This is a genomic window from Acinetobacter sp. TW_SC_4 (genome assembly GCF_054861205.1).
On the sequence record NZ_CM142174.1, the window covers coordinates 2360036 to 2475378 of the forward strand.

General features: G+C 42.6%; 103 protein-coding genes, 11 tRNA genes and 9 pseudogenes (1 of these 123 cut by a window edge). 48 read left to right on the top strand and 75 right to left on the bottom strand.

Translation table 11 applies throughout. From position 1 onward, the window contains the following. Positions 1–70 precede the first annotated feature (70 nt). The 3 genes from ACWM1W_RS11520 to ACWM1W_RS11530 all read left to right on the top strand — a co-directional run bounded on the left by ACWM1W_RS11520 (position 71) and on the right by ACWM1W_RS11530 (position 1513). Positions 71–349 (top strand): hypothetical protein, encoded by a 279-nt coding sequence (locus ACWM1W_RS11520; RefSeq protein WP_004784859.1) that lies wholly within the window; start codon positions 71–73, stop codon positions 347–349. An 88-nt stretch (positions 350–437) separates the two neighbouring features. Continuing rightward, positions 438–1055, top strand: coding sequence for a DedA family protein (locus tag ACWM1W_RS11525; RefSeq protein WP_004784864.1), 618 nt, complete (start codon positions 438–440; stop codon positions 1053–1055). Between the two features lie 29 nt (positions 1056–1084). Continuing rightward, complete coding sequence (locus tag ACWM1W_RS11530; protein WP_004784865.1) at positions 1085–1513, top strand: ABZJ_00895 family protein; 429 nt, start codon at positions 1085–1087, stop codon at positions 1511–1513. Positions 1514–1600: 87 nt separating this feature from the next. Here the strand turns inward: ACWM1W_RS11530 and ACWM1W_RS11535 are convergent, their stop codons facing one another. Continuing rightward, complete coding sequence (locus ACWM1W_RS11535; RefSeq protein ID WP_004784868.1) at positions 1601–2125, bottom strand: YecA/YgfB family protein; 525 nt, start codon at positions 2123–2125, stop codon at positions 1601–1603. Positions 2126–2196: 71 nt separating this feature from the next. Further along, positions 2197–2403: a PA3496 family putative envelope integrity protein gene (locus ACWM1W_RS11540; RefSeq protein ID WP_004784869.1), complete on the bottom strand. Its 207-nt coding sequence runs from the start codon at positions 2401–2403 to the stop codon at positions 2197–2199. A gap of 374 nt (positions 2404–2777) precedes the next feature. Between ACWM1W_RS11540 and rpoD the strand changes: the two genes are divergently transcribed. The 6 genes from rpoD (at position 2778) to ACWM1W_RS11570 (ending at position 9329) form a co-directional block, all read left to right on the top strand. Continuing rightward, positions 2778–4664 carry an RNA polymerase sigma factor RpoD gene (gene rpoD / locus ACWM1W_RS11545; RefSeq protein WP_004784872.1) on the top strand — a complete coding sequence of 629 codons (1887 nt, stop codon included), beginning with the start codon at positions 2778–2780 and terminating at the stop codon, positions 4662–4664. A gap of 107 nt (positions 4665–4771) precedes the next feature. Continuing rightward, the gene (locus ACWM1W_RS11550; RefSeq protein WP_004784874.1) at positions 4772–5059 is read left to right on the top strand and encodes a YbeD family protein; all 288 of its coding nucleotides are present in this window, start codon (positions 4772–4774) and stop codon (positions 5057–5059) included. Between the two features lie 163 nt (positions 5060–5222). Next, positions 5223–5882 carry a lipoyl(octanoyl) transferase LipB gene (gene lipB, locus ACWM1W_RS11555; RefSeq protein WP_004784876.1) on the top strand — a complete coding sequence of 220 codons (660 nt, stop codon included), beginning with the start codon at positions 5223–5225 and terminating at the stop codon, positions 5880–5882. A gap of 74 nt (positions 5883–5956) precedes the next feature. Next, a complete protein-coding gene (locus ACWM1W_RS11560; protein WP_004784877.1) occupies positions 5957–6490 on the top strand; it encodes a hypothetical protein in 534 nt (177 codons plus the stop codon). A 1-nt stretch (position 6491) separates the two neighbouring features. Beyond that, on the top strand, positions 6492–7676 hold the full coding sequence (locus tag ACWM1W_RS11565) for an iron-containing alcohol dehydrogenase (RefSeq protein ID WP_004784880.1): 1185 nt from the start codon (positions 6492–6494) through the stop codon (positions 7674–7676). 264 nt (positions 7677–7940) lie between these two features. Continuing rightward, positions 7941–9329: an APC family permease gene (locus ACWM1W_RS11570; protein ID WP_004784881.1), complete on the top strand. Its 1389-nt coding sequence runs from the start codon at positions 7941–7943 to the stop codon at positions 9327–9329. A 69-nt stretch (positions 9330–9398) separates the two neighbouring features. Here the strand turns inward: ACWM1W_RS11570 and ACWM1W_RS11575 are convergent. The 8 genes and pseudogenes from ACWM1W_RS11575 to rplU all read right to left on the bottom strand — a co-directional run bounded on the left by ACWM1W_RS11575 (position 9399) and on the right by rplU (position 15736). Then, positions 9399–9788, bottom strand: a pseudogene (locus ACWM1W_RS11575) (hypothetical protein). A 164-nt stretch (positions 9789–9952) separates the two neighbouring features. Continuing rightward, the gene (locus tag ACWM1W_RS11580; RefSeq protein ID WP_004784885.1) at positions 9953–10429 is read right to left on the bottom strand and encodes a tRNA (cytidine(34)-2'-O)-methyltransferase; all 477 of its coding nucleotides are present in this window, start codon (positions 10427–10429) and stop codon (positions 9953–9955) included. 34 nt (positions 10430–10463) lie between these two features. After that, positions 10464–11837: a siroheme synthase CysG gene (gene cysG / locus ACWM1W_RS11585; protein WP_004784888.1), complete on the bottom strand. Its 1374-nt coding sequence runs from the start codon at positions 11835–11837 to the stop codon at positions 10464–10466. A 73-nt stretch (positions 11838–11910) separates the two neighbouring features. Then, positions 11911–13182, bottom strand: coding sequence for a serine--tRNA ligase (gene serS / locus ACWM1W_RS11590; protein WP_004784891.1), 1272 nt, complete (start codon positions 13180–13182; stop codon positions 11911–11913). A gap of 100 nt (positions 13183–13282) precedes the next feature. Then, positions 13283–14044, bottom strand: coding sequence for a hypothetical protein (locus tag ACWM1W_RS11595; RefSeq protein WP_004784893.1), 762 nt, complete (start codon positions 14042–14044; stop codon positions 13283–13285). A gap of 166 nt (positions 14045–14210) precedes the next feature. Continuing rightward, complete coding sequence (gene lolA, locus ACWM1W_RS11600) at positions 14211–14903, bottom strand: outer membrane lipoprotein chaperone LolA (RefSeq protein ID WP_004784895.1); 693 nt, start codon at positions 14901–14903, stop codon at positions 14211–14213. A 247-nt stretch (positions 14904–15150) separates the two neighbouring features. Then, complete coding sequence (gene rpmA, locus ACWM1W_RS11605) at positions 15151–15405, bottom strand: 50S ribosomal protein L27 (RefSeq protein ID WP_004784896.1); 255 nt, start codon at positions 15403–15405, stop codon at positions 15151–15153. A gap of 19 nt (positions 15406–15424) precedes the next feature. After that, the gene (rplU, locus tag ACWM1W_RS11610; protein WP_004784898.1) at positions 15425–15736 is read right to left on the bottom strand and encodes a 50S ribosomal protein L21; all 312 of its coding nucleotides are present in this window, start codon (positions 15734–15736) and stop codon (positions 15425–15427) included. A gap of 445 nt (positions 15737–16181) precedes the next feature. On the opposite strand from rplU, the gene sdsA reads away from it, so the two are divergent. From sdsA to ACWM1W_RS11650, 8 genes are all read left to right on the top strand, one after another. Continuing rightward, positions 16182–17159, top strand: a complete 978-nt coding sequence (gene sdsA / locus ACWM1W_RS11615) for an All-trans-nonaprenyl-diphosphate synthase (RefSeq protein WP_004784900.1) — start codon at positions 16182–16184, stop codon at positions 17157–17159. Between the two features lie 15 nt (positions 17160–17174). Then, positions 17175–19223, top strand: a complete 2049-nt coding sequence (locus ACWM1W_RS11620; RefSeq protein ID WP_208462628.1) for a site-specific recombinase — start codon at positions 17175–17177, stop codon at positions 19221–19223. Between the two features lie 152 nt (positions 19224–19375). After that, positions 19376–19978 carry a phosphatase PAP2 family protein gene (locus ACWM1W_RS11625; protein ID WP_004784903.1) on the top strand — a complete coding sequence of 201 codons (603 nt, stop codon included), beginning with the start codon at positions 19376–19378 and terminating at the stop codon, positions 19976–19978. Between the two features lie 36 nt (positions 19979–20014). Beyond that, positions 20015–21283 carry an efflux RND transporter periplasmic adaptor subunit gene (locus ACWM1W_RS11630; protein WP_004784905.1) on the top strand — a complete coding sequence of 423 codons (1269 nt, stop codon included), beginning with the start codon at positions 20015–20017 and terminating at the stop codon, positions 21281–21283. 12 nt (positions 21284–21295) lie between these two features. Beyond that, a complete protein-coding gene (locus ACWM1W_RS11635; protein WP_104425867.1) occupies positions 21296–24466 on the top strand; it encodes an efflux RND transporter permease subunit in 3171 nt (1056 codons plus the stop codon). A 5-nt stretch (positions 24467–24471) separates the two neighbouring features. After that, complete coding sequence (adeK, locus tag ACWM1W_RS11640; RefSeq protein ID WP_004784909.1) at positions 24472–25938, top strand: multidrug efflux RND transporter AdeIJK outer membrane channel subunit AdeK; 1467 nt, start codon at positions 24472–24474, stop codon at positions 25936–25938. A gap of 108 nt (positions 25939–26046) precedes the next feature. Continuing rightward, entirely contained in the window at positions 26047–26403 is a 357-nt protein-coding gene (locus ACWM1W_RS11645; RefSeq protein ID WP_004784911.1) for a YbjQ family protein, read from the top strand. 3 nt (positions 26404–26406) lie between these two features. After that, the gene (locus ACWM1W_RS11650) at positions 26407–26844 is read left to right on the top strand and encodes a YbjQ family protein (RefSeq protein ID WP_004784913.1); all 438 of its coding nucleotides are present in this window, start codon (positions 26407–26409) and stop codon (positions 26842–26844) included. On the opposite strand, the pseudogene def reads toward ACWM1W_RS11650, so the two are convergent. Both def and ACWM1W_RS11660 read right to left on the bottom strand, forming a co-directional pair. Beyond that, positions 26845–27333 (bottom strand): annotated as a pseudogene (gene def / locus ACWM1W_RS11655) (peptide deformylase). A 245-nt stretch (positions 27334–27578) separates the two neighbouring features. After that, a pseudogene (locus tag ACWM1W_RS11660) lies at positions 27579–28344 on the bottom strand (IS5-like element ISAba31 family transposase). 166 nt (positions 28345–28510) lie between these two features. Between ACWM1W_RS11660 and ACWM1W_RS11665 the strand changes: the two are divergent. Continuing rightward, a pseudogene (locus ACWM1W_RS11665) lies at positions 28511–29772 on the top strand (MFS transporter). 52 nt (positions 29773–29824) lie between these two features. On the opposite strand, the gene ACWM1W_RS11670 reads toward ACWM1W_RS11665, so the two are convergent. Both ACWM1W_RS11670 and ACWM1W_RS11675 read right to left on the bottom strand, forming a co-directional pair. Next, positions 29825–30322: a DUF2505 domain-containing protein gene (locus ACWM1W_RS11670; protein WP_262477666.1), complete on the bottom strand. Its 498-nt coding sequence runs from the start codon at positions 30320–30322 to the stop codon at positions 29825–29827. Between the two features lie 138 nt (positions 30323–30460). Then, on the bottom strand, positions 30461–30733 hold the full coding sequence (locus ACWM1W_RS11675) for a hypothetical protein (RefSeq protein ID WP_004784921.1): 273 nt from the start codon (positions 30731–30733) through the stop codon (positions 30461–30463). 157 nt (positions 30734–30890) lie between these two features. On the opposite strand from ACWM1W_RS11675, the gene ACWM1W_RS11680 reads away from it, so the two are divergent. Then, on the top strand, positions 30891–31772 hold the full coding sequence (locus tag ACWM1W_RS11680) for an alpha/beta hydrolase family protein (protein WP_375725610.1): 882 nt from the start codon (positions 30891–30893) through the stop codon (positions 31770–31772). Positions 31773–31807: 35 nt separating this feature from the next. On the opposite strand, the gene ACWM1W_RS11685 is transcribed toward ACWM1W_RS11680, so the two are convergent. Further along, positions 31808–32293, bottom strand: coding sequence for a hypothetical protein (locus tag ACWM1W_RS11685; RefSeq protein WP_104426979.1), 486 nt, complete (start codon positions 32291–32293; stop codon positions 31808–31810). Between the two features lie 391 nt (positions 32294–32684). Here ACWM1W_RS11685 and ACWM1W_RS11690 point away from each other — a divergent pair, with 391 nt between their 5' ends. Further along, on the top strand, positions 32685–33131 hold the full coding sequence (locus ACWM1W_RS11690) for a GNAT family N-acetyltransferase (RefSeq protein WP_104425864.1): 447 nt from the start codon (positions 32685–32687) through the stop codon (positions 33129–33131). A gap of 12 nt (positions 33132–33143) precedes the next feature. On the opposite strand, the gene ACWM1W_RS11695 is transcribed toward ACWM1W_RS11690, so the two are convergent. From ACWM1W_RS11695 to ACWM1W_RS11715, 5 genes are all read right to left on the bottom strand, one after another. Next, entirely contained in the window at positions 33144–34979 is a 1836-nt protein-coding gene (locus ACWM1W_RS11695) for a sensor domain-containing diguanylate cyclase (RefSeq protein WP_104425863.1), read from the bottom strand. 173 nt (positions 34980–35152) lie between these two features. Beyond that, entirely contained in the window at positions 35153–35491 is a 339-nt protein-coding gene (locus tag ACWM1W_RS11700; RefSeq protein ID WP_004814829.1) for an FKBP-type peptidyl-prolyl cis-trans isomerase, read from the bottom strand. Positions 35492–35570: 79 nt separating this feature from the next. After that, positions 35571–36194: an MgtC/SapB family protein gene (locus ACWM1W_RS11705; protein WP_375725611.1), complete on the bottom strand. Its 624-nt coding sequence runs from the start codon at positions 36192–36194 to the stop codon at positions 35571–35573. Positions 36195–36281: 87 nt separating this feature from the next. Beyond that, positions 36282–36812 carry a YaeQ family protein gene (locus ACWM1W_RS11710; RefSeq protein WP_175968015.1) on the bottom strand — a complete coding sequence of 177 codons (531 nt, stop codon included), beginning with the start codon at positions 36810–36812 and terminating at the stop codon, positions 36282–36284. Positions 36813–36912: 100 nt separating this feature from the next. Next, positions 36913–37917, bottom strand: a complete 1005-nt coding sequence (locus ACWM1W_RS11715) for a CobW family GTP-binding protein (protein WP_375725612.1) — start codon at positions 37915–37917, stop codon at positions 36913–36915. 390 nt (positions 37918–38307) lie between these two features. Here ACWM1W_RS11715 and ACWM1W_RS11720 point away from each other — a divergent pair, with 390 nt between their 5' ends. Together ACWM1W_RS11720 and ACWM1W_RS11725 are read left to right on the top strand one after the other, a co-directional pair. After that, positions 38308–38562, top strand: a complete 255-nt coding sequence (locus tag ACWM1W_RS11720; RefSeq protein WP_034170131.1) for a hypothetical protein — start codon at positions 38308–38310, stop codon at positions 38560–38562. Positions 38563–38889: 327 nt separating this feature from the next. Beyond that, positions 38890–40490: pseudogene (locus ACWM1W_RS11725) on the top strand (bifunctional 3-(3-hydroxy-phenyl)propionate/3-hydroxycinnamic acid hydroxylase). Between the two features lie 73 nt (positions 40491–40563). Here the strand turns inward: ACWM1W_RS11725 and ACWM1W_RS11730 are convergent. The 7 genes and pseudogenes from ACWM1W_RS11730 to ACWM1W_RS11760 all read right to left on the bottom strand — a co-directional run bounded on the left by ACWM1W_RS11730 (position 40564) and on the right by ACWM1W_RS11760 (position 44987). Beyond that, complete coding sequence (locus tag ACWM1W_RS11730) at positions 40564–41169, bottom strand: glutathione S-transferase family protein (protein WP_034170130.1); 606 nt, start codon at positions 41167–41169, stop codon at positions 40564–40566. A gap of 123 nt (positions 41170–41292) precedes the next feature. Further along, positions 41293–41490: pseudogene (locus tag ACWM1W_RS11735) on the bottom strand (RpiR family transcriptional regulator); the annotation flags it as partial. Beyond that, positions 41482–41898 (bottom strand): annotated as a pseudogene (locus ACWM1W_RS11740) (MFS transporter); the annotation flags it as partial. The pseudogenes ACWM1W_RS11735 and ACWM1W_RS11740, both read right to left, overlap by 9 nt. 40 nt (positions 41899–41938) lie before the next feature. Beyond that, positions 41939–42502: pseudogene (locus ACWM1W_RS11745) on the bottom strand (TetR/AcrR family transcriptional regulator). A gap of 141 nt (positions 42503–42643) precedes the next feature. Then, a complete protein-coding gene (locus tag ACWM1W_RS11750; protein ID WP_004784949.1) occupies positions 42644–43165 on the bottom strand; it encodes an acyl-CoA thioesterase in 522 nt (173 codons plus the stop codon). A 315-nt stretch (positions 43166–43480) separates the two neighbouring features. Further along, the gene (locus ACWM1W_RS11755; RefSeq protein WP_162835329.1) at positions 43481–43657 is read right to left on the bottom strand and encodes a hypothetical protein; all 177 of its coding nucleotides are present in this window, start codon (positions 43655–43657) and stop codon (positions 43481–43483) included. 334 nt (positions 43658–43991) lie between these two features. Continuing rightward, on the bottom strand, positions 43992–44987 hold the full coding sequence (locus tag ACWM1W_RS11760) for a patatin-like phospholipase family protein (RefSeq protein WP_005236978.1): 996 nt from the start codon (positions 44985–44987) through the stop codon (positions 43992–43994). A 121-nt stretch (positions 44988–45108) separates the two neighbouring features. Here ACWM1W_RS11760 and chrA point away from each other — a divergent pair, with 121 nt between their 5' ends. Then, on the top strand, positions 45109–46323 hold the full coding sequence (chrA, locus tag ACWM1W_RS11765; protein ID WP_034170128.1) for a chromate efflux transporter: 1215 nt from the start codon (positions 45109–45111) through the stop codon (positions 46321–46323). A gap of 53 nt (positions 46324–46376) precedes the next feature. On the opposite strand, the gene ACWM1W_RS11770 is transcribed toward chrA, so the two are convergent. Together ACWM1W_RS11770 and gltS are read right to left on the bottom strand one after the other, a co-directional pair. Further along, positions 46377–47852, bottom strand: coding sequence for an alanine/glycine:cation symporter family protein (locus ACWM1W_RS11770; RefSeq protein ID WP_262477663.1), 1476 nt, complete (start codon positions 47850–47852; stop codon positions 46377–46379). A 42-nt stretch (positions 47853–47894) separates the two neighbouring features. Next, positions 47895–49133 (bottom strand): sodium/glutamate symporter, encoded by a 1239-nt coding sequence (gene gltS, locus ACWM1W_RS11775; RefSeq protein WP_034170126.1) that lies wholly within the window; start codon positions 49131–49133, stop codon positions 47895–47897. A 926-nt stretch (positions 49134–50059) separates the two neighbouring features. On the opposite strand from gltS, the gene ACWM1W_RS11780 reads away from it, so the two are divergent. Then, entirely contained in the window at positions 50060–50767 is a 708-nt protein-coding gene (locus ACWM1W_RS11780; protein ID WP_005236982.1) for a nitroreductase, read from the top strand. 79 nt (positions 50768–50846) lie between these two features. Here ACWM1W_RS11780 and ACWM1W_RS11785 read toward each other — a convergent pair whose 3' ends face one another. Beyond that, positions 50847–52058, bottom strand: a complete 1212-nt coding sequence (locus ACWM1W_RS11785) for a multidrug effflux MFS transporter (protein ID WP_262477662.1) — start codon at positions 52056–52058, stop codon at positions 50847–50849. 145 nt (positions 52059–52203) lie between these two features. Between ACWM1W_RS11785 and yccS the strand changes: the two genes are divergently transcribed. The 4 genes from yccS to ACWM1W_RS11805 all read left to right on the top strand — a co-directional run bounded on the left by yccS (position 52204) and on the right by ACWM1W_RS11805 (position 58757). Continuing rightward, complete coding sequence (gene yccS / locus ACWM1W_RS11790; RefSeq protein WP_034170123.1) at positions 52204–54378, top strand: YccS family putative transporter; 2175 nt, start codon at positions 52204–52206, stop codon at positions 54376–54378. Between the two features lie 85 nt (positions 54379–54463). Then, entirely contained in the window at positions 54464–55024 is a 561-nt protein-coding gene (locus ACWM1W_RS11795) for a YcxB family protein (protein ID WP_214001985.1), read from the top strand. 183 nt (positions 55025–55207) lie between these two features. Then, positions 55208–57865, top strand: a complete 2658-nt coding sequence (locus tag ACWM1W_RS11800) for a sulfite reductase flavoprotein subunit alpha (protein WP_262477660.1) — start codon at positions 55208–55210, stop codon at positions 57863–57865. 97 nt (positions 57866–57962) lie between these two features. Further along, complete coding sequence (locus ACWM1W_RS11805) at positions 57963–58757, top strand: YdcF family protein (protein ID WP_375725668.1); 795 nt, start codon at positions 57963–57965, stop codon at positions 58755–58757. A gap of 17 nt (positions 58758–58774) precedes the next feature. Here ACWM1W_RS11805 and ACWM1W_RS11810 read toward each other — a convergent pair whose 3' ends face one another. The 14 genes from ACWM1W_RS11810 to ACWM1W_RS11875 all read right to left on the bottom strand — a co-directional run bounded on the left by ACWM1W_RS11810 (position 58775) and on the right by ACWM1W_RS11875 (position 61943). Then, complete coding sequence (locus tag ACWM1W_RS11810; protein WP_175968027.1) at positions 58775–59236, bottom strand: DUF2750 domain-containing protein; 462 nt, start codon at positions 59234–59236, stop codon at positions 58775–58777. A gap of 70 nt (positions 59237–59306) precedes the next feature. Further along, a tRNA-Val gene (locus ACWM1W_RS11815) sits at positions 59307–59382 on the bottom strand. Positions 59383–59483: 101 nt separating this feature from the next. Further along, positions 59484–59560: transfer RNA gene (locus ACWM1W_RS11820), tRNA-Asp, on the bottom strand. A gap of 23 nt (positions 59561–59583) precedes the next feature. Continuing rightward, positions 59584–59659, bottom strand: a tRNA-Val gene (locus ACWM1W_RS11825). A gap of 30 nt (positions 59660–59689) precedes the next feature. Beyond that, positions 59690–59766: transfer RNA gene (locus ACWM1W_RS11830), tRNA-Asp, on the bottom strand. Positions 59767–59779: 13 nt separating this feature from the next. Further along, a tRNA-Val gene (locus ACWM1W_RS11835) sits at positions 59780–59855 on the bottom strand. 20 nt (positions 59856–59875) lie between these two features. Continuing rightward, positions 59876–59952, bottom strand: a tRNA-Asp gene (locus tag ACWM1W_RS11840). Positions 59953–59965: 13 nt separating this feature from the next. Further along, a tRNA-Val gene (locus tag ACWM1W_RS11845) sits at positions 59966–60041 on the bottom strand. 20 nt (positions 60042–60061) lie between these two features. Beyond that, positions 60062–60138 (bottom strand) — tRNA-Asp (locus tag ACWM1W_RS11850). A gap of 49 nt (positions 60139–60187) precedes the next feature. Continuing rightward, positions 60188–60264: transfer RNA gene (locus ACWM1W_RS11855), tRNA-Asp, on the bottom strand. A 49-nt stretch (positions 60265–60313) separates the two neighbouring features. Then, positions 60314–60390: transfer RNA gene (locus ACWM1W_RS11860), tRNA-Asp, on the bottom strand. Positions 60391–60420: 30 nt separating this feature from the next. Then, a tRNA-Val gene (locus ACWM1W_RS11865) sits at positions 60421–60496 on the bottom strand. 500 nt (positions 60497–60996) lie between these two features. Next, on the bottom strand, positions 60997–61509 hold the full coding sequence (elsL, locus tag ACWM1W_RS11870) for a cell wall-recycling L,D-carboxypeptidase ElsL (RefSeq protein ID WP_175968028.1): 513 nt from the start codon (positions 61507–61509) through the stop codon (positions 60997–60999). Continuing rightward, on the bottom strand, positions 61509–61943 hold the full coding sequence (locus ACWM1W_RS11875) for a YbaN family protein (RefSeq protein ID WP_175968029.1): 435 nt from the start codon (positions 61941–61943) through the stop codon (positions 61509–61511). Before ACWM1W_RS11875 ends, elsL begins: the two co-directional genes overlap by 1 nt. Before the next feature lie 88 nt (positions 61944–62031). Here ACWM1W_RS11875 and ACWM1W_RS11880 point away from each other — a divergent pair, with 88 nt between their 5' ends. The 3 genes from ACWM1W_RS11880 (at position 62032) to dapE (ending at position 64432) form a co-directional block, all read left to right on the top strand. Further along, positions 62032–62907 carry a DUF1853 family protein gene (locus ACWM1W_RS11880; protein ID WP_175968031.1) on the top strand — a complete coding sequence of 292 codons (876 nt, stop codon included), beginning with the start codon at positions 62032–62034 and terminating at the stop codon, positions 62905–62907. Between the two features lie 115 nt (positions 62908–63022). Beyond that, entirely contained in the window at positions 63023–63172 is a 150-nt protein-coding gene (locus ACWM1W_RS11885; protein ID WP_004784975.1) for an entericidin A/B family lipoprotein, read from the top strand. Positions 63173–63295: 123 nt separating this feature from the next. Continuing rightward, positions 63296–64432, top strand: a complete 1137-nt coding sequence (gene dapE / locus ACWM1W_RS11890; protein WP_034170117.1) for a succinyl-diaminopimelate desuccinylase — start codon at positions 63296–63298, stop codon at positions 64430–64432. 58 nt (positions 64433–64490) lie between these two features. Here dapE and ACWM1W_RS11895 read toward each other — a convergent pair whose 3' ends face one another. The 6 genes from ACWM1W_RS11895 to pilG form a co-directional block, all read right to left on the bottom strand. Then, entirely contained in the window at positions 64491–64949 is a 459-nt protein-coding gene (locus ACWM1W_RS11895) for a hypothetical protein (protein WP_175968033.1), read from the bottom strand. Then, positions 64950–69467: a hybrid sensor histidine kinase/response regulator gene (locus tag ACWM1W_RS11900; protein ID WP_262477554.1), complete on the bottom strand. Its 4518-nt coding sequence runs from the start codon at positions 69465–69467 to the stop codon at positions 64950–64952. It lies immediately after the preceding gene. Between the two features lie 168 nt (positions 69468–69635). Beyond that, on the bottom strand, positions 69636–71705 hold the full coding sequence (locus tag ACWM1W_RS11905) for a methyl-accepting chemotaxis protein (RefSeq protein WP_005236998.1): 2070 nt from the start codon (positions 71703–71705) through the stop codon (positions 69636–69638). A 46-nt stretch (positions 71706–71751) separates the two neighbouring features. Further along, a complete protein-coding gene (locus tag ACWM1W_RS11910) occupies positions 71752–72288 on the bottom strand; it encodes a chemotaxis protein CheW (RefSeq protein ID WP_004784984.1) in 537 nt (178 codons plus the stop codon). A gap of 5 nt (positions 72289–72293) precedes the next feature. Then, positions 72294–72662: a response regulator gene (locus ACWM1W_RS11915; RefSeq protein WP_004784985.1), complete on the bottom strand. Its 369-nt coding sequence runs from the start codon at positions 72660–72662 to the stop codon at positions 72294–72296. Positions 72663–72687: 25 nt separating this feature from the next. Then, positions 72688–73071: a twitching motility response regulator PilG gene (pilG, locus tag ACWM1W_RS11920; RefSeq protein ID WP_004784987.1), complete on the bottom strand. Its 384-nt coding sequence runs from the start codon at positions 73069–73071 to the stop codon at positions 72688–72690. A gap of 282 nt (positions 73072–73353) precedes the next feature. On the opposite strand from pilG, the gene ACWM1W_RS11925 reads away from it, so the two are divergent. The 4 genes from ACWM1W_RS11925 (at position 73354) to ACWM1W_RS11940 (ending at position 80127) form a co-directional block, all read left to right on the top strand. Further along, positions 73354–73998: a hypothetical protein gene (locus ACWM1W_RS11925; RefSeq protein ID WP_034170199.1), complete on the top strand. Its 645-nt coding sequence runs from the start codon at positions 73354–73356 to the stop codon at positions 73996–73998. 51 nt (positions 73999–74049) lie between these two features. Then, positions 74050–75177 (top strand): efflux RND transporter periplasmic adaptor subunit, encoded by a 1128-nt coding sequence (locus ACWM1W_RS11930; RefSeq protein ID WP_262477553.1) that lies wholly within the window; start codon positions 74050–74052, stop codon positions 75175–75177. Between the two features lie 18 nt (positions 75178–75195). Then, complete coding sequence (locus tag ACWM1W_RS11935; protein ID WP_175968041.1) at positions 75196–78303, top strand: efflux RND transporter permease subunit; 3108 nt, start codon at positions 75196–75198, stop codon at positions 78301–78303. A 96-nt stretch (positions 78304–78399) separates the two neighbouring features. Then, a complete protein-coding gene (locus ACWM1W_RS11940; protein WP_461603260.1) occupies positions 78400–80127 on the top strand; it encodes a proline--tRNA ligase in 1728 nt (575 codons plus the stop codon). A 46-nt stretch (positions 80128–80173) separates the two neighbouring features. Here ACWM1W_RS11940 and ACWM1W_RS11945 read toward each other — a convergent pair whose 3' ends face one another. The 6 genes from ACWM1W_RS11945 to ACWM1W_RS11970 form a co-directional block, all read right to left on the bottom strand. After that, positions 80174–81589 carry a hypothetical protein gene (locus ACWM1W_RS11945; RefSeq protein ID WP_104425850.1) on the bottom strand — a complete coding sequence of 472 codons (1416 nt, stop codon included), beginning with the start codon at positions 81587–81589 and terminating at the stop codon, positions 80174–80176. 16 nt (positions 81590–81605) lie between these two features. Then, positions 81606–83780 (bottom strand): DUF6160 family protein, encoded by a 2175-nt coding sequence (locus tag ACWM1W_RS11950; protein WP_375725615.1) that lies wholly within the window; start codon positions 83778–83780, stop codon positions 81606–81608. A 29-nt stretch (positions 83781–83809) separates the two neighbouring features. Further along, positions 83810–84526 carry a hypothetical protein gene (locus ACWM1W_RS11955; RefSeq protein ID WP_375725616.1) on the bottom strand — a complete coding sequence of 239 codons (717 nt, stop codon included), beginning with the start codon at positions 84524–84526 and terminating at the stop codon, positions 83810–83812. Between the two features lie 12 nt (positions 84527–84538). Continuing rightward, positions 84539–86563, bottom strand: coding sequence for a hypothetical protein (locus ACWM1W_RS11960; RefSeq protein ID WP_375725617.1), 2025 nt, complete (start codon positions 86561–86563; stop codon positions 84539–84541). 233 nt (positions 86564–86796) lie between these two features. Continuing rightward, positions 86797–87366: a dCTP deaminase gene (gene dcd, locus ACWM1W_RS11965; RefSeq protein ID WP_004785008.1), complete on the bottom strand. Its 570-nt coding sequence runs from the start codon at positions 87364–87366 to the stop codon at positions 86797–86799. Between the two features lie 121 nt (positions 87367–87487). Next, on the bottom strand, positions 87488–88081 hold the full coding sequence (locus ACWM1W_RS11970) for a LysE family translocator (protein ID WP_004785011.1): 594 nt from the start codon (positions 88079–88081) through the stop codon (positions 87488–87490). Between the two features lie 652 nt (positions 88082–88733). Here ACWM1W_RS11970 and ACWM1W_RS11975 point away from each other — a divergent pair. From ACWM1W_RS11975 to ACWM1W_RS11985, 3 genes are read left to right on the top strand one after another with little or no spacing between them, the layout of a single operon-like run. After that, the gene (locus tag ACWM1W_RS11975; RefSeq protein WP_375725618.1) at positions 88734–89738 is read left to right on the top strand and encodes a TAXI family TRAP transporter solute-binding subunit; all 1005 of its coding nucleotides are present in this window, start codon (positions 88734–88736) and stop codon (positions 89736–89738) included. Continuing rightward, positions 89738–90232 carry a DUF1850 domain-containing protein gene (locus tag ACWM1W_RS11980; protein WP_286716284.1) on the top strand — a complete coding sequence of 165 codons (495 nt, stop codon included), beginning with the start codon at positions 89738–89740 and terminating at the stop codon, positions 90230–90232. Before ACWM1W_RS11975 ends, ACWM1W_RS11980 begins: the two co-directional genes overlap by 1 nt. Continuing rightward, complete coding sequence (locus ACWM1W_RS11985; RefSeq protein WP_375725619.1) at positions 90229–92244, top strand: TRAP transporter permease; 2016 nt, start codon at positions 90229–90231, stop codon at positions 92242–92244. The genes ACWM1W_RS11980 and ACWM1W_RS11985 overlap by 4 nt, the downstream gene beginning before the upstream one ends. 40 nt (positions 92245–92284) lie before the next feature. Here the strand turns inward: ACWM1W_RS11985 and apbC are convergent, their stop codons facing one another. Further along, positions 92285–93544, bottom strand: coding sequence for an iron-sulfur cluster carrier protein ApbC (gene apbC / locus ACWM1W_RS11990; RefSeq protein ID WP_313398946.1), 1260 nt, complete (start codon positions 93542–93544; stop codon positions 92285–92287). Positions 93545–93832: 288 nt separating this feature from the next. Then, positions 93833–94645, bottom strand: coding sequence for a hypothetical protein (locus ACWM1W_RS11995; protein ID WP_104425842.1), 813 nt, complete (start codon positions 94643–94645; stop codon positions 93833–93835). A 314-nt stretch (positions 94646–94959) separates the two neighbouring features. On the opposite strand from ACWM1W_RS11995, the gene metG reads away from it, so the two are divergent. Then, the gene (gene metG / locus ACWM1W_RS12000; RefSeq protein ID WP_104425841.1) at positions 94960–97020 is read left to right on the top strand and encodes a methionine--tRNA ligase; all 2061 of its coding nucleotides are present in this window, start codon (positions 94960–94962) and stop codon (positions 97018–97020) included. Between the two features lie 50 nt (positions 97021–97070). Here metG and ACWM1W_RS12005 read toward each other — a convergent pair whose 3' ends face one another. The 3 genes from ACWM1W_RS12005 to ACWM1W_RS12015 are packed head-to-tail and all read right to left on the bottom strand — an operon-like array spanning position 97071 to position 98809. Then, entirely contained in the window at positions 97071–97751 is a 681-nt protein-coding gene (locus ACWM1W_RS12005) for a DUF799 domain-containing protein (protein WP_104425840.1), read from the bottom strand. Continuing rightward, positions 97748–98125 carry a DUF4810 domain-containing protein gene (locus ACWM1W_RS12010; RefSeq protein WP_104425839.1) on the bottom strand — a complete coding sequence of 126 codons (378 nt, stop codon included), beginning with the start codon at positions 98123–98125 and terminating at the stop codon, positions 97748–97750. The genes ACWM1W_RS12005 and ACWM1W_RS12010 overlap by 4 nt, the downstream gene beginning before the upstream one ends. Before the next feature lie 12 nt (positions 98126–98137). Further along, positions 98138–98809 carry a CsgG/HfaB family protein gene (locus tag ACWM1W_RS12015; RefSeq protein ID WP_104425838.1) on the bottom strand — a complete coding sequence of 224 codons (672 nt, stop codon included), beginning with the start codon at positions 98807–98809 and terminating at the stop codon, positions 98138–98140. Positions 98810–98994: 185 nt separating this feature from the next. Between ACWM1W_RS12015 and ACWM1W_RS12020 the strand changes: the two genes are divergently transcribed. The 3 genes from ACWM1W_RS12020 to ACWM1W_RS12030 are packed head-to-tail and all read left to right on the top strand — an operon-like array spanning position 98995 to position 99810. Beyond that, the gene (locus ACWM1W_RS12020; protein WP_171284716.1) at positions 98995–99390 is read left to right on the top strand and encodes a transposase family protein; all 396 of its coding nucleotides are present in this window, start codon (positions 98995–98997) and stop codon (positions 99388–99390) included. Further along, on the top strand, positions 99338–99604 hold the full coding sequence (locus tag ACWM1W_RS12025) for a transposase (RefSeq protein ID WP_104425836.1): 267 nt from the start codon (positions 99338–99340) through the stop codon (positions 99602–99604). The genes ACWM1W_RS12020 and ACWM1W_RS12025 overlap by 53 nt, the downstream gene beginning before the upstream one ends. Continuing rightward, positions 99574–99810: a transposase family protein gene (locus ACWM1W_RS12030; protein WP_104425835.1), complete on the top strand. Its 237-nt coding sequence runs from the start codon at positions 99574–99576 to the stop codon at positions 99808–99810. The genes ACWM1W_RS12025 and ACWM1W_RS12030 overlap by 31 nt, the downstream gene beginning before the upstream one ends. A gap of 60 nt (positions 99811–99870) precedes the next feature. On the opposite strand, the pseudogene ACWM1W_RS12035 reads toward ACWM1W_RS12030, so the two are convergent. Together ACWM1W_RS12035 and ACWM1W_RS12040 are read right to left on the bottom strand one after the other, a co-directional pair. Then, a pseudogene (locus tag ACWM1W_RS12035) lies at positions 99871–100618 on the bottom strand (IS5 family transposase). Positions 100619–100902: 284 nt separating this feature from the next. Next, the gene (locus tag ACWM1W_RS12040; protein ID WP_375725620.1) at positions 100903–101019 is read right to left on the bottom strand and encodes a hypothetical protein; all 117 of its coding nucleotides are present in this window, start codon (positions 101017–101019) and stop codon (positions 100903–100905) included. 267 nt (positions 101020–101286) lie between these two features. On the opposite strand from ACWM1W_RS12040, the gene ACWM1W_RS12045 reads away from it, so the two are divergent. Both ACWM1W_RS12045 and ACWM1W_RS12050 read left to right on the top strand, forming a co-directional pair. Further along, positions 101287–102270: an MBL fold metallo-hydrolase gene (locus ACWM1W_RS12045; protein WP_104425834.1), complete on the top strand. Its 984-nt coding sequence runs from the start codon at positions 101287–101289 to the stop codon at positions 102268–102270. A 450-nt stretch (positions 102271–102720) separates the two neighbouring features. Further along, positions 102721–103908, top strand: coding sequence for an ammonium transporter (locus tag ACWM1W_RS12050; RefSeq protein ID WP_375725621.1), 1188 nt, complete (start codon positions 102721–102723; stop codon positions 103906–103908). A 61-nt stretch (positions 103909–103969) separates the two neighbouring features. Here ACWM1W_RS12050 and ACWM1W_RS12055 read toward each other — a convergent pair whose 3' ends face one another. Then, a complete protein-coding gene (locus ACWM1W_RS12055; protein WP_005237028.1) occupies positions 103970–104593 on the bottom strand; it encodes a LysE family translocator in 624 nt (207 codons plus the stop codon). A gap of 102 nt (positions 104594–104695) precedes the next feature. Continuing rightward, complete coding sequence (locus ACWM1W_RS12060) at positions 104696–104878, bottom strand: NF038215 family lipoprotein (RefSeq protein ID WP_375725622.1); 183 nt, start codon at positions 104876–104878, stop codon at positions 104696–104698. Positions 104879–105056: 178 nt separating this feature from the next. Between ACWM1W_RS12060 and ACWM1W_RS12065 the strand changes: the two genes are divergently transcribed. Then, the gene (locus tag ACWM1W_RS12065) at positions 105057–105917 is read left to right on the top strand and encodes a 1-aminocyclopropane-1-carboxylate deaminase/D-cysteine desulfhydrase (protein WP_375725623.1); all 861 of its coding nucleotides are present in this window, start codon (positions 105057–105059) and stop codon (positions 105915–105917) included. A 24-nt stretch (positions 105918–105941) separates the two neighbouring features. Here ACWM1W_RS12065 and ACWM1W_RS12070 read toward each other — a convergent pair whose 3' ends face one another. Next, positions 105942–106265 (bottom strand): DUF4870 family protein, encoded by a 324-nt coding sequence (locus ACWM1W_RS12070; protein ID WP_175968064.1) that lies wholly within the window; start codon positions 106263–106265, stop codon positions 105942–105944. A gap of 189 nt (positions 106266–106454) precedes the next feature. On the opposite strand from ACWM1W_RS12070, the gene ACWM1W_RS12075 reads away from it, so the two are divergent. Beyond that, positions 106455–107654 (top strand): BaiN/RdsA family NAD(P)/FAD-dependent oxidoreductase, encoded by a 1200-nt coding sequence (locus tag ACWM1W_RS12075; protein ID WP_286964209.1) that lies wholly within the window; start codon positions 106455–106457, stop codon positions 107652–107654. 35 nt (positions 107655–107689) lie between these two features. On the opposite strand, the gene ACWM1W_RS12080 is transcribed toward ACWM1W_RS12075, so the two are convergent. From ACWM1W_RS12080 to ACWM1W_RS12095, 4 genes are all read right to left on the bottom strand, one after another. After that, positions 107690–107842 (bottom strand): hypothetical protein, encoded by a 153-nt coding sequence (locus tag ACWM1W_RS12080; RefSeq protein WP_005237033.1) that lies wholly within the window; start codon positions 107840–107842, stop codon positions 107690–107692. A gap of 129 nt (positions 107843–107971) precedes the next feature. Continuing rightward, positions 107972–108139 (bottom strand): hypothetical protein, encoded by a 168-nt coding sequence (locus tag ACWM1W_RS12085; protein ID WP_004785046.1) that lies wholly within the window; start codon positions 108137–108139, stop codon positions 107972–107974. A gap of 67 nt (positions 108140–108206) precedes the next feature. Then, the gene (locus ACWM1W_RS12090; RefSeq protein WP_375725624.1) at positions 108207–110042 is read right to left on the bottom strand and encodes a mechanosensitive ion channel; all 1836 of its coding nucleotides are present in this window, start codon (positions 110040–110042) and stop codon (positions 108207–108209) included. 198 nt (positions 110043–110240) lie between these two features. Next, positions 110241–110594 carry a hypothetical protein gene (locus tag ACWM1W_RS12095; RefSeq protein WP_375725625.1) on the bottom strand — a complete coding sequence of 118 codons (354 nt, stop codon included), beginning with the start codon at positions 110592–110594 and terminating at the stop codon, positions 110241–110243. Positions 110595–110990: 396 nt separating this feature from the next. Here ACWM1W_RS12095 and ACWM1W_RS12100 point away from each other — a divergent pair, with 396 nt between their 5' ends. Next, the gene (locus ACWM1W_RS12100; RefSeq protein WP_005237048.1) at positions 110991–111413 is read left to right on the top strand and encodes a hypothetical protein; all 423 of its coding nucleotides are present in this window, start codon (positions 110991–110993) and stop codon (positions 111411–111413) included. A gap of 317 nt (positions 111414–111730) precedes the next feature. On the opposite strand, the gene ACWM1W_RS12105 is transcribed toward ACWM1W_RS12100, so the two are convergent. Beyond that, entirely contained in the window at positions 111731–112492 is a 762-nt protein-coding gene (locus ACWM1W_RS12105) for a ferredoxin--NADP reductase (RefSeq protein WP_375725626.1), read from the bottom strand. An 85-nt stretch (positions 112493–112577) separates the two neighbouring features. Between ACWM1W_RS12105 and gigC the strand changes: the two genes are divergently transcribed. Continuing rightward, the gene (gigC, locus tag ACWM1W_RS12110) at positions 112578–113456 is read left to right on the top strand and encodes a LysR family transcriptional regulator GigC (protein WP_004814707.1); all 879 of its coding nucleotides are present in this window, start codon (positions 112578–112580) and stop codon (positions 113454–113456) included. 44 nt (positions 113457–113500) lie between these two features. Here gigC and ACWM1W_RS12115 read toward each other — a convergent pair whose 3' ends face one another. From ACWM1W_RS12115 to upp, 4 genes are all read right to left on the bottom strand, one after another. Beyond that, on the bottom strand, positions 113501–114082 hold the full coding sequence (locus ACWM1W_RS12115; protein ID WP_034170092.1) for a cold shock domain-containing protein: 582 nt from the start codon (positions 114080–114082) through the stop codon (positions 113501–113503). A gap of 133 nt (positions 114083–114215) precedes the next feature. Beyond that, positions 114216–114578 carry a hypothetical protein gene (locus tag ACWM1W_RS12120; RefSeq protein ID WP_034170091.1) on the bottom strand — a complete coding sequence of 121 codons (363 nt, stop codon included), beginning with the start codon at positions 114576–114578 and terminating at the stop codon, positions 114216–114218. Between the two features lie 207 nt (positions 114579–114785). Beyond that, a complete protein-coding gene (locus ACWM1W_RS12125; protein ID WP_034170090.1) occupies positions 114786–115079 on the bottom strand; it encodes a cold shock domain-containing protein in 294 nt (97 codons plus the stop codon). 85 nt (positions 115080–115164) lie between these two features. After that, a protein-coding gene (gene upp, locus ACWM1W_RS12130; protein ID WP_004785068.1) for a uracil phosphoribosyltransferase crosses the window boundary here: on the bottom strand, positions 115165–115343 show its 3' portion. 457 nt of this gene lie beyond the right edge of the window; the window shows 179 of its 636 coding nt (coding positions 458–636); its start codon lies off the right edge, out of view; the stop codon is at positions 115165–115167.

Sequence of the window (115343 nt, forward strand, 5' to 3'; positions counted from 1 at the left end):
TATATCACATTACTTTGTTACCATAAGTCTTTCATTATTAATTAATTTTTTAAATGAAAAGGAAAACAAAATGGCCAATTCACTTGCTCGGGATTCAGATAATATTGTTAGATTCCAACCTAAAGAAAATACAAAACTGGAACGTATTACCCAAATGACAGATGAGCTGGAAGCAGAATCACATCTGTTTATTGTGATCTTGGGAACTATCATTGGTGCCATTCTTGCCCTGTTTATCGGCTACCATATTGAGGCTACAGCAGCACATTATTTACTGCTCAGTGCTCTGCCAGTTTGCCTGGCTTACAGCTTACGTAAAGTTTACATTTATACCTTAACCCATAGTTAATCCGCACTTGGCCATTTATATAACTTAACTTTACCCTCTTAAAAATACTGCTTAGGATACAAGCAGTATTCTTTATTTTGCCAATTCTATGAATCTGACTGAATGGATTATTTCTGTCATGGAACAGCTGGGCTACTGGGGCATTGCCCTGCTCATGTTTCTTGACAATGTCTTTCCCCCGATCCCCTCTGAAATTATTATGCCTTCTGCCGGCTATTCCGCTTCTCAGGGAGAATTACTGCTGGTTGGAGTCATTATTGCAGGCAGTATCGGTTCGTTATTGGCAGCGGCATTGCTCTATTGGATTGGCTACAAATTTAACCACGACAGTATTTTCAGATTCATAGACCGATATGGAAAATTCTTGTTTATCAAATCTAAAGACGTGAAAAAATCTCTGGAATGGTTCGAGCAGTATGGACACCGGATTGTATTCTTTGGCCGGATGGTTCCGGCAGTACGTTCCCTCATCAGTATCCCGGCCGGCATGAGCCATATGCCTTTCTGGAAATTCATGTTCTATAGTGGACTAGGTACTGTTATCTGGACCACGTTCCTGGCCTGTGTCGGTTTTTATTTTGGTGAAAATCAGGAATTGATGCACAAAATCTTTAGTCAGGTCAGTTATGTGATTATTGCGATTGTCGTGATCATCGTGGGCTGGGTTTTATACCGTAGACATCAACGTAAAAATCGCCCATCCTGAAGAGACCCCAGCATAAGGAGGCTAAAACGATGTCGCATTATCTTAAATATTTTGCCACCGTTTATCTGACTCTGGTCTTAATAGTCGGCATACTCATCTATGTATTCAATCTGGGCGCCATTCTGATGATTCCTGCCCTGATTGCCTCCGCCTTTCTCAGCGCCCGATACTTTGTGAAAAAAGAACTCCGACTACCCACCCAGGAAGAGAAAAGCAGACTGGTCTGGGGTTCCACGATTATTGCCATGACCTTTGGATTTATCTTTTTGTTTATAGTGATCTGGCTGCATCCACAGACGGAGGAAATCTATAGAAGAATGGCTTATACAGGACGCGGGCCAAACTCGTTCCTGGTGGCTACAAGTATTGCCTTACATGCCTTGCTGTTCCATATCGCCTATAATGGCTATGCGCGTTATAGCTTGAGCAAGCGTACGGGTGCCGATCATAAACCTTAGACTAGGTAATTAACTAGTCCAAACGTTGTACAAAACACCTGAGCTAAAAAAAGCACCTGACGGTGCTTTTTCATGGCGGGGCATGACTTATTCTGGTGTGTGGTACATCAGATATAATTCATTCAAGTTTTCTGGAATCTCTTCTGCAAGCTCATCCATTAACTGACCATTGCGACGGAAAGATTCCATTTGCGGATCTTCTTCATCGATGCCACTGAATACCATAATTGGCAGCGTTAAATCGACCAACTGTTCTTCAAATTCTTCTGTAAACCAGGCTTCTTCGTTCAGGAACATGGCATCTACAAAGCCCACACTCCAGTCACCTAGACTTGATTCGGTATCTGCTTCTTCAATTTCAAATGGGAAAGTGATCCCTTCTTCATTGGCCAAGCTTTGACGGATTGACTCTAACCATGCTTTAACCTGATTGATGATTTCTGCAGGCACTTTTTTCTGGTTGCCTTCAAAAAGCTCATCCATCCATTTGTCAAATTGCGGGCCTACTGCGATAGCACATAAGAAACCATGAGTTGCCGCAAAATCCAGACCATACTCATTTTGGTCGCCATCCAGATATTCACTCAACAGGTCTAAATCTAAAGCACTCATTTAACATCCAAACTTAGAAAACCGAAAGGATTAGCATAGCATTTATTCAGGCTATGCTAAATCTGAATTCGTTAATCTTCGTCGTCAAAGTCGTCATCATCGTCGAAGTCATAATCAAAATCTTTGAGTTCGCGTTCCAGGCGGCGTTGCGAGAGCAGATCATCAATTAAACGACGTTTTTCCAACGACTCTTTCGCACTTAGCTTACTCGATGCCTCATCGAAATTAACATCATCATCACCGTAGCTATCATCTAGTTCAAAATCTGTCGAAGACACTAAAACTACCTCGTAGTGAAAAATGTAAATGGGTCTAGGCGCTATTTATCTTGCCTTTAAAAACTTGTCAAGTTTTATTTATATATTTTGTATGTTTATACTAGTTAGCTCTTGTTTTTCTACAGCATAATTGTGTATTTATTAGCTGGTTAGATAGTGAACGCTTTTTATCCCATGGATGAGGGACGTTTCTAAAATTAGATTGGGAAATACACTTGAAAAGATAAACTTAGACCCAATATCGATATTCAATTGTTATTCAAACATATTTATAAAATCATGCTTGACTGATCAATTCCAAAAACTATTTCAGGTGAATTGTGCTATCATGCACGGTTTTTCACTGCCACAGATTCAACGAAGAGTAAGCAAAGATGAGCGATATGACTTCCCCTACTTCTCAAGTAGCGGCTCTGATTAGCCGAGGCAAAGAACAAGGTTACTTAACCTTCGCTGAGGTTAACGATCATCTCCCGGACTCCATCACAGAAAGCGAACAGATTGAAGACATCATTCAAATGCTGAATGATGTGGGTATTCCTGTCCATGATCGTGCGCCTGAATCTGATGATGCAATGTTCGAGGATACTGCAGAAGCTGCCGATGAAGTTGCAGAAGAAGAAGCTGCGGCTGTACTTGCATCTGTAGAAAACGAACCAGGTCGTACGACTGACCCTGTACGTATGTACATGCGTGAAATGGGTACCGTTGAACTTTTAACGCGTGAAGGCGAAATTAGCATTGCAAAACGCATTGAAGAAGGTATCCGAGACGTTCTTCACTCTATTGCTTACTGGCCGAATGCTGTAGAAGTTGTACTACAAGAATACAAAGATTATGAAGCTGGCGAACGCCGCCTTGCTGACATTCTGTCAGGTTATTTAGACCCTGAATCAGATGAAGAAATTCCAGAAGTACTGGAAGAAGTCGCTGAAATCGAAGAAGACGAAGAAGCAACGACCAAGTCAACCAAAGATGTAAAACTGGATGATGACGAGGAAGATGAAGAGTCTGATAGCGATGACGATTCTGAAGGTGACTCAGGCCCAGATCCAGAAATTGCCAAAGTTCGTTTTGCCGAACTTTCAGATGCCTGGAAAAATACCAAAGCGGTACTGGAAAAACACGGCCGTAACAGCAAAGAAGCAGAAGAAGCACTTCAAGCGCTTGCAACTGTGTTCATGATGTTCAAGTTCACCCCGCGTTTGTTCGATATCATTTCTGAAATGATTCGTGGTACACATGACCAGATCCGTGGTGCAGAACGTGAAGTGATGCGTTATGCCGTCCGTCGTGGCCGTATGGACCGTACCCAGTTCCGTACTACTTTCCCGGGTCAGGAATCGAATCCAGCCTGGTTAGATGAGCAAATTGCGAAAGCGACTGCTGATCAGAAAGCTTATCTGGAAAAAGTACGTCCTGACGTATTGGCCTTCCAGCAAAAAATCGCAGATATCGAAAAAGACCTTGATCTTAAAGTTCGTGACATCAAAGACATTGCCAAACGTATGGCAGTCGGTGAAGCGAAAGCACGTCGTGCCAAGAAAGAAATGGTTGAAGCAAACTTGCGTCTGGTCATTTCGATTGCGAAGAAATATACCAACCGTGGCTTGCAGTTCCTGGATCTGATTCAGGAAGGTAACATCGGTCTGATGAAAGCGGTAGACAAGTTTGAATACCGTCGTGGTTATAAGTTCTCGACTTATGCCACTTGGTGGATTCGTCAGGCGATTACCCGTTCAATCGCGGATCAGGCACGTACCATTCGTATTCCAGTGCACATGATTGAAACGATTAACAAGATCAACCGTGTATCTCGTCAATTGCTTCAGGAAATGGGCCGTGAACCGACACCGGAAGAACTGGGCGAACGTCTGGAAATGGACGAAGTGAAGGTTCGTAAAGTACTGAAAATCGCTAAAGAACCGATTTCGATGGAAACACCAATCGGCGATGATGAAGATTCGCATTTGGGTGACTTCATTGAAGACAGCAACATCACCTCACCAGTGGATGCTGCTACTTCAGAAGGCCTGAAAGAAGCGACTCGCGAAGTACTGGAAAACCTGACTGAACGTGAAGCGAAAGTCCTGAAAATGCGTTTCGGTATCGACATGCCAACGGATCATACTTTGGAAGAAGTCGGTAAACAGTTCGATGTAACCCGCGAACGTATCCGTCAGATCGAAGCGAAAGCTCTACGTAAGTTACGTCACCCTTCCCGTTCTGAACATCTGCGTTCATTCCTGGAAAATGACTAAGATTTAATACAATTTTGGAGACTTGAAATTTCATCTCTCGCCTCCATTTTGTATTGCAATACACCCAAACGCCTGCGCTACGCAGGCGTTTCGAATAGGGGAACTACATGTTAGACCGTACACCATCTCGTGAACTCCGCGAAGATCTTTGGGTTTTTCCAATGGATTACCCAATCAAACTCATTGGCCTTGCAGGTGAAGAACTGCTGAATGCAGTTGTTGAGATTTTTACCAAACATTTCCCTGACTTTGATGGCGATAGCGTAAGCATCACTCCATCTCGTACTGGTAAATATCATTCGATCACTGCTCAGCTACGTTTCCTTGAACTGGAACAGGTTCATGCCGTATATGCTGATCTTGCAGCTTGCCCACTGATCAAGACTGCACTTTAAGATTATTCTGCTCCAACCTTGGCAAATTAAAAGACACGCTTTCGGGCGTGTTTTTTATATGTGTGACCAGCTCACCAACAATTACTACGAATCCCTCCCCTATCCATTGCTGAAATCATTATAATTATTTTCAGTATGATTTAATTTTCTAAGGACGCACACTGTGACAGCTGCGGTTCAAAAACCCTCCCTGATTATCCGTCAATATAATAACCTGACTCCCTACGAAGACCGTTTTCTGGAAATGAAAAGCTTCACGGAAAACCGTGATGAAAATACGCCTGATGAGTTATGGATTTTGCAGCACCATGATGTACTGACCCAAGGTCAGGCAGGCAAACCGGAACATATCCTGATTCCAACTGATATTCCTGTCATTCAAACCGACCGTGGTGGTCAAGTCACTTGGCATGGTCCTGGTCAGCTCGTCGCATACTTTATGTTTGACCTGAATCGTCTGGGTTGGAATGTCCGTAGATTGGTGTCGTATGCTGAAAACCTGATGATCCAGCTCCTAAAAAATCATGGCATTGAAGCCTATGCCAAACCCGATGCTCCGGGCGTCTATGTGAATGAGCGTAAAATTGGTTCTCTCGGCTTCAAGATTCGTAAAGGCCGTAGCTATCATGGCCTGTCTTTAAATATTGATTGCGACCTGACTGGTTTCCATACCATTAACCCTTGCGGCTATGCAGGTCTGGAAATGGTGCGAATTAATGACCTCGTCAGCAATCCGCCAAAGTTTAATGACTTATGTGTTGAAATTATTGAAACTTTAAGCAGCAGCGGTTACTTTAATCAGGTGAACGTCGAGCAAAGATAAAGCCTTTGCATTTTAACAATAAATAAATTAGAGTAATTACTCTAAACAAATAATATCAAGATAGGGATCATCACGTGATTGCGACAAAATCCGTAAAACCCGCTTTGCAGCTTGCCTATGTCAAACTGATGATGGATATCATTGGCCGTGGCCTGGTCATGGCAAGTCAGGTAGACCCAGAAATCAAACAGGAAGTTGCCCAGTTTCCCGCCAATTTCAGGCTTTCAATGAATGTTTTTCCGCATGGCCCGGCCTTCGTTGCCCGGGTCACGGAACAACATCAGCTGGAACTGGTCAAAGACAGCAGCATCAAGCCAGACCTGACCATTACCTTTAAGCATCTGCATCATGCCTTTCTGGTGTTTTCCTTTCAGGAAAGCACGTCTCAGGCCTTTGCCAATGACCGCATGATTGCCAATGGTGATATTTCCTATGCGATCCGTCTGGTACGTTGCCTGAATAAAATGGAAGCGCTGATCTTGCCGAAAATGGTGGCGCAACTGGCAGTAAAAGAATACCCGAATAATCTGAGACTCAAAGATAAAATCATGGAAGCGAGCAGCATCTACTTAAAAGTCGCTCAATCTTATTTGAAACGGAGTGTATAACATGGCAAAACCTTATTATGAATTTTTCTGTCCAGTCAAAGTGATTGCTGGTCATGCCGCGTTAGAACACATTCCTTTTGAACTGGCCACTTTAGGTGCTAAACGTCCACTGATCATTACTGATAAAGGGGTACGTGCCAATAACCTGCTGGCGCCGATTGAAGCTGCTTTTGAATCGACCGATGCCAAAATTGCAGCGATTTTTGATGATGTACCGCCAGATTCTAGTTTAGGTACAGTGCGTAGCGCAGCACAGCTTTATCGTGATCATGATTGCGATGCCATTATTGCTGTTGGCGGCGGTTCAGTGATTGATACTTCAAAAGCGACCAATATTCTAGTCTCTGAAGGTGGTGACGACTTACTCAAATATTCTGGTGCGCATAATCTGCCTAAACCGCTGAAGCCATTTTTCGTAATTCCTACGACTTCAGGAACTGGTTCTGAAGTGACGATGGTTGCTGTGGTATCGGATACTGAAAAGAATTTGAAAATGCCATTCGCATCCTATTACCTAATGCCGCATGCTGCGATTCTGGATCCACGTATGACCCAGACCCTGCCACCGCATCTGACTGCCATGACAGCCATGGATGCGATGACACATGCTGTAGAAGCCTACACGTGTATGGCAGCCAATCCAATTTCCGATGCCTATGCCACAGCTGCAGTGAAAAAGGTCAGTGCCAACCTGTTTAATGTACTCGACAACCCAGCTGATGCTCAAGGTCGTCTGGAGCTGGCTCAAGCCTCTACTATGGCTGGTATTGCCTTCTCCAATTCAATGGTGGGCCTGGTGCACTCGCTTGGACATGCTCTAGGTGCAGTCGCGCATTTGCCGCATGGCCTATGTATGAACCTGTTCCTGCCTTATGTGCTGGAATATAACAAGGAAGTCAATGGTGACAAGATTGCCGAGCTGCTACTACCATTAGCGGGTGCGGATATCTATGCACAGACGCCAGCACACCTACGTGCAGACAAGACCATTGCTACAATTTTAACCATGCGTGATCGAATCTATAGCTTGACCAAATTACCGCGCACATTAAGTGAAACAGGTAAGATTTCTGAAGCACAGCTGGATGAAGTTACTGAAAAAGCATTAAATGATGGTTCCATCATTTACAACCCGAAAGAAGCCAGTTTGGAAGATCTGAAATCTATCTTAAAAAAGGCTTGGTAATTACTGAAAAATAAGCCAATATAGCGAAAAATTTAAGCCTGATGTTTTTTTAGACATCGGGCTTTTATCTTGCAGGAAATCGCTGTTTTTTGCTTCGAATGGCACATTTCGTGCAGGCCTAAATTCAAAAAATAGCTAGTAAAAGCCGTAATTTTAAAGTAGATTGGCGCGCTTTTATAGAAAATTGTAGGGGGGATCGTTCGTCTCAAACGATCCTTATTAAATATGACTGATCCTTGATCAACGATTAAGAGGATAACGCCGTTGACAAATTTCTCTGGGACTCAATCGGCAGCTAAACTGCAAAAAACGCTAGGGCTCTGGCACATCATTATTATTGGTTTAGCTTACATTCAACCAATGACCTTATTTGATACTTTTGGTTTGGTATCTGAAGAAAGTCATTTGCATGTTCCTACTTCTTACATCATTGCCCTGATTGCAATTTTGTTTACATCGATCAGCTATGGTCACATGATTCGCCGTTACCCTTCTTCGGGTTCGGCTTATACCTATGCCCAAAAATCGATTCATCCGAATATTGGCTTTATGGTGGGCTGGTCTTCTTGGCTGGATTATCTGTTATCCCCAATGGTGAACATCATCCTGGCAGTGATCTATCTTGAAGCACTGTTTCCTGATGTGAACCATTGGGTCTGGGTAATCGTACTGACTGCCTTTATGACCGGGGTAAACCTGCGTGGTGCACGCTTCGTGGCGAACTTTAACAGTTTGATCGTACTGGTACAGTTATTGGTGATCGGTATCTTTACCTGGATGGTATTTACCAAACTGCAGGCCGGTTTCAATGCTGATGGTCCGATTACAGCTGAACAGCGTTACCAGCTTTGGAGTCTTGAACCGTTCTGGAATGAACTGACTTCAGTTGGCGCCTTGATTACTGGTGCGACCTTACTGTGCTTCTCATTCACTGGTTTTGACTCTTTAAGTTCTCTGGCAGAAGAAACCAAAGATACTGAAAACACCTTGCCTAAAGCGATTTTCTTGACTGCTTTAATCGCTGGTGTGATTTTCATTATCAGTACTTACTTCATGCAGTTGTACTTCCCTTCTACACCGGGTTCTTACTTCAAGAATATTGCTGAAACTCAGCCAGAAATCCTACTTCTTGTCGGTGGCTCACTGTTCCAGTCTTATGTGCTGACTTTTGCGATCATTACCGTAATGGCGTCTGGTATTTCTGCTCACGCAGGTGTATCACGTCTAATGTATGTCATGGGTCGTGATGGCGTGATCAACAAGAAAATCTTTGGTCATATCAGTCCGAAAAGCTATACGCCAAACTACAACATTCTGATTGTAGGTGCAGTGGCCTTAACTGCTGGCTTCATGGATCTGGATATCGTGATTTCAATGATTAGTTTCGGTGCCTTGACTGCGTTTACATTCGTAAACCTGTCAGTGATTTCACGTTATGCACTGCGTGATGGTCGTACTAAAACCGCAAAAGACATTTTTAGCTTTGTGGTCATCCCGATGCTTGGTTTTATCAGTATCTTTGCGATGTGGCTGGAAATTGAAGAAACTGCACTGAAATACGGTTTATGGTGGGCGATGTTCGGTATTTTGTACCTGGGTTATAAAACCAAGGGCTTTAAGCACCCTGCTCCACAACATAACGAGTTTGAATAATCGATATTGTTCATACTTAAAAAGGCGCTTTATGCGCCTTTTTTTATTTTCTTGGATAATGGACTGGGCTTATTGTAGGCGACAGTCAAAACCCATCTGGGTATTGACCCGGTTATTTTGAAAGCCCAATTTTTCAATAAACAGATCATGATTGGATAATAGTTTCTGATCTTCCGGACTGAGTCGAGCCTTGTTCTTTACCGCCATTTGATACATTTCATTCACCACGCCCTGAAAAATATCACAAACTTCCTGACGTTTGGCTGGTTTCATCTGACGTCCACGCCAAGTCCACTCGAAATCATCACGGCTAAGGATTTTGCCCCATTGCTCAATGCGGCTATTTAAGCGCCGTTGCATCGCTGCCAGCCCTTGGCGGATTTATTCCTGAGTAATGGGCTGAGCTGTATCTTGTGATGATACTGATTGCTGTGGCGCTTCTTGAGCCTGTGTCATCATGCTGGCCAGCAATAACGTACTACAGCTTGCTAAAAACCATCCTTTTTTCTACATTCTCAACAGCTTATCTACAAGATTACCTGAAAGACCAAACATGTACCTGTATCTGTTACATAAAATAAAAAAGCTGCCTTTAGGCAGCTGTTTAAATCGGTACGATGAACTTAAAGCGGTTTAAAACCCTGTTGACGCCAAGCTTCATAGACAATCACAGCTGTTGCATTGGACAGATTCAAGCTGCGTGAATTCTCGGCCATTGGCAGACGAATCCAGTGCTCTTTTGGGAACATCATACGTACATGCTCTGGCAAGCCACGAGTTTCTGATCCCATCAACAAGGCTACAGAACGATTTAGATCTGAGGTATGCGGGGTTTCAAAACCTTTGGTGGTCAGCGGATAAACCGCATCCACACCTACGCCCTTAGTAGCCAGATCGGCCAGACACTCTTCAATATTTTCCCAAATCTGCATATTGGCATATTCATGATAATCGAGACCGGCACGTCTTAGTTTTTTATCATCCAGTTCAAAGCCAAGGGGCTTGACCAAATGTAACTGTGCTCCCGTATTTGCGCATAGGCGAATAATATTACCTGTATTGGCAGGAATTTCAGGTTCATATAAAACAACATGGATCACAGCTTTTCTCTACTTTTGGGAGTTTAGTGGCCATTTAGGACCACTTCAATTTTTCACGTAAACGCACCACTTCACCAATAATGGTCAAGGTTGGTGCCTGAATATGGTGCTCATTCACTTTCGATGCAATATCTTGGAGCGTTCCCACCACCACTTTTTGCTCTGGTGTGGTGCCTTTTGAGACCAAGGCCACTGGCATATCTGGACGCTGACCATGCTCAATCAATTGTGCACAGATTTTTTCCAGTCCCACCAGTCCCATATAAAGTACCAGTGTCTGGTTTTCATAAACCAGTTCATTCCAAGGCAGTTCAGGAGAACCTTCTTTTAAATGACCTGTCAGGAAACGCACGCTTTGTGCATAATCACGATGAGTGAGCGGAATACCAGCATAAGCTGAACAGCCTGAAGCTGCGGTAATGCCAGGCACGACCTGAAAGGCCACGCCAGCAGCAAACAGCTCTTCAATCTCTTCACCGCCACGACCAAAGATAAACGGATCACCGCCTTTTAGACGACAGACTCGCTTGCCTTCGCTGGCATATTTCACCAGTAAGGCATTAATCCCTTCTTGTGGCACCGCATGATTGGACCTCGCCTTACCGACATAGATCTTTTCTGCATCACGGCGACAGAGATCCATAATCGGTGCAGAGACCAAACGGTCATAGATCACCACATCGGCCTGCTGCATCAAGCGTAAGGCTTTTAGCGTCAATAACTCCGGATCACCCGGTCCGGCACCGACCAGATAAACCTCACCTTTTGGCTTTTGCCATTCATTTAAGGCTTGTTCAATCAAACGGTCGGCTTCAGCCAGATTTTCATTAAATACCTGTTCTTTCAAAGGACTGGCATATAAATCTTCCCAGAAGATACGGCGTTCATCGGGATTAGTGATCTTGGCTTTAACTGCACTACGCCACTTACCAGAGAACTCAGCCAGTTTACCCATACCATGCGGAATGGTAGCTTCAAGCTGAGTGCGGATCTGACGAGACAATACTGGTGAAGTACCGTTACTCGCGACTGAAATAACCAGTGGTGAGCGGTCGATAATTGCTGGCACCATGAAACGGCAATGTGGTGGATCATCAACACTGTTGACCAGCACATTTTCAGCTTCACAGTCTTCAAACACCTGACGGTTGACTCCAGCATCATTGGTCGCTGCAATCACCAGACGGTAGGAACGTAGAGGAATTTCAGAATTGAAAGGTGCCTGAACATATTGACCGGCGGTCGCTTGAACAATCTCAAGCAGACTCGCTTCGATCTCAGGTGCAACCACCGAAATGACTGCCCCTGCTTTCTGTAGCAATACCGCTTTACGGTATGCAATATGTCCACCACCGACAATCAGACAAGGTTGCTGTTGCAACTTTAACGAGATTGGAAAGATATCCACAAAATACCTCAAAAAGTTTTAAATCTGACTGTCTAAGCAATTTTCATGCACATTTTGGTGCATACACCGACATTTAGTCGATGTAAGTTGCACCACCCATATACGGACGCAGTACTTCAGGGATCTCAATTGAACCATCAGCACGTTGATAGTTTTCCATGACCGCCAGTAAAGTACGACCTACAGCCAGACCTGAACCATTCAGCGTATGTACGAATTCAGTTTTTTTCTGGTCAGCACGGTAACGCGCTTTCATACGGCGTGCCTGGAAATCCCACATATTTGAGCAAGATGAAATCTCACGATACGTATTTTGACTTGGCACCCAGACTTCAAGGTCATAAGTTTTGCATGCACCAAAGCCCATATCACCGCCACACAGAATGATTTTACGGTATGGCAGACCTAATGCTTGCAAAATACCTTCTGCATGACCAGTTAACTCTTCCAGTGCCTGCATAGAGTCTTCAGGTTTTACAATCTGAACCATCTCAACTTTGTCGAACTGGTGTTGACGGATCAGACCACGGGTATCACGGCCATATGAACCGGCTTCACTACGGAAACATGGGGTATGTGCTGCATATTTCAGTGGCAGACGGTCGGCATCGATGATTTCATCACGCACGAAGTTGGTTACAGGTACTTCAGCCGTAGGGATCAGGTAGAATTCTTTCTCACCTTGCAGCTTGAACAGGTCTTCTTCAAATTTCGGTAACTGACCTGTACCACGTAAAGAATCTGCATTCACCAAATAAGGTACATAGGCTTCGGTATAGCCATTTTTAGTGGTATGCGTATCCAGCATGAACTGAGTGATGGCACGTTGCAGACGCGCTAAAGGACCTTTCAGAACGCTAAACCGTGAACCAGTCAATTTGGTCGCAGTTTCAAATTCCAGACCACCCATCATTTCGCCCAGGTCAGTATGGTCTTTGATTTCAAAGTCAAATTCGCGTGGTGTACCCCATTTCAGGACTTCCACATTGTCATTTTCATCTTTACCTTCAGGTACAGATTCATCTGGCAGGTTTGGAATAGACAGTGATTTTTCTTCTAGTTCAGCTTGCAGCTCAGCCAGTGCAGCTTCAGCAGCCTTGATTTCATCACCAATTGAAGACATGCGTGCCATGATTTCAGAGGCATCGCCACCTGCTTTTTTGATCTGACCCACTTGCTTGGCACCGGCATTACGCTCAGCTTGCAAGGATTCAGTTTTGGATTGAATCTCTTTACGTCGAGCTTCTAATGATGCCCACTCCTCAACATTCAGTTGAACACCACGTTTTGCCAAGGCTAAATTTACAGCCTCAATATTATTTCTAAGTAATTTCGGGTCGATCATAGCCAATCTTTGGATAAGAAAAAAACTGGCTATAGTGTAAGCTCTTAACGTCAAAAAATACAGTGACTGACCTACCGGCTGGAGTTTATTAGCGCAATATTTAAAGGCTTGTTTGAGGCAAAAGCGATAAATATTCAGGCCGGATGATCTCTCTTAATGCTGTATAAGGTACTTTTAATTCTGCCATATCACTGATTGTCTTGTTCAACTCGCCTGCCGGATAAACCAGTACCAAGCCCTGACTGTCAAAATAATAATTATCACTCAGTGCTAGTTTCTGCTGGGTGATTTGATAACGATCCAGCCAGTCTTTATTTGCTTGATATAGAGTCTGTTTCAGTTTTTCATCTGTATTACCGCACATAACCTGATGAAGAGCTAGACGTTTCTTTTGTTTTAGATCCAGATTGACATATTCAGTATGAGATTGGGGCTGTGCTGCACGTTCAGGCTGATGGGCAGTTTTAAATATAAAAGTGGCCAGATGCGCATGCTGATTCAGGTAATTCACCTGAATGGAACGTTGATCAATAAATTTTGGCTGATCCTTTGCTTTAATTTTATTACTGGTCACTTTGCTAAAAGCGACCGGCTCAGTACGCTGAATACGCTCCATGAAGTATTGATCAATCCAACTCATATTGGTATCTACAGTCTGCAAATCAAAGCGCACACAACCTTCGATTTCACACACGACCTGATTGGCATCTTTAACTGGAACTATTTTGGATTGGATTTCTCCTGTGTCTTCTGATTGCGCGGATGTAGTGACTGAAGAGGTTTGAGGCTGACAGGCAAATAGCCCGAGATTCAGACACAAGATACAACCGATCCAGCCTATTTTACATGAAGTCATTTTCATCCTGAGCTCCTAAAATTTTGCAATTTCATTGACTCAACTTTTGTTTATTCTAAAACACCCGAACTTCTAGATATACGCCAACCTTGTAATGACTCCAGATCCATCTCGATCAGGAACAAAAAAAAGCAACCCGAAGATTGCTTTTTTGTTGAGTTGATCTTGATGTTTATTGATCAATAATGTCTGTGCCTTTTGGCGGGGTAAAGTTAAATGTAGATGCCGGAATCGTGGTATTCAGTTTGACATTACTGAATTTAATATTGGTAGTCTGGCCTAATGAATCTTGCAAAATCATCAAGCTAGGCGCTTTGTTCGCACCAAAACTGATAGTCAGGCTTTCAAAAACCCCATCGGTATTTTTCGGATAAAGCGTGTAATAGGTTTTAGCTTTATTCGGCTGAGTTACGCGATAAGATTGCATAATCTGGCTAGTATTGCCGGACAATAATAATGCCGGTGTATTTGCCACTTGATCGTCTAGACTCTGACGCACTGCTTGCTGCAAGTCTGGATCATAGATCCATACGGTTTTACCAGTAGTAGCAATAGTCTGTTTCGACGGGCTTGAAGTTTCCCAGTAGAATTTACCCGGACGCGCCACTTTCATCACACCTTTAAAGGTCTGGTTCATGTGCTGCGCAGTCAAGCCTTTTTTCTGGGTCGCTTTCGGATTCGTGACTTTAGTCGTTTGTTCAAAATTTGCAGTTAAGCTACGGATATTGCTGAGCTGTTTCACCAGATTCGCAGTAGCTTGCTGCTCCGTCGCTGCAGTTGCGGCAAATACAGTCGTGCTCATGACAGGTGCCAGTGTCGCCGTACCGATTGTTATGGCACATACAGTTTTACGAAGCATACTCATAATCTCACCTTTTTGTATTTGCATATCGCTATTTATCTAATGACTCATCTTAAACCAATTTCTCAAACTAAGATGATAGAAAATAAGAAGTTTTGTATTGTTATTAATGCAGAATTCCTACTTTTATTCATCATTATGAAGATTCAATAGTGATATTTACATTCGCTGTCACAGCTTTATAAGCCGATAAACCTTCACGCATAAAAAAACCCACAGAAACTGTGGGTCTTTTTTCTATCTCAGCAAATTATGCTTCAACAGATACGTAGCGACGGCCAAATTGACCTTTCACTTCGAATTTTACTACGCCATCAGCAGTAGCAAATAATGTATGGTCACGGCCCATACCTACGTTTTGACCAGCGTGGAATTCAGTACCACGTTGACGAACGATGATGTTACCTGCAGTTACAGTTTGGCCACCGTAAACTTTAACACCTAACATCTTAGGATTCGAATCACGACCGTTCTTAGTCGAACCACCGGCTTTTTTAGTTGCCATGTCTATTTACTCCTAGTAATTAGCCTGAGATACCAGTAATTTTCAACTCAGTGAACCATTGACGGTGACCTTGTTGTTTACGGTAGTGCTTACGACGACGCATTTTGATGATGCGGATTTTGTCGTGACGACCATGGCTAACTACTTCTGCAGTTACTTTAGCGCCAGCTACAACTGGAGCACCGATTTGAATGCTATCACCGTTTACAAGCATAAGTACGTCATCAAACGTAATTGTTGAACCAGTTTCAGCTTTCAATAATTCAACTTTAAGGGTTTCACCCTCAACTACACGGTGCTGTTTACCACCGCTTTGGATTACTGCGTACATAATGTACTCCAAACATGCCCGTGTCGACGTGCCGATAAAGGAATATATCGATCTTAAAACGCGCGCCACTGGGGGTTATACAAGGGCAAAGATTTTAAGGGATATTATAAGAAACAACAAGCCATTTTAAGGAAATAATCATGAACTCCATTATAAAGCCTATAAATCATTAAATTATTCATTCAAAATCAAAGATTAATATTGGATATAATGGCCAAAAAAAGGATACTCAATTCCGAGTTTTCCGGCTGCCTGAGAATGTTTAGAAAAAAACTTTAGCGGAAAGATATTGTTCATTTTTTAAATGTCAAAATTTAGGCTAAACTCAAAGAAGTGCTATAAAAAGCTGATTTTTAGTGGAGTTTGTGCTTTTCTTAGCTTTCACTCATGTTATAAATTGTTAAACTACCCGCTGCGATTTACCAAACTAGAGGTTTTCTTTCACATGGCCATCGACTTTAAGCAAGATATTCTCGCTCCTGTTGCTAACGACTTTGCTGCGATGGACACATTCATTAACGAAGGAATTACCTCAAAAGTAGCGCTGGTGATGGCGGTCAGCAAGCATGTGGTTGAAGCTGGCGGCAAGCGCATGCGCCCAATCATGTGCCTGTTGGCAGCGAAAGCCTGTGGTGCCGTAGAATTGGAACAGCATCGCAAACTGGCAGCCATTATCGAAATGTTGCATACGGCAACTCTAGTTCATGATGATGTCGTCGATGAGTCAGGTTTGCGTCGTGGCCGTCCAACTGCCAATGCCACATGGAACAATCAGACAGCTGTGCTAGTGGGTGACTTCCTGATTTCGCGTGCCTTTGATTTACTGGTCGACCTTAACAATATGACCCTGCTCAAAGACTTCTCTACGGGTACCTGCGAAATTGCCGAAGGCGAAGTTCTGCAACTACAATCGCAACATCAGCCAGAAACCTCAGAAGAAACTTATTTAAGTATTATTCATGGCAAGACTTCTCGCCTGTTTGAGTTGGCGACCGAAGGTGCCGCTATTCTTTCCGACAAGACTGAATTCCGCGAACCATTACGTAAATTCGCTGGTCACTTCGGTAATGCCTTCCAGATTATTGATGACATTCTGGACTATACCTCTGATGCTGAAACCCTAGGTAAAAACATCGGTGATGACCTGATGGAAGGTAAACCTACCCTGCCATTGATTGCTGCCATGAAGAATACAACTGGGGAATCGCATGAAATTATCCGTCGCAGTATTGCAACGGGGGGAACAGATCATTTGGCAGAAGTCATCAAGATTGTAAATGATTCTGGCGCCTTGGATTATTGCCGCCAGCGTGCAACCGAAGAAACAGAAATTGCAATTCAAGCCTTGAATGCACTACCCGATTCAGAGTATCGTCAGGCCCTCGTTAATCTGGCCAAACTGGCTCTTCACCGGATTCAATAGCCGCTTATCTCGCCTATGCATATTAATTTTCTTGATATTTTTCAAAGCATGCAGCATCAGCTTGAACAACCACAAGCGGTGCTGGATGAGAATCTGCTCATCCAACTTGTAGAACGTATACGCCCAGAAGACAGCAGAAATACAGAAGAAATCGAAACAAAATTTAATGCATTTATCCGGGCTTTACTGCTCACTCCCAATGCAGTCTTAACCTTACAAAGTTTCACTTTAAGAATTATCAACCGCTATAAACAAGCCAGTCTGTTTTCCGATACCGGGATTCTTTCTCTGGATGGTTTCTGGAACCAGCTGAATCAGCGGATCGGGGCGCATATCCTGCCGGTGATTCCAGATCATTTACAGCTTCAGGAATTGTTCCGCAAGATTTTCTATTTGCGTACCGATAAATACTGGCTGGATTATTTTGATGAAGCGGATTGGCAGCGACTTTTTGCTGTTGTAAATCAGGGTCATTCCAATCAGGTAGAAAAAACCCGAATCAAAGATCAGATCATTAAAGCACTAACGATTCTGTCCTACCGGGTGAGTGGGATCGGCCTGCATCCTGAATTTATTAATGCCCAGCCTGAGCTCATGGAATATGAATCACCTTTTCTGGTGCAAAACCGTGAGATTATTGAATTTATCCAGGAATATAAAAAACGCTATAACACTGTAGAACTGGTAGATGCGATTACGCCGCCAGATGCTTCTCAAGCTCTGGTCATGCTGGAGCAGTGTCACGATGTTGTCGCCAAAATTCGCCGCTCTACCAAACGGATTGGGGTCAGTGTCAGCCTGACCTATATGCTGGCCTTGCTGGAACAGTGTCTGGAACGGATTGAAATCCTGTTGAATATGGTGCTGGATGACGATGATCTGCGTTATCAGTCCATTGGTCTGTTTATCGCAGATATTACCGAAGCGATTTATAGCGAACGCAGTGTGCGTGCCTTACTGACTACCAATAGTGAACTCCTGGCTTTACAGGTAACTGAAAATGCCAGTAAGACTGGTGAACATTACGTAAGTACCGACAAGCAAGGCTTTTTGGCCATGTACAAATCGGCAGCCGGTGCCGGTATCATCATTGCCTTTATGGCCTCGCTGAAAGTCTTAATGGCGCGTGTCACGATGGCACCTTTAATGCAAGCCTTTAGCTATAGCATGAACTATTCGCTCGGTTTTATGCTCATTCATGTGCTGCACTTTACCGTTGCAACCAAACAGCCAGCGATGACTGCAGCTGCACTGGCTTCTACCGTACAACAGCGTAAGGGTTCGAAAACTGCCCAGATTGCTGAACTGGCTGCACTGATTGTGAATATCATTCGGACCCAGTTTGTCGCGATTCTTGGGAATATTTCAATCGCAATTCCGGTTGCAGCACTGATTGCCCTGATGTGGGAATTTGCCCTACATGAACCTTTAATGAATCATGCCAAGGCGGCCAAAACCCTGCATGACCTGAATCCGTTTACTTCATTGGCGATTCCACATGCAGCGATTGCCGGAGTATGTTTATTCCTGTCCGGATTATTGGCCGGTTATTTTGACAATATGGCCGTTTATCGCAAAGTCGGCCCGCGACTGAAAGCCCATGTGCATTTATCGCAGCTGATGGGGCAAGAGCGTCTTTACCGTTTTGCTGACTATATCGAACGTAATCTGGGTGCACTGGCGGGTAATTTTATTTTCGGGATCATGCTCGGCAGTATGGGCACCATTGGTTTTATTCTCGGTCTGCCACTGGATATTCGCCATATCGCCTTTGCCTCTGCCAACTTTATTCAGGGTCTAATTACGATCAATGGTCCCGATATCGGCTTGATCGTAGTGTCTTTTCTGGGTGTGTTACTCATTGGCCTGACCAACTTGTTTGTCAGTTTCACTCTGACGATTATTGTAGCCTTACGCGCACGCCGGGTGCGTTTTGAACAGTGGAAACCTTTGGCAAAACTGGTCATGACGCACTTCCTGACCCGACCTAGTGATTTCTTCTGGCCACCCAAGCAAAGCATTGAAATTGACGAAAATCATACATCGACAAAAACCCAAAACTGAGATAATTACAGTATATTTAGCAACAAATTCCTTACGAAAAAAATGTAATTCGCATAAAATACGCACACTTGAAAAAAAGTGTACTGACAAGTACACTTTGCTTTAGACAATTGGCCGATCTGCGAACGGTTAAAAGGACAAGGATTTTTGGCATGCATTACTTGTTACTTTTTGTCGGTATTTTATTTTTAATTTTCAGTGTGTTCATCCTGAATATTCCCGCTTTAAACGAGCTCGACTTGCAAGCTGTGGAATGGATGAGTCTGTATCGCACCGAGTTTTGGAATCAAATTACTCAGTCCTTATCCTTAATAGGTGGCATGCCATTTGTATTATTTTTATCCACGCTATTGTGTATTGCATCGCTGTGGTATAAAAAGTATACAAACGCAATTTTTATATGTATCGGAATTATCGGAGGAATTCTCCTAGCTTGGCTGTTGAAATTTGCAATTGCCCGACCCCGACCACCAGAATCCTTGCATCTGGTTGAAAGCTTTGGAAGTTCCTTTCCAAGTGCCCATAGTCTATATGCGGCTTGTCTGGCTTGTTTGGCAATTTACATCCATCGGCAACATTCCCGTTATACCCTCATCGTGATCGGTGCAGTGGTATGGATGCTGATGATGGGGATCTCAAGAGTTTATCTGGGCGTACATTTTCCTTCAGATGTCATATCCGGCTGGAGTATCAGTTTTATTTGGATTTCGTTGTGGTATATGGTCTGGATCAGATATTGCGCGGCTCACAAATAAGAAAATTTAGATATAAATCTAATTAGAGGTGGAATAATGATGTCTGCAAAGCTTTGGGCACCTGCCCTGACTGCTTGCGCATTGGCAACAAGTCTTGCACTTGTTGGTTGTAGCAAAGATCCTAAAGAGGGCCAGCAAGCTGGTGCTCAACAACAAATGCCACCGACTGAAGTCGGTGTTCTTGTTGCACAACCGCAAAGTGTAGAGCAGTCTGTAGAGCTCTCAGGTCGTACAACAGCATTTGAAATTTCAGACGTACGTCCACAAGCCAGTGGCGTGGTGCTTAAACGCTTGTTCACGGAAGGCAGCTATGTGCGTGAAGGTCAGGCCTTGTATGAAATCGATTCAAGTACCAACCGCACTACAGTAGACAATGCCCGTGCAGCGATTGCCCGTGCTGAAGCCAATCTGGGCGTATTGCGTGTGAAGGAAGGCCGTTACCGTCAACTGGTCGGTACCAATGCCATTTCCAAACAGGAATATGATGACATCGCGGCACAGGTCAAACTGGCTGAAGCTGATTTGAATGCCAATCGCGCAACTTTGCGTAATGCAGAAATCAACCTAGGCTATTCGACTGTACGTGCTCCGATTTCGGGCCAGACCAACCGTTCGTCTGTGACAGCGGGTGCCTTGGTGACAGCGAATCAGCCAGAGCCATTGGTAACGATTCAGCGTCTAGATCCAATCTATGTAGATATCAACCAGTCAAGTGCCGAGCTTTTACGTTTACGTCAACAGCTTAATCAAGGCAGCTTGAACAGCTCTAACAATACCAAAGTCAAGTTGAAGCTTGAAGATGGCAGTATCTACCCGGTTGAAGGCCGTCTTGCATTCTCTGATGCTAGCGTGAACCCGGAAACAGGTACCGTGACTTTACGTGCGGTATTCCCGAACAAAAATCACCTGCTTCTTCCAGGTATGTTTGCCACTGCGCAAATCGTACAGGGTGAAGTACCGAATGCTTTCCTGATTCCGCAAGCAGCTTTGACCCGTACCCCAACAGGTCAGGCGATGGCGATGCTGGTCGGTGCTGACAATAAAGTGACGCCACGTCCAGTGACCACCGTTGGTTCCCAAGGCAGCAACTGGATTGTGACCGAAGGTCTGAATCCAGGCGATAAAGTAATTGTAGATGGTATTGCGAAAGTAAAACCTGAACAGCAAGTTGTACCAAAACCTTATCAACCTCAAGCTGCTGCGCCACAAGGTGCTGCACAACCTGCTGCCCAACAACCTGGTGCAGCGCAAAAAGCGGATGATGCAAAAGAACAATCTGAACAAAAACCTGCTGCCAAAGCATAAGGAGTAAGGTTTATGGCTCAATTTTTTATTCATCGTCCTATCTTTGCCTGGGTGATTGCACTGGTCATCATGCTGGCAGGTATTTTGACCCTGACCAAAATGCCGATTGCCCAGTATCCGACCATTGCTCCGCCTACAGTCACGATTTCTGCGACTTATCCAGGGGCATCTGCTGAAACGGTCGAAAATACAGTAACGCAGATCATCGAGCAGCAAATGAATGGTCTGGATGGTCTGCGTTATATCTCATCTAACAGTGCGGGTAACGGTTCTTCATCTATTTCCTTGAACTTTGAACAGGGTGTCGATCCTGATATCGCACAGGTTCAGGTTCAAAACAAATTACAGTCTGCGACTGCACTTCTTCCTGAAGATGTACAGCGTCAGGGTGTGCGTGTTACCAAATCAGGTGCCAGCTTCCTGCAGGTATTGGCTTTCTATTCACCTGATGGCAGCATGACCGCCGATGACATCAAAGACTATGTGAATTCGAACATTTCTGAACCTTTAAGCCGTGTGGCTGGGGTGGGTGAAGTTCAGGTCTTTGGTGGTTCTTATGCTATGCGAATCTGGCTTGATCCAGCCAAAATGGCGAGCCTGCAAGTCACGCCAAGTGATATTGCGACTGCCATTCGTACCCAAAATGCTCAGGTCGCTGTGGGTCAGCTCGGTGGTGCACCAGCTGTTGAAGGACAAGTCCTGAATGCGACTGTCACCGCACAAAGCCTGCTGCAAACTCCAGAACAGTTCAGCAATATCTTCCTGAAAAATGCCACTTCGGGCGCGCAAGTCCGTCTGGGTGATGTTGCACGGGTTGAACTCGGTGCAGATAACTATCAGTTTGATTCGAAGTTTAACGGTAAACCGGCTGGTGGTGTGGCAATTAAACTTGCCACTGGTGCTAACGCACTTGATACAGCCCAAGCAGTAGAAGAACGCTTAGAGCAGTTACGTCCGAACTATCCGCAAGGCATGGTCGACCAACTGGCTTTTGACACCACGCCATTTATTGAACTGTCGATCAAGAGTGTAGTTAAAACCCTGATCGAAGCAATTATTCTAGTGTTCCTGGTCATGTTCCTGTTCCTGCAGAACTGGCGTGCTACCATTATTCCAACCATGGCAGTTCCAGTCGTGGTATTGGGTACCTTTGCCGTGATTAATGTCTTCGGCTTCTCGATTAATACCCTAACCATGTTTGCCATGGTACTGGCGATTGGTCTTCTGGTCGATGACGCGATTGTTGTGGTCGAGAACGTCGAACGGGTCATGGTGGAAGAGCATCTGGATCCGGTTTCTGCAACTGAAAAGTCGATGAAACAGATTTCTGGTGCACTGATTGGTATTACCTCGGTGCTATCGGCAGTATTCGTTCCAATGGCTTTCTTCGGTGGAACCACCGGGGTTATTTATCGTCAGTTCTCGATTACGCTGGTCACAGCAATGGTCTTGTCGCTGATAGTGGCATTAACCTTTACCCCTGCCCTATGTGCGACCCTGCTGAAACAGCATGATCCGAACAAGCCGCAAAGTAATGGTATATTTGCGCGTTTCTTCCGCTGGTTTAATAGCAGTTTTGACAAGGTTTCTGTGAAATATCAGGGCGGCGTCAACCGTATGACTCACAGCAAGATTTTCTCAGGCGTGGTGTATGCCGTGGTACTGGGTATTATTGTGCTGTTATTCCAGAAACTGCCTTCTTCGTTCTTACCGGATGAAGACCAAGGTGTCGTTATGACGCTGGTTCAGTTACCACCAAATGCAACACTGGAACGTACTGACAACGTGGTTAACACCATGACGAATTATTTCTTGGAAAACGAGAAAGAGCATGTCGAGTCCGTGTTTAGTGTGGCAGGTTTCTCCTTTACCGGTGTGGGTCAAAACGCAGGCCTAGCGTTTATTAAACTGAAAGACTGGTCAGAGCGTAACAGTCCGGAAGCTCAAGTCGGTGCCATTATTCAACGTGGTATGGCGTTGAACATGATTGTCAGAGATGCATCTTATATCATGCCATTGCAGCTTCCTGCGATGCCTGAACTTGGTGTATCGGCTGGCTTTAACTTACAGCTCAAAGCTGCAAGTGGTCAAAGTCATGAGCAACTTCTGGCAGCACGTAATACGATCCTCGGTCTAGCAGCACAAGACTCGCGTCTCGCTGGTGTGCGTCCGAATGGTCAGGAAGATACTCCACAGTACCGTGTCATTGTCGATCATGCACAAGCCGGTGCATTGGGCGTGAGTGTTGCTGAAATTAACAGCACCATGGGTATTGCTTGGGGCGGTTCGTATATCAATGACTTCATTGATCGCGGTCGTGTCAAGAAAGTCTATGTTCAGGGTGAAGCTGGCTCGCGGATGATGCCGGAAGATCTGGACCAATGGTATGTGCGTAATAACCGCGGTGAAATGGTGCCATTCTCGGCGTTTGCCACAGGCGAATGGACCTACGGTTCACCACGTCTTGAGCGTTATAACGGCGTATCGTCCATGAACATTCAGGGTACACCTGCTCCGGGTATCAGCTCGGGCGATGCAATGGTGGCCATGGAAGAAATCGTGGCGAAATTACCAGAAATGGGCTTGCAAGGTTTCGACTATGAATGGACTGGTCTGTCTCTGGAAGAACGTGAGTCTGGCGCACAAGCACCATTCTTGTACGCGCTTTCACTGTTGATCGTGTTCCTGTGTCTGGCAGCCCTGTATGAAAGCTGGTCGATTCCGTTCTCGGTTCTACTGGTGGTGCCATTGGGTATTGTGGGTGCATTATTACTCACCTTTGGTGGAATGGTGCTGCTGCAAAACCCGAACCTGTCGAATAACATCTACTTCCAGGTAGCGATTATCGCCGTAATTGGTCTTTCTGCGAAAAACGCAATCTTGATTGTGGAATTCGCCAAAGAGCTGCAGGAACAAGGCGAAGAGTTGTTTGATGCAACCTTGCATGCGGCAAAAATGCGTTTACGTCCAATTATCATGACCACCCTTGCCTTCGGTTTTGGTGTACTTCCACTAGCACTTGCTTCAGGTGCCGGTGCAGGTAGCCAGCACTCTGTCGGTTACGGTGTCCTCGGGGGTGTAATCAGTTCGACGCTTTTAGGTATCTTCTTTATTCCTGTATTCTACGTGTGGATTCGAAGTATCTTTAAATACAAACCAAAACAACAAAATCAGGAGTACTAGTCGTAATGCAAAATATATGGTCTATTACAGGTCGTAGCATTGCGGTATCTGCCCTCGCGCTTGCTTTGACTGCATGTCAAAGCATGCGTGGCCCAGAGCCCGTTGCAGAGGCAAATATCCCAAGCAGTTATACCAATGCTTCAGGTACTTCTGTAGCAGAACAGGGTTATAAAGAATTCTTTGCTGACCAGCGCCTGTTACAGGTACTAGACTTGGCATTGACCAATAACCGTGATTTGCGTACTGCCGCATTAAACATTCAGCGTGCCCAACAGGCTTATCAGATTTCTGAAAATGACCGCCTGCCAACCATTGGTGCGAGCGGCAGCGTGTTACGTCAGGATACTGGCAGTAACAACCCGCAAAGCCGTGGCGCTGTAACGACTTATAATGTCGGTCTAGGCGTAACTGCATTTGAGCTGGATTTCTGGGGTCGTGTGCGCAGCTTGCGTGACAATGCACTGGATACTTATCTGGCGACTCAAAGTGCGCGTGATGCGACTCAGATTTCTCTGATCGGTCAGGTGGCCCAAGCATGGCTGAGTTACTCATTTGCCAATGCCAATCTGGCGCTGGCTGAGCAAACGCTGAAAGCCCAGCTTGAATCTTACAACCTGAACAAGAAACGTTTTGATGTGGGGATCGATAGCGAACTTCCAGTACGTCAGGCACAGATTTCTGTTGAAACTGCACGTAATGATGTTGCCAACTATCGCACCCAGGTGGCTCAGGCACAAAACCTGCTAAATCTACTTGTAGGTCAACCCGTACCGGCCAACCTGTTACCGGCACAACGTGTTACCCGCATTACCTCTAATGCAGCGCTAGGTGCAGGTTTACCAAGTGACCTGCTGATTAACCGTCCGGATGTACGTGCAGCTGAATACCGTCTGTCTGCGGCAGGTGCCAATATTGGGGCTGCCCGTGCACGTCTGTACCCAACCATCAGTCTGACGGGTTCTGCAGGTTTTGCATCTGCGGATCTGGGTGATCTGTTCAAATCTGGCAGTTTTGCGTGGTCTGTAGGCCCAAGTCTGGATATTCCAATTTTCGATTGGGGTACACGTCAGGCCAATATTCGTATTTCTGAAACAGATCAGCAAATTGCGCTGTCAGATTATGAAAAATCAATTCAGACTGCATTCCGTGAAGTGAATGATGCCCTAGCGGTACGTCAGAACATTGGTGACCGTATTGCTGCTCAACGCCGTCTGGTCGATGCAACTAATACCACTTACCGTCTGTCTCTAGCACGTTTCCGTGCCGGTATTGACAGTTATCTGACTGTACTGGATGCACAACGTGCTTCATATGCAGCAGAACAAGGTTTGTTATTACTTGAACAGGCGAATCTGAACAGCCAGGTTGAACTGTACAAGAGTCTTGGTGGTGGTTTGAAAGTTAACACCTCAGACACCATACCGTATCGCCCGTCTGTGACCGAACAGCGTCGTGCAGAACAGGCAAAATAAACTCAACCTCTTTTTTCAGAAAAGCTCACTTCGGTGGGCTTTTTTATTGCTTTTTCAAAGGAGATTTTCTATCTTCATGATTATACGATTGATTAAGAAGATATCTGCATGTTATTGAGCAATCTGGAATCTGTACCGGGACATACCATTCGCCAGCAAATCGATGTAGTCTATGGCAGTACCGTGCGCAGTAAGCATGTTGGACGTGATTTGCTGGCCGGCCTGAAAAATATTGTCGGCGGCGAGTTGACCGCTTATACCGAATTACTGGAAGAATCCCGTCAGGAAGCCATGAACCGGATGATTGAAAAAGCTCGCAGTATGGGTGCCAATGCGATTGTGGGTATTCGTTTTTCTACCTCAAATATTGCCCAAGGTGCTTCTGAACTGTTTGTTTATGGCACAGCAGTCATCGCTGATCCAGTCATGCCTAAACTGCCTGATCCATTTCCACAGGCGAACTAATGCATGGACGGATTGATTATACAGATTGTCATTTTTGCCATTCTGTTCAGCGTGGGTTTCGGTTTTGGTCGCTATAACGAGCGCAAGCATCTGCAATATCTGGATGAGCAGGAACAGCGTTTAGCTTATATCCGGGTCAATAATAGCCGTTTTAACGAATCTACATTCCCCGGTCATATGATCAGCAGCAATGTGGTCATTTCACATGATTACTTTAAATATGCGATTGCTAATGTGCAAAACATGTTAGGTGGTCGTTTGACCAGTTATGAGAGTGTCGTTGAACGGGCACGACGTGAAGCTATAGTACGATTAAAACTGGAAGCAGAAAAAATGGGTGCTGACCAGATTATGGGAATCCGTCTCAGTACGACTGAACTTGGCATGCAAGGTGGTATGGTTGAAGTCTTCGCTTATGGCACCGCAATTCAAGCCAAGTAATTATGCTTCTGCAAGCTTCTCTACAAATAGACTTCCATTCAAGTGATCAATTTCGTGCTGTACAATTCGTGCCGGAAAGCCTTTGAACGACTGAACTATTTCCCTTCCCTCTAAGGTAAAATAACGTACCTGAATCTCTTCTGCTCAAGCTACTCTCCCTCTTTGTTCAGGCACACTTAAACAGCCTTCCTCACCCAATACTTGCGTAGCTGAAGCACTGATAATCTCCGGATTGATCATGGTCACGGCTTCCATATACGGCGCATCCGGATAACGTAAATTGGGCCGTGATGCGACAATAATAATGCGTTTAGAGACATAAACCTGCGGTGCTGCAATGCCCACGCCCTGACGGTGCTGCATGGTTTCCATCAAGGTGCTGTTAAATTGCCGCAACCAGTCACTGTCAAATTCAGCCTGTGTGACCGGACTGGCAATTAGGGTTAAAACGGCCTCACCTTGCTGTGCCACTGCTAAGGTATTTGTCATCACGCTATCCTGTAATTTTTTCATCTAACTCTATCTTAGAAGGAAAATTACAGAATGAACATCATACTAAAATGAATAAATACGTCTAAAAAAGATAAGCTGTATTTTAAGTAATGTTTCGGACTCCAGCTTATTTTTGCCTTAAAAACTTCACTTGAAAGGAAAATAATTAATCAAAACATTCCAAATTATTTTATTCATTTAAATTTTAATAACTTTTAGTTTAGATTAGGGTCTGTTGACACTTACTGTTCATAATTAACCCTATAAAGGTAGCCATAAAAATATACAGGCTAAGGCAACAGAACTTTGATAATTTCTTTTGAGCTTGTCATATCGAGTAGCTATTCCTCTAAATTGCTTTAATCTACAAAACATATTTTCAACTAAATGCCTGATTTTATATAAATACCAGTCCATATGGTCATTGTTCGATTGGCTATTCGTTTTCTTTGGTATATTCGCTTTAGTCCCTGTTTTCCTGATCTGTTCACGCAGTGGTTCTGAATCATAGCCTTTATCTGCACATACCACTTTTGTCTCTTTTAAATCTAATGTTGATATTAAATCAGGCGCAACTTTAACATCATGTGTGGTTCCATCGGTAATCATGAAATCAATAGGATTGCCATGTGCATCAACAATCAAATGTATTTTTGAGGAGTTTCCTCCTGCACTTTTAGAAATAGATTGATTCGCTATGCCGGCAGAATGTTGATGAGCACGTACATGAGAGCCATCAATAAAAATCCATTCCATATCGGGGCATGAGGCTAGTAATTTGAATAATCTAAGTAACTTACCGCTGCTTGACCAACGATTAAAACGTTTGAAAATAGAGTTTGAATGACCAAAACAAGAAGGAATATCTCGCCACGGACAACCTGTCCTAATTCTATAGAGAATAGCTTCAATAAAATTGCGTAAATTTGAGTTGTGGTGAATGGATAAATTACGCAGAATAACTTTCAACTTTTGCCAGTGTTGATCTGTCAGCATGGTACGAGGCATAGCGAATAGTAAAATTGGGTTTGGTGATTTGATTTTACTACTTCGCTATTTTTTTAAGCTAAAAGTGTCAACACGCCCTAAACAAAGAAAGATTGATTATTCAAGAAAATAACCCTTCTTTAAAATCAGCACTCAAATCATGGATATTAAATAATGGAACGAGCACATGAATGCACAACCCTATCTGAGCCGTGCTGATAAACGCACCCTCGGACTATCGTCCCTAGGTGGCGCACTGGAATTCTATGATTTTGTCATTTATGTGTTCTACGCCAAATTGATCTCTGAACTGTTCTTTCCAAGTACCCTGAGTCCGTTTTGGGCCATGCTAAATACCTATGGCATCTTTGCCGCAGGCTATTTCTTTCGCCCACTCGGCGGTGTGGTGATGGCGCATTTTGGGGATCTGATCGGTCGTAAAAGACTATTCAGTTTATCCATCTTGCTGATGGCGCTACCGACCCTCATGATTGGGATCATGCCAACCTTTGAAAGTATTGGTTATGCTGCGCCATTGCTGCTGCTATTGATGCGTGTTGTTCAAGGTATTGCGATTGGTGGTGAAATTCCGGCTGCCTGGACCTTTGTGTCTGAGCATGTGCCTGAAGGCCGAATTGGGATTGCCAATGGTTTGCTGACCGCTGGCCTATCACTCGGAATTCTACTCGGTGCCCTAATGTCGCTGTTTATTTCCCTTCAATTCACTGAAGCGGAAATCAAAGACTGGGCTTGGCGCGTTCCCTTCATTCTAGGTGGGATTTTTGGTTTTGTGGCACTGTACCTACGTAGTTATTTGAAAGAAACTCCAGTTTTTAAAGCCATGCAGGCGAAAAAAGAACTGGCGAAAGAATTACCGGTCAAGCAAGTGCTGTTAAGCCACAAAACTGCTGTAGGCATCGGGATGTTATTTACCTGGTTCCTGACCGGCTGTGTGGTGGTCTTGATTCTAGCGATGCCAAATTTGCTGGTGGCCAATTTTGGTTTCGAACGTGCTGATGCGTTCAAGATGCAAAGTGCTGCAATCCTAATGCAAATGTTCGGCTGCATTATCGCTGGTATACTGGCTGACCGTTTCGGTGCAGGCAAGGTCATTTTACTTGGCTCTATTTTTGTCGCGGCAATGGCTGGGATTTTTTATCACAGTCTGGGTCATGTTGAAGCGTCAACGGTGTTCATGCTTTACATGTTGCTCGGTCTAAGCTCAGGAACCGTGGGCATGGTGTCTTATAGCATGGTGAAAATGTTCCCGGCACAAATCCGTTTCAGCGGAATTTCATTTTCCTATAATCTGGCCTATGCGATTGCAGGTGGAATCACCTTGCCACTGGTGCAATGGTTGAGCCTGTATAGCAATATTGGCGCCCTGTACGTCTAGTGACCCTATTCACTGCCCTGCTTTACCGCAGTAAATTTGAAAAAACAGCTTAAAATAACAAAGAGCCTGACTTACAGGCTCTTTTTTAAGTGAGAATGTACGAATTTAAACTTTCAGATTCTTGCGTAGCTCATCTTCTACAATGCTGATCTCGATTTCACTGAACTTGCGGATTTCGTCTTCAGCATGTTTTTCTAGCATGCCACCGACCAAAGGCACTTTCACATTCACCGTCCAGTTCAACTGGAACTGAATCTGCTGTTCATCACCTGTAACGGCACGCTTACATTTAGCTTCAATCGGCAGATTGGCACCTAGTTCCACGACTGAAGTCATTTCTTCTAGATTGCTAACATCGGTACGCTGCAAGCGAAACGCATCTTTCAGCAGTTTCTTGGCAATATCTGGGATTTTGACATCCAGATTGTAGGCACGCTTCAGGGTATACAGATGTCCCTGCTTTTCTGAAACCAGAATTTCCATATTTTGAGCAGGGATTCGATGACAAACCGCTTCATGCAAACTGATGTCATTTGCCAGACGTTTAAACTCATCAATCGAAACACCGCGAATAATTGCATTTACGGTAAACTGGTGGGCCATATCTATTTTCCTTATTTTTATTAGGGGTTATGGACTCAAATTAAGTCAAATGAATCATCTGACAGAGAAGATAAGCTATTTAAGTCAATTTTACATCGGCTGTCATTATTTTTTTATTGAGAAAAATTGGCATTGAGGTCAATGTTTCCAGGCAATTTTTGCAGATATACAGGGTCCACAGCTGAGTAAAAGCTGAACTTCACGATACTCAATGACTGCATGAAATTCTTCTGCCCCATCATCTAGGCCAGAAGCATACCAGACCGTGCCCGCAGGAAATTTCTTTAACCAGCTGGCCTTATAAAAATCAGAAACGGAATCAAACTGTAAATAGTGTTCCGGTTCAGCTTCAACCTGAGTCGCTAAAGCCATAAATTTCTGTAATTGTGCCTGATGAAAATCAATCAGCATGAGGCAGCCCTTCCTTTTGTATGAGGAGATTACATGCCATATAGGTAAGCATAGATGTCATTTACGACTCATGAGTTTTGACATCATGGCTTAGATCAGATTAAAAATAATATAGATTCACCTCCCCTGATTCAATCCACGTATAAGGATATCCAGTATGCAACAAGGAAAAGTTCAGGTCGAAACCGTGCAGTTTCTGGCAGAAGATGGCTATACCTTAACCGGCAAGCTTTACCGCAGTGAATATGCCAAAGCCAATATTGTCATCGCCTGTGCGACAGGTGTTCCCCAAGCTTTTTACCGGCGTTTTGCCGATTATGCAGCACGAGCAGGTTTTCAGGTACTGACTTTTGATTATCGTGGGGTGGCTGATTCTGCACCCAAACGTTTAAAGAATTTTAAAATGTCCTATTTAGACTGGGGACAATATGATCTCAGCGCTGCGATTGATTATCTCAGCCGAACCGGTCTGGATATTTATATGATTGGCCACTCCTATGGCGGGCAGGCTTTGGGATTAAGTAAATATCATGATCGCATTGAAGCAATGTACTGCTTTGGCACCGGTGCTGGCTGGCATGGTTATATGCCTTTAACTGAAAGAATCAAGGTTCAGGTAATCTGGAATATTGTTTTTCCACCGATGGTAGCGGTGACAGGCTATTTGCCATGGAGTCGTTTAAATATGGGCGCTGACTTGCCGCGTGATGTTTATCGTCAGTGGCGCAAATGGTGCAAAAATCCAACCTATTTCTTTGCCGATCCTGAACTGAAAGACCTACATGCCCATTATGCCGCGGTAAAAACACCTATTTATGCCGTAGCCGCACTCGATGATGCCTGGGCCTTACCTAAATCCAGACAAGCCTTTATACAACATTACCGTCAGGCCTCGTTGCATTATATTGATATTCAGGCGACCGATTATGGACTCAAACACATTGGACATATGGGTTATTTCCGTCAGGGCGCAGAAAAGCTCTGGGATGAAGTGCTCGCCAAGTTCAGTGAATTACATCAACTCAAAAATGCAGCTTGATTTTTAGTCTCTAGAGTATTTAAGCATTTACCTGCTTAAGCATAATGTGCCTGTTGAATATCGGTTCTGATTTCCTGACGGTGTTCCTCGCCGAAACGGTCGACATGGGCATAAAATACCCCATAACGGCCGACATAATATTCCAGTGACTGGTCATAAAAATTCCAGAAAATTGACCATTCGCCTAAATCCATCTGACGGATTTGTGTACCGGTATGCATCGGCATCTTACGGAGCAGTTCCTGCTGTAACTGCTCTGCTTCATTGCGATCCTGAATCTGAACCTGATGTTGGAAAAATAATTGCGCCACATCATCAAACAGTTCCAGCTCATAGGCATCGACCACATGCAATGTTTCCTGAGACTCAGGTTGACTCTCTTCAGTACTGCTGGAAATCGGATCCTCTTTTTCGACACGTTTAGTCTTTACATAGCGCTGGGTTTTATAGATTTTCATGCCGATAAACCAGGTCGCATACAGTATCAGGGCTAGACATGAAAAAATCAGGAATTTAAGAATCATTGATCATCTCGTGTAGTTAATTTTATTTTTATCACGGTCTGCCAATTCTTGATTTGGCGATCTTCTTCCAAATTAACACAAGTCTATTTTTTGTACAGCAAACTTGAGGATTTTTTTAGATCTTCTTGGATTTTTTTCTTCGGTTGATCCTTATTTCCCAGTATTCAATTTGAAATAAGGATCTAAAATCTTGTTAAAAATTAGAATGAATCCAGAAAGCCAATATTGATCAGGATAAATAAATCAGACAAATCACTACAGAATCGATCATCAACTCTGGATTCTTTAGCAAATGCACTCAAAAAGCTACACGATTGGTATTTGTTTTTTTGAGCATTTTCCTTCAAATAAAAGGTCCCTCTTTATGGTCGAGTAAATGAATAAAATTATGATTCGTGAAGGGAAGATTCAAGATATACCTCAAATAATTCAGGTCATCCACAACAGTATTCAATCCTGTATTTTGGATCATCAACGTGAAGACAGCGTGATCCAACGCTGGCTGGAGCAGTTTAATCACGCCCAGCTGATTGTGGAAATGCTTTATAACGACTGCTGGGTGTATATTTTAAATGATCAGATTGTCGGCTTTTTGCTGGTCAGTGACACTGGAGAAATCCTGATGCACTATGTGGCTGCACGTTTCCAGCGACTCGGGTTTGGCACCCAGCTTTTTGATCAGATGCACAAATCCTTAGTGCGTAAAAATATCCATAAAATTAAAGTCCAATCGACTCAAACAGCTTTAAGTTATTATCAAAAAAATGGATTTTTCTCACCGAATCATCAATCGGAAAATGAAGAAAATTATCATTTATATAAATACGCTTTTTAAAATTAAAAATTTTTATGCCATTTTAAGTTGATCTCGCCCTGCCTGCTTAGCCGCGTATAACTGCACATCTGCCGCTTTCATCAGTGCATGAATATCTGGATAGGGATGTGTTTGATCCATCCAGGAAATACCCATGCTGACCGTGACATAAGATTTATCATCTGTTCGATTTAAGTGTTCAAATTGCTGTTCGCGAATCTTGTGCAAGACTTTTTCCAGAAACTCTAAGGCTGCCTGAACAGGTACATCAGTAAGTAGAATCGCAAATTCTTCTCCACCATAACGGGCTAAATACGCGGATTCAGGGAGTACCGTCTGAATGACCTTGACCAGATTCTGTAAAATTTCATCTCCTTTTAAGTGCCCATAATAGTCATTGTAATTTTTAAAATAGTCGACATCGAGCATGGCAAAAATCAGTGTACTGTGTGGATGTTGCTGACAGTATAAAAACTGCTGCTGGATTTGGTCATTTAAAGCACGACGGTTAAAGGCACCCGTCAAAGCATCAATATTCACCTGATGTTTGAGTTTGGCATTCAGTTCACGTAATTGCTCGGTACGTGCTTTGACTTTCTGATCCAGTGAACTATTCAAGATCATTAATTTATTATTCAGTCGCTCGGTATGGTAGGTTTGATGGGCATAATTACGAGATTGTTGAAACATAATGATCAAGACATACAGGCTGGTCGAAATAAATGACAGATGCACGCTCTCAATTACATTCAGTAATACCAGATAATCATTAAGAAAGGTCACACACAAAAAGATGATGGCAAACAGGTTAGTGAACGAATATTCATCTCCTTGAGAAAGTGTCACATAAAACCCGTAAATAAAATTACCCAGTATCACCAGACCATAGATAACGCTATACAAAGCTAGACGCTCAAAAACTTCTGGTGTGTTAAACAAGGTTACTGCGATATTAAAAATCAGTAATCCCGCACCTACGTAATAAATTGAACGTCGGATATAACGTGGCTTAAACAGGTACATGTAGCTCAGGAAGAATAAGATTGCCAGAAAAGTGAACAGATATTCTAGACGAGCGCCCCATAACCAACTGATTTTACTTACAATGGCGTATGGATGTGGCGCAGAAAACAGATTATGCAGTGCCAAAAAAATAATAAATAAGCCAAAAATAAATACACTGCGGCTATTTCGCTCCACAGATCCGCGAAACAGGGAAAATAAAATGGTAAATAGTCCTACACCCAGCACTGTGCCACAGACCAAAGCAATACTCAGCATTTGCAACATAAACTGTCGGTTAATGGTCGCAGAGGGGCCAATTTTCAGAGGCTTTTCTAGTCCGCCATGTAAATTAGTATAGTTGGAAACCTGAATACTTAAGGTAAAATATTCATTCTGTGGCACAAAAGATGCGATCTTAGGTGCCTTTTCAGTCACCTGTCCTGTCGGGGTTTTACTGATTTTACCAAGACGCAGCAAGATATCCCCATTTAAATAAATGCTATAAGCACCATACTGACTCGGAATCTGAATCGCTAAACGTTGTCCGATAAATTTTTTGGGAATTTTAAAATGGCTAATAAAAGTGCCATAAGTGGCATTGGTTCCGGTGAGGCTCTTGAATGAAGCTGGAAGTTCAACTACTTGTGATTCGAGTTCAGGATCTGGTTGCTCAATGAACTGACGTGGATAGAACTGCCATTTGCCTTGCAACAAGGTGGTACTATCTTCATCAAATTTTAGTTCGGTGACCTCATTCTGATGAGCTAGGAAATAAGATTCTGGAGCAGCATCATATTGAGCCCACACGATCCGTGTAGTCCCCATCAAAAATATCAGCATCAACCACGATGCCAATATCAGCATAATCCCCCTAAACCTGAGCAAAAAGGCCATCCTGTAGCTACTGTTATTAATTCTAATGTACGTGGAATGTTGGATATTGCCAATGATTTTTCATATAAAAAAGCAGGATAACCGACGAGCTATCCTGCTGCTGAATTCCTGACATATTGTACTGTTCAGAAAGTCACATAATATCAGTCACGTGTTTTAACGTCATACAGTTCGATTTCAAAAATCAGGTTGGAATTTGCCGGGATAATGTTCCCCATTTTACGTTCACCATAAGCCAGATGAGCAGGTACGATCAGCTTACGTTTGCCCCCCACTTTCATGCCGATGATACCTTGATCCCAGCCTTTAATCACACGACCAGTGCCGATGACCGTCTCAAAATAATTACCACGATCCAGCGATGAATCAAACTTGGTTCCATCTTCCAGCCAGCCAGTGTAATGCGTGGTAATCAGTGCACCTTTTACCGCTTCTTTACCTTCACCCACCACCAGGTCAATAATTTCTAGTTCTTTGGTCATCGTCAATATCCTTCATTTTGCAAATAGCCCTAGTATAAACACGATTGAGCCAAATTCCTCAGACTTTAACTGCAATGGATCAAAAGCTGAGTTCCTGAACCTTCTTATCCTGTAATAAATACTGGGTTAATTTCTGGTGATTTTTAGCCGAACCCATCAGGATCCAGCGGCCTGTGATCCGCCGGTCGATTTTTTGCTGGCTGGAATGGATGACTTTTAATTTGTATTGTTTAAACAGTTTTTCATAATGATCTGGTTCATGCTGTTCAAAAGGACAGACAATTTCGTAGTTACGTTCCTGATTCAGAGATTCAATGCCGCGTTGTACATACATCAGCAAAACCAGCACCGTCATGACAATAAAGGTCGCCCAAATACTTAACAGCTCATAGCCAGCACCAACTGCCATGCCCAGTGCAGCTGTCATCCAGATTGTGGTTGCAGTGGTAATCCCAGAAATCCGGTTATCATCTTTTAAAATCACTCCGGCTCCCAGAAAACCCAGGCCAGTTAAGACATTGGCTGCCAGACGGTCGGGGTTGGCGACGCCGATTTTTAAGGAAATAATAGTAAATAGACAAGAACTCAGACTGACCATGAGCATGGTGCGCAGTCCGGCAGATTTACTATGATATTCCCGTTCCGCTCCAATAACCGCACCAATCACGACTGCTAACACCAAATCATAAAGTTCATGATACATGCTTCGTCCCTGGAACTTATTATTCTCTCCAGATATACGAAATATTGGGGCGAGGACACAAGTCGAAACTTGCATCCTTGTGAGTTGTTATTGTAACTGTTCCCATTCAATTACAGCTTGGGCGTGATCACCGATTAGGGTCCATTCACCATCCATGATATTTAGTTGCAGCTGCATGGTACGTTCGCATAACTGTTGTACCGCTTCAGTGCTGGCGGTTGAAATTTTCCAGACCTCAACATTTGATAAAGTTTTCAATTTGGAATTACGTTTATACCATTCATCAACTGAAGAACCATAAGCAACTACTGCGACCTGCTTGCAACGCGCACTGGCTTTCTTGACTTTATCTTCGTCAGGACAACCTACTTCGATCCATTTCAATAATTGGCCAGTCAGGTCTTTTTCCCACAACGCTGGCTCATCAGTCTCAAACAGGTCTTTGGTAAATTCAAGCGTCTCGCCAGCAAAACGTGCATAAGCCAGAATACGTACCATCAGACGTTCAATGGTTTCCGAAGGATGCAGCGCCATCGTCAACTGATAGTCTTCATAACGATGGGTATCCATATCGGCAACATTCAAATCTGCCTTATAAATTGTCGCTTTTAACGCCATAACACAATCCTCAAATTTGGCGCCTAGCATATAAGATTTATTGATTTTTTGCTGGACAGATTTCGTCTTATCCAGCTATTTTCTACACGCAGATTCGAAGCTATTTTTCCTGATTAATCCGGCATTGCATCAAGGCGGTTTCAAATTCTAGCCAGTCACGTGAAGTCTGGTAAATCACTTCTACCCGGTTATCAATGCCTTCTTCAGCAGACTGATAATTAAACTGTTCAGGATTGAAATTAAAGCTTTTCCAGCCCTGATTGGTATTGAAAATCCCTTTGATACGTAGCCAGTCCTGCTGCTCACAAAGCAAATCCAGCAGATTATAAAAATCAAACTGCCAGCGTTTCGGCAATTTCCAACCTGCCACCTGACAGCCTTGTGCACTTTCAACATAATGATAAGGCAACTGATGTACGACAGCCGGCATCTCTCCAGATATTTGGCGCTGTTGCTTGAGCAGTGGCTGGATCTGCCGAGGAGTACCCTGATAATCCTGTTTGATTTGCTCAATATCCAGCTGTCCGTTTTCTATCATCAGCCAGTGCTGAGCATAGGGCTGATACTCAGACTTGAGTTCAGTTAAAGCAGCATGATCAGTTTCAGTCATCAAATCAGCATGGGAAATGACCACAATATTGGCAACTTTCAGCTGATCCGCATACAGGTTCTGATGCGTCCAGTCCCGATCATGTAAACGTGAGCCATCCACCACGGTAACCAAAGATTGCATCTTTAAATGACTCTGCCAATGTGGTTCAGTGAGCTGTTCCAGCAGTTGTCCGGGATGTCCGAGTCCTGTAGGTTCAATAAATAGCCGGTCCGGTTTGGTTTCTGACAATAGCCGGGATAAAGCAATCTGCATCGGCAACTGACTGCTACAACATAAACAGCCACCCAGCAATTCTTTCACTGCATAGCCCTGATCCTGAGGCAGTAATTGCTGGTCGACGCCAATCTGACCAAATTCATTCATCAGCACAGCCCAGACTTCCTGCTCCGGTTTCTGGCTCAGTAAATATTTTAATAAAGTGGTTTTACCGGCACCTAAAAATCCGGAAATGATGTGTACAGGAATAGTCTGCTGAGCGGCAAGAACTTTCAAAATTGATTCTCAAAGATAGAATTAGAAGTAGTAAACCTGACTATTATAGAGCACTGGACTCTTGCAAAAGTGTTCATTTTTTGGATGAGTAAATCCTATTTATCTCAGTGCAAATAAAAATAACAGTTTGTAGTAAGTACTTTTTAGCCGTTAAATGGTTCACTTAAACGCTATATTTGAAATATTTACACACATTTCCAGCTAAAAATTTCCTATACATTTAACAGAAGAAAACAAATTTCCAGTGATTGTATTTGCTTGGTTAACAGCTTCGTGCGGCTTTTGTTAATTACTTTGCTCCGTAAAATTTTCATGCTTAGGATGAATTCCTGCCGGATTGATGTGATGGTCATTCGGCAGTTTATAAATGTAATAAAAAGGATGCTCAACATGAAATATGCACAAATCTTACTTGCAACAACGCTTACTGCAGCCGCAGCTACCAGTTTTGCAGCAAACAATACTACTGACACGAAGACCACTGAGGAACAGAAAGTCACTGTAACAACTCAGGAACTTCCTGCAACGAATAACCCAAATCCGAATGTAACCACGGCTGGACCTGCTGACCAGCCTGCTGCGTCTGAAGCTGCTACAGAAGACAAAGATGGTAAAAAAACGACTAAGTCGACATCGACTCGTTAATCAGGTTTAAAGCAACATCTTGTGCAGTAAATCTCCAGTAGGTTCGACCTATGCTGCGGGATATAGACCGAGGCTGAATCATGCAACTGCGTGATTCAGCTTTTTTATACGTTATAGGCTATTCACTATAGCTAGAAATAATCATAGGATTCATTCATCTTATGAATAAATTTAAATATTATTATTTATTATCAATAATTTATTAAAATTAAAATCTTTTCAACCAAATCTTTTTGATAGACATAACCTACTATGGACTAGCTTGTTTAGCGCTATTGATTGTTCCTTAATAGTCTCAATCCTGAATTGATTGAATGGACATTCGCGATGAGCAATACAAATTACACCACTGAAGTGGCGATTTTGAGGGCTGGCCCAGTAGGCTTAACGATTGAACTACCTGAGCAAACAGGGTGTTCAAGTCACTGTGGTTGAACAGCTGGATAGCCTGATCGATTATCCGCGTGCCATCGGCATTGATGATGAATCCTTGCGTACCATTCAATCTTTGGGACTGGTTGATCAGGTCTTGCCGCATACTACCCCTAACCATGCCATGCGCTTCCTGACACCCAAAGGCCGTTGCTTCGCAGACATTCAGCCACTGACTCGTGAATTTGGTTTCTCCCGCCGTAATGCTTTCATTCAACCTCAAGTAGATAATGTTCTGCTGCAAGGCCTCAAACAATATAAAAAACTGAAGTACTTTTCTCCCGTCACCTGACACATTTCAGCCAGGATGCTGAGGGTGTAACTTTAAATGTTCAGACTAAAAATGACAGCTTAGAAACTATTCGTGCGCAATACCTGATTGCTTGTGATGGTGGTAACTCTTATGTACGTCGTACCCTCAATATTCCATTTGAAGGTGAAACTGCACCGAACCAGTGGATCGTGATTGATATCGATAATGACCCATTGGCAACCCCACATATTTATCTATGCTGTGACCCCGTACGTCCTTACGTATCGGCTGCCTTGTCGCATGGCATTCGCCGCTTCGAATTCATGGTCATGTCAGGCGAAACTCAGGAAGAACTCAGCAAACCGTAAAATATTGCCAAACTGTTGTCTAAAGTTTTACCAAATACCAGCGGTATTGAAGTGATTCGTCAACGTGTGTATAACCACAATGCACGTATTGCGGACAAATTCCGTGCCGACCGTATTCTGCTTGCCGGTGATGCTGCGCACATCATGCCTGTATGGCAAGGTCAAGGTTATAACAGCGGTATGCGTGATGCCTTTAACCTGGCCTGGAAAGTAGCACTAGTGGTACAAGGCAAAGCAGGTCCAGACTTGCTGGACTCTTACCAGGTAGAACGTAAAGACCATGCCAAAGCGATGATCGATCTTTCAGTCATGGCAGGGCACGTGCTTGCGCCACCGAAAAAATGGCAAGGTTTTGTGCGTGACGGTATTGCCTATGCATTGAACTATATTAAGCCAATCAAACAGTACCTGCTGGAAATGCGCTTTAAACCAATGCCGAAATATCATGATGGTGCGTTACTGGCAAATACTCACAAAGACTCTCCAGTTGGCAAAATGTTCATTCAGCCACAGGTCAAACTGGAATCTGGTGAAACAGCATTACTGGATGAAGTCATTGGTAATGACTTTGCCATCATTGCCTGGGGTGTAGATCCGAAATGGGGCTTAAGCAAGGAATCAATGCAGCAATGGAAAAAACTTGGCGTGAAGTTCATTCAGGTCATTCCTGCGGTTCAGCTGTCTAATCAACAGCGTAAGCAATATGAAGATGTTATTACCATTGGTGATATCGGCACTGAATCCGTACATGGTTTGGCAAGACCCAAGATTCTATCGTCATCCTGCGTCCAGACCGCTTCGTAGCAGCTCTTGCCATTCCTCAATCTATGGAAAGCACAAGCAAGGCGCTGTTCAACAAGCTCCATGTTAAATAATAATTGACCTGACTTAAAAAACCACGCTACGGCGTGGTTTCCTATTTATAGATGAACATAAAAGCTAAGTCCATTATTGCTCAAACCATGAAATATCTTTGAGAGAACCAAGACGTGCCATCTGCTGGAGAAAAGGTTTGAATTCTTCTAAAGGCGGTAAAATTTCGGTACTAATTGCGAAGATCAGACAATAGGCTACATATAGATCTGCAGCAGAAACTTTTTCACCTAAAAGATAAGGCTTGGCCTGCGACAAGCCCTGATTAAGAAAATCAAATACCGCGGCTTCGTTACCAAAACTTAAACTGGTTCGAACCTTTTCAATCTGTTCTTGAGATACTTGTAAATTTTTTACATCGATATATTCAGTCAGTGGCCCATGACAGAAGAAAATCCATTTTAAATAAGCACCACGTTTGGGATCATCTAAAGCGGGCGCCAACCCTTTGTCCTGATATTTATCTGCCAGATAGATAATGATAGCGGCCATTTCTGAGATCACGATGCCTTGATCAACCAGACACGGGACTTTGCCCATCGGATTGATCTGAAGATATTCAGGTTGATGCATATCTTTATAGGGAACTTCCACCTGCTCAAGCTGGTCTTCGATCTGTAGTTCTTTAAGGATGGGCAGCAAGGTCATGCCGCGTGACCGAGGGTTGTTACAGAGCTTCATCATTCTGCTTCAACCGATTTCTTATTTTTTGAATTTTAGTATAAAGCGATTTTCCTCTGCGATTAAAAAGCATGTGCTACAGATCATTTCTGTAGCACATTTCATTTATGGAAGATCAATAATTTACTTAAAAAGGTCTACACAAAACTTTTCTTTGAGCACTTTCAGAATCAGCTCAATCGCAGGATGCTGGTTATTTTTAGGGTAACTGACATAGAGAGCAATCATCGGTAAAGGTTCCAGCGTTTTCTTCACCACAATATTATCGCCGAGTAAAGGAATCACATAAGCGGGTACCAGACTCCAGCCAACCCCCATGCCCTCACCCTTACGAGATTCCGGAATAAACTCATTCGCGACAGGGACGGTGACCGTCGTTAGGATGCTGAACCAGATCCCATGTAAGAAACGTACTGCCAATAATGACCACATGCTGTCGACTAGCAGATAACTAAAGGCAAACAAGGCAAAAATAACTCCGGCTCCGCGCATTGCCAATTTCTTGCCGAGTTTCTCAATGCTCATGCCTGAAAAAGGTCGAACGGCAATTGATGACACTAAGAACAGGGTCAAAGCCAAACCTGCTTCTTTGACTGATCCGCCCAGATCTTTCATGATATAAACTGGCAGAATGGTCAGTAAGGCAAAGTAATAGATAAACAGGAACAGATTGTTCAATAAACACAGAACAAAGGAGCGATTCCATAAGCGCTCAGGACTAGCAGACATAACACGCAACTTTTAAAATAAATTTAAGAATTGACTAAACTCAGGGAGAAATCAAAGCTGGGCTTAAGGCCATATCTACCAGATTCTGGATATATTGATCATCCGGCATGCGGTTGAAGAAAATGATCTGGTAATGAATCGGCCCATATAAAGTGTCCAGCATCAGATCAAAAGGATAATCCGCACGTAATTCTCCACGTTGAATGGCCTGTTGAATCAATTGATGGGTTTGTTTTCATCGTGGTAATAGATATTGCTGAAAAAAGTCTGCAGCCAGCTCCCGATGATTGACCATAACGACCAGCAAAGCACGGCCTACCGGATGATTAAGCGCTTGAACTAGCAAAGTTAGCTGTTGAACCAGATTACTACGCAGGCTCTGTGAAGCATCCAGTTCAAATACCCCTGCTGTACGCTGCTTGAAAGCATCCAGTACCAGTTCAGATTTATGTTTCCACCAGCGGTAAATCGTAGATTTGCCAACCCCTGCCCGTGCAGCCACATCTTCTATTGTTAGCTGATGATATTCACCTTCTGCTAGTGCATCCGAAACTGCTTGCAGAATACTGTGCTGACGCCGTGAACATTTTTCTTCTTCACTCATGCTTAAAACCAAAAAACGAAACGATACGTATCGTTTCATATTGGATTAAAAAAGAAGCTTAAACCAAAGTTGAATGATTTTTTAGGCAAAAAAAAGGCCTCACATTGAAGGCCTCTTTAATAAGCGAATTAAGTTTAGTACTTAACTATGCGCTGATTTTTTATAGATGCTGCATGAAGGATGATGGTTTTCCTGCAGACGGGCAACTTTACGTTGTTCAGCCGCTTCAAAACGGCAACGTTTCCAGTCATTGTCCAGATTCAGCGGTGGAATCTGTTTAGGCTTACCATTTTCATCAACAGCGACCATCGTGAAGTAGCAACTATTGGTATGGCGTACAGTACGTTTCTGAATATTTTGTGCTTCTACACGAATACCGATTTCCATTGAAGTACGACCTACATGGTTCACACTTGCCAGGAAAGTCACCAGCTCACCGACATGAATTGGTTCTTTGAAATTTACTTTGTCTACAGACAAGGTTACGACATAACTACCCGAATAGCGACTCGCACAAGCATAAGCAACCTGATCCAATAATTTCAGAATTGTTCCACCATGTACATTTCCTGAAAAGTTCGCCATATCTGGCGTCATAAGGACCGACATCGTTAACTCTGACTGGTCATCCGATGCTGTTGCAATTTGATCTAAAGGGGCCATCGTTTTCTCTGAACTCTTTGAATGACAATGATATAGACCATTATTATAGCGTTTTTGGTCTAAATAAAATGTTCAATTCGGCAAATAAACATCATAATTCTTGATATGAAATTTTTCTCCATACAAAAAAAAAGATATTCCTCTGAAGATCCATAAAAATCATCAGAAAGTTATTTTCAGTAACTATAAAATAAACAGGAATTTATCTAGTAAATTATTTTCTTGAATCAATGCACTGCAATTAAGAGATTATTTATTAAGCATGCAGAACTCGATTTAAGAGAACTGCATGCATTAACAAAAAATAATCTCGAATTAAGCAGGCACCTGTCTCAACATTTCTCGCGCCACATTTTCATAACTTAAAGTCTGCTGGCCATGCAATATAGTTTCAACGGTAAAAGAACCATCGGGATGAACTTTAGTTACAGTAAAAATTGTATTTTCAAACTGAGCTAATGTGACTTGCTGGCCAATTTCGATGTGATTCATATGGCTTTTACATTTATTAATCTATCAATTTTTATTCTGTCATGATCTTCTAAGCTTTTGAACAGTTGTTTAACTTAAGTCTGTGAATAATTTTGTTAAAATCAAAAAAATAGCCTTAAAATATATTTATAAAATCACTATATTTTTATAATTCAAATATTTATTTCCAATTGAAACTCGGGCTTTAAGTGACTTTCAATAGGTAGAAAACATCAGCTCATCTCTAAAAACGATGAGCAAAAATGAGCCGCTTTTCATCTACATGAGAAAAGAGGTAAATATTTTTATACATCTTTATTAAAAATAAATATTTTATTAAAAATCTTAGAGCAAACTATTGTTGCTGAGCCAAGAGCAATGGAATCTGATGACCCTGACTGTAATTATGCTTCTGATAGGCCTGAGCAATCTCTGGTAGCTTGAGTTTAGCTGCCTCGATGCCAGCGTCCATGGTCAGCTCCCTGCCACGCACATCAAAAATATGACCTTTTTCGCGTAAGTCTGGCTGAATCACTACATCGGCATATTGCAGTTCCTCAGAAGCTAAACGTTGCTGCATGATATTGATGTTCTGGTTGAATAGACCCCAGACATTAGTGGTTTCAGTATGGATTGGCTGCGCCAAAATATCGACAGCAATCACAATATCAGCGCCAAGCTCACGAGCTACTTTAACTGGCACTGGACTGACTAACCCTCCATCCACATATTCTTTTTTCTGGATGACAGTCGGAATAAACATGCTTGGAATAGAAACGGATGCACGTACTGCTTGACCGGTATTACCATAATTGAAGACTACCCGCTTGCCCTCTTTCAAGGCTGTGGCTACCACAAACATCGGGATTTTCATGGCTTGCAAAGGCGTTTGATCCACTTGCAAATTCACATAATTTTCGACTTTTTTGCCATCAAAAAAACCTTTAGGGTCCAGCTTGATGTCGCGGACGTCAGTCGCTTTCATGCTTAACGCAATATTACGCAGTTCAATCGCCGGTTTACCACTGGCATAAATGGAACCTACGATACTGCCGGCACTGGTTCCCACAATAAAGTCAGGTTGTATGCCTGCCTGCTCCAACACTTCAATTGCACCGATATGCGCATAGCCACGCGCACCGCCACTGCCAAGAACAAGTGCAATCACCGGACGGTTTTCTGTTTGCTTGATCTTGTGGAAATTGATCTGGTTTGGGCGTGCTTGGGCTTCTGCTATTGAACTGGCAGATTTAATATGACTAGAGTTAGGTTGATTTAAACCGGATGTCGTTTGGCAGCCACTCAGGCCTATCATTGTCATCGCCAATATACTCAGTACATATTTCTGCATGCAGAGCACGTCCTCATTTTGTTAAAGCAGCATAGTGTATAAACACATGCTTAAATAATCTGTAGAATTTCGTAAAACTGTCATACAGTTGCACTAATGTCTTTCAATTTTCAGCCACTGTATGAATACACCTTCAATGTACCGGATCTTTCTCACTTTCCTGCAACTGGGCTGTATGGCATTCGGCGGACCGGCAGCGCATCTGGTGTTTTTTCACCGTAAATTTGTCGACCAGTTACAGTGGTTAAATACGACACAATATGGCCAGCTGATTGCATTAGCGCAGCTTTTGCCCGGCCCCAGCAGCAGTCAGGTAGGCCTTTCAATTGGCTATCTGCAAAGGGGTTATGCTGGGGCATTCGTGGCTTGGCTTGGATTTACCCTGCCTTCAGCGCTTTTGATGAGCTTGATCGCAGTACTCGGTCAGCACTATTTCCATATTCTAAACTCAAACAGCTTTCATAGCATTCAATTGATCGTTTTTTCTGTAATCGTCTGGGCATTCTGGCAAATGCTTAACAGTTTCTGCAAGAGCATCTGGCAGTATGTACTGGTCTTGATTTCAGTCCTGATCCTGAGCTTCATTAGTATCAGTTTGAATCAGCTATTAGTCATTATTTTAGGGGCAGTTTTTGGCCTTGTAATGGCAAAATTTTCTAATTCTCCTCAGGAAAATAAGCCTGCTTCAAATTCATCTATCATTCACTCAAGCTATATTCGGCCACGTCACTCACCTTACTGGTTCATCGCATTTATACTGCCCTTTTTCCTGATTCCTATACTAGTCAAATCTGGTTCTTGGCCTGAACTCGCTTTTTTTGCTGATTTTTATCAAACTGGCTCATTGGTTTTTGGTGGTGGACATGTGATTCTGCCTTTGCTGCATCAGGACTTTGTGACGACCAATTTACTTTCGCCCCAATCTTTCGATCTAGGTTATGCATTTGCTCAATTGATGCCGGGTCCATTGTTTAGTTTTGCCAGCTATGTCGGTGCTCTGTTGCCTTGGACAGGCTCACCCTGGATTAATGCACTGTTAGCAACCTGCGCTATTTTCCTGCCTTCATTTTTTCTGATTTTTGCTACTTTGCCTTATTGGTCATGGTTAATGCAGCGAGGTATTATTTTTCAGGCAGTGAGCGGGATTAATGCGGCAGTCGTCGGACTGCTTTTATATTTGCTGATTGATCTCTCTCAGGCATATTTTCGTTCCTGGTCTGATCTGGTTTTTGTCATCGTGATGATTTTACTGTTACGCTCGAAATTACCAGTCTGGTTCAGCCTGATTGCTGGCTTTATCCTATATCAAAGCTATCTTAATTTTGTGTCATTCTAATAATTTAAGCTCATAAAAAAGCCCCGAACCAGTCGGGGCTTTTTGCTCAAGTCTTACCAGATATCTGATTTAACTTTATCTTTAAATTTCGGATGATCATCGAGTTTAAACTCTGGTTGCTCGATGCCACGTTTCAGCTGACCGGTATAGTCCTTGAGCAGCATCAAAATAAATGGCATCAGCAGCACAATCGCAATCAGGTTGATACTAGCCATGACACCCATGAACAGATCCGCCATATTCCAGATCAACGGCACACTGGCAATCGAGCCGAAATACACCATAAACAATACCAGCAATCGGAAAGTAAACATGACCTTACTGTTATTATTGATGAACTGAATATTTCCTTCTGCATAGGCATAGTTACCAATAATAGAAGAATAGGCGAACAGGAATAGGATCAAGGCCAGGAAGTCATCACCCCAAGCACCAATCTGGCTTTCAAGCGCCATCTGGGTCAAGGTTACACCTTCAAAACCGGCATTTTCATATAGGCCAGAGACTAAAATAATGATAGCGGTACATGAACATACGACGAAGGTATCTACAAATACGCCAAGCATTTGAACCAGACCCTGATTCACCGGATGTTTCACGTCAGAGGCAGCTGCCGCATTCGGTGCTGAACCCATCCCCGCTTCGTTCGAGAATAAACCGCGCTTAATCCCCATCATCATGGCCATCGAGATCATGGCACCGAAGAAACCGCCAGCCGCTGCTTCAAACTCAAATGCTTTGCTAAAGATCAGCTGGAAAATAGACGGCAACATATCGTAATTGATGACGGCGATATATAAAGCAACAGCCAGGTAAAGAACTGCCATGAAAGGCACTACCCCTTCAGCAACTTTGGCAATCCGCTTGATCCCGCCAAAAATAATCATGGCCGTAATCAAGACCAAGACCAGACCAATCCAGGAAATTTCCAGATCGAAGCCGCCTAATGGCAACATCAGATTGGCTTCATTCCAGCCCCAGGCATGTGAGGTTGCACCCGTAATGGCATTGGCCTGCACAGCATTAAACACAAAACCGTAGGTTGTAATCAGCGCAATGGCAAAGACAATTCCCAACCATTTCTGTTTAAGACCTTGAGTAATGTAATACGCTGGTCCACCGCGGAATTGCTGGTTCTTGTTATCCCGGACTTTAAACAACTGTGCTAATGACGATTCTACAAAAGCAGAACTCATTCCCAGAAATGCAGTAAACCACATCCAGAACACTGCACCCGGACCACCGACAGCAATCGCAATAGCGACACCAGCAACATTACCCACACCAACCCGGCTAGCCAGACCTGTAACAAAAGCCTGAAACGGCGTAATACCATGATCGTCTTCGACCTTGCCACGACTACGTTTCATGACTTTCATACTGTGCCAGAACAAACGGATTTGTACGGCACCGGTCATGATCGTATACAAAATACCGACTGCGACCAGGAATACCACTAAAAAGTCCCAGAGTGGACCATTTAAGGCATTGACCCAGTCCAGTAAGGTTTCATTTAGCTGATCATTCATGTCATATCCTTATGAGCTTATGACTCATTATCAAGCCTAAAATTAGACGAAAAATTTCAAGATCATCTGGATGATCGTGGCATTAATCAAGTCAACGAAGAAAGCACCACATAATGGAACGATCAGGAAGGCTTTATGCGAAGCGCCATACATATTGGTAATCGCCTGCATATTGGCGACAGCCGTTGGGGTTGCACCCATCCCGAAACCACAGTGACCTGCAGCCAATACTGCGGCATCGTAGTTTTTACCCATCACCCGGAAAGTCACAAATGCTGCATATAAAGCCATCGTGAGAGTTTGCGCACCTAGAATCACCATCAATGGTCCTGCCAGATCCGCCAGTTGCCATAATTTTAATGACAGTAGTGCCATGGCTAGATAAAGCGACAATGAAGCATTACCAAAAACATCAATTGCACGGTCGAAGATCTGGATTTTCAGGATGCCTTCCAGCACGTTACGCAGAATCACGCCGCCTGCCAGTGCCCATACAAATGTTGGCAGTTCAAATACTGTATCTTTACTGAAGCCAGTCATCAGCTCCGCAAATGCCAAACAGCCTGCAAACAAACCAAGTGTGGTAATGGCATTATCGGCGGTGATCAGACGAACACGATGTGGATATTCAAATTGCACATATTCATCTGTCGTGCTGTCCATTGGCGTGTTGTCACGTTTTTCGATTTGCTGATCGGTACGGGCCACAGCAAGATTATGACGGTTAATCAACAGTTTTGCCAAAGGCCCACCGATAATTCCCCCAATAATCAGACCAAAGGTCGCACTTGCCATACCGAGCGCCAAAGCACCTTGAATACCGTGCTCAACCTCAAGAATTTCACCCCAAGCGCCAGCAGTTCCATGTCCACCAGTCAGCGTAATCGAGCCGGCAATTAGACCGATCAGAGGGTCAATACCCAGTAAACTTGCCAAGCCCATGCCGACTGCATTTTGTAGTGCAATAAATGCCGAGATGGCAACCAGGAAGATCACCAGTCCGATCCCACCTTCACGTAATTTGGCGAAGTTCGCACTCAGACCGATTGACGCAAAGAAAATCAGCATAAAACTGGTTTGCAGTTCCGCGCTCGTGGTAATGCTATAGCCCCAGAACGAATGAACCAGCAGAGAGATAACCGCTGCAACCAGACCACCTGCAACAGGTTCAGGAATGTTGTAACGTTTTAAAAAATCGATTTTATCCACCAGAAATCGGCCCAGTAATAGAACAATTACTGCAGCGATCAGGGTATAAAATGCGTTAAAAGTAAAATCCATAATTTTTTTGTCCAAGATGGTTCTGAATTTTTGTCATTCTAAAAGTCGTGTTGCGATTCATTTTTACAGAAGAAAACCTTACATAACCCCATGTAATTGTCATCTTTTTCATTCATCTATCGCCTTTAGAATCAACAAAGCATTCCGCATCTGTTTCAAACTTATGAATATCATCGTGATGATCATATTCAGTGAGAGATTTATAAAAGCGAAAAACGGCCTTTTGCTGATTGCATAAGCTACGCCAGATGCGTAAATTCATCTCAGCGTGCAACTTATAGCGATAACATCCAACCTATATTTTTTACTTCTCAACCAGCATAAATTGCTGCATGAGTGCTTTTAACCTAACTGAGTTCATCAAGTCATTTGCAATAAGATATTTCAAATAGAGCTTGACCATGCAATCTTCATTATTTCCTCAAAATGCATGTATTCAACTGAAAAGTCGCACATTATGCTGTTTCTTTGTATAAAGTTTTATTGTTTTTTATTAACTATAGTTAGCAAATATATAAAAAGTAATTATAACTTATTATTTTTTATAGTTTACTACCCCTAAATTTTAATCGAAATAAAATATTAATTGAATCTAAAAACGGATATTTAATTTTATTTTTAAGATTGAATTTTAATCATTCTATTTTGCTCTTAACTTTCTGTATAGTTAGAGTCATCGATGTTAATTGCTCAAGATATCAGCATCTAAAGTATTGGTTTCATTTTTATAAGCAGTTTTGTTTAAGCATTCAATAAATTGCTTAGGCTATTTATATAACTCCTATATCTCCTAAATGCATTCTCATTCATGTGATTTTTATTAATCATCACAATTCACTGTGAAACTAAAATTCCCCCTGCCCGACAGGGTTTGTTTGGTTTATAGTCAGTTCACCATCATTAAGGATATGAGATTGGAAATTAGAATGGATCAAAACCTCGTTCATGCTGTAGATCAAACCATTACTTCCCGTCATTCAGTTCGTGCTTTTCTGGATACGCCGGTCAGTACCGACATGCTCAAAGACATTTTGACTGTGGCTAGCCGCGCCCCTTCTGGAACCAATACCCAGCCATGGAAAGTATATGTGCTAACCGGAAAAAAGCGCGATGAGCTGGTGCAGCGTGTCTGTCAGGCGCAAATGGAGCTTTATCAAAATCCGGCACTAGCCGCACAATATAAAGAAACCTTTGCCTATTATCCCGAGCAATGGTTCTCTCCTTATATCGACCGACGTCGTGAAAATGGCTGGGGCTTATATGGTTTGCTGAATATCCAGAAAGGCGAAAAAGAGAAAATGGCACGCCAGAACCTGCGTAATTTTGAATTATTTGATGCACCAGTGGGGCTATTCTTCACCTTACATAAAGATTTAGGCGTAGGTTCAAAAATGGATATTTCCATGATGATTCAAAACGTGATGCTGGCTGCCAAGGCGCGTGGTCTGGATACCTGTCCGCAGGCTGCCTGGAATCATTTTCATAGCATCGTGCTGGATGTATTGGGCGCAGGTGAAGATGAAGAGCTGGTCTGTGGCATGTCACTGGGCTATGCAGATCCAGACCATATCGTAAATACCTTTATTACCCCACGTGTCCCGGTAGAGGAATTTGCCGTTTTTGTAGAAGAATAAAATTAGATAAGCCATGATCCAAGCATCAACTTTGAGCTGCTTGGATCATCTGACAGAGATATAGAGTTCTTGCAGCTCCTTATCTCTGCTTAACTCTAGGCAGTTCTAATTTCAATACAGATCTAAAGGCTATAACCACAAAGATCGCCATTACCAAGGCCATATTGAATAAAGCATCCCACAGCATAAAGTTCAGTAAAACTCCGCCCAACAAACCGCAGGCAAATTGCATACTACCCATAATCGCACTGGCGGTTCCGGCACGTGCGCCCTGCTCTGCCATGGCCAGCGCCATCGCATTCGGTCCCACAAAACCAATTGAGGCTACAACAACAAATAAGGCCACCATGACCAGGACAACAGATTCAATGTTCAGATAGCCTAAAACCAGTAAAGCTAGGACACCGATTCCCTGTAAAGAGGCACCTAGTTTTAAGCGACTTAAGACTGAAAGATATTGGGCCAGATGCTTATTCATGGTCGAGAACAGCATGATTCCCACAGCATTCCCCCCGAAAGCATAAGCAAACTGCTGTTCAGTGAGATGATAATGATCCATCAGAATGGCTGAAGAAGCGCTGATATAGCAGAACATCACCGCCCCAGAAAAACAACCCACCAGCATTGGTCGTCTGAAACTCTCATCCTGAAAAATGGTTCGGTATAAACTCAATACCTGCTGCAAATTCAGTTTAAGACGGCGTTCCGGAGGCAAGGTTTCCTGAAAGAAAAAATGCACACAGACCACACTAAACAAACCACAGCCCATCAGCACCAAGAAAATAATATTCCACTCAAAGAACATCAGTACCCATGCGCCGAGACTTGGCGCAATAATCGGTGCAATGGTCGTTACAATCATCATGCTGGCAAAGGCCTGTGCAGCCGCCTGCATATCCAGCCGATCACGAATGGTTGCTCGGGCAATCACGACACCTACACATCCCCCTAAGGCTTGTAATACCCGTGCTGCAATCAGGCTCCATTCATTCTGTGCAAACATACACAACAGGCTTGCCAGAATATACAGGCACAATCCAAAATAAAGCGGTGGCTTACGTCCAATCCGGTCACTGATCGGGCCATATAGCAACTGCCCAACCGCCAGTCCAAGGAAATAAGCTGGCAGACTATTGGAAACCATCTGGGTGCTGACACCAAAATCCGCTGCCATTTCGGGCAAGGCAGAGAGATACATATCAATGGATAAAGAACCAAGTGCAGTCAGTGAAGCCAGCAAAATAATCCAGGACATGGTATAAGGCCGTGGTGCTGTCGAATTGGAGTTCATGTAATTAAAGATTTTAATGCGTAGTAGGCAGACAAATTAACATAGCGCATAGTATGATTTACATGGAAATTAAAAGTTATAAATATACTTTTTCTCATATGTATATTCAGCCTTGCAGCAAAGACTGCAAGAGAAAGGATCACCGTTGAAATCTTGGCTCAATCGTCTTAAGCACGCGACTTATAATACGACCCTGATGTATAACCTGCGTATGCTGATCGCTTTTGCAGGCACTGCCTTTGTTCCCTATTTCATGGGACAGCAGTTAATGACTATTCCACTCACCCTTGGGGTGGTGGCCGCAGGTTTAAGTGATATTGATGACCGCTTTTCCGTGCGTATCCTGAATCTGTTCTATACCTATTTAGGCTTCTTCATTACCGCAGTCGCAGTCTATTTGTTATTTCCTTATCCGCTGCTGTTTGCTTCTGCCTTAATTGTCTCTTGTATTGTCCTGATTCTGCTCGGCTCGCTTGGTCGACGTTATGCCACGATTTCCTATGGCTGTCTGGTGATTTCTGTCTATTCCATGCTGGGGGTTGAACTATTTGATGGATGGTATCAGCAGGCAAGCTTGCTGCTGATTGGTGCGGTCTGGTATGGCTTTTTGTCGACATTGAGCTTCCTGCTGTTCCCTGCGCGACGTGCACAGGATAATCTGGCCAAATGCTATGCCTCACTGGGTGATTTCCTCTACGCCAAATCGAATCTGTTCGATGTCGATATGACGGCAAAAAGTTATCAGCAAAGTATGATCGAGCTATCACTGGAAAATGGCAAACTGATTTCAATTTTTAATGAAATGAAGACTGTCCTTTTGACCCGCCTGAAAGGTGACCGGGGTCAGAAAGATACCCGTCGTAGCCTGCAATACTATTTTGTGGCACAAGATATTCACGAGCGTGCCGATTCTGCGCATATTGATTATCAAAAACTGGCCAAGATTTTTGAACATAGTGACATTTTGTTCCGTTTTCAGCGCATCCTGTCGATTCAGGGTAAAGCCTGTAAAGACCTGAGTGAAAGCATTCAGCAACGTAAAACCTATAAACATAATAAACGCTTCAAACATGCCTTTGAAAACCTGAGATTGTCCCTAGAAAAATTGCGTACAGAACAGCAGTATGATCAGGTCTGGATCAATGCCCTATTTGCCTTATTCCAGAACCTGAAATCCATTGATGCGCAGTTACGCAATCTGGAAACCGAACGTAATATCAAATTTGATCGTGCTAAACATATTGAAAACCAGCTCAAGGATGATGACCTGAAAGGCTGGGAAGATATCAAGATTCGAGTCAAACAGCATCTGACACCTGAATCGGTGTTGTTCCGTCATGCCATTCGCCTGTCGATTGTGCTGCTGATCAGCTATATCTTTGTCCAGCTGACCGATATTCAGTATGGTTACTGGATTCTGCTTACAGCACTATTCGTCAGCCAGCCTAATTTTAATGCTACCAAGCGTCGCTTACGTTTACGTATCGTTGGAACATTGGCAGGTATTCTTTTGGGATATGCCATTCTTTACTTCATTCCTTCCGTCGAAGGGCAATTATTGCTGCTGATTTTGAGTGGGATTCTGTTCTTTGAATTACGCAGTAAACAGTATGCACAGGCCACTGCCTTCATTACCATTCTGGCTCTGATTAACTTTAACCTGGACGGTATGGGTTTTACCGCAGCTATCCCCCGTATGATTGATACTCTGATTGGCTGTGCGATTGCCTGGTTTGGCGTAAGCTTTATCTTCCCGGATTGGAAATTTCGTCGCTTGCCACGAAGCATTAGCCGTAGCCTGCAGGCAGAATGTGACTACTTGAGTGAAGTGATTGAACAGTATAAGTCTGGACGAAATAATGGTCTGACCTACCGCGTGGTACGCCGTGCAGCTCATAATACCGATGCTGAAGTGGCTTCACTGATCTCGACTTTGGCCACTGAACCTGACTTTGATCCAGTGCAAAAATCACAGGCTTTTGAGTTTCTGTGCCTGAATCATACTTTTATCAGTTATATTGCCGCGCTGGGTGCGCATCGTGAAAAAATTCAGGATCAAGATGTGCTGGACTTACTAGACCGAGCCCTAGAAAATATTCGTGGTGCCCTGCTCTATGATGAGGTCCCTGACCTAAGCACCCAGAATATGATCCAGAATATCCGTCAGCGTCTGTCACAACAGCAGGAAGAAGACCAGAAACCACTAATCATTTTGCAACAACTGTCTTTAATGTTTAGTATCTTGAAGCAATTGAGTCAGTTAAAGCAGAGTTTGAGTCATGAACGTGATGAACAGGCTACTGAATTGGCTTCATTATAATTTGGCTGATTTTGGAACAATATACTCACTGAATCAGTATAATTAATGCTAAACTTTTTACAGTTTTAAATCTGTTAATTTCATTATGACCGCGAAAAATTTATACGCTTATACCCTACAGCCTGTGAACTATGAAATTTCAGAAGCTGAGCAGCGTCATGCTCAGCTAATGATCTGGCGTAGTACCAATAAAATTGGTATGAAAGCTTGGCTGATCATGGGTGCTATTCTTGCCTTGTCTATTCTGGGAATTATCCTGATCAAGAACTACTCAACAGTTATCTGCTGGGTGGCGATTGTCTGTGTAGTACTGTATTACCTGATCCGTACTTTTGGTCTGGAATGGTATGTTAAACGCAAGATGAATGAATTTCCGGTACAGGAAATTAAAGGTATCCGTCTGGGCGTACAGCCACATGGTATCGTGATGCGCCAGAAAATGGGCATGCAGGAAGGTGTGGGTGCTATTGGCTGGAAAGACATCTATGAATGGTATAACACGCCGGAATTCATGCTGATCAATTTTAAAGTCAAAGGTCAGCAAGGTGCTTATATCCTGCCTAAACGTTTAGACAGTAAAAACTTCTCTTTCGCGACCATTCGCAAGCATCTGCAAGAAGAAGTGGGCGCGCCAAAAGAAATCTAAGACACATCCCGGTTTTGAAAGACCTCCTGTTTCGACATGGAGGTTTTTTATTTCTATCTTTTATCCGACCCATCGACACGAATGATAATGAGAATAAATATTATCATCATAATCTATAATTTGTTCTAATTCTTCAGTTATAATTTGCCTACTTTTACACATACCACCATAAATCTGACCATCATGTTTAAAAAGACATTTTTCCAAATCCACTGGTTTCTGGGGATTACTGCAGGTTTGATTCTCTCGATTATGGGAGTCACGGGTGCTATTTATTCTTATGAGCCGCAAATCTTAAAATGGATGAATAGCGACAGTTATACTGTACAGGTTCAAGAGCAAGACAAGCTTAGCCCTGCCCAACTGTATCAACATTTCCAGACTCAAAACCCTGAAATGAAAATCAACAGTATTACCGTGGCACAGGATCCAAGTGCATCCAGTACGGTCAATATTGTAAAAGAGGGAGCACGTCGTGGTTATAACATGATGGTCAACCCCTACACGGCTGAAGTATTGCCTGAAATTAAAGGTCGTGAATTCTTCCAGTTTGTACAGCAACTACATCGTAATTTGACTGTAGGACCCGTCGGTAAACAGATTACCGGTGCCTGTGCCCTGATGCTGATTTTCTTTGTCTTGTCGGGTCTTTACCTACGCTGGCCAAAACGCCATTCAGTGAAGCAGTGGCTAGCTGTGAAGCCGCAACTGAAAGGTCGTAACTTTATCTGGGATCTGCACGCGGTTGTTGGAACCTGGGTCGTGATTTTTTACCTGATCCTGGCGTGTACCGGACTGTACTGGTCTTATGACTGGTGGCGCAATGGTATGTTCAAGGTGCTGGGTGTAGAACGTCCACAACCTGAAATGCAGCAAGGTCAAGGCGGCCGTGGTGGTGAAGAACAAGGTCGTAGTGCTGGCGAATCACGTGGTGAAGGTCAACGTGGTTCTCGTGGTGAAGGTGCAGGCGAACGCGGTCCACAAAGCGAAGGTCAGCGCGAAAATCGCGGTGAAGGTCGTGAGAAAGGTGTTGATGATACCGTTTTACTTACTGCATTGAACAAGAGCTGGGCAGGTTTCCAGAATGAATTCAATGACAAATATTCAACAGTTACTTTTAATATTCCTAAAAAAGCCGATGGTGAATTAAAACTCAGCTTTACCGATGATGAAGTTCAGCATGAGCGTGCCCGTAATAATGCTACTTATAACTATCAGGATGCAGCTTTTACATCGGTAGAAATGTATGAAGACAAAAAGCTGAATGAAAAGATCATGAGCAGTATGCTACCGGTGCACCGTGGCAGCTTCTTTGGTCCGATTTATCAGTTCTTTGCCATGGTCGCGTCACTGCTCATGCCACTTTTCTTTATAACCGGCTGGATGCTCTATCTGAAACGTCGCAAGCAGAAAAAACTTACTCTGGCTGCACGCCAAGGCACAACTGCCCTGCCTTTGGATCCAAATGCTAAGCCTTGGCTGATTACGTATGCCTCACAAACAGGTGTCTCTGAACAACTGGCATGGCGCACGGCCACTGCCTTACAGGAAGCACGTCAACCTGTCAGCGTTAAAGCAGTACAACAGTTAAGCCTTGCAGACCTGCAACAGGCAGAACAGGTTTTATTTGTAGCCAGTACTTATGGCACAGGTGAAGCGCCTGACCTGGCTTCATCTTTCGAAAAGAAAATTCTGTCTACCAAAGCAGATCTCAGCCATCTCAATTATGCAGTTTTGGCTCTAGGCTCCCAGGAATATCCTGATACCTATTGCAGCTTTGGTCATCGGATCGACCAGTGGTTACAGCAGAATGGTGCCAAGCAGCTCTTCAAGACCATCGAAGTGGATAATGCCAATAATGAGCATATCCAGCAATGGACCAATGCCCTTGCACATGTGACCCAGTTTGAGTTGCAGGATATGGGTATCGATAAAACCTTCGATCAATGGACTTTGAGCAAACGTGAATTGCTGAATCCAGATAGTCTGGGTGCGCCTGCGTTCAATATTGAACTGGTTCCACAGCATGAAGCTGTCTGGCAAGCAGGTGATATTGCCGAAATCCAACCAGGAAACAGCCCTGAACGTATCCGTGCATTTATGGAGAAATACCGTATTGCCGCGGGTACACAGGTACCTTCTCTGAAGCAAAGTATCGAACAGGCACTTTGGGATCGTGACCTGACTCAGGTTGATCCTTTTGATTCAGTAGATGAGCTATTACAGCAATTGCCGGCTCTGGCTACACGTGAATATTCAATCGCCAGTATTCCAAGTCAGCAAGTGTTACGTCTGGTCGTACGTCAGCAATCTGATGCGCAAGGTCAGTTAGGTTTAGGCTCAGGCTGGTTAACACAGCATACTGCCCTAAATTCACCGATTGCCCTGCGTATTCGCAAGAATGAATCTTTCCATCTGATTGCTGATAACCGCCCGATTATTTGTATTGGTAATGGTACGGGGATCGCAGGTTTGATGAGCTTGCTGAGTGTGCGTAACCGTCAGGACTATACTCAGAACTGGCTCATTTTTGGTGAACGTCAGCGTGCCCATGATTTCTTCTTTGAAGAAACCATTCAGGCCTGGCTGCAAATGGGTACATTAAAACGACTGGATCTTGCTTTCTCTCGTGACCAGCAGGAAAAAGTTTATGTGCATCATAAATTGCGTGAGCAAGCTGAAGAATTGAAACTCTGGGTCGCTCAAGGTGCCGTGATTTATGTATGTGGTAGCATTAATGGCATGGCCAGCGATGTCGATCAGGCTCTGATTGAAATTCTCGGTGAAAGCACAGTAGATCAATTACGTCTGGATGGTCGTTATCGTCGTGATGTATATTAAAACTAGCTGATCTACAAAAGACCGGGCTTCATGCCCGGTTGTTTATTAATAAGATAGAAGAAAAGATAAAAAGATAAATAAAAATATGAGTATTCGAATATCCAGCCCACTTAAACGAAATCTCAGCCTGATCTTTGGTTTGATCCTTGGCATAAACAGCCTCTGGTTAATGAGTCAGGGACAAAGACATTTCGGTGTTCTTTTGCCAATTTTCATTAGCATAGCATTGGTTCTGTATGTTTTACTCTTTTCAAACATTCAACGCTGGAAACAGCATTCCAGATTTAGAACCTGGTTCTGGAACAGCCTCTGGGCCGGATTTTTGCTCTGGATGATCAGTGTCGTGGTTTTCTTCGCTTATATCCAGATGTCTATTCATACAAACGAATCTACACAGTCTCCTGCCGCTATTCTGGTTTTAGGCAGCGGGATTTCGAATGGACAGCCGTCACCCATCTTAAAAAGCCGTCTGGATACTGCAGCAAAATATGCAGCATACTATCCAGATACTTTAATAATTATGACAGGTGGGCGTAATTATCGGGAAAGGCAAAGTGAAGCTGAAGTCATGCAGCACTATATCAACACTACCTATCCAGAACTCATCAACTTTATTCAACTTGAAGATCGAAGCAGAAGTACTGCTCAAAACATGATGTATTCTCAAGTGATATTGGAACAATACAATATAAGTCAAAATGATCCGATTGCGATTGCAACCAGTGATTTTCATAGCCCCCGTGCTCGTGCCATTGCCAGACACCAAGGTTATCAGCAAGTGATTAGTTTGAGTGCCAACACTCCTCTTTATCTGCGCTATAGCTCCTGGTTAAGAGAATATTTTGCCTTTTTGAGTGGTTGGCTTCTCAATGAATATTCACTATTTAAATAAGTGACTTAAACACTAAGTTAATTTAAACGGATATGCCTTGGTGAAGGGATCGCTGGATTTTTGAATAGTTCAGGTTTCTGTACATAGACCTGATATAGGTAATTTTTAAGATCCAGCAAAAGCTTTTCAGGCGCAACCAGAATATTTTGCCCTTCTGGTGTTAGATCCAGTGACACGATAGTACTTTCCTGACGTAAGAAAGGAATGACCTTTTCAACAAAATCTTTGAGGGTAATTTCCTGAACCTGGTAATTGGCCCAGTTATCTTTAATGAGTAGTCTGGCCAGACCTTTGCTTTGCCAGGTCGCGAAAGCACGCTGTCCTGTCGGCGTGGCACACAAAGCCCAACCCTCTTGGTAAAGTGCAAAAATGCCACCTTGGGTAACAATAGCTTCAATAAAATTTTTATAAACTTGTAGCGGATCGTAGGCGGTATTTTGCGATTTGATCGCTGCCTTGCGCTGATATGGATTTCTCATATTCTGAAATCTTCAAATTATTATAGACTTCGAATTCTATGAAATATTCAGGATTTAGGCAAGAAAGATATGGTGGGCGCTGACGGGATCGAACCGCCGACATTCTGCTTGTAAGGCAGACGCTCTACCAACTGAGCTAAGCGCCCTGAAGAGTAAAAAATAACATCGTTATTTTTTATGATGCAAGACAAGCGAAGCGCGTAGTCTTGAATTTTGATTCACATTTTCCACATCAGGGAATGAAAAATGGCGCAGCGGACGGGACTCGAACCCGCGACCCCCGGCGTGACAGGCCGGTATTCTAACCAACTGAACTACCGCTGCATCGCGTATATCTTTAGAAGATATGGTGGGCGCTGACGGGATCGAACCGCCGACATTCTGCTTGTAAGGCAGACGCTCTACCAACTGAGCTAAGCGCCCTTAAAGGGTCAAACTGTTTGATTCTTAGGATGGCGCAGCGGACGGGACTCGAACCCGCGACCCCCGGCGTGACAGGCCGGTATTCTAACCAACTGAACTACCGCTGCATCACAAAAAATCTGGTGGGCGCTGACGGGATCGAACCGCCGACATTCTGCTTGTAAGGCAGACGCTCTACCAACTGAGCTAAGCGCCCTCAAAAGTCTATCATGTAAATGGCGCAGCGGACGGGACTCGAACCCGCGACCCCCGGCGTGACAGGCCGGTATTCTAACCAACTGAACTACCGCTGCATCACAAAAAATCTGGTGGGCGCTGACGGGATCGAACCGCCGACATTCTGCTTGTAAGGCAGACGCTCTACCAACTGAGCTAAGCGCCCTCAAAAGTCTATCATGTAAATGGCGCAGCGGACGGGACTCGAACCCGCGACCCCCGGCGTGACAGGCCGGTATTCTAACCAACTGAACTACCGCTGCACTTACACAATGTCACTATTGTGGCAAACGATTCATCAAGAACTTAAAGTGGCGCAGCGGACGGGACTCGAACCCGCGACCCCCGGCGTGACAGGCCGGTATTCTAACCAACTGAACTACCGCTGCACTTACACAATGTCACTATTGTGGCAAACGATTCATCAAGAACTTAAAGTGGCGCAGCGGACGGGACTCGAACCCGCGACCCCCGGCGTGACAGGCCGGTATTCTAACCAACTGAACTACCGCTGCACTATAAGTGTCTCAACTTTGAAAGAAGCTTGGTGGGCGCTGACGGGATCGAACCGCCGACATTCTGCTTGTAAGGCAGACGCTCTACCAACTGAGCTAAGCGCCCTTTCAAATCGACTTCATCGCTTGATGAGGTGCATTATAGAGAATCTTCACAGACTGTCAAACGCTTTTCTGACTGTTTTCTGCTTTTTCGGTGTGAGTGATTAAAAAATAGGTTGATTGTTAAAAAAAACAACACTTTTTGTTTATCTTTTAAGTCTATACCGATTTTTTAAGAATACTCTCTAAAACTAAAAGCCGGATTTTTACGGTTTTACTCATGAAAATTGAGACCTGAACATGCAACAGACTTCAGTATTGCTGAAAGATTATACAAAGCCCAGCTAACCGCAACGTTGTGATCCTGTAATCTTTATTTTAAGAGCTTGCAGCCCTGTAAAAACAAATCGATGACTTTTATTGGCGGGCTATAAATCATGTTTCTAAGTCTATTTGTCTGTAAAAGTAGAGTGAGTAGAAGATCTATGCCCTCTTTACTTTTACATCTATAAATAAAAGATATTTCAATTAATTTTAAATCAACCGTAAATCTTCTTAGGTCATTTAAACAGTCAGATTCAGAGGCTGTTCTGAAATATAGACCAGCGCATCTTCGCTCACCAGTTCAAACAGCTCGGCCACATCCGTATTCCGCATGCGGATACAGCCATGGGACATTGGAATACCCATCGGCTCAGAATCAGGCGTACCATGTATATAGATATAACGTTGGTAAGTATCACAACCTTCGCCCTGGTTGAAGCCTTCTTCAAGCCCACTTAGCCATAAGATCCGGCTAAGAATCCAGTCTCGCTGCGGGAACTGCTGTGCCAGTTCTGCATTATAAATTTCACCAGTTGCTTGACGGGCAATAAACACACTGTTTAATGGTGCCTGCTGGCCAAACTTTTCAGCGACTTTATGCCAGCCACGAGGCGTCTTGCCACTATTTTCTGTTTCACCAATGCCATTCTTACCCGTAGAAATCAGGTACTGCTTATTATATTTTGGCAAATATAGTTTTTGTTGGGCGAGATCAATCAGGATTTCTGCCTGATACAGCTGCAAATGGCTCATTACTTCTCTTTCTCTGTCTTGATGATTTCTAGTTCTACTTTCTTTGTGGCCATGTGTTCTGGATGGATTATGTCCTGAACCGGTTCAGGCCGACGCCATAACCAGATCGCCACAATCAGCATGGTCACATCAGTAAAGATTTTGACTGCCAACGGTGCTGTCGTAAACAACATGATAATACCACTGATGAACATCATGATACTGGCCAGCCATTTGGCCTTGCGTGGCACAGTACCATTGGTACGCCAAGCTCTTAAAGTCGGACCATATTTTGGATGATTTAGCAGCCATGCATCCATCTGTGGCCAGCCTTTGGATGCCGCCCAAGCCGCCAGAATTAAAAATACTGTTGTTGGCATGCCGGGCAAGATTGCGCCGATAAAACCCAGTACGACAAATAGTACGACCAGGCTTCGCCAAAACAATATTTTCATAAATCGATCCTACCCACAAAATTAGGGGTAGTATAAAGTGTTTTTAAAATCTGTCCGTTGTATTTGTGCACTTTTCACAGGATGTGCTATGCCCTTTTCCAGTCTAAATCACAATCTTGTAGAAGCATGGCAATATTATCAGCATCCTTTGGTGCGGCAACTGGCCTTTGCTGTTGGCAGTCCAAACCTTCTGTCTCAAATTCCAGCCGAACTTAAAGTCGTCCATGCTTTCGAATTACATGATTCTGAGACTTGGCAACATCACCTGCAAAATTATCATCCACGTCTGAAATATTTAGACCAGCATCCAGAAGAGCTGGAGCAATTCGTGCAGCAGCTTAAAAGCACCCGGTTGGGTCTACGTTTTGAAATGCTGGTCTGGTTCTGGCTGCTAGATGATGCTTATCACCCTTATAAACTTTTAGGCCATAGCATTCAGAAAATTGACGGTGCTAAAACGCTAGGTGAACTGGATTTTCTGTTACTCAATACAAAGACAGGCCAGACTGAACACTGGGAAGTGGCGCTGAAATACTACCTCGCAGAAGCCGATTTTAGCCTGCCAAACTGGTATGGCCTAAACCGTACCGATACTTTAATCCGTAAAATGAAGCATTTTACCCAGAAACAGTTTCAGTTTGATGAGGCTCTGGATCAGCAGATTGAGCAGCGTTTCTGCATGTTAAAAGGCCAGCTTTATCTTCCAGTGCATCGTGCAGATCAGACATTGCCTGGCTGGGTCAATACCCAACGTCGCATAGGCTTATGGGGCCAGCAGATTCCCGACCCAGCGGCTAATTTCTATCGTTTGCAGCGCCATGAGTGGATTTATCCTAATGCTCAGATCAGCAGTTCAAGTCCCTATTGGTGGACAAATGGACTTTATAAAAAGGCTGATCAAGAGGATTTTTATATGTATCGCAGCCCGCTTTTACTCCCCTTTCCTGCGCATAAACCCTTTTAAAACATTACATTTATTAACCGAAGCACTATGAAAACCACATATTTTTTATGTCGTATATTTTCTAATCTTAGTTCCACATCATAATAATTTTATTATCGATAATACGGAGATGATGATGAAAAAAATTCTTGCTGCTTCATTGGTAATGGCTTTTGTTTTAACTGGCTGTAACACTGTCAAAGGTGTGGGTAAAGACGTTTCTAAAGCAGGCGAAGCTGTAACAGGCACTGCAGAAAAAACTTCTGAAGAAATCCGTCAAAACTAAACTCTTTCTAGCTTCTCCACAAACCCTATCTCAGATAGGGTTTTTTTATGTGGAACATTCACATTACAGGCCATATTCGCCTATCATAGAGCCGACAAATTTATCGACTTATGAATTCACCATATGACATCTTCCGCGACTCTTGATTTAAGCCTGCAATTATTACGTCAGCCTTCTGTGACCCCTATTGATCATGACTGCCAGAACATCATGGCAGAACGTTTGAAAAAGGTGGGTTTCGATATTGAATCAATGCGTTTTGAAGATGTTGATAATATTTGGGCGCGTAAAGGTACTGAAAGCCCTGTTTTCTGTTTTGCTGGCCATACCGATGTTGTGCCAACCGGCAACCTGGATGCCTGGAACTCTGATCCTTTTGCGCCAGAAATTCGTGATGGTAAGCTTTATGGCCGTGGTAGCGCCGACATGAAAACGGCTTTGGCTGCGATGGTCGTAGCTACTGAACGTTTTGTCGAAAAATATCCGAATCATAAAGGTTCGATTGCCTATTTGATCACTTCAGATGAAGAAGGTCCATCGATCAATGGTACGGTAAAAGTGATTGAAACCCTAGAAGCGCGTAATGAGAAAATTACCTGGTGTCTGGTAGGTGAACCTTCGAGCACCAATAAACTGGGTGATATTGTTAAAAATGGCCGTCGTGGTTCATTGAATGCCAATCTAACTGTGAAAGGCAAACAGGGGCATGTGGCTTATCCGCATCTTGCTGTGAATCCAATCCATAAAGCGTCTAAAGCCATTGCCGAACTGTGCGAAACAGTCTGGGATAATGGCAATGAATACTTCCCTGCGACGTCTTTCCAGATTTCAAATATCAATGCCGGTACCGGTGCAACCAACGTTGTTCCAGGCATCATGAATCTACTCTGCAACTGGCGTTATTCAACTGAAGTGACTGCTGAAGAACTAAAAGCACGTATGCTTGAAATTCTGGATCGTCATGGTGTGGATTATGAGATTTCATGGACTTTATCTGGCCTGCCATTCCTGACACCGGTCGGTGAGCTGGTGAATGCCGCTAAAGATGCCATTTTAACGGTGACTGGTACTGAAACTGAATTATCAACTTCAGGCGGCACCTCAGATGGTCGTTTTATTGCGCCTACCGGTGCACAGGTGCTGGAACTCGGTGTACTGAATGCCACGATCCATCAGATTAATGAGCATGTCGATATTGCAGATCTTGAACCACTGGCTGAAATTTATGAGCAGATTCTGGTGAACCTGTTAGCCAATTAATCACCAGATGTAAAAAAAGGAACTCTTATGAGTTCCTTTTTTTATACATTCAAAAGAATTATAGACCAATTGAAGACTGGATATGGCTCATTTGCGGGATGTGAAATAACTGATCCCCCATACGTACATACTGGAATACTGCTGGGTCAGTCACTTGCTGATCGGCATCAACCACCTCAGAAATACGCAGACGAATGGTTTTCGGCATTTCATTGCACATCAGGGCAAAACGCTGATGCACCTCATCTCCTTCAATCACCAGCGCCACACCACTTTTACGTGTTGGATCATTAACTGCATAAACCGGTAATTGCGCATCATGCCATTCAACCACTTTAACCTGGGTATCACTATCCAGTGCAGACAGGACAATATTTTGTGGTAACAGCATTGGATCTTTGCCGTGACAGTCAATGATATAAGCATCAATAAATCCGGTAGATACCGTAATTAAATGCTGAAGTTCCTGCTGGCTAATCTGATCAGCCATTTTGGCATTAGTCGTATTCTGACTCATTTATAACCCCTGTTTTTCAGCAATTAACTGTTGAATATTCGCCAGTAATTCAGCTTCCTGGAACGGTTTACCCATGTAGTGGGTTACGCCCAGACTGAAAGCACGTTCACGGTGTTTTTCACCCGTACGTGAAGTAATCATGATAATTGGCAAGTCGCGGTGAATATCGTGGTGACGGACCAGGTTCGTGACCTCGAAACCATCCATACGTGGCATTTCAATATCCAGCAACATCAGATCCGGACGGACATTTTCAAGCTGTTCAATCGCATCCACACCATCTTTGGCGGTGACAATATCATAGCCCTGACGCTCAAGCAGACGCGAGGTCACCTTACGAACAGTCACCGAGTCATCCACGATCATTACCAGACGGCGAGCATTGCCAGAACGTGAACCATCACGTTGATCCTGCATGTGTTTGACACGCTGCGTACCATGGATCTGACGGGCAATATTCTGACCATCTAGAATCAGACAGACCTGACCATCACCAAGAATCGTCGCACCGGTCACTACACCAATATTGGCGAACTGGTGGCCAATTGGTTTCACCACGATCTGTGCACGTGAACCGACAAGTTGATCGACTAACAAGGCAATGGTTTGACCACTGTTGCCTTTAATCAGTAATACTGGCAGTGAATGCGCCACATTATTCAGACGTGGAATTGGCTGATTCGATACGAACTCAGACAGGTAACGCAATTTGTAATTAACGCCATCAATCTTGAAGAAATCGTCTTTACTGTTGAAATAAGTTTCCAGAGTAGATGGTGCAATACGTACAATACGGTCGATTTGTGCCAGAGAAACGGCATATTGTTGATCGCCCACTTTTACCATCAAGGCATCGCTAACTGCTACAGTCGTCGGTACGCGAATGGTGAAGGTTGTACCTTTGCCTACTTCAGAGCTGACAGATACGTGACCGCCCAGCGACTTGATCTCGCTTTGTACTACATCCAGTCCGACGCCACGACCTGAAATCTGGGTTACAGATTTAGCAGTACTGAAGCCTGGATGGAAAATGAATTGCAGTAGCTCTTCCGAATCCAGCGTCTGATCTTCTTTGATCAGGCCTTGGCTCAGTGCTTTCTCACGAATCTTCTCAGCATCGATACCTTTACCATCATCACTAAATGAGACGATGACATCTGTACCCTGACGGCTGATATTTAACAGGATTGAACCGACTTCTGGTTTGTTCAAGGCAATACGATCTGCTGTATCTTCCAAACCATGGTCAATCGCATTACGCAGCATATGCTCGAATGGCGTTACCAGACGCTCCAGAATATTACGGTCTAATTCACCTTCACTATTTTGAACAATCAGTTCAGCTGGACGGTTTAAGGTCGAAGAAGTCTGACGTACGATACGTTGTAAACGTGGCAACATCCGATCAAACGGTACCAGACGGGTACGCATCAGGCTTTCCTGAATCTCGGCCTGAATCCGTGATTGTTGTAATAACAAACCTTCAGTTTCACGAATCTTGTCAGATAGAGTGCTCTTGAAGTCAACCAAGTCCGAAGCAGATTCCGCAAGCGACTTGGACAACTGGTTCAGTGACGAATATTGGTCCATTTCCAGCGGGTCAAAGTCTGCATAGCGCGAGTTGTCTGAACCGTGTTTGGCAATAATCTGTGATTCCAGCTCACCTTCCATTCGGCGCAACTGATCCGCCAGACGCTTGATTGCCAGTTCCATCTCGTTCAGGGTATTGCCAAGTTGGCCTAAGTCCATCTCGATACGCGAACGGTTAATCGCATTCTCACCTGACAGGTCAATCATCTTCTCAACCAGATCAGCAGAGATACGGATCATCTCGTGGCTGGTATCGGTATTACCGGTATCGACCCACTCACCCATCATACGTGGTGGCTCAGTACCATCACCTTCGACAAACTCGAAGCTATTTTCAGTGACCAGCGTTTCTGTTTTAGCCAGACGTTCCGGCAGCTGCGCAGTAACATCCACATAAGCAATCTTTTTCAGACTGCTTTGGATCTGTTCAAAATTGCTATAGTCACGCTGGAAGATAGCTTGTCTTAACCAGGCCAGTGTTTTTTGCAGCAAGCCATCATAAGCATTCGAGTTAAAGTGATATACCGCAAACTGTTCGAATGTGGTTTCCAGTTCATACGCAATGCTGGCCACCTGTTCGTTTTCAATCATGCGCGCACCACCCTTGATACTGTGGGCAGCACGTTGTAATTGAAGCAATAAGCTACGGTCACTACGTTGATCAAACCATTGGTTCAGCAGTTTTTCGGTATTGTCGAGAATCTCTTCTGATTCTTCCAGGAAGGTTTCTTCAACAATCGACTTCAGTTCATCTTCTTCAGAACGTTCTTCTGCTACAACCTCAACGGGCTCAGTCAAAGTTTCTGTTTCAGTAAGCTCAACTTGTTTATCTTCTAAGTTTAGAGTTGGTTCTAGATCTGAACTTGTGTTTTTTGATGCAATCTCTTCCGGTGCTTCATCTGCTGTCTCTTCAGATTCAGTAGTAGCTCCTGCATATTCAAACTCGACAACAGGAATTGATGCTTCTACCGGAGCCGCAACAGCTTGACCAGCCACCAATGCCTGAATATTTTGCAGAATCGAAATTGCTTCAACCGCTGGATAATCGATACCTTCATCACGGATCGACTGGATACGGTCAGAAACGTTATCTTGCACCAGACGAATGATTTGAATCAGAGCAGGCGTTACTGCAATCTGCTGACGGATGATTCGCTCATAAATACTTTCCAGTTCGTGCGAAATCGAACCGATATGAGAAGCGGTAATCATGTTTGCACCGCCCTTCAAGGTGTGCAAATGACGCATCAGATTGTTAAGTGAAGTCGTATCATCCTGCTTTTTACTCCAGGTATTCAGATCTTCATCAATACCTACCAGTAATTCATCCGCTTCTTCCAGGAAGATATTCAGTAGATCCTCATCGAAATCACGCTGAGTTTCTGCGCTGTCGATGTACTGGCGGTCAGAGGCAATACGCTGACTTAAAGCAGCAAAGTCAATGCTGGCTGTGGTTGCAGCTTCAGGAATAGAAATTTCTTCTGATACTTGCTCAGCAGGGACATTGTCTTCGGCAAAGATTTCCAGATCCTGCTGTACGAATGCAGCAAGTTCACTCAAGGTTTTTTGCGTATCATCATTTAAAATGACACGCTGGCCTGCTGCCAGGGTATCGAATAAATGAATGAATTCCTGATGTGCCTGGGCAAACAGCTCATAGGCATAATCGCTGTTCAGCAGTACCGGTTTTTCTAGTAAGGCATCATAGGCAGATTTTAAATCTGTCGTAAACTCATGAATACCCAGTGCGGCACGGTTATCTGTATGTGCAAGCAGCTCGGCAGCCTGCTCGCTTAAAGCCTGAATATATTCTGGATAATCGACTTTAGCGCGTTTATCGAATTCAAACTCGGCATCCAGTAACAGGTCAATCTCCAGTTCAACCAGCTTGGTTACCAGACCTTGGGTTTCAACTGTTTCCGCTTCAGTGGCTGCGAAGCCATAATCATTCCAGACACGCTCAAAATTCGCATACACTGCTGCCAGTTTGCTGCTATCACCCTGACGTAACAAATGCAGATAGTCGCTGACAAATTCAGCATACTGAATTAATACAGCAGTTTCTTTTGAAGTGGATGCAATTTCATCCTGAAGCAGTGTTTTAAACAGATGTTCTACTTTAGAGCTAGCCTCGAAGATTTCTTCGATCTGTGCCATGGACGAACTGCCGCGCAAAGTATGAATAGCACGAATCAATGCATTATAATCCTGCACTTTTTCATTTTCGCTATGCAGGAACTTGGCAATCGTTTCGAGATGCTCTTCGGCTTCCTCGATAAAGATTGCTACGGTTTCTTCTACATCACTGCGTGCAGCATCTTCAGTTTCGGCTTTTTCAAGCTCAAATTCTGTTGTGCTTATTTCTATTGCTGCAATTATATCTTGATCTTCAGCCGAATCACCTAGCTCAAGACCTGTGATCTGGCCTTCGGCAGTCAGACTGTCTGCCAGTTGCAAGAGTTCTTCTAAAGCCGGCTCAGGTGTCATTTGTTGTTGTAATTGCTGACCTAAAAGCACGACTGGACGCAGGTCAACATCGAGTTCCTGCACCTGTTTGAATTTTGGATATAAAGTAAACTGGTAAATATTCAGTACAGCTTTGGCATACTGTTGAATCGTAGGCGTTAACTGGATTGAACCTGAAAGTACCCGATTTAAGGTATCTTCCACTGCCCAAGCAATTTCACCCGCAGATTTAGCCCCCACCATACGGCCTGAACCTTTCAGGGTATGAAAATGGCGGCGAATGGTTTTCAGGTTTTCCTGATGAGCCGGATCACTCAACCATTCTGGAAATAAAGCATTTAACTCAACGAAAATCTCTTCGATTTCCTCGACAAAAATTTCAAGAATTTCTGCATCTTGATCAAGATAACTGTCTTCAGGAAGCGTTGTCGTTTCAACTAAATTTTTTAATATTTCTTTCATAGCTAATGCTTCTTACGTTGTGCCGCCAAGAAGGGCGCTCAAACTTAATTGTGACCGTCACGCGAGACCTAACCTTATGTAGTCAAGTCCATCTTGTCGAGGCTTTATCTGTATTTCTGAATGTGCCTCAACCTAGGTTAAGGCACACTCCCCTCATACTTTCTGACTTTATTCTGGTAGTTTAAAGTCAGATACAGATTCACGTAATGCATCGGCCATGTTCGCCAATTCAGATACCGAACGTGCTGTATCGAAGGTTGCACTCGTAGTTTGTGAAGTAATTTCCTGTACGACATTCATCGTGGTCGCAATATGACCCGCAGATGCAGACTGAAGTTTCGCAGCATCGGAAATGTTCGCAATCAGTTTTGCCAGGTTATTCGATACCGTTTGAATCTCATCCAGTGCCACACCAGCATCTTTAGACAGGTTCGCACCACGTACAACTTCAGCTGTGGTTTGTTCCATTGAAATTACGGCTTCGTTGGTATCCGTTTGAATGGTTTTTACCAGGCCTTCAATCTGTTTAGTTGCAGATGCAGAACGTTCCGCAAGACGCTGGACCTCATCCGCTACCACGGCGAAACCACGACCAGCTTCACCCGCCATCGACGCCTGAATCGCTGCGTTCAAAGCCAGGATGTTGGTTTGGTCGGCAATATCGTTAATCAGGGCTACGATGTTACCAATTTCTTGTGAAGATTCACCCAGACGTTTAATACGTTTAGAGGTTTCCTGAATCTGTTCACGAATCGTATCCATACCTTCAATAGAACGGTGTACAACGTCTGCACCATTTGCAGCAATTTGTACTGAACGTTCCGCAACGACTGCAGATTCTTCCGCGTTGGCAGATACCTGGTCAATGGACATTGCCATTTCGTTAATCGCAGCAGATGCACCCGCAATCTCTTGTGCCTGGTGTTCAGATGCTTCAGCTAACTGGTTGGTAATGCTTTGAGTTGTCGCTGTATATTGCGCAACTTCCTGAGAAGTTTCGGTAATACGAGATACCAAGTCACGTAACTGGTCGATCGCGAAGTTAATCGAGTCGGCGATCGCACCGGTAAAGTCTTCCGATACTGTTGCATATGAACGTAAGTCACCATCCGCAAGGTCGGCAATCTCGTCTAGTAAACGTAAAATCGCATTCTGGTTACGGTCATATTCTTCTTGAAGACGGGTTACACGCTGTTTGTCCGATGCACCACGTAGGGTTAACAGGCGGAATACACACAGTAGGAAGCCGATCAATAACAGAATTAACAGTACCGCTGGAACGATTGTTTTCAGACCAGAGTTACCAGACAGTTTGTTTAGGTTATCTAGCAGGGCATCCGATTGCGAGAAAATTGACGCAGATGCCTGACGTACTTTTACGATTTGCGCAGAGTTTTTCAGGATTGTCGCAGATGCTGATTGAAGTACATCATCATATTCCGCTTTGATGCCTTCCAGAGACTCGCGCAGGTTTGGATCAGTAATACGTTGTACACCCAGTTCAGCAGAACCGTTTAACTGTGCATTTAAGTATGAACCGAAAGTTTCGGTATCGGCACTGAAGTCGTCCGCTGATTCACGTGAACCGTCGTTACCAGTCAATACCAAGCTGATCGAACGTAAAATACGTTCCGCAATGAATACCTGGTTTTTCGCAATGACCACCTGGTTAGACGGCATGTCTTGACGCGCCATCTGGTCGACCATCAAGTTATATTCAGCCTGAATCCCCGGTATGGCTTCACCAATTGCGATGTTGGTGTCATATAACTGGTTAATGATTTTTTGTTGCGATGCAATCAGGTCAATACTAGAAGACACTTCTGTCCACTGTTTATCTACTGCTTGCAGTGCCTCATTATTGGAATGAATATTTTTTACAATCTCAAGGTTTTCCGCAAAAGCTTTTTGAGAATCTGTCAGTTTTTTCATCGCTTCAGGTGTACCAGAAGCCGTTGCTTCAGTCGCCTGACGAGAAATGGTTTGTGAAAGCAGACGTAAATCACCCAGACTTTGTGTCAGCTGGTTAGCACGTGGCACACTGTAGAAAAGATACAATAAAGTGATGGTTGCCGCTAACAGACAGCCGGCTGCGCCATAAATAAACGGTTTAGACTTTTCACTATCACCAAATACACGTGACAACTGGTCTGTTTGTGATTGAATCTTGGATAAAAAAGTATTGCCACTTTTGCGGCTACCTTCACCTGTATTTTTCTTTTTAAGTTTAAAGCCCATGCAGCCTCTCCCCGATTTACGTCTTTATTACTTTCGTGCGCGACGTTTAATTTATAAATTTTATAGATGCGTTCATAAATTTTGGATTTTGCAACAGACGACTGAATAAGAACACATGCCATTGCTGGTTATGCTGGTGGAAAAATCCCTGACAGTATTCTTGTAAGTTATTATCCAATTCAGTAGTTTTAGAAAAAAAACTTTTCTTATTAAAATGTTGTATACCCAAAACTTGATCAACGACCAAACCGACATATTGGTCATTATGGTGAATACATAATACTTTTTGAGTCGGTGAAAACTGGCTACTCTGTCCTGATACATATTGAGTCAAATCAGAAACTGATAATAACCTTCCCCGAATATTGGCCAATCCTAACACCCATGATTGAGTATTAGGAACTAGCGTATATTTTGGAGGATAGATCACTTCGGATACTTCCCCCAGCGGGGCAACAAAATATTGCCCCATCATCTCAAAAGCAATGCCTGACCATCGGTTGACTTCATTTTCATTAGAAACGTAGTTTTTATTTCCCCGTTTCGCAATGCGAAGCAATTCGATAAATCCATTTGCTGCCATAGAGCTTATCCTGCGTTGAGGTGGTGCTTAATCACTTCAATCAACTGTTTTTCATCTACCGGTTTTGTAAGATAATCTGCGGCACCCTGACGTTTACCCCAAACGCGGTCAGTGGCCTGATCTTTGGTACTTACAATTACAATCGGAATATGCTTGGTGGTTGCACCACGTGCGATTTGACGTGTTGCCTGGAAGCCATTCACGCCTGGCATGACCACATCCATCAATACCAGATCTGGCAACTCAGCCTGAGCCATGGTTACCCCATCTGCACCATTGGATGCTTCAATCACCTCAAAGCCATGTTTAGAAAGAATCTCTCTAAAACGGAATGTTTCTGTCGGTGAGTCATCTACGATTAAGATACGCGCCATGCCAATTCCCCTAAAAAATCAATTATTAAGCACTAATATGGTTACGGATTGCATTAAGCAATTCATCTTTACTGAAAGGTTTAGTCAAGTATTCATCCGAACCAACAACACGACCTTTGGCCTGATCAAATAAGCCATCTTTACTCGAAAGCATAATCACAGGAATATTCTGATAATTTTGAGAGTTTTTAATCAACGCACAAGTTTGATAACCATCTAGACGAGGCATCATGATGTCTACAAATACGATATCTGGATTGGCTTCTGCGATTTTTGATAAAGCTTCAAAACCATCTACCGCAGTCACGACTTCATATCCTTCGCGCTGTAGAAGAGTTTCTGCTGTACGACGAATGGTCTTTGAGTCATCAATGACCATAACTTTTAGATTTTGGAATTTATCGTCCATTTTGACCCTTCCCATTTTAGAAACGATGCGCCATAAGGCTCATAGGATTATTTTATTACGATCGATAAACATTTTTAACACAAATCCACTTGTATTATCAATGAACATTTTCTACACAAGTGTGCAAAAATAGCGGATTTCATCAACCATTTCACATTTTTATTTTGTCATTGCTTTTTTTTTGACTGACGGTAGTTTTTAATTCGTGAGTTTGAGTCTAATATAGCATTATTATTACTTTAAAATAAGTAATTTAGTCAACTTTCAATTGGGGAGCCAATGATGAGTCAGTTTTCAGAAAAACTTGCTTTCATTGATAAAAATAAAATGACTGGCCAATTCATATTTGCAGTGACACTTTTTCTTCAGGTCACCATTTCATATGCCTCAACTAACCAGCCACCAAAAGCCACCTGGTATCGCTATTATGATAATAAAGGCGTGGCCAATATCAGCACTAACGTTACCCCCAACCATATCCGCTATGGCTATGAGGCACTTGACCAGAATATGCAGGTCATTAAACGTGCACGTCCTTATAATGTCGATAAAGATATTAAACAGGCGCCGCAACGTGCCCAGCAAGCCCAGCGCATCGCAGAAGATCAAAAGCTGAAACGTGCCTATACCAATAGCCATGTTGCTCTACAGAAAAAGAATGAAAGTCTGAGCCAACTGAAGAAACAGATTGCCTTTCAGCAAGAGCAGATGAAACAGTTGCAGCAAGACCGGGTCATGTTTGTACGCCAAGAACGTGAATATTTACGTAAAGGCAATAATCCCCCGGCCTCTTTAAAAGCCAACCTTGAAAACAACCAGAAAAACCTGATTTCTCAAAAAGAAAATATTCAATCTTTACAAACTCGCTATCGAAATATGGAAGCGGAATACGACAGAATTATTGCCCGTTTAAAAGCACTTGAATAAACACAAATAACTTGTTGTTGCTTTAAACGACCACAAGTGAAAAGGATTAATATGCCATTTGCACAGCATTTTCATATTTCAAAGACCTCTTCTTCGCGCTCTGTATTGATGATGAGTGCACTTTGCTTAAGTCTTTTTCTAAGCGGCTGCAATAAAAATGAATCTACACCGCAAGCCGAAAGTCCAAAAACAATTGAACTGATTCCTCAGGATCTGGTTGCCGTAAAGACAGGTACTTCAATCCAGAAATCCGCATTTACCGGTACTATTCGCGCAGTCAACCAAAGCAGTATTCAGGCGCAGGTTTCTGCCACTGCCACCAGTGTTAATGCTCAGGTCGGTGACAATGTAGCTAAAGGTCAGGTACTGGTTCGCTTAAATAATCAGGATAATGCCGCACGTCTGGCTCAGGCCCGTGCCAATCTGGCATCTACCCAGGCACAGGCTAATCAGGCGCGCAACATGATGCAGCGCAAAAAGCGTCTGCTCGACCAAGGCTTTATCTCTAAAGTTGAATATGAGCAAAGCCAGGTTGACTATCAGGCCCAGGTTGAAAATGTCCGCGCACAGCAAGCCAATGTCGATATTGCCGTAAAAGCCGATCGTGATGGCATTATCACTAGCCCGATTAGTGGCGTGATCACTCAGCGTCAGGTTGAGCCCGGTCAAACCGTGGCGATCGGACAAACCCTGTTTGAAATCGTAAATCCAAATCAACTGGAAATTCAGGCCCGTGTCCCGAGTGAGATGCAGGCCAGTCTGCGTTTAGGCAGCAAAATTGAATATCAGATTCAGGGCAATCCAAATACGTATACCGCTGCTATTAGCCGGGTGTCTCCAATTGCCGATCAGGCCAGTCGGCAGATTGAATTCTTCGCCAGACCGAATGAAAGTATTCCCTCTTTAAGTATTGGCTCTTTTGTTGAAGGCAATATTCTGAGTTCTCAACAAGTTTCTGGTCAGATTATTCCCCTCGATACCGTTCAGGATATCCAGAATAAACCTTATGTCTGGGTTATTCGCCAGAACAAAATTATTAAAGTGAATGTTCAGGTTCTGGAACAGCGCTATAACCAGAATACTGCAGTGATCCAGGGTCTGGAGACAGGTGATCAGGTCAGTCGCATTCCATTTACTGAGGCAGATCTCAACAAGCCAGTGACACTGCGTTCCAACTAATCAGACAGGATCATTAATATGTGGTTTACCCGAATTAGTGTGAAGTATCCCGTCTTCACCATTATGATGATGTTCTGTTTGATGGTGCTTGGACTAGCTTCCTGGCAGCGCATGGGTGTAGAAGAATTTCCGGATGTCGACTTTCCCTTTGTGGTGATTTATACCAGCTATCCAGGCGCTTCTCCAGAAACCGTTGAATCGGAAATTACCAAAAAACTTGAAGACCAGATCAATACTATTTCTGGTTTAAAACAGGTAATTTCACAATCCAGTGAAGGCCTGTCGATGATTACGGCCGAATTCAATCTGGAAGTTCCTTCTACCATGGCGGCACAGGATGTCCGTGACAAAATTGCCTCAGTCACCGCCGAATTCCGTGATGAAATTCAGGAACCGGTTGTCGAGCGTTATGATCCGACTGCCAATGCAATCATGTCGATCGTATTTGAGTCCGACAATATGGATTTAAAGGCACTGAGTTCCTATCTGGATCAGCGCATTGTTCCACAACTACGAACTGTTCCGGGAGTAGGTACAGTCAACCTTCTTGGTGATGCACAGCGCCAGATTCGCATTCAGGTTGAACCCCAGAAACTGCAAGCTTTTGGTATCGGCGTGGATAGCGTCATTAATACTCTGAAATCTGAAAATATCGAAGTTCCGGGCGGTACATTAAAATCTGGCAACTCGGAACTGGTGATTGAGATCAATTCCAAAGTGCTACATCCCCTCGCCTTTGGCGATTTGGTGATTGCCAATAAAAATGGTGCACCGATCTTTCTGAAACAGGTCGCAGAAATTGAAGATAGCCAGGCAGAACTTGAAACTGGTGCATTTCTGGATGGTAAAGCTGCAGTTGCAGTTGACATCCTGCGTAGCTCTGATTCTAATGTCATTGAAGTTGTAGACAGTACTTACAAAACCCTTGAAAGCCTCAAATCCCAACTGCCACAAGGAACCACCTTAAAAGTTGTGGTAGATTCTTCAAAAAGCATCCGCGGCACCATTGGTGATGTGGCGCGTACCATTATCGAAGGTGCAGTTCTTGCTGTCCTAATTGTTCTGTTATTTTTAGGTTCTTTCCGCTCAACGGTCATTACTGGCCTCACTTTACCGATCGCTTTGCTCGGAACTTTGACCTTTATCTGGGCTTTTGGTTTCAGTATTAACATGATGACCTTATTGGCCCTGTCTTTAAGTATCGGTTTGCTGATTGATGATGCAATTGTAGTACGGGAAAATATCGTACGGCATACCGATATGGGTAAAGACCATGTCACTGCTGCACTGGACGGAACCAAAGAAATTGGTCTTGCTGTTCTGGCAACAACATTGACAATCGTCGCGGTCTTCTTGCCTGTTGCCTTTATGGGTGGAATTATTGGGCGTTTCTTTTATCAGTTCGGTGTGACGGTGAGTACCGCCGTTCTGATTTCCATGTTTGTCAGTTTTACTCTGGATCCAATGCTATCTGCACATTGGGCAGAAAAGAAAAAAGATCCCAATAAAAAGCCGGGCCGAATCAAACGCTTCTTTAACTGGATTTCAGGCAAATTAGACAATTTAAGTCATGTTTATGAAAAGCTATTGAAACTGGCTTTACGCTTTAGGTTCATTACCATTGTGATTGCAGTGGCATCTCTGTTTGGCGCTTTAGCACTCTCGAAACTGATTGGTACCGAGTTTGTACCTGTCCCGGATAAGGGTGAAATCCGGATCAAGTTTGAAACCCCAGTCGATGCTTCACTGGAATATTCACAAGCCAAACTGCAACAGGTCGATAAAATCGTACGTCAGCATCCTGATGTACGTGCAACTTATGGCGTAATTAATGGTGTGACCGATCGCGGTAAAAATCATGTCAGCTTACGTGTCACTGTAACTCCGCGGACTGAACGTGAGAAAAGCTTGAATGATCTCAATAATGAATTCCGTCAACGTTTACAATCTGTGGGCGGCATTACCATTACCTCAGTTGCTTCCGCGGATGAAACCGTATCGGGTGGTCAAAAGCCGATTATGATCTCAATCAAGGGCCCTGATTTGAATGAACTACAAAAGATTTCCGATCGCTTTATGGTCGAGATGGCTAAAATTGATGGCATCGTCGATCTGGAAACATCCCTCAAAGAGCCAAAACCGACCTTAGGTGTACAGATCAATCGCGTTCTGGCCAGTGATCTTGGTTTGTCAGTCAATCAAATTGCCAATGTAGTTCGCCCATTGATTGCCGGCGATGATGTCACCACGTGGCAGGATGAAAAAGGTGAAACTTATGATGTTAACTTACGCCTGACCGAAGACCGGCGCACCCTGCCGAGCGATCTGCAAAATATGTATATCACTTCATCTAAAATGGATGGCAATAATCAGCCGATTTTGATCCCGCTTTCTAGCGTTGCTAATTTTGAGGAAAAACTGGGAGCTTCTCAAATTAATCGTCGTGACCTGGCGCGTGAGGTGCTGGTTGAAGCAAATACCTCTGGACGCCCTGCAGGTGACATCGGTACTGACATTAGCAGACTTCAGGATAATTTCGACATGCCACCGGGTTATAGTTTTGATACCCAAGGTGCCAATGCAGATATGGCAGAATCCGCTGGTTATGCGTTGACTGCGATTACCCTGTCGATTGTATTTATTTATATTGTGCTGGGTTCACAGTTCAACAGCTTTATTCATCCTGCTGCCATTATGGCTTCATTACCTTTGTCATTAATTGGTGTATTCCTGGCGCTGTTCCTGTTTAATTCGACCATGAACCTGTTTTCGATTATCGGGATTATTATGCTGATGGGTCTGGTAACCAAAAATGCGATTCTGCTTATCGACTTCATCAAGAAAGCCATGGATCGGGGTGAAGCCCGTTATGATGCGATTCTGAATGCCGGCAAAACCCGTTTACGTCCAATTCTGATGACCACCAGTGCCATGGTCATGGGAATGGTGCCGCTCGCTCTGGGCTTAGGTGAAGGTGGTGAACAAAGTGCACCGATGGCACATGCCGTGATCGGCGGGGTAATTACCTCCACCCTGCTGACATTGGTCGTGGTTCCAGTGATTTTCACTTATTTGGATGACCTTAAGAATTTTATGCTGCGCCAAGCCCGTAAAATCATGGCATAATTTAAACCATCACAATGAGGTGACATTCACGAATGTTCACCTCATTTTTTATTGTATAATCTCTGCTTTAACGCTTAATTTTTTAGGACAGTTTCCATGCGCGCGAGTCGCTTTTTATTTGCAACGTTGAGAGAAACCCCGAACGATGCTGAAGTTATTTCACATCAGCTGATGCTTCGTGCCGGTATGATTCGTAAGTTGGCTTCAGGTTTGTACACCTGGCTGCCGATGGGCGTTCGCGTATTAAATAAAGTTGCAGCGATCGTTCGCGAAGAAATGAATAACGCGGGTTCACTCGAAGTCTTGATGCCTGTGACTCAACCAGCTTCTCTTTGGGAAGAATCTGGTCGTTATGTGCAATACGGTCCTGAACTATTACGTTTTAAAGATCGTCATACCAATGACTTTGTGCTTGGTCCAACACACGAAGAAGTGATCACTGATCTGGCACGTAATGAGCTAAAAAGTTACAAACAATTGCCTGCAAACTTCTACCAGGTTCAAACCAAGTTCCGAGATGAAATCCGTCCTCGTTTTGGTGTAATGCGCTCACGTGAATTCATCATGAAAGATGCTTACTCTTTCCATGCGGATCAGGAATCTCTGCAAGAAACTTACGATAAAATGTACGAAGCGTACTGCAAGATCTTTACCCGTTTAGGTCTGGATTTCCGTCCAGTACAAGCGGATACCGGTTCAATCGGTGGTTCAGGTTCACACGAATTCCACGTCTTGGCTTCAAGTGGTGAAGATGATATCGCATTCTCAACTGAATCTGATTATGCGGCTAACATCGAAATGGCTGAAGCGATTCTGGTGGGCGATCGTGCTGCTCCAACTCAAGAACTGAAAGTGGTTGATACCCCAAATCAAAAAACGATTGCTGATGTATCAAGCTTCCTTGGCACTGACCCTGCACATTCAGTGAAGGCATTACTGGTTCAAGGCGTTGCAGCTGAAGAAGGTAAAGCAGCTCCTGTCGTTGCCCTGTTCCTTCGTGGTGACCATGAACTGAATGAAATTAAAGCCGAAAAGCATCCAAAAATTGCTGCGCCTTTGGCTTTTGCTACTGAAGCTCAACTTGCTGAACTAGGTTTGACTGCTGGTTTTGTAGGTCCACAAGGTTTAGTAGAAAAAGGCCTAACAGTGATTGTTGACCGTGCTGCTTCTGTACTTTCTGACTTCGTCGCGGGTGCAAATGAAGCAGACAAGCACGCAACTGGCGTGAACTGGGAACGTGATGCGCAGTTTAGCGAAGTTTATGACCTGCGTAATGTGGTTGAAGGCGATCCTTCTCCAGATGGCAAAGGTACACTTCAAATCAAACGTGGTATCGAAGTGGGTCATATCTTCCAGTTAGGCAAAAAATATTCTGAAGCTTTAGGTTGTAAGGTCTTAGGTGAGGATGGCAAACCATTCACTGTAACCATGGGTTGTTATGGTATTGGTGTGACACGTGTCGTAGCATCTGCAATTGAACAGAATTACGATGAAAAAGGCATCATCTGGCCGGCTGCGATCGCTCCATTTGAAATAGCAATTGTGCCAATGAATGCGCATAAATCACCTCGCACTTTAGAAGGTGCTGAAAGCTTATATGCAGAACTGCAAGCTGCTGGTTTTGACGTACTGCTTGATGACCGTAATGAACGTCCAGGTGTGAAATTCTCTGATCTTGAATTGACTGGTATTCCACATCGCATTGTGATTGGTGAAAAAGGTCTGGATGCAGGTACTTTTGAATATAAAGGTCGCCGTGATGCAGAATCAGTAAATCTTTCGAAAGAAGAACTACTGGCAAAATTGCTAAATAATTTTTTCTGAATCAATAAAAAATCCCGCCTAGAGCGGGATTTTTTATATGTCTGAATTAGCAGAACTTATGTCCGCCAAAGCAGTTTGAGGTCACATTCTGGTTCTGTAGCAGCTTATCCATTAAGGTTAAAGTTGCAGGAGTACCATCTACATAGTTAGTAAATTTACCTACATCAATATTCAATTTACGTACCACCGCGACATTCGCCAGAGACCCTAGAGCCTCACCCACACTGACATCGATCAAGTTTTCAGGTCGTAAAAGAAATTCAGAAATAGCAGTTGCTACCTGAGGTAACACGAATGAAATATCAACTTCATCTGTAGTTTTTAATACACCCAGTTGAATCGGGTCTTTAAAAGATAGCCACCAACCTGGTTTGGCAATATCAGCCGCGTCCGCACCTTGCCAATGCACATTCTGACTCTGTAAAGACAAATAACCGCCTGTACCATTTAATGGAATATTATGGATCATATTTAGAGCCTGAACAAAGGTGATGTCCATATTCAGGTTATCCAGACTTGAACCAGCACCCATTTGAAAGAAAGAATGTGTTCCTAAATTAAGAAGTCCAATTAATGGATCAAACTCTACATACAGCTTATCTTTTGAAAAATCTGGTGTACCAATCACATCATTTGGCAAAGTTGAACCCGTTAAAGCCTTTGCTAATGGAATCGAAGCAATAGTAGAACGGATATTACTTACAGTCGCTGACTTTAAGCGTTGCCCAGTCACGACAGTTTCTGGCATAGTAAAGTCTACCCGCATGGAAGGCACTGTAATCCCGGTATGGCCATCAGCACCTGGCTTACTGGTGAAAGTACGTGTTTGTCCTAAAGCCTTTAGATTCCCTGAGATTTTTTCATCATTTGCAATACCAAAGGTTCCCGCTTTTGTAACAGACTCACCAGTGGTTTGCGCCATTTTCATATAACCACTAAAACTTTTGAGGCCATCATTCGGATTTTCAACGTTGTCAGTTCCCATGGTTAAGAGTCCAACAATTTTATCTGCACCTAGACGGAAACCGACCACTTCTCGGGTAGAGGCACTTCCACCATTTTTAATTGCAAACTCAACAAAGGGATTACTCACACTGGCACTGGTATTAGCACGGTCGTCTGAAAAGACAGGGTTACCTTTATCATCAAGGCTGGTATTTAAGCCACTCAAAGCCAAGTTAGAAATATCAATATCACAACCATTGGTATTCCCAATACTGTTATTAGTTCCACCACAACCGAGCTGCAAAGTTTTGATATTAATGTTCAATTCCATTAAAGCTTCAATACTTAGCTTATGGAAGTTAATCCCTTGTGATGAATCATAAGCATTTTCCAAATTTAATAATGCCTGTGCATCAACTGCCGATAAAGCCTCATCGTCTAAGGCTGTCATAGCCATCGCCTGTTGAGTAAGGCCCATTAAAGTGACAATCAAGCTATTCAATATTATTTTTTTCATGAAATCATCCCTTATTTCAGCGCGGTGTAATACCAAGCGTACTGCGCATGGTTCCGCCTGTGAGTGCAATTGTTGCGATATTCTGCATATTGCCATTTGTGGTCATGGCCATGTTGGTTCTAAACGGCTCGATAATCTTCTGATCTTTATTAAATTTGATTTGATTATCTAAAGTAACAGTATCTTCACTCACGCCTATTTTGGTGATTAATCCTAAATTCCCTTCCATACGATTAAAGTTAATCGCAGAAGTATGAACTGCACCTGTGCTATCTACATCTTCATTAATCAGACTAAAATAACTACCAAGATTATTGACATCACCTTTTTCTGTAGAAGTTAATGTTCGGAACTTAAAGTTTGCATCCAGAGATAAATAATTTTCGTCTGCTACATCCAGTCCCGGAATAATCATTAACTCACCACTACCATCAAGCATCATGGCAATTGTTGTTAATACATCGTCGCGTTTAGAAAAATTGTCATCAGGAACAAACTGATCACATTTATTGCCTGATACACAGTTATATTTAGATCCCGGTAATTGTCCAATTGCCACTTCAGCTTTCGCTGCGATCAGCAATTTATCAGCTTTTACATAGATGCCTTCATCTTCATAACCAATCACCCCTTTGGATTCAATAAAGGCATCAATATTTCGAAGGCCAGCATAATAGTTTCGCGCATAGCCATTCTCTACACCACCATCAATTAAAAGAATTGAAGTTGTACTTGGTGCTCCAGTTTTAGCATCCTTACCATAACCTTCAGTTGATGCCATCACGTTATAGGCAATACCATTCTTGTCACCTTCATATTTTGTACCCGACAAGGCAACATTGGCATTCAGGTTGTAAATTGGAATACCAATCCCCCAAGAACCACTATTCCCGGAAATAACACCAGTATCATTAGAAATAAAATTTGCTTTGGCTGCAATCGACTGGAAATCCATACCCCGTATGGCAATTAGTGCAAAGTCCTGATTAGCAGACGTACTGCTTAAAGTTTGCTGCAAAATCGGATTACTTCGTCTAAGCGTTGACTTAATATTGTCATTCACTAAAAACTCTAGGCTCTGTGCCTGAATTGTATTGATATAAATATCGCCAAAATCAATATAAGCATTATTCTTTCCAGTTAATGAACGTAATTCATTAAACTGAACTGCATAGCTTCCTTTGCCGGTATGACCAATTTCCAAAGTCGTTGGCTTTAAACCCTGCGCTGCTGCCACTTCCTGATTGGTAAAATCAGCTGATAAACCAAGATGCAAGCCACCTTCACCTGCGTTATAGCTTGAAACTCTATGATCTTGTCGCGTCAGCACACCACCAACTTTATTACTTATATCAAAAGAATTCAGTTTTGACTGATCGGCACCTAACGACAAACGTGCATTACTCACTGCACCCGAAATACCATAGCGCATGATATTTTTTAAATCGCCATCTCCATTCTGATAGCGTAAATCAAAGTTTAATCCAGCTGTTTGCGCACCAGTTGTTCCTACAGCCACTGGTTTTAAATTAATTAGATGGTCTTGTGTGCCACCTTTACTGGCGAGTACGATGCCTTGTGTCGGGTCTATATACATATAGCCCGTACCAGCGAAGTTAAAATTAAAGTTATCTAGAACTAAGCTATTTGTACCTAAAGTATGTTTAATCGTGGCATCTTGCAAATTGAAATCGATAGTAGCTGTTTCATTCTTATTGAATAAACCAGCTGTCGTTTGAAGCACCATTTTAAATGGACTATCAATCGCAAGACCTAGTTTGCCCAAATTTTGATTGTTTTCGACACAGCTTGTTCCAGCACATTCCTTACTCACCAGTTTAAAATCTGCATTGGCACTAAAGGGAGCTACGCTTGCTTCTAAACGAATCCCTGCACCAGCATCGGTCGCACCGACATCAAACTTAAGCTGGCTTAAAATCGCATTTTGATCTTTGCCTAAGATTTTTACTTTATGCAATCCCAGTCCCATCTTGGTATTTACATCAGCATTCGGGTCATACCAATTGAGCTGTTCAACTTCAACTTTTGATACCTCGTGCGTAATCGTAATACCGTCTTGACCAGTGATATAACCTAATTCTTGTTCTTCAATCAGCTCTAGTGCATAACTATGCTGTGCCAAACAGATACATGCCGTTAATAATTTAATTTGTGATTTTATTTTTTTCATTCTTTCATCCCTATGCTGCATCCATGCAGTTAGCAACGGCTTTGTGCACTCCCTGCTGAGCAGTTAAAGCCAAATATTTTTAAGTTTCCTGACATGTGCATGTTGCCGTGCATATTGAGACCCATAAAGCCCTTCTCACGCCCCTGGTCAAATTCTGGAACATCTGCTGAGGCAGTGGTATATGTACCGTCCTCTTTATAAACACGATTGGTGAAGGTCGTATACTTTTCTGAATTGGCATAGCCTTCCTTATCACCCTCACCGGTTCCGGTTTCAATAGCCAAAGTATTAAAGCCCAAATTTCTTATTTTCAAAGGTTTATCATCATAAAAAGTGATTTTCATGGCTGTTTGAGGATCGCCTGCCGCATTAGTAATCGTGGTGCCATCGATAGAAAACTTATCAATTTGCAGGGTGCCTTGTATGCCTTTAAATACTAGCCATTTTTTATTGCCTTGGGCGTCGACATGATTGTTCGGAGAAATCGCCAGGCGACAAAACAAGGTGTTAATTCCACAATCTGTTGTTGGCTTGTAATACACTTCTAACTTATTAGCGACCGTTTCAGAAATTTGAGATTTCGTTAAATCAGTAGCGTATTGATGATTGAGTGACAAGGTCCAGCTTAAATCCGCTCCGCTTTGACCCGTTTCTGCTGTCATTTGCTGCGGATCAAGACTGACCAAGCCGGCTTGTGTCGCTAAAGAAATCCCAAGAACTGTAGCAAGCATTAACTTTTTCAACATTGCCCTATTCCTTTATAGACCCGTAGTTTTTATTTTTAGATGTTGAATCAACACACCATCAATCACTGCTGAACCAAAATTCCTCATTGAGTTATCAGTAGCCCCCCTAAATACCACACCGGTAGCATTATTATCATCTTTTGCCTTCAGCATATTGGTGTTGGCAATACGTTCAACAGAACCAATAGCGATACTACTGTGAGTTGCATCGCGTCCTTGATACAAGGCAATGCTATCTGAAGCTTGAGCTTTAATTTCAGTACCACACGTATATACATTACATGTAGAGCCTAAAAGTGCTTCTGATCCTAAAAAGCCACCTTTTCCATCTGGATAACGCTGATAAATCCGGTTGTAAATATCTGGAATTTTAGGAATACGTGTAACTTCCAAAATAATATTATTTCCTTCCGAACCCACAACAAAAGGCTGGTACATACTTCCTAGTACCAGGTTGATATTCGGGCTATATAAATATAATCCCTCGGTATCATGAAATATAGGAGCTGCAGAGCCATTTAAAGCAGGAGTCGGACCATCTCCATCAAGATTATTCTCTTTTGCTGCACTACTAATACGAATCCCTTTACTGTTCAAATTGTTTGAATCACTGGTCAAAGTAGAGGGATCATCATTAGTATTGAGTCGGATCAGACTCGTCAGGCCCAAGGTTTGACTATATGCAAGATCAGGCGATGTAAGGGTTTGAAATAATCGGACTTGCGAACCGTTCATGCTCAAGCCATTAGCAATAAACTGTGCACGAAAACGTTCAGAAATATCTAAGCCTGAAGTAGGTGCTCCAGTAGCATAATCTACGGTATTACTTGAATTTAAAGAACGTGAGAAAATATCAGTCCAGAAACCTAGTTTAATATTATTATCTGCTTCATTTGCAGCAACTGTTGCAAGAGGGGCTTCCAAAGCTAGATAGCCCACTTCTTTTCCAGTATCCGTAAACTGTTTTACCGTTTCAGACCCTGCATGGAATAACCATGGATTGCTGGCTGTTCCCCAACTAAATCCCTGATTGCTATAGCGGCTACTGAGCGAGTTATCACTTTTTGATAGAGCCAAACCATAGATAAATACATCAGCCTTCGTACGTAGCGTACTGACTGAGGCACCCATTGCAGCTTCTTTGGCCGCTGTTGTTGCGCTCGCTTTAACCGCTTGCTCCCTAGCGGTCACTGCATTTTTTGCCTGAATTACTGCATATTTATCTGCTTCAATTGCTAGTTTTTCTTGAGTCCTGTTTTCAACAATCGTTGTCACTCTTGAATCAATAGCATTGGTTCGAGTACCCGCTTGTTGAGTCCAAGTATTATTTAATGGAGTGGTTGCCCGATTGCCCCATAATAATTCAATCATTTCATAAGTATTAGCTAAAGCATATTCTGCTGATTTATCTTTTAACCATAACGTAGATTCTAATGAACCAGGTTTTGTTATTGTTCCATCATTACTTAGAGATAAAGGCCAAAGATTACCATCATAATAATCTTGATAGCGCTGATCATAATACTGCTTCATTAAATCTGAATTGCGATATTGCTCAACAAGACCAGCACGCGCACTTGCACCAATTTCATTACGGATTGCGGTTAAAGTCGTATTATAGTTTTGAGTTTTATAGGTACTAACACTATTGTCATAAGTCGTTTGATAAAGATTGGCATTTGCACTGATACCATTTAAATAGCTACTCGCATACACTCGATCATAGACTTTGTTATAGGCACGTTCACCTAACTGAGCATAGTTCTCTCCAGTCGGAATAATACGAATAAAGCCTGTGTCTGCCTGACCTGGATTGGCAATGTTTCGTGCATAGCTTGAACCACTAGAAGCATCATTCGGTGCCTGAAAAACCATTTTAAAGTCATCAAGTACTAGGGCAACACCTTCACCGGTAGTATCAGAAAGAGAAGAATCTGTTAATTCCTGCATTGCATGTGCTGATGGTAATAATCCTAAACCGATCATCATTGCCAAATAGCTTTTACGAAATTGAAATTTAGCTTTTATTTGAGCCATCTCGACCTATCCTTCTTATCTGATGCTCCGCATCTTTATCCTTCAGCTTCCCAGCCTTCAATTTTTGATTTTTATGATGCTTGGCACATCTTTTTTATATATTCATTCTTCATTATGCTTATTTTTAGCAGGATTACCAAAGCCAAAAGCCTAAAAACCTCGAGTTTCCGATGAATGAAACAGCAAAAAAATAAGCGAGGCATTAGCCTCGCTTATTGAATGCTTTAAAACGATTAAGCTTTAGGCAAAGTAACGCCTGTCTGCCCTTGGTATTTACCACCACGATCTTTATAGGAGGTTTCACAAACTTCGTCTGATTCGAAGAACAACATTTGAGCCACACCCTCACCCGCATAAATACGTGCAGGCAGGTTAGTCGTATTCGAAAACTCTAGCGTGACATGACCTTCCCACTCAGGTTCAAGTGGAGTCACATTCACGATAATGCCACAACGTGCATAGGTCGATTTACCCAAGCAAACGGTCAGTACATTTCGTGGAATACGGAAGTATTCTACTGTACGTGCCAACGCAAATGAGTTGGGGGGAATGATACAAACATCCGATTCAATATCGATAAAGCTTTTTTCGTCAAAGTTTTTCGGATCGACAATTGCAGAGTGAACATTGGTGAATACTTTAAACTCACGCGCACAGCGCACATCATAGCCATAGCTTGAAACACCATAAGAAATCAGCTTTTGACCATTTTCATCCAGACGAATCTGGTTTTCTGCATACGGTTCAATCATGCCGTGTTTTTCGCTCATTTCGCGAATCCAACGATCAGACTTAATTGCCATTGATATAATCCAAAAATCTTAAAATAAGTAATTGCGACGTACTTTAACTGAAATTGACACTAATGAAAATAAGCGAAACTCTGACAGCTAAATTTCAGGAAATTTAGCTGCTTTTTCAGGTTTAAAGACTGAGGAGTGCTGAATAGGATAAAGGTACAGAAAAGCTCATTAAAATAATGGAAGCAGTCTTTTGTAAGTTCTTTTGATTCAGCCAGCGATTGTTTTTTCTAGCCAATAAACTACCTAAAAAGGTCCAGAAAAATGCGATAGGAATAAGTAATGCCAAGAATGCCAGCATATAAGTCACATAATATTGACTGCTTTTCCATACAATGACCGGGAAAATGGCCGAAGCAAATAATAATGCTTTAGGATTCAATAAAGTCGCAAAAAATAGTTCCCGTGCCCGAATCGAAATACATTGAAAATTTTCACCAAGTTCTGCGGTACGCCATAATTTTAAAGCTAAAAATAGAATATAAGCAGCACTACAGAGTTTGAGAATATGAGGTAATTCCGGCAAATAGACCGAGATTTTACCAATCAAAAAACCCCAGAATGTAATTGCGACGAGATAGCCGAAAGCTTCTGCAGGAATAAGGCGAAAAGTTTTTCTAAATCCAACTTGAATACCTGACGATGCCAATAAAGTATTGGTTGGGCCCGGTGTTAATAGAATGGCTGCCACTAAACCAATAAATAACCATGAAATCATAGTTTGACCTCGCTCTTAGGTATTAAGCATAAAATAATCCGGTCAAATCTGCAAAAAAATAATTGTAAGAGAACATATTAAAAAATTTTATATTTTATTATTTTTAATTAAGTTCATATAATTACGTAAAAATATAAGAGAATTACCTTTCAGTCAATTTTGTCAATTTATAAAGCTATAAGCTCATAATAAAATTACTATAAAAGTAGAAGTTTCAATAGAGTATTCATTCGGACTTAAAATTCCTGAAATATTAGTCTCAACAACATGAAAGAAAAATCATCCAAAACTTTGAAATCATTATTTCTGGTAATCTTTGATTGAATTTTAATTCACTAAAATCCCTGCTCTTACGTATGAACTTTAGACACTTCTAGAGAAAGATTTGGTGATGGGAGCAACTTTTACCTAACTCCTAATGATTAAATTTTCACTCTCCATTTAAGATGTCTATCTTGCTCAATTTGTTCAATATATTGATAAAGTAAATTTTTGAAAAAAATGCTATTAAAGGTATTCAGATAAAATAATTGCTGTTAAATTGTACAAGGACAACAATTGATAATTCACATTTTTTTAACATCCAGACGGTTTAGTATATTGTTGTTTTAATTATATTTTAAGAACTACAGAATAATATCAGGAGTCATATATGAATAAATGGATCAAACTTTCAGTAATGAGTTTAGCGCTATCAGGCGTAGTTGCTTGCTCGAATGATAATGCACAAAATAAATCAAATCATCAGGCTGCATCTGGTGAGAGCGTAGCTGCAGATAAACTGCAAACCCGATTTGCGAATATTGCGACAGGCGGTGCCTCAGGTCCTTATAATGTCATCGGAACAGGATTGGCTGAAATCTATAACAAGACCTACGGCGTGAGTTCCAAAACCCAAACCACAGGGGCTTCTGTCGAAAATCTAAATTTATTAAAACAGAACAAAGTTGAAATGGCCTTTGTCATGAGCGACAGCTTAACTGAAGCAATTAATGGTCAAGGCAGTTTTAGTTCTAAAATTGACAACGTTCAGCAGATCGCTGCTCTTTATCCAAACTATGTACAGATTGTCACTTCAAAACGTTCTGGCATCAAAAATATTGAAGATCTCAAAGGCAAACGTATTGCAGTGGGCGCCCAGAATTCAGGCGTAGAAGTGAATGCCCGTACTCTATTGAATGGTTTTGGTATCACTTATAAGGATGTCAAAGTAGATTACTTAGGTTATGCCGAAGCAGCTGATGCCTTGAAAGGCGGTAAACTGGATGCAGCCTTCCTGACCAGTGGTCTTCCAAACTCCTCCCTAATGGAACTGCAACAGGGTTTTGACCTTCAATTGGTCAGCATCAATCCAGATAAAGTGAAAGCGATTGCCAAAAATCAGGCGTATTTCCTGCCAATGACCATTCCTAAAGGGACCTATGGCAATGCTGAAGATATTCCAACAGCAGCGATCATGAATGCATTGGTGGTTCGCTCAGATTTGTCTACCGATGATGTATATAAGCTAACCAAGACGTTCTTCTCCAGCCTGGATCAGCTGGCAAATTCGCATCAGGCTGCTAAAGAAATCACTTTAGAAGGTGCACAAAAAGGTCTGGTTGCTCCACTGCATCCGGGCGCGCAAAAATTCTATGATGAGAATAAAGCGAACTGATGAAATGGATACAAGGTGCAGCGATTGCTGCACTTTTTAGTTTGGCTACTTTTTTTATTACCTGTGTTTGGATGACATTTTCGTATATTTTTGTGGAAGTGAAAGAGCAAAATTTCCAGTGCAAAATTGACCAGAAATCTTTTCAGCTGAGCTGGATGCATTCGGTAGAAAGAACACAGTGGAAAGAACGTTATTTTCTAGACAAGGATCATTTCATTCTGACAGACACTCAGTTCATTTCATTTGGTGCAGGTACACCTGATCAAGGTACTATTACTCGACAGGATGATGGCAATATCCATATGCAAATCAACCGGAAGATGAAAGAAATCAATTGGGTGATTTCACGCAGAATGCAGGGAAAAATTGAGAGTATTGAGAGTGCTGATCGGATCTGGAATATTTATCAGGATTTTCCTGACTATAGCACGGTACAGATCTCTATAAAAAAAGACAGCCTATGGAAAAAAAGAGGTTTAAATGATTGCCTATGAATCCACAAGAAACAAGAAATGTGACCGAAGCACTGGATGATCAACAGCAACAAGAATTATTAGAAAAATTTGACCGTGAATCTGTCACTCGCAATCCGATCAACAAATCGGTTCGCTGGTTTATTGCTGCCTTGGCAATATCCTATTCGTTATTTCATCTTTATATTACTTTTAATCCCTTGCCAGAACTGATTCAACGTGCAGCCCATGTATCCATTGGTCTGGCGCTGATTTTCTTGTTGTATCCAGCACGTCAGGCCAGTAGCCGGCAAAAGGTCGCATGGACGGACTGGATTTGGGTCATTGCCTCTTTTGCTTCTTTCTTTTATTTGTTTAAAGAATACCAAGCCATTATGACTACCCGGGGAGGCATTCCCAATACACTGGACATTGTCTTCTCAATCATGACGGTAGTATTGGTGGTTGAGGCTGCTCGAAGGGTAATGGGCTGGATGTTGCCGATCTTGGGACTGATTTTCTTAAGCTATCCATTTGTCAGTCATTTTGACTGGATGCCGGATCGCTTGCTCACTCGCCCCTATACATTCAGTGATATTTTCGGGCAAATGTATCTGAAGACTGAAGGTTTATATTCTTCAGCCATTGGTGCTTCAGTCACCTTCATTTTCTTGTTTATCCTGTTTGGTGCATTTTTGGCGAAATCGGGAATGGGAAAATTATTCAATGATCTGGCGATGGCACTTGCCGGTCATAAGCAAGGTGGGCCAGCCAAAGTTGCGGTGATTTCCAGTGGTTTTATGGGTAGTATTAATGGTACGGCGGTTGCCAATGTCGTAGGAACCGGTTCATTTACCATTCCCTTGATGAAAAGAATTGGCTACCACAAAAACTTTGCCGGTGCAGTGGAAGCCAGTGCTTCTGTAGGTGGGCAGATTTTACCTCCAGTCATGGGGGCTAGTGCATTCATCATGGCCGAAACAACTGGTGTCAGTTATGGCACGATTGCCTTAGCCGCGGTATTGCCTGCCCTACTGTATTACCTCGGTGTGATGGCACAAGTCCATTTCAGAGCAGGTCGGGATAATCTTAAAGGCGTTCCCAAAGCAGACTTGCCACGAGTCAAAGAAGTTCTGAAAGAGCGCGGACATTTATTACTTCCAATTATTGCGCTTGTGGTGTTCTTATTCCAGTCAATTCCGGTCAGCTATGCAGCGGTTTATACTATTTTATTAACCATCGTTGTTGCTGCATTTAGAAAATCTACGCGGATGGGACCGAAGGAAATCCTGGAAGCACTGGCAGATGGTGCTAAACAGTCACTCTCTGTGATGTCTGCCTGTGCAGTGGTGGGTATTATTATCGGTGTGGTCAGCTTGACCAGTTTTGGCTCGGTAATGACCTCTTCAATTATGAGTATTGGTGCAGGCAGTCTGTTTCTAACACTGTTTTTTACCATGATTGCATCGATGATTTTGGGTATGGGCCTACCATCCATTCCTGCCTATATTATTACCGCAACCATGGCAGCTCCGGCTTTAGCCAACTTTGATATTCCAATCCTAGTCGCACATATGTTCGTGTTCTATTTTGGCCTGTTTGCCAATATTACCCCTCCCGTCGCCTTAGCCGCCTTTGCCGGTGCCGGGATTGCCGGGGGTGACCCAATGCGGACTGGATTCCTGGCTTTGCGATTATCACTGGCTGGCTTTATTGTGCCCTTCCTGTTTGTCTATAACCCGGCGATGCTGATGATTGATACAACAGGTATTGCCGTGAATGCCAAAGAATTTGGCTTACCGGCATGGAATGTCATTTTAAGCATTACCGTGACGTCGATTGTCGGCATTCTGGCACTGGGGGCCGCAGTAGAAGGCTACTTTAAAACCGCGATGAATTGGTTCTGGCGCATCTTCCTGGGGGTGGGCGCACTCATGATGATTGTGCCAGAAACCATGACCGATATTATCGGCACCATCATGGTGATTATTGCAATTGGCTTTAATATCATTCAGGCAAGAAAAGAAAATACAGTCACGATTAAAACCTCATAAAAAAAGAGAGCCGAGGCTCTCTTTTTTTCACTATAGAATCTTAGAAAATACGAGTTTTATCTTTTTCTGCTTTTGGCAATTTTGCTGCAATTTTCTGAGCAATAGCCATGTAACTTTCAGCAGCATCATCTCCAGCAATCACTGAAGGCTTACCGGCATCGGCATTTTCACGAATCACTGCATTCAAAGGCAAACGACCGAGCAATGGAATATTGTATTGCTCTGAAAGTTTATCACCGCCGCCTGTACCAAAGATCTGTTCTTCATGACCGCAGTTCGAGCAGATATGGGTCGACATATTTTCGACTACCCCCATCACTGGAATCTGCACACGGTTAAACAGTTCAATACCTTTGGTCGCATCCAGCAATGCCACATTTTGCGGTGTGGTCACAATCACAGCACCTGTGACTGGAATACGCTGAGCGAGTGTTAACTGGATATCACCTGTACCTGGTGGCATGTCGATCATCAATACATCCAGATCCGGCCATAAGGTTTGATTGAATAGCTGCATCAAAGCGCCCGTTGCTTTAGGACCACGCCAAGCAACCGGCGTATTATTATCACCCGTTAAGTGCCCAATCGACAGTACTGCCATACCATACGCATCCAGTGGGACAAACTGCTCGGCTTCGATCATCGGGGTTTTGCCAGCATTGCCGAGCATCGTCGGAATACTTGGACCATAAATATCCGCATCCAGTACACCCACTTTCAAACCTAATTTTTGCAAAGCCAAAGCCAGATTCACAGTCGTTGTAGATTTACCAACACCGCCCTTGCCTGAAGAGACTAGAATGACATTCTGAATACGTGGATGCTTCGGCACATCACGTTGCTGTGGAGCAGCTTTCTGGATCGGCGGATTATTTGGGTCAGCTTCTGCTTGAGCTGCATGACCTGAAGCATCAACCACAGGTGGCAGATTCGATTTTGAAGCAGCAGTTTGCGGCTGGCTGGAACAGCTCTCGCCTTCTGCATGATGATGTCCACAACCGCCTTCTTTTTTATGACTCGTCTTTTGCTGAATCACATGCAGGTTTAGTTCTTTAATACCGCATTTCTCTAGCGCATCCGCCAGTTCATCATGAATCTGCTGTAACTGCTCTTTTTCTTCCGGATAGGTATTAATGGTGATTTGCAGAATCTCACCTTGTACATTGACCTGAGTAATCCGGTCTTTCAGTGCATTGCTAGAATTTGGCAAGACATAATTTTGCAGTACGTTCTGCACAGCTTCTTCGTTCACCTCCTTGGAAGGCGAAAAAACCGATTTAAGCGAAGAAAGCCAGGACATAGGTTACTCCAAAAATATAGATAGACATCTGAATAGCTTAGTTTAACGAGGTTTTTGGCTCAGGTTAAGCAATCTGTATTCACAAGCCTGAAAGACAAATATGATTTCCAACTATTTTACTTGGTTTTAAAGGGTTACAGGGAAGAAAATTTATAAAGTCAGCATCACATCTTATTTATTGTTTTATATTATCGATATTTAAAATTTTAAATTAAATTAATTAGATAGTAGCCATTAAAAAACCACTTCATTCAAAAACTGAATGAAGTGGTTTTCGATATGAAATGATTATTTATGATTTTTATCTTGATCGGTCTTGTTTTGCCCAGATTGATCAGCCTTATCCTGATCCTTTTTAGCATCATCTTTGTTATTGGTCTGAGCTGATTTTTGGTCCTTATCCTTAGCCTCTTTAGATGAAGAATCCTGATCCTGCTTTTTTGAATCATCTGACTGAGACTGGTCATCGCCTTTCATTTTGGTCATGGTTTCAGCCGCCATCTGTTTCAACTCATTTAGTTTCGTAGCAGCTTCATTTACCAAATCACTAATTTTGACCTTGGTATCTTCAAACTTGTGTAGCGCTTCATCTTTTAAATTTGCCATACGATCCTGGTCAGCCTGATTTGCTGATTTATCTCCAGAACTTTGATCTGCTTGTGCCTTTTTCGAATCATCTGAACCTTGTTCACCATTTTTTTGGCTGTCTGATTTGCCATTTTTCAGCTCATTCAGAATCTTTTCGCCTTTTTGCAATAGCTCTTCGCCAATTGCGATGGCTTTTGCTTTTAAGTCATCCATTTTGGTGCTTTCGGTCTTTTTATCTGATTGATCAACATTATCAAAATCAGATTGGTCATTTTTAGACGCATCTTTTTGCTCTGATTGCTGATTACCAGATGCTTTAGAGTCTCGCTGATTATCAGACTTTTCATCAGCACCATTTTTTTGTGCTTCTAGGACTTCTTCATGTTTCTGCTTATGCTGTTTATCAATCTCGTTCTGCTTCTGCTCTTGTTCAATTTTGTCATGCAGCTCTCGTGCATGTTGTTCTTTATCTTGATTCTGTTTTGAAGTACTTGTCTGGTTATTCTGAGTCATGAGTACCCTCCTAAGGCGTCATAATAAAAATGATCAGCTAAATTTTTAGCACAAAACATGCAATGACGTGGATGAATTAAGCAAACTGCAACAAAGCCTGTACATGTTGTTGCTATTGATTGCAGGAAGTAGCATCAACTTATCTCAATCGAATTTTTACGGGCCAATTATCCGTCTATAGCCAGTTTTTGTATTCTGAATATTCAGCCTGATTTATTCCTGAGGCTTCTGTAAAAGCATTTCTTTGTAATCCCTTCTGCATCATGTAAAATTATGGCCCATTGCATAATGAATACGAATGAGAGAGTGAATCCGTGCGTAAAATCCTAGTCACCAATGCCCTTCCTTACGCCAATGGCCCGATTCATATGGGTCACTTACTCGGCTATATCCAGGCTGATATATGGGTACGTGCGATGCGTGCAATGGGTCATGACGTGACGTATGTCTGTGCGGATGATGCTCATGGTACAGCGATCATGCTGCGTGCTGAGGCAAATGGCATTTCACCTGAAGCACAGATCGCCAATGTGCAAAAAGAACACATTCGTGACTTTGACGGTTTCGGTGTGCATTTCGATCATTATGACTCTACCCACAGTGCTACCAACCGCGCCCGCGCTTCAGAAATCTATATCAAAAACCGTGAAGCCGGCAATATTGCAGTTCGCCCTGTAACCCAGTTATTTGATCCTGAAAAAGGCATGTTCCTGTCAGACCGTTTTATTAAGGGTACATGCCCAAAATGTAAGGCGGAAGATCAATACGGCGATTCATGTGAAGTTTGCGGTACAACTTACAACGCGACTGAATTATTAAATCCAAAATCGACTTTAAGCGGTGCGACTCCTGTTGAGAAATCTTCGGATCATTACTTCTTTAAACTGCCAAATTTTGGTGAATACCTGCAAAAATGGACCCGTGACGAAGGTCGTCTCCCAGTGTCTATCGCCAACAAATTGGATGAATGGTTTGATAATGGCTTGAATGACTGGGACATCTCCCGTGATGCACCTTATTTCGGTTTTGAAATTCCTGATGCACCAAACAAATATTTCTATGTTTGGGTGGATGCACCAATCGGCTATATGTCGAGCTTCGAAAATTACATCAAAACTAAACGTCCTGACTTAAGCTTTGATGATTTCTGGAAAAAAGATTCTAAAAATGAAGTCTATCACTTCATTGGTAAAGACATCGTTTATTTCCATGCCCTGTTCTGGCCTGCAATGCTGGAAGGTGCAGACTACCGTACTCCAACTGGTTTATTTGTGAACGGTTTCCTGACTGTAAATGGTCAGAAGATGTCTAAATCTCGTGGTACCTTCATTAAAGCTGAAACTTATTTACAGCATTTGAATCCTGAATACCTGCGTTATTACTTTGCTTCTAAACTTTCTGACAAGGTTGAAGATTCTGACTTGAATCTGGATGATTTCGTCCAGAAAGTGAATTCGGACCTTGTAGGTAAAGTGGTGAACATCGCAAGCCGTTGTGCAAAATTCATCAATACCAAGTTTGATAACAAGTTAAGTACAACTTGTGCTGAGCCTGAACTGGTGCAAAGCTTTATTGATGCTGGTGACTCAATTGCCAAAGCATATGAAACCCGTGAATTCTCGGCAGCGATCCGTGAAATCATGGCGCTTGCAGATAAAGCCAACCAGTACATCGATGAGAAAAAACCTTGGGCTTTAGCGAAAATTGAAGGCGAAGAACAACAGGTTCACGATGTGTGTTCTGTGGGTATCAACCTGTTCCGTCAATTGGCTGTGTATTTAGCTCCAGTGTTACCAACCTTGGCTGCTCAAGTTCAGGACTTCCTGAAACTGGCTTCTTTCGACTTTGCTTCACGTACAGAAATCTTAACAGGTCATAAAATTGCATTGTTCCAGCCGCTAATGCAACGTGTTGATCCGAAAGCTGTGGCTGCAATGGTCGATGCGTCTAAAGATTCCTTAACTGCACCTGTTGCTGAAGCACCAAAAGCTGAGAAGAAAAAAGAGAAAGCCAAAGAGAAGAAAGCTGAACCTAAAGTCGGTGAAGCTGAAATCATCACCATTGATGACTTCATTAAAGTTGACCTGCGTGTAGCGGAAGTTCTGGATGCTGCAACCGTTGAAGGTTCAGACAAACTGCTGCAATTGACTTTGAATGTTGGTGAAGCTGAGCCACGTAACGTATTTAGCGGTATCCGTGAGTTTTATAAACCGGAAGATCTGAAAGGTAAACTGGTGGTGATGGTCGCTAACCTTGCTCCACGTAAGATGCGTTTTGGTATTTCAAACGGTATGGTACTCGCTGCGGGTAATGGCGACGGTGTTTGGGTGATTTCGCCTGAATCTGGTACTAAACCGGGTGATAAAGTGTCTTAAATGAAAATTCAAACCTAATAAAAAAATCCCCTCAATTGAGGGGATTTTTTTTATTGCTGAGGACTTACTGAATTCTGTGAAAAATTCGGAGATCTTGGTCCATACAATAAACCTTTTTGCTGAGTCAAACGTGGTGAATACAACAATTGACTCACCGTGCCTGATAGTACATACGCCTTATCACTTAAATGATTCGAGATTTGATCCACCAAAGCACCAACCAACATACCCACTAAACCAGCATTATTATTGCTGTTAGCTAAGATCTGCTTTTCTGAACCTTCCCAAAGAAGCTGACCAGTTTTTAAATCAACCAATTTAGCTTCTACAGCAACCGTAGCAACCGTTTGAATCACTTGATACTTCGAACCATACTCTTTTACTTTCACATACAGAGCAGCATCAGCGCCAAAAATTTCTTGTAGCTTTTGGGTACTTACTGTTTGAGCATCAGAACCGTTATAAATACCATTTTCCTTAAACATCGTATCGACAACGCTAATAGGAAAAACGTAATAACCTGCCTCAGCAACAGGAACAGTTACTGTTGACCAATAACTATAAGTTGCACGTGTGTCAGGAGATTCATTCACTGGTGGCATCACTAAAATAGACTTTGGCATATGTGCTGTGTAAGTGCTTAAATCACGTGTATTTTTCGGTGCAACCGCACAACCAGTAAATAACAGAACCACAGTACTTAAAGCGAATAAACGTTTTAAATTTTTCATTTCTTCGCTCCTGCTGTAGTTTGACCTGTCATTTTTTTCAGTAAACGCTCCATCAAAACAGTTGATTCTGGATAAACCTGACGTTCTAACTCAAAATACTCTAGTGCTCGTGGACCATTATTAAGATTTAAATTTAATAGCCCTAAATGTGCATATAAACCTGGAGGCACAGCCGCATTTTTAGCTTTAGCCTTCTCTATATCTTTTTCAAGTTTAGTAATCTGCTCTTGAGGAGAGGTTTTTTCAGGAACACTTAACAACAAATAAGTTTGTTGTGGATATGTCCCCCAACTATATAAAGATTGGGGACCACTTGCACAACCCACCAAACTTAGTGACATCACAATACCAAGTAATAAAAATATATTTTTCATGGAATAATCCTATTACTTGGTCGACCATTTACCAGTCTGTAAATCAAGCACAAGATTATTCACTGCTTCACGTACAGCTAAATCTAAAACTTTACCGTTTAATGTTGAGTCATAAGATGCGGTAGAACCAAAGCCAAGTACTTCACGCTCACTTAACGCATACTCACCTGCTCCTTGTACTGAGTGAACTACTTCTGCAGTTTTCACATCAACTACGTTAAGATTAACTTTTGCATAAGCAATTTGCGTTTTACCACGACCTAATACACCAAATAATTGGTGATCACCCACTTCTTTACGACCAAACTCAGAAACATCACCTGTTAATACAAAACGCGCTCCTTTAATTGATTGCGTCGATTTTCCAAATCCTGCTTCTTGTTGTAATTCAGATAAATTATCACGGTTTAAAACAGAGAAATAACCTGTTTGCTGCAAATGAGTTTCTAAAATTGTTTTTGCTTGTCCGCCTAGACGATCTACATTGTCAGAAAAAATTCCACGCATATAACTTGAACGGTTATCAAATTTCCCAATAGAAACTGCAGTTTTAGTACCCGTATACTTTACTTGTGCCGTCGCAGCCGTTACTTGGGGGGCTTGTATTGTTTTTGAAGTTTCAGTTGTTGAACACGCTGTTAACGCTAAGCAGGTTAAAGAACAAACGAGTGCTGTTTTTTTCAAAATATTAATCCTTTAGACTAAAAAAAATTTTTATTAACTCAAAAAAATAATCTTAACAATAAATAAACAATAACTCCACACAATAAATAAATTAACAATAGATCTCTTTCATAAATCAAAAAACGATCTTCTTTTTGGTTAATATTTGCCCTCTGGATTTCTTGGCATTCGTGCATAATCTGCGGATGAAATACATCGATTCAAACAAGCTTTCTGATCCTCAGTTCAAGCGATACACAGGCATCTCATGGTCAACTTTCTATTTGATGGTTGAGCAATTGCAGAAGCATGTCTCTGCCAAAGGCAGACCGCCCAAGCTAAGCTTGGAGGATCAGGTTCTGCTCTGTCTGAGCTATTGGCGAGAATACCGAACCTTATTTCACGTTGCGACGAGTTACGGGGTTTCAGAGCCCACAGCCTCAAGAATTGTCCGTCATGTTGAAGACTGCCTGATTCGGTCCAATCTGTTTAATTTACCCAAAGATTTACCCGAGGGCGAAGGCATCGACTGGAATATTGTGATCGTGGATGCCACGGAAATTCCAATCCAAAGGCCTAAAAAAACAGAAGAAAAGCTATAGCGGCAAGAAAAAGACCCATACCTTTAAAATACAGGCCATGATTCACTACAAAACTCAGCAAATTCTGAGTTTATGTACCAGTCGCGGTGCAGTGCATGATTTCGAGTTGTTCAAACGCAATTTAAACCAGATTCCTTTTGGGGGTTTTATCCTTGCAGATAAAGGCTATCAGGGGATTTATGTATGTTGTATCCGAATAGCCTGTTGCCCTTAAAAGCCAAAAAACACTGTAAATTGGATCCTGAATTGAAAATCTATAATCAAGAAATCAATAAAAGAAGAATCGGAATTGAGCATGTATTTGGCAGCCTGAAAACCTTCAAAATCCTTGCTGAGCGTTATCGAAATAGAGGTAAAAGGTTTGGTTTGAGATTCAATTTAATCACTGGAATCTACAACTTGGAACTGAGCAAAAAATGATTTATGAAAGAGGTCTATTACAATACATAAGAAAGATTTTAATCAAACTAGGGCGTGTCATCAATTAAGCCATATTATGCTTGAAACAAGGTAGATTGCTGACAGGAAGTTTTGAGCCAATTTATCATAGCGCGTAGCAATACCTCGATACTGCTTGAGCTTGGCGAAGAAATTCTCGATCAGATGTCTTGCTTTATAAAGATGTTGGTCATAATCACGCTGTTCAATCGCGTTACTTTTGGACGGCATCACGATCTGACCATTGATCTTATGGATTGGATCAATCACCCGATTCTTAGAATTATAGGCTTTATCAATGAGCCAAGTCTGACTTAACGATAAGTCCAGCAGCACATCAGCACCATTTAAGTCATGAGCCTGCCCGGCAGTGAGATAAAATTCTGTCGGGTTGCCTAAAGCATCCGTACGGGCATGAATTTTGGTACTTAAGCCACCTTTACTGTGTCCGATTGCCTGTTCTTTTTTTTCCGGCGCTGTGCTGATGAGCGCGCACAATGGTTGAGTCCAGCATGGCATATTCATTATCACTTTCATGTGATAGCACTTCAAAAATTCTCTGCCACACGCCTGCTTTAGCCCAACGGCTAAAGCGAGTGTGCACGACTCTAAAATCCCCAAAGCGTTCTAGTAAGTCTCGCCACGGAATACCGGAACGATACCGATATAATACTGCTTCAACAAATAGCCTGTTGTCTTTGGCAGTTACTCCAACAGTACTTGCTCGTCCGGGCAACAGATCCTTAATCTGCTCCCACTGATCATCTCTTAATGCATAGCGTTTAGTCATGAAAAAATAATGAGGACAGATTAGATTTTCTCAAGCTAATTGATGACAGGCCCTAGTAAGTAATGTAATTAAAGAAAAATTTTTAATCACATGACTTTCGACATGGATGTCGCCCGTTCGTTAGGGGCACATGGACGTGCCCTCTAACGAACAAGGGATTTTTGTTACTTTTGATCCTTCAAAAGTAAGGCTAAGAACTCCCCTTATCCCAACCTTCTCCCAAAGGGTGATGGAGCTTTCAATAGAGTTTTAAAATTTATATCAATCTATAAATCGGATAGCACTTATTTATCAAGGAAAAATTCCCAGATGACATAGCCAATGCCGAAGCCTAGCAATGAATATAAGGTAATAATGAAAAATACAAATACTGCATTATTTTTCTTTTTCCAAAAACTCATAGCGATACCCAAGGCTGTTTGCAATACCCCATGTTAACGGGCTTTTTTATAAAAGTGAAATTTATCTAAGTATTTTATTTATAAAAATATTTTTAGATAAAAAATCTTTTATTTCCTTACAAAATCAATATACAGATTCAAACTGAATGCCTAGTACAGATAGTGAATTCCTCTTATCTCTTTAAAAAAAGGTAAATATTTTTATATTCTATTTTCATGCTTTACATGCTAATACATAGCATAAACTTCACAACCATAAGAATTGCCATGAATATTTTAAGGATATCCCTTCTCACTTCTTTACTTTCATTTTCTGTTTTGAGTGTAAGTGTGAGTCAGGCTGCTGAACAACCTGCAACGATTGCTTCACAAAAACAAGTTGCTGGCTACTACCATCACCAAATTGGTAATACTCAGATTACTGCCCTGCTCGATGGTACAAACTACTTAAATCCATCGATGTTTAAAGGCTTAAGTGATGCAGAAAAGACTGAGATTTTAAAGAAATATCATGCCGATCAAGCCAAAGGTATACAGACTTCAGTCAATGCTTTCCTGATTAATACAGATAATCAACTACTCATGGTCGACAGCGGTGCTGCAAGCTGCTTTGGTGCGCACTTAGGATCAATTTATAATAACCTCAAGGCATCAGGTTATCAGCCTGCGCAAGTGAGTGGTATTTTCCTGACTCATCTCCACCCTGATCATGTTTGTGGCATTTCAAATAACGGCGCAGCAAATTATCCAAATGCCACCTTACATATTTCTAAAACCGAATATGACTACTGGCTAAGTCCAAATACCGTTAAAAAACTACCGAAAGACCAGCAGGAGGGTTTCTTAGACACCGTAGAGAAAATTAAAGCCGCCCTTGCACCCTATGAAAAAGCTAAAAAAGTGAAAGTCTTTTCTGATAAATCTTTAGCCTTTGGTGGGATCGAGTTTAAGCCATCCTTTGGTCATACCCCAGGGCATTACAGCTTTAAACTCAAAGCAGATGGTCAAGAAGTCGTATTTGTCGGTGACATCGTCCATTCACATACCTTGCAATTCGAAAAACCTGAAACAGCCATAGAATTCGATGTTGATCCTAAAACTGCGGTGCAAACCCGTTTAAAGGATTTTGCTGAATATGCCAAGCAAGGCCAGACCATTGCAGCACCACATTTACCATTCCCAGGGATCGGTCATATTTACTCAAAAGATGGAAAGAGCTATCAATGGATTCCTGTGCATTTCAAAGATTAATTGAATACTTCAGAGATTTTAGCTCCGGATCAAACCCTAATTTTTTAGGGTTTTCTTTATTGAAGATATAGCTAAGTTATAGTCTTCATGACTTCTAAAATTTAAAACCATGATGTACTTTTGCAATTCAAAAGAATCTATCACTTAATTTTTTTAAATTTTTTCTTAAAAATCCTTTTACTTTTCATGTGCACCTTTAGCACACATTTTTAACACGCCATTTTCTGTGATAAAGCTAAATATCTAAAAAACAAAATATAAATTCAAATTTTATCTTTTCTTATGATGTCTTAGTTTGGTGCATAAAATTCTATTGTGCTTCATATCGAGTCTTGTCAGTTTCAAGAAATTCTTTATCAAAATTTCCCTTGTTAGTAACTCTTTTCGAATCAGTTTGCCTCTATATACTGGATTTCTTTTGTGATTCTATGCACTAAATTGGAACGCATAATGCAAAATATAGACTTATTATTTCTCCTTCTCGGTGCAGTTCTAGTGCTTGCCATGCATGCAGGATTTGCATTTTTAGAACTAGGGACAGTTCGCCATAAAAATCAGGTCAATGCTTTAAGTAAAATTCTCACTGACTTTTCCCTATCCGCCATCGCTTACTTTCTGGTGGGCTACTATATTGCCTATGGTCAGCATTTTTTCCATGATGCCTCTACTTTAGCAGCCGATCATGGTTATAACCTGATGCGCTGTTTCTTCCTGCTGACCTTTGCCGCAGCTATTCCTGCGATTATCTCGGGAGGTATTGCTGAACGGGCTAAAATGCGTTCGCAGGCTTTAGCGACTTTATTTTTAGTTGCTCTGATTTATCCATTTTTTGAAGGAATGATCTGGAATGGCAACTTTGGTTTTCAAGACTGGTTGGCAAATACCTTCGGTGCCACCTTCCACGACTTTGCCGGCTCTGTGGTCGTGCATGGCATGGGAGGCTGGATTGCTCTGGCTGCAGTCGTTTTACTTGGTGCACGTAATGGTCGATATAAAAATGATGGCCGGATTACTGCACATCCACCATCATCTATCCCTTTCCTTGCTCTAGGCTCATGGATTCTGATTGTTGGCTGGTTTGGCTTTAATGTGATGAGTGCACAACGCCTAGATGCTATTTCCGGACTGGTTGCGATTAACTCTCTAATGGCGATGGTCGGTGGAACTATTGCAGCAAAAGTAGCGGGTAAAGATGATCCTGGCTTCTTGCACAACGGCCCATTAGCCGGACTGGTGGCCATCTGTGCAGGTTCTGATGTGGTACATCCACTGGGTGCGTTATTTATCGGAATCAGCGCAGGCGTGATTTTTGTAAAACTCTTTACCTATACTCAAAATAAACTCAAAGTCGATGATGTATTAGGGGTCTGGCCTTTGCATGGCGTATGTGGTGCTTTCGGTGGAATTGCGGTCGGTGTATTCGGTCAGCAATGGCTCGGAGGCATGGGTGGTGTTTCTATCATTTCACAGCTATTCGGTACCGTACTGGCAATTGTAGTGGCTCTGGCAGGTGGATTCCTGATTTATGGTCTGCTGAAAATGTTGATCGGTATTCGTCTGAGTCAGGAAGAGGAATTTACTGGTGCAGACTTATCTATTCACCGGATCTCGGCTAATTCGGAAGAAAATATTTTTTAAGCACCAAATAAAAAAAGCTCCGAATCATCGGGGCTTTTTATAGTCTGCGATAATTGGAAAATTACTTCATCCCAAAAATCAGCTTTAAGCCAAGCACGGTCATGACCGCCCCTGCTGCACGGTCAAAACCGGCTTTAAATTTTAAATACACACGACGTGGTTTTTCAGCAGAAAGTGCAACAGCCACCAGCGAGCACCAGCCTGCATCAATAAAGAAACATAAAACCGGCAATACAAAGTAAAAGTAAGTTGGAATTTCTTTTGGCAAAAGCGCAGTAAAAATACTGGCCAATACAATGGCAATTTTAGGATTCGAGAGCTGGGTAATCAAACCTGTCATATAGGCGCGACGTAAGGACATCTGAGTTTGACTGTCATCGCCTGCCTCGATCGGTTCTTTGGCATGCTTGATAATTTTAAAAGCCAACCAGAGCAGATATAAACCACCACAAATTTTTAGAGCCAGATAGGCAGATGGCACAGCCAGCAAAAATGCCTGCAAACCTAAAACTGCAAGCAGACCAAAAATAGCCGCCCCAGTACCCGTACCTAAAGCTGTAAATAGGCCATGCTTACGTGAGATCGCAATTGAATTTTTCGCTACATAAATAGAAGTCGGTCCTGGGCTCATTGCACCTAACATGAGGGCAAAGGCAATTGAACCTAAAATCCAAAATGATTCCACGTGACCATCCAAACTTAAAATGAATGGCTTATTTTAAGTAAAAATAATTTATTTTGCTTTAATATTTCTACACAAATGATGCAATATTTGTGCGAAATCCGGCTATTTCTTCAGTTGGTCTTGAGCGGTGAGAGATGAATCAAGCATCTTATAATCATGGTCATGCACCGGCACTCCGCCAATAATCATGCTTCGTGTATCAGTTTTAGGTTTATTCAGCGGATCATCACAGCCAGATAGGCCTAAGAGCAATACGCTTAAAATCGTACAGAATAGTATTTTCATTATTCTATCCTCCTCTAAGTTCCCTATAAGATTCAGATTAGCAAATTTGTTTAAATTTTCAGCATATGAATTGTGACAATCTACAAAAATTTATTCTTAGTTTAAGGAGCTCATGATTCTGCCATCCTGCTGATTCTATTTCGCTATAATTTTCTCATTCTTAGCTTATGAAAATACCATGTTTGAAAAAATCGCCCAGCATGTTCCAGACCAGCGTATCTGGCTGAAAGACAGGCTTGTAACCATACGCCGTCTGGATCTGGTGCATCCGCAAATATCCGGCAACAAGTTTTTTAAACTGAAATATAATTTTCTAGAAGCACAACAACTTGGCTTCAAAAAGCTACTGACTTTTGGTGGTGCTTATTCCAATCATATTGCCGCAACGGCGTTTGCAGCACGGCAGTTTGGCTTTGAGAGTGTCGGTATTATTCGGGGTCAAGAACTGGCCCATCAGCCCTTAAACCCCACTTTAGCGTTGGTACAACAATTTGGCATGCAGTTACATTTTGTGAGTCGTGAAGAATATCGACGTAAACAGGACGCTAATTATCTAGAAGCGTTAGCACAAAAGTTTCCTGCACATTACATCATTCCTGAAGGCGGTACTAATACATTGGCGATTCGGGGATGTCAGGAGATTCTAAAGGACGGCGATGCACAATTTGACGTGATCTGCTGTGCTGTAGGCACTGGTGGCACGATCACAGGTTTGATTGAAGCCAGCCAGCCTCATCAACAGGTATTAGGATTTTCTGCCTTAAAAGGCGATTTCCTGAATGAGGAGGTGGCTAAGCTGACCACGAAAAAAAACTGGTCCATTCTCGATGATTATTGTTGCAGTGGTTATGCCAAAACCACTCCTGAACTGATCCAGTTTATACAGCACTTTGAAGCTGAATATGATATTCCCTTAGAGCAGATTTATACGGGAAAAATGCTGTTGGGAATTTCAAATCTGATTGAAAAAGGTTATTTTCCAGCAGAAACAAAACTGCTGATCCTGCATACTGGTGGACTACAAGGTCGAAATATTTAACTCGCTTAAAGTTCTGATCGAAACTTAAATGCCTATCGGATTATTTTCATTTAAGGCAATCAGCCCTTTTACGAGTCGATAGACATGCCAGACAAAGACCAGAAAAATAATCACAAAACCGATCAGAATCACGGTGAGCAGCCCACCTAGAATATAACCCAGCAAGCTGAACCAGAAGGTTTTAATCTGCCAGTCCACATGACTTTCCAGCCAGGTGCCCCGCATTTCATCACGTTTAATATAATTCATGATAATAGCGATTAATGGGGTTATTCCCAGGAAAAAACCCAGTAGATGAAAAATATAGCTGATCAGATTATATTGTTTATATGCTGCCGTATCCGTCATAAGTTATTCCTTTTCATTGTGATTATTTTTTAGGCATGACAAAACTATGCATGAATCCGCCAGCTGCTTCAAATTATTTATGATAAATATTCGCTAACACGCTGTAATTCGGGTAGCCCCTTCCAAGAATAGAGAAAGCTGAAATAAAATTGTCTATAATGCTCCCCTTTCTTCTCCCTTGAGTGTGTCATGTCTGTTCAGCAATACGATGTTTTGGTCATAGGTGCAGGTGCATCCGGTTTAATGACAGCCTATATGGCAGCACAACGTGGTCGAAAAGTCGTAGTCGTTGAAAAAGCCAATAAGGTGGGTAAAAAAATTCTAATGTCTGGTGGCGGCAAATGTAATTTCACCAACCTCTATGTCGAACCTGAAAATTTCATCTCGCATAATCCGCATTTCGTGATTTCAGCACTAACCCGCTATACCAATTGGGATTTTATTGGTATGGTTTGCGAATATGGCATCGAGTATGAAGAACGTAAACATGGACAGTTATTTACCTTAAATGGTGCTAAAGAAATTTTGTCGATGCTACTGTCTGAATGTGACAAGACTGGTCTGGTCGAGATCAAAACCAACTGCGAAGTGAAAGCCGTCAACACTGTAGACGATCAAGGATTTCAGGTAGCCACTTCTTTAGGATATTTTGAAGTGGAATCAGTTGTGGTTGCTTCAGGTGGCTTGTCGATTCCGACTCTAGGCGGTTCAGGCATCGGCTATGAGATTGCCAAGCAGTTTGGACATCATGTCTATCCAACCCGTGCCGGTCTGGTACCGTTTACCTTCTCGGATAGTTTCAAGGAAGTCACCACTCGTCTGAGCGGTAATGCAGTCGAAGCCACGCTGTCTAATAATTTAAATAGTTTTACTGAAGCTTTACTGTTTACCCATCGTGGTCTGAGCGGCCCTAGCTCCCTACAACTGTCAAATTACTGGGATGTTGGCCAAAGCTTTAAGGTCGATTTCTTACCAAGTGTCGACCTGTTTGATTTCTTTAAATCTAAAAAACAGAGTCAGCCTAAAGTTCTGCTACGTACACTATTGACCGAACATTTACCGAAGAGCGTAGTACTAGAATTACAGAATCTGATCTGGCCTGAAGTGGCTGAAACATCCATTGGCAATATCAGTGATGACAAGCTGGAACAGATTGCCAAACGTTTAAGTGGCTTTGAACTGAAGCCTTCTGGAACTGAAGGTTACCGGACAGCTGAGGTGACTTTGGGCGGTGTGGATACAACCGAAGTTTCATCTAAAACCATGGAAAGCAAAAAGCAGAAAGGCTTGTATTTTGTGGGCGAGATACTGGATGTGACTGGTCATTTGGGAGGTTTTAACTTCCAATGGGCATGGTCATCAGCGCATGCCGCATCGGAATATGTTTAATACAGAGATGATCTAGGAAAAAGAAAATACTTCGCTTATTCCAGATAATCCGTTTTAAACAGGTTGAGATTAGCCATATTTTCTAAACGGTCAATCGTCAGTTGCATTTTCTGAGCCGCTTCCTGCAGATGTAATGGTACTTGGTCTGCCATAGATGCCATAAATTTATGCTGCAATGTTTTCCACATATTATTGATCTCCTTTTTCTTTATATTTTTAATGCAAGAAAAATACCAAAATCATTTTAGTATTCACTTGAATATTCTATATTTTTTAAAAAAGAAATTCTATGTGTAGTGACTGAGCAGTATTCTGGCTTAGTTAAATTCGTCTGGATCAGGTATTTTCTTATCCAGCTCTCGTTCAGCCTGCTCATCCTGTTTGCTTTTCACAAAGACAAATCGATAAGCAGCCGTGAAAAAGCCAATGGTAATGCCTGCTATCACTAAGGGTGCTAATAGATTATTCGGTTTCTTGGCATTCATTCAGATTTCCTCATCATTAAAAAAATCGACCACTCAAGCGTGGCCGATTTTGTTTGGATAGAACAGGTTAATTCGGGTCATCTTTTTTTGGATGACTATCGACATTCGGTTCTTCTTCACCTGTAGAACCAAATGGATTATTCGCTGGTGGATGAATTGGATCAACTTGAAGCGAATCCTGTACAGCCTGATCTACATCTGGTGTCACCTGATCTATACCTGAAGCTTCATCATCCTGTGGTGCAGTGGTCAAGGTCGCTGGTGTACTATTGGATAAATTGGTACGCATTGGCGTATTGTCATCTTGTGATTGATCTTGCTTCGGCACAATATTTTCTCCTGTAGTTGAACTGCCTGCACCTGTAGTACCACTGACATCAGCACCTAAGCCTGAAGTCATGATATTGGTTTCATTTTTCAAAGGATTCGGTTCTTTAGCTTCTCGTTTAGCTTTATCGATCAAATCAGTCAGTACACGTTCTGCTGGTTGACGGCCACCGAGACCAAAGGCCAAGGCAAAGGCCACTGCAACAGCACCCAGAGTTAAACCGAAGGCCAGATTCACGATCGAGTCAGCAATGCCCATGGCACGTAGACCCATTGCAATGACCAGACCCATGATCAGTACACGAACCAAGTTTGCTAACCAGCGTGAACTGTTGTATTCACCGCGTTGCACAATGTTGGCAACTACGTTGGCCAGCCAGAAGCCGATCACCAGAATTACAGCACCTAGCAGGATGTTTGCACCGAAGTAGATGAACATCGCAATCAGGCCACTTACCTGTTCAAAGCCTAAACGGTCCGCTGCTTCAGAAACCGCAAATAGCATAGTGAACAGTACAATCAGATAACCCACCAAGCTTGATAGTTTGGTTTTGCCCAGGAAGCGTTGTAGATCCAGTTTAGCTGGAACCTCATCTACGCCTGTTCCGGCAACGACTTCAGTTACCAGACGTGCTACCAGTCTAGAAACTACATAAGCCAGAATTAGAATCAGTGCAGCTGCAATGATATTTGGAATGGCATTCATGATCTCATACAGCATTGCAGTTGCTGGTTGAGAAATTGCTTCGATACCCAGTGCTTCAAATGCAATGATTAATGACGTAATAATTACGACTGCAAAGATGAATGAACCAATCAGTTGAGCGACATTCGAGTTTTTGAAAATGCCGACTTTTTCAGCTTGATGTTGAATATTCAAGCTGTTGAGCAAACCTTCGACAATACCGCGAACGATTTTTGCCAGAATGTATCCGACAAATACAATAACTGCAGCAATGAAGATATTAGGCAGATAACTTACGACATCCGTCAGCATGTTCTGCACAGGCAGTAATAAACCGTGTAGACCTAGAATCGACAAGACAATTGGTAAGAACAGCAGTAAAATCAGCCAGTAAACAATTTCACTGATATTTTGGCTAATCGGACTGACACCGACTTCGGCACTCAGCTTTTCATCCAGCTGAGTGCGATCAAGCATTTTTTGCAAGCCGACTTTGACCAGATTCGCCACAATCCATCCAACAAAGGCCACAGCAATAGCCGCCAGCAATTGTGGAATAAAGAGCAGGAACTGCTGGATCATATTACTGAACGGTCCGCTCACTGCTGTCAGATTCAGTACGTTAAGCGCCCCGATCACCGCAATAATCAGAATAATCCAGAACACAACACGAGCGATAATACTCTCGACATTAGAGCGATGTCCTGTCGCTGCATTTAAGTGTGTATTGGTCCCTAGTTTTTGCAAGATTTTTTTAACACCTGCCGAGACGAGTAATGCAATAATCCAACCTAGGACTAATATGGCAATTGCACTAAGAATTGGATGAAACTGATCCCAGTAGTACATGGCATCATAGCCACCACGTGGGCCTCTCATATAATCATTCATGTTTTCTGCCCTCTTTGTTATTACGCTATTTATCTGAATTCAAAAGCTTATTTTTGAAATCTCCAGCTCTTTCCGATTGTTTATAAAGCTTGAACTTCCTGTGCTTAGCTTGCCTGGAGATACAGAACTTTGAAAAACATCACCACCTATTGCAAAAAAGCTCTAGTCATTAACCAGAGTTTTTTTTAACAATTCCAATTATTGGGTGGCCTGTTGAGCATCAGTTGCAGTGGCTTCTGCTGTATCTTGTGACATTTCGCCTACAGTGGCTGTTGCTTCTGTCATCGCATCATCTGCGGTAGCCATTGCTTCATTGCTTTCACCGCCTGGAGTAGCCGCCGGACTACCATTATTGGCAGGGGCTTCAGTCGCTGGTACCGGTGTATTAGGCTGGGTCGCAGGCGCATCTGGCTTCACATCTGCAAACATATAGAACAGGACTGCCAGTAAAAAGATACCGACCAAAATCAGGATATAGACAGGAATGCGCTTCTTCTGCGTAATTGCTGCCTGATCACGCAAAGGTGGTTTTTTATTAAAATCATCAACCATGACCATTCTCACTCTTTCTTATTCATAAGTAGATTTTTATCATAACAAGCAGTTATCACAGCTTCTGTGACAAAAGATGGTGAGATAGTGAATGGATGTAAGTTATATGTATGAGTCTGATGAACTTGGTATTAGTTTCAAAAAGAGGCATTTTCTAGCCTAAACATATTATGGTCTTATAGTTAGAAATTCTCTTCCCAGACAGTTGATGCTGGCGGTTTTTAGCTGATTTATCAGGAATTGAATTGTCTATAAAATAGACAATATACCATTATGATTTTATTAAATTTTAAGTGGGCTAAAACATGCTGTAAAAATACCGTTTTTCAATATACCTGCTACTTTGCGCAAAATACGTTATAATTATCCACCTTATTTTTCATGCACCCGAGTTTTATGGCGTATCGTCAACAGAGTGTATCGCTTGATCTTGACACTGACGTCACACATCAATGTGCTTTGCACTACACTCGTGATCAGCATCTGATTGGAATCATTGAATTTAGCAAACCGAGCTTTATGCTACGCTGGCAAGATCTGGAATATTTCCGCCGCCGTACTGAAGAAATGTCGGTGATGCCTTTTCCGGACTGCATTAATGCCATGGTCATTGATGTACGAAATGTCGCGGCTTGGCTAGATAATGACGTTCCGATTATTCCATGGCGCCTGCTGGAAGAAGATTGTCCGGTACGTTTAGTTGTGCCCGCGGATCGAATCGAACATTATGCCGGTTTCTTTGAGCCGACCTGGTTAACCACCGATACAGATACTGCCATTCAGGAAATCCGTGACTTTATGGATATGTTTGTACATTAATTCCTGAATAGCAAAAAACCTCCGTATGGAGGTTTTTTTTGTGCCTAAAGAAAATAAAAGTCCCCCCTTTAACAAATGGGGATTTAGGGGGGGATTCTTTTTTAACTTGAAAATATTTTTTCAATTTTAATCCATTTCTAACTTTTAGAAGGCTGTAACTCCCTTTCCTTTTAGGCGATGAGCAGCACTGCTACGCAAGAGAGAGGTAAAAGCCCCTTCTTTGCAAAGGAGGGGTTGGGGAGGATTCAAGAACTGGAAATAATCTAACTTTAATCCCTCCTAACCTCCCTTTTAGAAAGGGAGGAACTCTGAAGGAATTACCAATAATTCTCGACTGCAATATTTCCTTCACCACGACGGTTCATGGTCAAGCCACGTGCTTTTAATGCTTCTTTGGTATCTTCAACCATATCCGGATTACCGCAGAGCATGACATGGCTGGTTTCAGGATTAAGCTGCATAGCTGCGGCTTTTTCCAGTTCACCATTTGCAATCAGAACCGGTAAACGGTCATGCAATGCTGCTTCAGGATCACGGGTAATAATTGGAATAAATTTAAAACCGCTATGTCCTTCACCAAAGCTTTCTGCAATTTCCTGAATACGCTCTACATAAGCCAGTTCAGCTTGCGTACGCACGCTATAGACCAGATTAATTTGCTTATAGTTATTCCAGGTTTCAAAGTCTTGCAGCATGGATAAAAATGGCGCCAAACCTGTACCTGTTCCCAGTAACCATAAATCTTGTGGTAATGGCAGCTGGTAACGTGCCAGGGTCAGATAGCCATAAGAAATCTTTTCCAGGTAAAGTTCATCACCCACTTTAAGATGTTGTAAATTTGAAGTAAATTTACCTTCAGGCACCACGATTGAGAAAAATTCCAGGGTTTCATCGAAAGGTGAAGACACCACTGAATATGCCCGGACAACGAGTTCATCTCCTATCTTCAAGCCAATACGCGCAAACTGCCCTGCAGTAAACTTGAAATGTGCAGATCTGGTCATGGTGAAACTAAACAGCGTATCGGTCCAACGGTGTACAGATAAAACCTTTTCTAAGCTAAATTTTTCAATAGACATGATTCAAACGTGGCATCAAAGACTATGCTCATGGTAGCATGACAGCATAATTTATTAATATTTTTTAAATGTTAAGGCTCTATTCATGCGCATGACTCTACGCCAGTTGGCTGTTTTTGTAGCAGTTGCTCAAGAAGGTACCGTCACCAAAGCCAGTGATGCAGTCAAACTCACCCAAAGTGCGGCGAGTATGGCTTTAGCAGATTTAGAAGATGGTCTTGGCGCACCTTTATTCGACCGTCTAGGCAAGCGTTTACAGCTGAATGATTTAGGTCGTTTTCTTCTCCCGCAAGCACTTGAAATTCTTGGTCGCTGTGAAGCTTTTGAACAAGCTGCTAAAGGTGAACTGCAAAGCATTGACCTGCGTCTCGGTGCGACCCTGACCATTTCCGACTATCTGATGCCAGACCTAATGGCGGATTTTTTAAAAATCCAGCCACAGGCACACTTGCAACTTCAGGTGGGTAATACTCGCCAGATGATTGAAGCCGTCAACCAGTTCCAGCTGGATCTTGCGCTGATTGAAGGTTCCTGTCACTTGCCACAGCTGCAATGCATCCATTGGCGTGATGATGAACTCGCAGTGTGCTGTGCTCCGGATCATCCACTTGCTCAGTTAAACCGTCCACTGACTGCTGAAGACTTTAAATCTGTAGAATGGATTTTGCGTGAAGAAGGTTCAGGTACGCGCGAAGTCTTTGACAATGCCATTCTGCAAGATGTTCCAGATGCTAATATCCGTTTGACACTCGGTCATAACGAGGCAATTCTGAAGATAGTTGCAGGTGGCATAGGTATGTCCTGTATTTCTAAACTGGCAATTGAACCATTGCGTGAAAAAGGTCAGTTGGTGATTCTTGATACACCCTTCTGGTCTCTGACCCGTCCATTATTTATGCTGGTACACCGCCAGAAATATCAAGGTCCAGGCCTCAAAGCCTTTATGAAATTCTGTGAAGCATAAATTTCACTTTAAATAAAAAAAGCGCCTTTTGGCGCTTTTTTTATTTAGCGATGTCTAAATTGGCTTTCACATGGAATACCATCGCCGTCACCATCCATTTTGGTATTCGGACAATTTTTTAAAAAGTATAAAGCTTCTTCATATGAACCCATTTGACTACAATGCTGTCGTCCATCACAGCTAAAATTCTGTTGTACTTGTGGTTCTTCAACTATACGTTGCACTTCTACTGGCTGTATTTTGCTGCTTTGCCAATCCTGATATTTATTATAGACCGCATAGGCTAAGCCAATCATAATCAAAAGCCCAATATAAGTGCTAAAGCTACTTTTCTTCTCTTGAGATTGTTTTCGTTGAGTAGTACGAGGCTTATTTTCTAATGCTCGTGACTGAGGCGTATGTCGAGGGGTTTCCGTTTTGAGATCCAAACGCACAATATTATCTGCTTTAAACTTGCCTGCATCCTGTACTTTACGGAATTTTAAGCTTTCTCCAACCTTAGGTGGTACGTTCTTATTTGGGAAATCTTTTATGTGAAAGAATAAGTCTTTCACTTCCCCTTCAATTTCGATAAAACCAAAACCACGTTCCTCGTTATAAGTTTTGATTTTCCCCTCTTGAAACATAGCTCGCTCTTGTCTTTAATATTTTTAGTAAATGTATTCAAAAATAGATAAAAATTCTAAAAATAAAAAAGCACCGTAAGATGCTTTTTTATTTGAATGATGAGACAAATATCTTAGTAAATGAGAACCTAACTTAAATTTCTCCAAAAATCATAAATCCAATTGCTGTTACCAGAATCAACCAAAGTGTAGGACTAAAGAAAATGGTATTGCGTGCCGGATTAACTATCGTAGTAGAAGCTAGAGATGGCAATGCGACTACTTCAGAAACGAACTCTTCCTGACGCTTGATATCCAAACGTACCATATTGTCCAGTTGAATCGCATTTTGCTCTTCAATTATTCTAAATTTAAGTCGTTCTCCGACTTGAGGTACTATTTCAGGTGAAGGTAATTGATCTAACTGAAAATTAAGTTCCTGCGCATTATTTGCCGGTTCAATACTTCCCATCCCTCGTACAGCATCATAGGTTTTAATTCTTCCATCTGTAAACATGATATGTGTCTCTAGACCATTCAACTGATGCGTAGTTTATATGGAAGGGATTAAAGGATATTGTTAAGCTTTGGTGGGTATTTTATTGTTTTCGCAACATTCTATAAGCTTTAGATTACACAAGATTCCTACAACTTACATAAACTTATAATTCGAATAAAAAGGAGGCTTTAAAGCCTCCTTTTGAATGTATTTTCCAAGCAAAAATTAACGCTTTAAATTCGACAATAGTGCTGACGTAATCGAAGTATTGACTGCTACCGCTTTGGCTTTTTTGGCTTTCTTCGATCTATCTTCTACACGCTCAATCTTGATGGCTTTATAGCGATCACCATTTTGAATTACATTGAATTTTACCCGGTCATTACGCTTCGGTTCACCTGAATCGGCGGGGAAATCCGAGATATGAAAAAATACCTCACCCTCAGGTGAAGAAATAAAACCAAATCCTTTTTCTGGATTGTACTGTTTAACTTTTCCTTGGTATTGCTCGGAAGTCATAAACGTCCCCTGCTCTGTATCTGTCAGTATTCAGTATATAAAAAAGAGGCTGTAAAAGCCCCTTTTCTGTTCATTTTCAAAAATATTAGTCTTTTTGAACTGAACCAAAAATCTTGTCACCCGCATCGCCCAGACCTGGAACGATGTAACCATTTTCATTCAAGCCATGATCAATCGCCGCAGTGAAAATCACCACATCTGGATGAGCTTCTTCAACACGTTTAATGCCTTCAGGTGCAGCGACCAATACCATCACACGAATAT

Coding starts and splice junctions, on each gene's coding strand:
- ACWM1W_RS12050 (WP_375725621.1), top strand. CDS start 102,721: ATGCAAAATATAGACTTATTATTTCTCCTTCTCGGTGCAGTTCTAGTG.
- ACWM1W_RS11875 (WP_175968029.1), bottom strand. CDS start 61,943: ATGAAAATATTGTTTTGGCGAAGCCTGGTCGTACTATTTGTCGTACTG.
- ACWM1W_RS11780 (WP_005236982.1), top strand. CDS start 50,060: ATGGATCAAAACCTCGTTCATGCTGTAGATCAAACCATTACTTCCCGT.
- pilG (WP_004784987.1), bottom strand. CDS start 73,071: ATGGACGATAAATTCCAAAATCTAAAAGTTATGGTCATTGATGACTCA.
- ACWM1W_RS12095 (WP_375725625.1), bottom strand. CDS start 110,594: ATGGTTGATGATTTTAATAAAAAACCACCTTTGCGTGATCAGGCAGCA.
- ACWM1W_RS11710 (WP_175968015.1), bottom strand. CDS start 36,812: ATGGCGTTAAAAGCGACAATTTATAAGGCAGATTTGAATGTTGCCGAT.
- ACWM1W_RS11795 (WP_214001985.1), top strand. CDS start 54,464: ATGACCGCGAAAAATTTATACGCTTATACCCTACAGCCTGTGAACTAT.
- ACWM1W_RS11595 (WP_004784893.1), bottom strand. CDS start 14,044: ATGAAAATGACTTCATGTAAAATAGGCTGGATCGGTTGTATCTTGTGT.
- ACWM1W_RS12120 (WP_034170091.1), bottom strand. CDS start 114,578: ATGTTTACAGATGGAAGAATTAAAACCTATGATGCTGTACGAGGGATG.
- ACWM1W_RS11970 (WP_004785011.1), bottom strand. CDS start 88,081: ATGATTTCATGGTTATTTATTGGTTTAGTGGCAGCCATTCTATTAACA.
- ACWM1W_RS12115 (WP_034170092.1), bottom strand. CDS start 114,082: ATGTTTCAAGAGGGGAAAATCAAAACTTATAACGAGGAACGTGGTTTT.
- ACWM1W_RS11915 (WP_004784985.1), bottom strand. CDS start 72,662: ATGGCGCGTATCTTAATCGTAGATGACTCACCGACAGAAACATTCCGT.
- ACWM1W_RS12065 (WP_375725623.1), top strand. CDS start 105,057: ATGTTTGAAAAAATCGCCCAGCATGTTCCAGACCAGCGTATCTGGCTG.
- ACWM1W_RS11880 (WP_175968031.1), top strand. CDS start 62,032: ATGCCCTTTTCCAGTCTAAATCACAATCTTGTAGAAGCATGGCAATAT.
- ACWM1W_RS12040 (WP_375725620.1), bottom strand. CDS start 101,019: ATGAGTTTTTGGAAAAAGAAAAATAATGCAGTATTTGTATTTTTCATT.
- ACWM1W_RS12085 (WP_004785046.1), bottom strand. CDS start 108,139: ATGAATGCCAAGAAACCGAATAATCTATTAGCACCCTTAGTGATAGCA.
- ACWM1W_RS11755 (WP_162835329.1), bottom strand. CDS start 43,657: ATGAATCACATCGAAATTGGCCAGCAAGTCACATTAGCTCAGTTTGAA.
- ACWM1W_RS12030 (WP_104425835.1), top strand. CDS start 99,574: ATGTTGTATCCGAATAGCCTGTTGCCCTTAAAAGCCAAAAAACACTGT.
- ACWM1W_RS12060 (WP_375725622.1), bottom strand. CDS start 104,878: ATGAAAATACTATTCTGTACGATTTTAAGCGTATTGCTCTTAGGCCTA.
- ACWM1W_RS11525 (WP_004784864.1), top strand. CDS start 438: ATGAATCTGACTGAATGGATTATTTCTGTCATGGAACAGCTGGGCTAC.
- ACWM1W_RS11620 (WP_208462628.1), top strand. CDS start 17,175: ATGCATATTAATTTTCTTGATATTTTTCAAAGCATGCAGCATCAGCTT.
- sdsA (WP_004784900.1), top strand. CDS start 16,182: ATGGCCATCGACTTTAAGCAAGATATTCTCGCTCCTGTTGCTAACGAC.
- ACWM1W_RS11690 (WP_104425864.1), top strand. CDS start 32,685: ATGATTCGTGAAGGGAAGATTCAAGATATACCTCAAATAATTCAGGTC.
- ACWM1W_RS11550 (WP_004784874.1), top strand. CDS start 4,772: ATGTTAGACCGTACACCATCTCGTGAACTCCGCGAAGATCTTTGGGTT.
- ACWM1W_RS11720 (WP_034170131.1), top strand. CDS start 38,308: ATGAAATATGCACAAATCTTACTTGCAACAACGCTTACTGCAGCCGCA.
- ACWM1W_RS11800 (WP_262477660.1), top strand. CDS start 55,208: ATGTTTAAAAAGACATTTTTCCAAATCCACTGGTTTCTGGGGATTACT.
- ACWM1W_RS11530 (WP_004784865.1), top strand. CDS start 1,085: ATGTCGCATTATCTTAAATATTTTGCCACCGTTTATCTGACTCTGGTC.
- dapE (WP_034170117.1), top strand. CDS start 63,296: ATGACATCTTCCGCGACTCTTGATTTAAGCCTGCAATTATTACGTCAG.
- ACWM1W_RS11930 (WP_262477553.1), top strand. CDS start 74,050: ATGCCATTTGCACAGCATTTTCATATTTCAAAGACCTCTTCTTCGCGC.
- ACWM1W_RS11945 (WP_104425850.1), bottom strand. CDS start 81,589: ATGAAAAAAATAATATTGAATAGCTTGATTGTCACTTTAATGGGCCTT.
- ACWM1W_RS11985 (WP_375725619.1), top strand. CDS start 90,229: ATGAATCCACAAGAAACAAGAAATGTGACCGAAGCACTGGATGATCAA.
- ACWM1W_RS11895 (WP_175968033.1), bottom strand. CDS start 64,949: ATGAGTCAGAATACGACTAATGCCAAAATGGCTGATCAGATTAGCCAG.
- ACWM1W_RS12025 (WP_104425836.1), top strand. CDS start 99,338: ATGCCACGGAAATTCCAATCCAAAGGCCTAAAAAAACAGAAGAAAAGC.
- ACWM1W_RS11680 (WP_375725610.1), top strand. CDS start 30,891: ATGCAACAAGGAAAAGTTCAGGTCGAAACCGTGCAGTTTCTGGCAGAA.
- gltS (WP_034170126.1), bottom strand. CDS start 49,133: ATGGATTTTACTTTTAACGCATTTTATACCCTGATCGCTGCAGTAATT.
- ACWM1W_RS11975 (WP_375725618.1), top strand. CDS start 88,734: ATGAATAAATGGATCAAACTTTCAGTAATGAGTTTAGCGCTATCAGGC.
- ACWM1W_RS11925 (WP_034170199.1), top strand. CDS start 73,354: ATGAGTCAGTTTTCAGAAAAACTTGCTTTCATTGATAAAAATAAAATG.
- ACWM1W_RS12080 (WP_005237033.1), bottom strand. CDS start 107,842: ATGTGGAAAACATTGCAGCATAAATTTATGGCATCTATGGCAGACCAA.
- ACWM1W_RS11625 (WP_004784903.1), top strand. CDS start 19,376: ATGCATTACTTGTTACTTTTTGTCGGTATTTTATTTTTAATTTTCAGT.
- rpoD (WP_004784872.1), top strand. CDS start 2,778: ATGAGCGATATGACTTCCCCTACTTCTCAAGTAGCGGCTCTGATTAGC.
- ACWM1W_RS11960 (WP_375725617.1), bottom strand. CDS start 86,563: ATGGCTCAAATAAAAGCTAAATTTCAATTTCGTAAAAGCTATTTGGCA.
- ACWM1W_RS11635 (WP_104425867.1), top strand. CDS start 21,296: ATGGCTCAATTTTTTATTCATCGTCCTATCTTTGCCTGGGTGATTGCA.
- ACWM1W_RS11675 (WP_004784921.1), bottom strand. CDS start 30,733: ATGCTGATTGATTTTCATCAGGCACAATTACAGAAATTTATGGCTTTA.
- ACWM1W_RS11695 (WP_104425863.1), bottom strand. CDS start 34,979: ATGCTGATATTGGCATCGTGGTTGATGCTGATATTTTTGATGGGGACT.
- ACWM1W_RS11650 (WP_004784913.1), top strand. CDS start 26,407: ATGGACGGATTGATTATACAGATTGTCATTTTTGCCATTCTGTTCAGC.
- lolA (WP_004784895.1), bottom strand. CDS start 14,903: ATGAGTATGCTTCGTAAAACTGTATGTGCCATAACAATCGGTACGGCG.
- dcd (WP_004785008.1), bottom strand. CDS start 87,366: ATGGCAATTAAGTCTGATCGTTGGATTCGCGAAATGAGCGAAAAACAC.
- ACWM1W_RS11955 (WP_375725616.1), bottom strand. CDS start 84,526: ATGTTGAAAAAGTTAATGCTTGCTACAGTTCTTGGGATTTCTTTAGCG.
- ACWM1W_RS11995 (WP_104425842.1), bottom strand. CDS start 94,645: ATGACTCAGAATAACCAGACAAGTACTTCAAAACAGAATCAAGATAAA.
- ACWM1W_RS11730 (WP_034170130.1), bottom strand. CDS start 41,169: ATGAAGCTCTGTAACAACCCTCGGTCACGCGGCATGACCTTGCTGCCC.
- gigC (WP_004814707.1), top strand. CDS start 112,578: ATGCGCATGACTCTACGCCAGTTGGCTGTTTTTGTAGCAGTTGCTCAA.
- ACWM1W_RS12105 (WP_375725626.1), bottom strand. CDS start 112,492: ATGTCTATTGAAAAATTTAGCTTAGAAAAGGTTTTATCTGTACACCGT.
- ACWM1W_RS12125 (WP_034170090.1), bottom strand. CDS start 115,079: ATGACTTCCGAGCAATACCAAGGAAAAGTTAAACAGTACAATCCAGAA.
- rpmA (WP_004784896.1), bottom strand. CDS start 15,405: ATGGCAACTAAAAAAGCCGGTGGTTCGACTAAGAACGGTCGTGATTCG.
- ACWM1W_RS11935 (WP_175968041.1), top strand. CDS start 75,196: ATGTGGTTTACCCGAATTAGTGTGAAGTATCCCGTCTTCACCATTATG.
- ACWM1W_RS11520 (WP_004784859.1), top strand. CDS start 71: ATGGCCAATTCACTTGCTCGGGATTCAGATAATATTGTTAGATTCCAA.
- ACWM1W_RS11645 (WP_004784911.1), top strand. CDS start 26,047: ATGTTATTGAGCAATCTGGAATCTGTACCGGGACATACCATTCGCCAG.
- ACWM1W_RS11750 (WP_004784949.1), bottom strand. CDS start 43,165: ATGGCCCCTTTAGATCAAATTGCAACAGCATCGGATGACCAGTCAGAG.
- serS (WP_004784891.1), bottom strand. CDS start 13,182: ATGATCGACCCGAAATTACTTAGAAATAATATTGAGGCTGTAAATTTA.
- ACWM1W_RS11705 (WP_375725611.1), bottom strand. CDS start 36,194: ATGTATCATGAACTTTATGATTTGGTGTTAGCAGTCGTGATTGGTGCG.
- apbC (WP_313398946.1), bottom strand. CDS start 93,544: ATGTCCTGGCTTTCTTCGCTTAAATCGGTTTTTTCGCCTTCCAAGGAG.
- ACWM1W_RS11785 (WP_262477662.1), bottom strand. CDS start 52,058: ATGAACTCCAATTCGACAGCACCACGGCCTTATACCATGTCCTGGATT.
- ACWM1W_RS12045 (WP_104425834.1), top strand. CDS start 101,287: ATGAATATTTTAAGGATATCCCTTCTCACTTCTTTACTTTCATTTTCT.
- ACWM1W_RS11760 (WP_005236978.1), bottom strand. CDS start 44,987: ATGCAGAAATATGTACTGAGTATATTGGCGATGACAATGATAGGCCTG.
- ACWM1W_RS12075 (WP_286964209.1), top strand. CDS start 106,455: ATGTCTGTTCAGCAATACGATGTTTTGGTCATAGGTGCAGGTGCATCC.
- chrA (WP_034170128.1), top strand. CDS start 45,109: ATGAATACACCTTCAATGTACCGGATCTTTCTCACTTTCCTGCAACTG.
- ACWM1W_RS11535 (WP_004784868.1), bottom strand. CDS start 2,125: ATGAGTGCTTTAGATTTAGACCTGTTGAGTGAATATCTGGATGGCGAC.
- adeK (WP_004784909.1), top strand. CDS start 24,472: ATGCAAAATATATGGTCTATTACAGGTCGTAGCATTGCGGTATCTGCC.
- ACWM1W_RS11565 (WP_004784880.1), top strand. CDS start 6,492: ATGGCAAAACCTTATTATGAATTTTTCTGTCCAGTCAAAGTGATTGCT.
- ACWM1W_RS11905 (WP_005236998.1), bottom strand. CDS start 71,705: ATGGGCTTTAAACTTAAAAAGAAAAATACAGGTGAAGGTAGCCGCAAA.
- ACWM1W_RS11950 (WP_375725615.1), bottom strand. CDS start 83,780: ATGAAAAAAATAAAATCACAAATTAAATTATTAACGGCATGTATCTGT.
- ACWM1W_RS12005 (WP_104425840.1), bottom strand. CDS start 97,751: ATGAAAAATTTAAAACGTTTATTCGCTTTAAGTACTGTGGTTCTGTTA.
- ACWM1W_RS11630 (WP_004784905.1), top strand. CDS start 20,015: ATGATGTCTGCAAAGCTTTGGGCACCTGCCCTGACTGCTTGCGCATTG.
- ACWM1W_RS12010 (WP_104425839.1), bottom strand. CDS start 98,125: ATGAAAAATATATTTTTATTACTTGGTATTGTGATGTCACTAAGTTTG.
- ACWM1W_RS11885 (WP_004784975.1), top strand. CDS start 63,023: ATGAAAAAAATTCTTGCTGCTTCATTGGTAATGGCTTTTGTTTTAACT.
- ACWM1W_RS11670 (WP_262477666.1), bottom strand. CDS start 30,322: ATGGCCCACCAGTTTACCGTAAATGCAATTATTCGCGGTGTTTCGATT.
- ACWM1W_RS11940 (WP_461603260.1), top strand. CDS start 78,400: ATGCGCGCGAGTCGCTTTTTATTTGCAACGTTGAGAGAAACCCCGAAC.
- ACWM1W_RS12020 (WP_171284716.1), top strand. CDS start 98,995: ATGAAATACATCGATTCAAACAAGCTTTCTGATCCTCAGTTCAAGCGA.
- elsL (WP_175968028.1), bottom strand. CDS start 61,509: ATGAGCCATTTGCAGCTGTATCAGGCAGAAATCCTGATTGATCTCGCC.
- ACWM1W_RS11810 (WP_175968027.1), bottom strand. CDS start 59,236: ATGAGAAATCCATATCAGCGCAAGGCAGCGATCAAATCGCAAAATACC.
- ACWM1W_RS11900 (WP_262477554.1), bottom strand. CDS start 69,467: ATGAAAGAAATATTAAAAAATTTAGTTGAAACGACAACGCTTCCTGAA.
- rplU (WP_004784898.1), bottom strand. CDS start 15,736: ATGTACGCAGTAATCCAAAGCGGTGGTAAACAGCACCGTGTAGTTGAG.
- ACWM1W_RS12090 (WP_375725624.1), bottom strand. CDS start 110,042: ATGAATGATTATATGAGAGGCCCACGTGGTGGCTATGATGCCATGTAC.
- ACWM1W_RS12070 (WP_175968064.1), bottom strand. CDS start 106,265: ATGACGGATACGGCAGCATATAAACAATATAATCTGATCAGCTATATT.
- ACWM1W_RS11910 (WP_004784984.1), bottom strand. CDS start 72,288: ATGGCAGCAAATGGATTTATCGAATTGCTTCGCATTGCGAAACGGGGA.
- ACWM1W_RS11770 (WP_262477663.1), bottom strand. CDS start 47,852: ATGAATGATCAGCTAAATGAAACCTTACTGGACTGGGTCAATGCCTTA.
- ACWM1W_RS11700 (WP_004814829.1), bottom strand. CDS start 35,491: ATGACCAAAGAACTAGAAATTATTGACCTGGTGGTGGGTGAAGGTAAA.
- ACWM1W_RS11980 (WP_286716284.1), top strand. CDS start 89,738: ATGAAATGGATACAAGGTGCAGCGATTGCTGCACTTTTTAGTTTGGCT.
- ACWM1W_RS12100 (WP_005237048.1), top strand. CDS start 110,991: ATGGCGTATCGTCAACAGAGTGTATCGCTTGATCTTGACACTGACGTC.